Origin of the sequence: Curvibacter soli (assembly GCF_029211125.1) — a bacterium.
Classification (GTDB): Bacteria; Pseudomonadota; Gammaproteobacteria; order Burkholderiales; family Burkholderiaceae_C; genus Curvibacter_A; species Curvibacter_A soli.
On the sequence record NZ_JARGEN010000043.1, the window covers coordinates 1 to 115343 of the forward strand.

Consider the following 115343-nt stretch of genomic DNA (forward strand, 5'->3'; position numbering starts at 1 on the left):
GCCTGCCGGCGCCTGCGGCGGGCCTGGCCGCCGCCGGGGCGCTGGTCTGGCGGGCGCGGCGGGGCCGCCGCGTCGCGTGGGCTGCCGTGCCGCCCGCTTCCCGAAAGGATCTGAGCGATGCAGCTTAAGAGCCGCATCATGCTCATCGTGCTGCTGGCGCTGGCGCTGCTCGTCGCCGTGTTCGGCGCGCTGGGCTGGTACGGCGAGCAGCGCTGGTCGCAGCGCTACAACGACGCACTGCTGCAGGGCCAGCGCATCGCGTGGGACCGGCTGCAAAACGAGAGCCTCGACCGCCAGGACGCGCTGGCGCGCCGGCTGCTCGAAGACCCTGCGTTCCAGGACATGCGCGCGCCCAGCGCGCAGCAGCGCATCGACGCCCTGCTGGCCGAGGCCGTGCGCCATGCGCCGGGACTACGCATCGATGTGCTGGGCTCGCGCGGCGCACTGCTGGCAACCACGGAGCCGGGCATCGACCCGCAGCCGTTGGCCGAGGCCGCCTGGGTGGCCGCGGCGCAGTCCGCCCCCGGGGGCGTGCGCGGGCTGAGCCAGGTGGCGCCGCGGCAGTACGACTGGATCGCCGTGCGCGGCTTCGGCGACGGCGCGCTGGCCGTGGGCCAGGACGTGGCGCAGCGCCTGCCGGAACTGGCCTCGTACCTGGGCGGCGACATCTTCCTGGTCAACATGCGTGGCGCCGAGGCCGTGGGCACGCGCCCGGGCACGCTGGCGGCCACGGGCGCCACCGTGCCGGTGCGCTCGCCGCAAGTGCTGGTGCAAGAGGCTCCCGGCAGCGGTGCCCCGGCGCTGCAGATCGTGAGCCAGCCCGTCGCCAACCCCGACCGGCGCGTGGTGGGCGTGCTGGTGTGGATGCAGGACGTGAGCGCGGCCTACCGCTCCGACCGCCTGTTCGGCCTGGTGGCCATCGGCGCGGCGCTGGGTTTCGCCGCGGTGCTGGCCCTGGGGCTGCTGGCCTACATGCGCCACGCGATGGAGCCGCTGACCCGCTCGGTGGGCGTGCTGCAGGCGCTGGCCAACGGCTCCACCGAAGCCTCGCTCGACCACGGCGAGGAGGACGCCGAGGACGAGTCCGGCGCCATCGCGCGCGGCGTGGCGGCCATCCGCTCCGAGTTGCTGAACCTGGAGACGCTGCGCCAGGAGCGCATCCGCACGCGGCGCCAGCAGGAGCGGCTGATCCGCGACCAGTTGCGCTCGCTGGCCGAGAGCCTGGACCCGGGCTCGCGCGAGGAAATCCTGGCCGCGCTGGGCTCCACCGCCGAGCCCCCTCCCGCCGCCCTGGCGGAAGCCGCGCAGCAGCAGCCCGCAGCGGCGCCCACCACCAACCAATTGGCCGAACTGGCCGGCATCCTGGGCCGCATGTCGGGGCTGGTGAGCAACCAGCAGAACCGCCTGCTCAAGCTGCTGCGCGAGCTGCAGGCGGCCATGCAGACGCAGGCCATGCTGGCCAGCCTGCAGCAGGAGCTGGAGATCGCGCGGCAGATGCAGCTTTCCATCCTGCCGCGCTCCGCGCCCGACATGGCCGAGGTGGACATCGCCGCCACCATGATCCCGGCCAAGGAAGTCGGCGGCGACTTCTACGACTACTTCCCCATCGACGCCGAGCACCTGGCGCTGGTGGTGGCCGACGTATCGGGCAAGGGCGTGCCGGCGGCGTTCTTCATGGCGATATCGCGCACGCTGCTCAAGAGCAATGCACTGTTCCTGCAGTCGCCGGGTGCCACCATCGCCGCGCTCAACGACCAGCTCTGCGCCGAGAACGACCAGATGATGTTCGTCACCGTTTTCTATGGCGTGCTGCACCTGAAAAGCGGGCGCCTGGTCTACGTGAACGCGGGCCACAACCCGCCCGTGCGGCTGACGGGCGGCACGGCGGGCTATTTTCCGCGCGGCACCAACATGGCCCTGGCCGTGATGGACGGGCAGGAATACACCGAGGGCCAGGTGGTGCTCGCCCCCGGCGAAACGCTGCTGCTCTACACCGACGGCGTGACCGAAGCCACCAACGCCCAGGGCGAGCTGTTCGGCGAGGATGCGCTGCTGCACGCCATGGCCGCCGTCGGCGCCGACCCGGCGGCGGGCGGGCACGCGGCGGCGGTGACGCGGCGCGTGGTGCAGGCGGTGCGCAGCTTCGAGGCCGGCGCCGCGCAGGCCGACGACATCACCGTCGTCGCCCTGACCTACCAGGGGCTGCGCTCGTGATGCAGATGCCGCACGTAGCGCAGGAGCACGGCGTCGCGCTCGCGCACCTCACCGATGCCGGCATAGCCCGCGCGGCCCGCTTCGCACAAGGCGGCGTAGTCGTCGCTGCGCAACAGCAGCTCGTCGCCCATGTCGAAGTGCAGGCCGTGCCGCAGGTCGATCAGCGCCACGTGCCGCTGCAGGCCGTCGATCATGCCGGTCCAGGCGATGTGCAGGCCCTGGCGCAGCAGGTTGTGGCAGCTCAGGTGGTTGTGCAGCGACACCATGGCCATGCACAGGTGGCGCCCCTGCATCTGCGCCAGCATGAGGCGGATGTCCAGCAGCGTGCGCTGCAGGCGGTGGCCGCGCCACGCTGGCAACACCATGCAGCTCGACACATGGGCCACGGCGCCGTGCAGCGCAGGGGCCAGGCCAATGACGCGGCCCAGGTTGTCGGGCGCGGCGGCGTCGGGAAAGCCCACCATCGCATAGGCGACGAGCTGCCCGCCCACGAACACGCCGAGGGTTTCGCCATGCGGGCTGGCATGGGCCGCGAAGAACGCCTGTTCGTCGTCCTCGCGCACGTAGAAGTCGGGGTCTGGCAGGGCCGCGATCACTGCGTCGCGCAGCGCCGACCAGGCAGCGAAGTCGCCGTCCTGCAGCACGCGCATGTGGGCATCGGGAATGCCGGCAAGCGCGGCATTGGGCGGCAGGCTCGGGGGCGTGAAAGGCTTCGACAACGGCAATGTGGGGGCTCCGGTGGCCACGCGGCGCTGTGCTTGCGGCTCCGGCAAATAGGCACCGGCACCCGCGACGCGGATGACACTATAGACGACCAGAGGGCATCGCATGCCCGCAAAGACGACTTTCAGAGGACTCGGCCATGAATGACATCACGGCGGCGCGCGGCGCCGCAACCGGCATCGACACGGCGGCGCTGCAGCCACGGCTGCGGCGCGAATCGCTGGTATTCGCGGCCATCTTCTCGCTGGTGCTGTTCGGCCTGTCGCTGGTGCTGATTGCATGGCGCACCGAGCAGTTGCTTACGCAACTGTCGCAGGACCGCGTGGTGCGCCTGCTGCGCCAGGTGGCCGACGAGGCCGAGCGCGGCATGCGCTTCGGCGTGGCGGTGGTCGACCAGGGCTCGCTCGTGGAGCGGCTGCAGCGCCTGCAGGCCGAGGACGGCGCGCTGCGCGCGGTGTTCGTGGACACTGACCGCGGCGAGGCCATCGCCCGCGCGGGCGACGCGGCGCTGCGCGCCGGCATCGACGCGCGCTGGAGCGCCCCGCTGCTGGCCGCCGGCCCAGGCCACGCGCCCAGCGTGCGCAGCACGGGCCACGCCATGTTCGTGGGCACCGCCATGTTCGACTCCGCCGGCGCGCCGGCGGCGATGCTGTGGGCGGCAATAGACCCCACGGGCATCCGCGCCCAGGCCCGCGCGGCGGCGGCCAGCATGGTGCTGCGCGCGCTGCCGCTCATGGTGGGCACGCTATTCCTGGCCTGGTGGGCGCTGCTGCGCTGGAGCAGCCGGGTGCTGGCCTCGGTGCAGCATGGCGGCGCCGGGCCGCGCCCGCAAGGCTATGGCAAGGCGCTCTGGGCCGCCGTGCTGTTCGCCGTGGTCGTGGCGCCCTCGGCCATGGTGTGGGTCGCGCGCGAGGCCGCGCGCCCGTTCGTCACGCAGCAGATCCAGGAGAACGCCGACGCCGTGGGCCGCACGCTGGCCGGCCAGGTGGCGCGGGCCGTGGCGCTGGGCGTGCCGTGGGACGGCCTGAGCGGGCTGGACGCGCTGTTCGCCCAGCAACTGGCCGAAGCGCCCGAGCTGAGCTACCTGGCGCTGCGCCGCGACGGCGCCGCACCCACCCAGGCGGCCTGGGGCGCCGACGTGCCGCAGGCCGAGCGCCGCGACGGCGCCGATTTTCCCCGCCGCACCATCGCCGCCACTCCCGGCGGCAGCGTGGTGGTGGGCTACCCCGCCGACTACGTGAACCGCCAGCTCGGCGGCATGCTGGTCGACCTGGTGCTGGCGCTGGTCATCGCCGCCGTGCTGGTGCGCGAGCTGGCGCGCGGCCTGTGGCGGCGCTCGCTGCTGTTCCCGCTCGCGGCCTATGCGCAGGCGCGCGGCTGGCAGCGCGTGCAGCGGCGCTGGCAGCGGCGCCACGCGGTGGCCGAGGACGCCGCGCAGGCCAACGACCGCGACGCCGACGAATGCCGCGCCCAACTGCTGCAGGCCGCCGGGCAGGCGCCGCAGGGCAGCGGCACGGCACCGTCGGCGGCGGTCTCGTCACAGCTCACGCTGCTGCGCCTGACGGTGTTCCTGGTCGCGCTGTCGGAGGAGCTGCTGCGCCCCTTCTTCACCGTCTTCGCCAGCGAGGTGCGGCCCCTGGGCATGGCGCTTTCGCCAACCATGGTCGCGGGCCTGCCGGTGGCGGCCTTCATGGCCACGCTGGCGCTGGCCCAGCCCGCGGGCCCGGCGCTGGCAAGGCGCTTCGACTTGCGCTGGAGCCTGGTGCTGTCGGCCCTGGCCGGCACCGCCGCGCTGGCGGCCACGGCCTGGGCAGGCGACGCATGGACGCTGATCGCGCTGCGCGCGGTGGGCGGCGCGGCCTACGGGCTGGCGCTGATCCTGGTGCAGACGGCCATCGTGCGCATCACGCCGCCGCAGCAGCGCGCGCGCGGACTGGCCGAGGTGGCCGCCGCCATCGTGGCCGCCGGCATCGTGGGGCCGCCGTTCGGCGGCATGATCGCCGCGCGCGCGGGCGACGTGGCGGGCTTCGCGGCCTGCGCGCTGTGCATGACCGGGGCGCTGGCCGTGGCGCTGCGGCTGTCGCTGGCGCCGGCCCCCGGCCAGCCGCAGCCGCAGAAGACCGGCGCGCAGCGCGGGCTGGCCACCACGGGCGGCTGGCGCGGCTACTGGGCCGTGCTGCGCGAGCCGCGCGCGGTCTGCGTGATCCTCGGCGCGGCGCTGCCGGGGCGGCTGGTGGCGGTGACGGTGCTGTCGGTGGTGGTGCCGCTCTACATGAGCGAGCTGCAGCAGCAGCCCGCCGTGGCGGGGCGCGTGCTGCTGCTGTACTTCCTGTGCTTCGCCTCCACCGCCTCGCTGGTGGCGCACTGGTCCGACCTGCTGGGCCGGCGCAAGCCCTTCATCGTGGCCGGCGGCGGGCTCAGCGCACTGGCCTGCCTGGCGCTGCCGCTGCTGGGCGGGGTGTGGGGCATGGCAGCCTGCTGCGCGCTGCTGGGCTTCGGCCAGGCACTGCAGTCGTCGCCGCAGATCGCGCTGGCGACCGAGGTCTTCGAACACCACACGCAGGACAGCAGCGCCACGCCGGAGCAGGCGCTGGCCGCCTTCCGCCTGATCGAGCGCGGGGGCAGCATCATCGCGCCCTTCGTCACGGCGGTGGCCGTCACCGCTTTCGGCTACGCCGGCGCGGTGGTGGCCGTGGGCATTCTGCTGGCCCTGGCGACGCTGGGCCTTGTGGCCGGGCTGCGCGGCCAGCGTCCTCTTCTCGCAGCGGCATGACACGCCAGGAGCCACGCATGATGACAACCACCACCCACCTGTTCTTGCGCACCGTTTCCACCCTGGCCGCCACCTGGGCCTGCCTGCTGGGCGCCAGCGCGCAGGCGCAGCAGGCGCCCAACCCGTCCGCCGCCTCCGCGGTGGCGGTGGCCACCGCGCGCTACACCATTGCGATGGTGCTGCCGAAGGACGATGCCAAGGTCGAAGCCGGCTTCATGAGCTACCTGCAGCGCCAGGACGTGCCCGTGCGCTACGTGCACATCCGCTTCTCGGGCAAGGCGGCGGACATCGCCGACCTGCGCAGCCGCGTGCGCGCCGCGCGCCCTGACCTGGTCTATGTCTGGGGCACGCCCACCACGCTGGCGCTGGCCGGCCGCCACGACCAGGCGGGCAAGGACGACGCGGTGCGCGACATCCCCATCGTGTTCACCGAGGTGACCGACCCGGTGGCCTCGGGCCTGCTGCCGTCGCTGGAGAAACCCGGCCGCAACGTGACGGGCGTGAGCCACGTGGCGCCGCTGCCGGTGCAGCTCAATACCATCCGCGCCTACCGGCCCTTCAAGAAGCTGGGCTACCTGCACAACCCCGCCGAGCCCAATTCAGCCATCATCCGCGACCGCATCAAGGATCTGGCGCGCAGCCAGGGCTTCGAGGTGGTCGATGCCAGCCTGCCGCTGCTGCCCGACGGCACGCCCGACCCCGCGCAGATCGCGCCGAAGGTGCACGACATCGCGCAGCGCGGGGCCGATTTCCTGTACGTGGGGCCGATCACCTTCCTGGCCTTCACGCACCGCGACGACGTGACCCGCGCCGCGCTCGACAACAAGCTGCCGACCTTCTGCGCCACCGAGAGCATCGTGCGCCAGTCGGGCTGCATGTTCGGGCTGTTCTCCAACGATTCCAACACCGGCCGGTTCGCCGCGTCGATGGCGCGGCAGATCCTCGTGGAGAAGAAGCCGCCGCAGGCCATACCGGCCTCGACGCTGCAACGCTTCTCGCTGCTGATCAACATGCGCACGGTGCAGGCGCTGGGTCTGTACCCGCCGATGCTGCTGCTCAACGTGGCCGAGGTGATCAACGTGCCGGCGCAGGCGGCGCAGTGACGGACCGGAGGCGCGCGCTCCGTTTTTTGTAGCTGCCACCGCACCATGAATGCGGAGTTCAGATACAAAACCATCTGAAACCGCCTTTTCACCGGCGGTGGCAGCTATTTCTTTTGTAGCACCAGCCATGGAACCGCCGGCGCCTTCGGGCGTACCCGGCCCCGGGCACCGGCGCCCCGATGCCGTGCGGGCGCAGGGGCGGGTGCAGCGGGGGTTGGCGCTTCGAGCGGTGCCGGGGCGATGGCGGGCAAGACATCCGGCTCTTCCGGTGGCGGCTCAGCGGGCGACGGGGCGGCACCCTGCGGTCCGGCGCCCGGCGGCGGCGACTGCCACGGCGCATGCGCGGCGCTTGACCGTGAGCGCGATGCCGCCCAGCGTGGCCACGCCGCCCAGGGCCGTTGCGGGCACGCGCGCGGCGGGCGTGGCGTCGGCCCGCACCGCGCTCATCGCGCGCCTCCGGCCACGGCCCCGCCATACAATGCGTTGAACCCCGTTTTCCCCTTCATGACATTCCCGGAAGGATTGCGCCCATGAACCTCGAACAAGAGCGCCGCGACGACGTTCTGATCCTGCGCCCGCGCGGTCGCCTCGACAGCAGCAGCTCGCCCGAGCTGGAGCGCGTGGTGGTCGAGCAGATCGACACCGGCATCCAGCGGCTGGTGTTCGACCTCTCGGCGCTGGACTACATCAGCTCCGCGGGCCTGCGCGTGGTGCTGCTGGCAGGCAAGAAGCTGCGCGCGAGCAAGGGCAAGCTGGTGCTCGTGGGCCTGCGCGACATGGTGCGCGAGGTGTTCGACATGAGCGGCTTCCTGAGCCTGTTCACCGTGACCGCCACGCTCGACGAAGGGCTGGCGAAGGTTTGAACGAAAAATGGCCCCAGCGCTTGGTATACCTGCGCTGGCAGCTATGTATTCCATAGCCCTGGAAACGGCAGTTGGATGCCCCTGCCGGTGCCGTGATCGGGGTGCCAGGCAAGGCGCGACGACGCGGCAGGCTTGTGCTGCCCGCAAGGAGGAGCAACGCCGCATGACGCTCTCACCCAAGAGGTGAATCCCATCGAAGCCGTCAACGCTCGATTGCATGCGGCCTGGCAAGGGATGCCCAGCGGTCAACTGCTGTTTCCAGGATCAACTGCGGTTTTTAGCGTGAATGCCGGGCCGCTTCGCCTGCCACTGCCAGCAAGTGCGCGGGGCTCGCTTCCCGCTCCACCACGACTGCGGCCACGGCCGGCACCTGCTGCGCGGTGGACTGGCGCCGGAACCCGAGCCCCGACAGGTAGGCGTCCATGGTCTTGCGCCCGGCCTTCACGAGGTCGAAGCCGCCGTTTTCAAGGAGCCAGTTCTGGTACAGCCCGTCGATCAGCGCGTGCAGCCCCATGGCCGCCAGCCACGCCGGCATGGGCATCGCCACCCGCTGCGCCCGGGCCACCGTGCGCAGGTCCCGCTCCAGGCGGCTGAGGAAATCGCCGCAGGCCGCCACGTGGCGCTCGTGCACGGCATGCATTTCGTCCACGTATTCGGCCTTGAACCTGGCGATCTCGAAGACCCGGCGGATGCGTTCGTTGTCCACCAGTTCGCGCAGCATGCGCGATATGACGGAGCGCATGCGCTCCAGCGGGCTGCCGTCATCGTCCTGCCCCGCGTGGTAGGCATTCTCCAGCGGCAGTTTGACGCGTTCCATCATGGCGTTGAAGAGGTCGGCCTTGTCCTTGAAATGCCAGTAGATCGCGCCACGCGTCATGCCGGCGGCCTGCGCGATGTCGCCGAGCGACGTGCGCGCGACACCGCGCGCGTGGAACAGCGACTCTGCCGCATCGAGCAGCCTGCTGCGCGTGACCATTGCGTCTTCTTTCGTACGGCGAGCCATTTGTGCGTCTCCTTGTCGCGGGCTTCACACCCCGCGCGGCAAAACATGCACGGGGAGCCATATACATTCATGGTCGTATGTATACTGCGTTTTTTCCGCTTTGGATACCCCGGCCTTACGCTGCGTTTTTCCGCCGGCCGCACGGGGCTACCGCTTTTCACCGAACATCCCGCTTCCCCAGTCTGCCGCATTCCCCCTTTCGGAAGGAACACCATGTACCGCTTGCGCCATGCAACATCCGATCTCCAGTCCACTGTGCCCGCCGTACGCAAGACTGCCTGCATCACCCTGACGGTCATCGCGCTCGCCGTAGCCCTGGCCGCCTGCGGCAAGAAGGACGAAGGGGCCGCCGCGCAAGGCGCGGGCGGTGGCAAGCCCCCGCCGCCCCAGGTGGGCGTGGTGAAGGTCACGCCCGGCGTCGTCGGCTTGACGACCGAACTTCCGGGCCGACTGGAAGCATCGCGCGTGGCCGAGGTACGCGCGCGCGCAGCGGGCATCCTGCAAAAGCGCAAGTTCACCGAAGGCAGCGATGTGAAGGCGGGCCAGACGCTGTTCCAGATCGACGACGCGCCCTACCGCGCGGCGCTCGAAAGCGCGCAGGCCAGCGTGGCGCAAGCCGAAGCCAACGCCGCGCAGGCGCGCGCGCTGGCCGAGCGCTACCGCCCCCTGGTGGCGGCCAATGCCGTCAGCAAGCAGGAATACGACAACGCCGTGGCAGCGCAGAAGACGTCTGAAGCCAACATCGCAGCGGCCAAGGCCGCCGTGACGACGGCACAGATCAACCTGGGCTATGCCACCGTCACGGCGCCAATCTCGGGCCGCATAGGCCGCGCCCTCGTGACCGAAGGTGCGCTCGTAGGCCAGGGCACGCCGACCGAGTTGGCCGTCATCCAGCAGATCGACCCGCTCTATGTCAACTTCACCCAGTCTGCCGCCGACGCGCTCAAGCTCAAGGCGAACCTTGCCAGCGGCAAATACAAGCAGGCCGGCACGGGCGCAGCCAGCGTGAGCGTGATGCTGGAAGACGGAAGCATCTATGGCCGGACCGGGCGCCTGCTGTTCACCGACCTTACGGTCGACCCCACCAGCGGCCAGGTGACGCTGCGCGCCGAAATCCCAAATCCCGAAAAGCTGCTGCTGCCGGGGCTGTACGTGCGCGTGCACATCGAGCAGGCGAAGGTCGACGGCGGCATATTGCTGCCGCAGCAGGCGGTGACCCGCTCCGCCAACGGCGACACGGTCATGGTCGTGGGTGCCGACAACCATCTTGCGCCGCGCCCGGTGAAACTCGGGCCCGCGCAGGGCAACAACTGGGTGGTGCTCGACGGGCTGCAGGCCGGCGAACAGGTGATGGTGGACGGCTTCCAAAAACTGCCGCGCGGCAAGCCCGGCGACCCTGTCGTAGTGACGCCCGTGCCGTGGCAGCCTAGCGATGCCAAGGACCAGCAACCCGCCGCGCCCGTGGCCAAGCAGTAAACCGACAATAAGAACAAGGAGCGCGGCACATGGCCAAGTTCTTCATCGAGCGCCCCATCTTCGCATGGGTGATCGCTATCTTCATCATGGTGGTGGGCGCGCTGGCCATCACCCAGTTGCCGATTGCGCAGTACCCGACGGTGGCGCCACCGACCATCCAGGTATCGGCGACCTATCCCGGCGCCACGGCCCAGACGCTGGAGGACAGCGTGCTGGCGGTCATCGAGCGTGAAATGAACGGTGCCACCGGCCTGGCCTACATGGAAACCACGAGCCAGGCCAACAGCACTGGCACGATCACGCTGAGCTTCGAGCCCGGCACCGATCCCGACATGGCACAGGTGGACGTGCAGAACCGCCTCTCGCGCGCCACGCCGCGGCTACCCTCGGCGGTGACGCAGCAAGGTGTGCGGGTGGAGAAGTCGCGCAGCAACTTCCTGCTGTTCTCGATCCTCACGTCCGACAGTCCAGACGCGAGCATCGACGTGCTCAACGACTACGCCGCACGCAACATCGTGCCCGAACTCCAGCGCCTGCCGGGCGTGGGCACGGTGACGCAGTTCGGCTCCGAGCGCGCCATGCGCGTCTGGATCGATCCGGCCAAGCTCAAGGGCTTCAGCCTCTCACTCGACCAGGTGGCCGCAGCGATCCGGGCCCAGAACGCCCAGGTGTCGGCGGGCTCCCTGGGCGACCTGCCGAGCGCGCCGGGGCAGACGGTGGCTGCCACCGTCGTCGTGCAGGGCCAGCTCACGTCCGTCGAGCAATTCGGCAACATCGTGCTGCGCGCCAACACCGATGGCTCCACCGTGCGCCTGCGCGACGTGGCGCGCCTCGAACTCGGGGCGCAGACCTACAGCACCAGCGCCCGGCTCAACGGCGCGCCCGCCGTCGGCATGGGCGTGCAGCTCACACCCACGGCCAATGCACTGGCCACGGCCAAGGCGGTGAAAGCCAAGCTCGCCGAGCTGCAGAAGTTCTTCCCGCAGGGCGTGAAGTACGCGATCCCGTATGACACGTCGACCTTCATCTCGGTGTCGATCGAGAAAGTGGTGCAAACGCTCATCGAAGCCATGGTGCTGGTGTTCCTGGTGATGTTCCTGTTCCTGCAGAACATCCGCTACACCATCATCCCGACCATCGTGGTGCCCGTGGCGCTGCTGGGCACCTTCGGCGCACTTCTGGCGATGGGCTTCTCGATCAACGTGCTGACCATGTTCGGCATGGTGCTGGTGATCGGCATCGTGGTGGACGACGCCATCGTGGTGGTGGAGAACGTCGAGCGCATCATGAGCGATGAGGGTCTGCCCCCGCTGCAGGCCACGCGCAAGGCCATGGGACAGATCTCGGGCGCCATCATCGGCGTGACGGTGGTGCTGGTTTCGGTGTTCGTCCCGCTGGCCTTCTTCGCCGGCTCCACGGGCAACATCTACCGCCAGTTCGCCGCCACCATGGCGACCTCGATCGCCTTCTCGGCCTTCCTCGCGCTGTCGCTCACGCCGGCGCTCTGCGGCACGCTGCTCAAGCCGGTGGACGCGGGGCATCACCTGGAGAAGAAGGGCTTCTTCGGCTGGTTCAACCGCACGTTCACGCGCACGGCCAAGGGCTACGAGAGCGGGCTCACGCGGCTGCTGCGCCGCGGCGGCCGCATGATGATCATCTACGCGGCGCTGGTCGCCGCCGTGGGCTTGGTCTACACGCGCCTGCCGACCTCGTTCCTGCCCAACGAGGATCAGGGCTACATCATCGCCAACGTGCAGCTGCCGCCGGGCGCTTCGGTGCAGCGTACGCGCAGCGTGCTCCAGCAAATGGAAGGGTTCATGCTCAAGCAGCCCGAGGTGATCAACATCGTGACCGTGGCCGGCTTCTCGTTCTCGGGCCAGGGGCAGAACATGGGCCTGGCGTTCGTGATCTTCAAGGACTGGAGCGAGCGCAAGGACCCCGGGCAATCGGCCCAGTCGGTCGCCAGGCGCGCGTTCATGGCGCTCTCGGGCATTCGCGATGCCTTCATCTTCGTCCTGAGCCCGCCACCGATTCCCGAACTCGGCACCGCCTCGGGCTTCACGTTTCGCCTGCAGGACCGCGGCAGCAAGGGCCACGAGGCGTTGCTCGCGGCGCGCAACCAACTGCTGGGCATGGCCGCGCAGAGCAAGGTGCTCGCGGGCGTGCGTCCAGACGGAGTGGAGGACGCTCCGCAGATGCAGATCGACATCGACCGCGACAAGGCTAGCGCACTCGGCGTGGGCTTCGACAGCATCAACAACGCGCTGTCGGCGGCGCTCGGGTCGGCCTACATCAACGACTTCCCGAACCAGGGGCGCTTGCAGCGCGTGGTGCTGCAAGCCGACGCCATGGCGCGCATGCGCCCGGAATCGATGCTCGACCTGCCGGTGCTCAACGGCAAGGGCCAGGTAATGCCGCTCTCGACCTTCGCCACCACGCGCTGGATCACCGGCGCCATGCAAACCGTGCGCTACAACGGCTATCCGGCGATGAAGATCGCCGGCGATGCGGGATCGGGCTACAGCACGGGCGACGCGATGAAAGAAATGGAGCGCCTCGCATCCCAACTGCCCGAAGGCTTCGGCTTCGAATGGACGGGCCAGTCGCGCGAGGAAAAGCTCGCCGGCTCGCAGGCCATGGTGCTCTATGCGTTCTCGCTGCTGGCGGTGTTCCTGTGCCTGGCCGCGCTCTATGAAAGCTGGTCGATCCCGTTCTCGGTGCTGCTCGTGGTGCCGCTGGGCGTGCTGGGCGTGCTGCTGGCCACGCTGCTGCGCGGCATGTCCAACGACGTCTACTTCCAGATCGGCCTCGTGACCATCATCGGCCTGACGGCGAAGAACGCGATCCTGATCATCGAGTTCGCCAAGGATCTGCAGGCGCAGGGCAAAGGCATCGTCGAATCCGCGCTGGAAGCCGCCCACCTGCGCTTCCGCCCCATCGTCATGACCTCGCTGGCCTTCGGCCTGGGCGTGGTGCCGCTGTTCATCGCCAGCGGCGCCAGTTCGGCCAGCCAGCGCGCCATTGGCACCGGCGTGCTCGGCGGCATGATCTCCGGCACCATACTGGCGGTGATCTTCGTGCCGATCTTCTTCGTACTGGTACGCAGCTTCTTCAAGGGCAGCCAGCGCCAGCGCGAACATGACGCCAAACAGGTCCAGCAACATCTCCAGGAGACCGACGGCCATGCGTAAGACGCCCTCCACTGTCCCCGGCAACGCCATGCGCGCACCCACGACACCTTCTACGCGCCCCGCCCTGCTGACCTTGGCTGCAGCCGCGCTGCTGGCTGGCTGCAGCTTCATCCCGACCTACGAGCAGCCCGCGGCACCCGTGCCAACGGCTTATCCGGCAGCGCCCGCCGCCGCCGATGCGGCCAAGGCTGCGGCCGATATCGACTGGAAGGACTACTTCGCCGACCCGCGCCTGCAACGACTCATCGGCGCGGCGCTCGAAAACAACCGCGACCTGCGCGTGGCCGTGCTCAACATCGAGCAGGCGCGCGCGCAGTTCCAGATCCGGCGCGCCGACCAGTACCCCAGCCTCAACGGCATCGTCTCGGCCACGCGCGCACCCAACACGTCCGGGCAGTACCAGAACCTGTTCCAGGTCGGCCTGGGCGTCTCGGCCTGGGAGATCGACTTCTTCGGCCGCATCGCCAGCCTGAAGGAACAGGCGCTGGCGCAGTACCTCGCCACCGAGGAAGCACGCAAGTCAACCCAGATCAGCCTGGTGGCGGCGGTCGCCAACGCCTGGTTCAACCTGCTGGCCGACGAGGAGCTGCTGGACATTTCTCGCCGCACGCTCGGCACGCGCGAGGAATCGGCCCAGCTCGCCAAGCTGCGCCTGGAAAACGGCGTCAGCTCCGAACTCGACTACAGCCAGGCGGAAAGCCTGACACAGGCGGCCCGCGCCACCTATGCGCAGCAGCAGCGCCAACGCGCGCTGGACGAAAACGCCCTTACGCTACTGCTGGGCCAGCCGCTGCCGCAGGACATCCGCGACAGCATCGCCACGTCCCGCCTGGCGAATGCGCCGGTCATGCCGGCGCTGCCAGTGGGGCTGCCGTCGGACCTGCTGGTGCGCCGGCCCGACATCCGCCAGGCCGAGCAGCAGCTCATCGCGGCCAACGCCAACATCGGCGCCGCGCGCGCAGCGTTCTTTCCGCGCATCGCGCTCACGGCCCAAGCCGGCACGGTCAGCGACGAGCTGTCAGGGCTGTTCAAGAGCGGCGCCTGGGGGTACTCGCTTGCGCCGCAGCTCGTGCTGCCGATCTTCGATGCGGGCCGCAACCAGGCCGGGCTCGAATCGGCGCAGGCCGGACGCGGCATCGCCGTGGCCCAGTACGAGAAATCCATCCAGTCCGCCTTCCGGGAAGTGTCGGACGCGCTGGCGGGCCAGGCCACGCTGCGCGAACAACTGGCCGCGTTGCGCGCGCAGGCCGATGCCGATGCCCGGCGCCTGCAACTCTCGGACCTGCGCTACCGCAACGGTGTGGCAAGCTACCTGGACCTGCTCGACGCCCAGCGCTCCCTGTTCGGCACCGAACAGTCGGTGGTACAGACGCATCTCGTGCAGCTACAAAACCAGGTCTCCCTCTACAAAGTGCTAGGCGGCGGCTGGACCGAGCCGCCGGCTCCTGCGGCACAGCGCTGAAGTACCCCCCAAGCTTGCCCACTGCGTGTGGCCACCACCCCCTCGCCCAGGCGATTCCGGCGGCCCGGCAAAGCCGGTTCCACGGTATCCCTGGGATTCGGTTGCGCCGATTGGGTGACATGGCTTATTGATCCTGGAAACAGCAGTTGACCGCCGCGTCGTCGCGTCTTGCCTGGCACCCCGATCACGGCACCGGCAGGCGCATCCAACTGCCGTTTCCAGGATAAAAAACCCAAGCCAGCGCCTGGTAATACTGCGGTGCAAGCTATCAATTGCGTAGCGTCACAATCTCGGCATGCCTCGCTTCCACTGCTCCATCCCTTTGCAATCCGGCGTGGCGCTGGCCTTGCCCGACGCCGCCGCGCGTCACGTGCAGGTGCTGCGCCTGCAGCCCGGCGATGCGCTCACGCTGTTCGACGGCCAGGGCGGCGAATACGCGGCCACCGTCACCCGCATGGGCCGCGGCGATGTGCAAGTGCAGGTGGGCGCGCACGTCGCCGTGGAGCGCGAGGCCGCGCGCGCCGTGCACCTAGTGGTCGGCATGCCCGCCAACGAGCGGATGGACTGGCTGGTGGAAAAAGCCACCGAGCTGGGCGCCGCCAGCATCCAGCCAGTGGCGGCGGCGCGCAGCGTGCTGCGGCTGGCGGGCGAGCGGGCCGACAAGCGCCAGGCGCGCTGGCAGGCCGTCGCCGTCGCGGCCTGCGAGCAGTGCGGGCGCAATCGCGTGCCGGTGGTGCATGCGCCGCTGTCTTTGGCCGACTGGTTGGCCGCGCTGCCGGCGGCGCCGGGCGATGGGTTGGGCGCGCGCCTGCTGCTGTCGCTGCGCGCGGGCAGCCGCCCGCTGGCGCAGGCGGCGGGCGCGGCGCTGGCCGTGCATGTGCTGCACGGCCCCGAGGGCGGCCTGACTGTGCAGGAGGAAGACGCCGCCCTGGCTCGGGGCTTCGCGCCCGTCAGCCTGGGCCCGCGCGTGCTGCGGGCCGAGACGGCCTCGGTGGCCGCGCTGGCATGCCTTGCGCTGTGAGAACCTGCCGGTTTCGGGCGGGCAGTTCTGCGACGCGCTGGGCGCGGCTGCGCTGCATTGGGGCCTGAGCGCCGTCTAGGCGCTGGACCTGCTGGGCCGCTGACGAGCCGCCGCGTCAGCCTGCCGCGCCCAGCGCCTGCGCTACCTGCCGCGCCGTGCCGAAGGCCAGCGTGAAGCCCAGCGCGCCGTGGCCCGTGTCGAACAACAGGTTGGCCGGCGCGCCCGGCAGCCGGCCCGCGATGGGCAGGCCCGTGGGCGTGGCCGGGCGCATGCCGGTCCAGGGGTGCACGTCGCCGTCGAGCCCCGCGCAGTGCGGGAACACGGCGCGCGTGGCGTCGCGCAGCGATGCGATGCGCGCCGGCGCGATGGCCGTGTCGCCGCCCACCAGTTCTACGATGCCGGCCACGCGCAGGCGTTCGCCGATGCGCGCGAACACCACCTTGCGCGCGGCGTCGGTCACGCTCACGCGCGGCGCCGCGTCGGGCGCGGCGGTCACGTCCAGCGTCAGGCTGTAGCCCTTGAGGGGGTACACGGGCAGGTACTGCCCCACCTGCCGCCCCAGCGGGTGCGACGCGGTGCCCAGCGCCAGCACAAAGGCGTCGGCCTCCACCGGCCCCTGCGTGGTGCGGGCGGCGACCAGCATGCCGCCGCGCACTTCCAGCCGCGTGACTTCGGCGCCCAGCACGAAGCGTGCGCTGCGCGCGCGCAGCACGCGCTCCAGTTCGCGGCACACCTTCAGGCAGTCGGCAGCGCATTCGCTGGGCGTGTACACGGCCCCTGCGATCTGCGCGCTGGCCTCGCGCAGCGCGGGCTCGATCTGCGCGCATTCCGCGGGGCTGACGATGCGCTGCTCGCTGCCCAGCCCGCGCTGCAGCGCCATCTGACGGCGCGCACCCGCCAGCGCCTTGGCGCCGCGGTAGAGCACCAGCTTGCCGGTGGCAGAGAAATCGCAGTCGGGCTGCACGTCCGCGCGCATGGCCTCGAAGCCCGCGCGGCTGGCCGCCGCCAGCGCCAGCAGCGTGGCCGTGCCGGCATGCGAAGTGGCGGCGTTGCACGCAGCCATGAACTGCAGTACCCAGCGCCACTGCAGCGGGTCGAGCCGGGGGCGCAGCTTGAGCGGCGAATCGGCAGCGAACAGCAGCTTGGGCAACTGGCCCCAGATCGATGGGTCGGCCAGCGGCTGCACGTACGAATAGCTCAACTGCGCGCCGTTGCCGCTGCTCGCGCCCGCGCCGCTGGCCGCGCGGTCCACCACTGTCACCGCGTGGCCCTGGCGCTGGAGCTCATAGGCCGCGGCCAGCCCCACGATGCCCGCGCCCAGCACAACCACCTGCATGTTTCTTCCCCCGTGATGTTGAGCCGACGATGCTAGTGCAGTGTTCAACGCTAAGCAGGACATAAAACGCGCCTTTTGACGCATCGCTTTTATTGGTGCCGCCAAGCATCGAACATTGGCACTAGCGCGCCGCACCCGATTGGCGCATGCCAATAGCACGATGCCCCATGACCACAAGTTATGGCGCCAAGGCTGTGCATGCCGCACCAACGCTGGGACAAGCCCCTGCATTTTGGTAATGGGCAGGGTGCAAAAAGAATTGCCCAGTTCGCCACCGGCTTTTTACACTGGATACTCTCATTGCTTCTCCCATCCACTTCCGCATTTGCAAGAGGTCTCCATGAAACTTTCCGCACTGGCCGCCGCCATCTCGATCTGTGTGACCTGCGCCGCGCAAGCGGGCGACACGCTCGCCAAGGTGGCGCAAAGCGGCAAGCTCACGGTGGCCTACCGTGAATCGTCCATTCCGTTCAGCTACCTCAACGGCCCGGGCAAGCCGGTCGGCTTCTCGGTGGACATCACCCAGAGCGTGATCGACGCCGTGAAGGCCAAGCTCAACAAGCGCGACCTCGAAGTCGAGTGGATGCCCGTCACCTCGCAGAACCGCATACCGCTGGTGCTCAACGGCACGGTCGATCTCGAATGCGGCTCCACCACCAACAACAGCGCGCGCGGCAAGGACGTGGACTTCGCCATCAACCACTTCTACACCGGCACGCGCCTGCTGACGAAGAAGACCTCCGGCATCAAGAACTACGCCGACATCAAGGGCAAGAAGGTCACCACCACCACCGGCACCACCAACTTTCAGGTGATCCGCAAGTACAGCACCGAGAAGGGCCTGGACTTCGACATCATTCTTGCCAAGGACCACGCCGACGCCTTCCTGCTGGTCGAAAGCGACCGCGCCCTGGCCTTCGCCATGGACGACATCCTGCTCTACGGCCTGAAGGCCAATGCCAAGAACCCCGGCGACTACGAAGTGGTGGGCGACGCGCTGCAGGTCGAACCCTACGGCTGCATGCTGCGCAAGGATGACCCGCAGTTCAAGGCGCTGGTCGACGGCGTGATCATCGGCTTGATGAAGTCCGGCGAGTTCGAGAAGAGCTACAACCGCTGGTTCATGCAGCCCATCCCGCCCAAGAACGCCGCGCTCGGCCTGCCCATGAGCCAGCAGCTCAAGGACAACATCAAGAACCCGAGCGACAAGCCGGCGTTCTGACCGGCGCAGCAGGGGCTCGGACGAACATGGCGCACACCAGCAGCGTGCCGGCAGGCATCCAAGGCGGCATGGGGCCTGCCGCTGGTGGACCCGGCCCGGGCGCTGGCCGCCGCGCTGGCCGAGCTGGCGTACGCGGCTTCATCCTGGAAACGGCAGTTGGATGCGCCTGCCGGTGCCGTGATCGGGGTGCCAGGCAAGACGCGACGACGCGGCGGGCTCATGCCCGCAAGGAGGAGCAACGCCGCATGGCGCGCCGAGCGCGGTGCTGGCGGGTGCATGGCGCTCTCATCCACGAGGTGAACCCCATCGGAGCCGGCAACGCTCGATTTCATGCGGCCTGGCGAGGGACGCAAAGTGGTCAACTGCCGTTTCCAGGTTCATAGCCAAATTGGGCTCCAGCGCTTGTTTTGCCTGCGAAGGCAGCTATCTATTTGATAGCTTTTGAACCTCAGATTTTGTAGTCCGAGCCTTCCGCGCCGTTGCCCGCCAGGGCGCCTTCCACCGCCGCGCGGCCCAGCGTGGGCGCGAACGACTCGATGAACGCATAGGTGTAGCCGCGCAGGTAGCTGCCGCGCTTGACCGCCAGCCGCGTGAGATTGATGCCGAACAGCGCGCCGGCGTCGATGGCGCGCAATTGCAGGTCGCGTTCAGCCTCAAACGCGATCGAGGCCACGATGCCCACGCCCATGCCCAGCTCCACGTAGGTCTTGATCACGTCCGCGTCCATGGCCGTCAGCGCGATCTGCGGCGCCAGCTTCTGCTGCGCGAACGCCTCGTCGATGTGGCCGCGCCCCGTGAAGCCCGTGTCGTAGGTGATGAGCGGGTACTGTGCCAGCCGCGCCAGCGTGAGCGGCGCCTCCAGCAGCGTGTGGCCCGGCGGCACGATGACCGCGTGCGTCCAGCGGTAGCACGGCAGCGCCACTAGGTCGTCGTAGAGCGCCAGCGCCTCGGTGGCGATGCCCACGTCGGCCTCGCCCGTCAGCAGCATCTCGGCCACCTGCTTGGGCGAGCCCTGGTGCAGGTGCAGCCGCACGTCGGGGAACTGCGCGCGGAACCCCTGCACCGCCGTGGGCAGCGCGTAGCGCGCCTGCGAGTGCGTGGCCGCGATGGACAGCGTGCCGCTCTTCTGCCCCACGAACTCCTGCCCCGCGCGCCGCAGGTTGTCGCTGCCCAGCAGGATGCCCTCGATGATCGGCAGCACGTGGCTGCCGGGCTCCGTCAGCCCCGTCAGGCGCTTGCCCGCGCGCACGAACAGCTCGATGCCCAGCTCTTCCTCCAGCTCGCGGATCTGCCGGCTCACGCCGGGCTGCGAGGTGTGCAGCACGTTGGCCACCTCGGTCAGGTTGAAGCCACGGCGCACGGTCTCCCGCACGGAGCGCAATTGCTGAAAGTTCATGAAGTAAGAGACCGCATTCAAATAACCGGATTCGATTATTGAATGCGCTTCTTAGACCTTAAACGAATAAATCGTTGGTTGGTTATGGCTGATCTATCTGTGCATGCACTGTCAACGCAGCCTTATGCCCACCGTCTTGCTGGCGCCCAGCCATCCATCCAATGCTACTATTTTTATAGCTTCTATCGCAGTCTGGACCTGCGCTGGAGGCACTTTTTGCCTCAAACCCTGCCGAACGCGAAGCCGCTGGCGGGGAGCATGCCTTCCACCTCGTCGACCAGCCGCAGCAGGCCCGCCAGTTCGCGGTAGCGGCCCGCGGTGGCGCGGATGTAGCCGATGAAGCGCGGCGTGTCGGCCAGGTACCTGGGCTTGCCGTCGCGCAGCGTCAGGCGCGCGAAGATGCCCGCGACCTTCAGGTGGCGCTGCAGGCCCATCCATTCCACGCCGCGGTAGAAGGCGCCGAAGTCCTCGTCCACCGGCAGGCCCGCCTTGCGCGCGGCCTGCCAGTAGCGCACCGTCACGTCGATGACGAATTCCTCGTCCCAGCTCAGGAAGGCGTCGCGCATCAGGCTGGCGATGTCGTAGGTGATGGGGCCGTACACCGCGTCCTGGAAGTCGAGCACGCCCAGCGCGCCGCCCAGCATCAGATTTCTGGGCATGAAGTCGCGGTGCACGTATGCGCTGGGCGCGGCCAGGTTGTGGCGCACGATGGCGGCGAAGGCATGCTCCAGCGTGGCGCGCTGCGCATCGCCGAGCGCCACGCCCTTGTGGCGGGCCAGGTACCAGTCGGGGAACAGCGCCAGTTCGCGCCGCAGCAGCGCCTCGTCATACGGCGGCAGCACGCCGGGGCGCGAGGCGCATTGCCAGGCGACGAGCGCATCGATGGCCTGCTCGTAGAGCGGCAGCGCGGCCTGCGGGTCGGTGGGGTCCAGCACTTCCATCATGGTGCGTGGGCCCAAGTCGCTCAGCAGCATGAAGCCCTGGGGCTCGTCCCATGCCTGGACCTGCGGCACGCGCAGGCCGGCGCCGGCCATCAGGGCCGCCACCTGCACGAAGGGTCGGCAGTCCTCCTTGTCAGGCGGAGCGTCCATGACGATGCGGCTCGCGCCCTGGGTGTCGTCGATGCGCAGGTAGCGCCGAAAGCTCGCGTCCGCCGACGCGGGGCGCAGGCTGGCGGGCAGCAGGCCCTGCTGCGCCGCCAGCGGCGCGAGCCAGTCGTGAAACGCCGCCGCGCGCCGCGGGTCGGCCCAAGCGACAGCGGCGGGCACGCCAGGGGCGGCAGAGGGCTCGGGATGGCTCATGGATAATCCGATTCTACAAATCCATCCCGGGCGCCCGGCGCGTCCGGCGGGCTGCCTGTGCCGCGTGGCGGGCGCCTACCGACTTTCTTGCTGCCTATGTCTTTTGCGCCCCCTCTTCGCGCCCCGCTGCCGGGCTTTCCTGCGTGCGACGAATGCCTGCGGATGCCATGCGTGGCTTGAAGAAGAAGCTGCGCGGCGAGGTGCCGTTCCCGCGCACGCCGGCCTGGCTGGCGGCGGCGCTGCTGGCGGGCGCGCCCGCCGCGGCCTGGGCGCAAGACACCGCCGCCCCGGCGGCCGAGCCGGGCCTGCAGTTGCGCACCAGCCCGCTGCTGCGGGAAGACATTCCGGCGGCGGTGCGGGGCACACTGCCGATGTTCGTGACGGGCGACCAGGTGTCGGGACAGACCGACCTGCAGACAGTGATCGACGGCAACGCCGAGCTGCGCCGCGGCGACACGGTGATCCGCGCCGATCGCCTGGAGTACTACCAGCCCGACGACATGGCGCACGCGCGCGGCAACGTGCACATCAACCGCGCGGGCAATGTCTACGACGGCGACCGGCTGCAGTTGCGGGTGGAGGCATTCGAGGGCTTCTTCACCGACGTGCGCTACCGCTTCCTGAACGAAGGCCACGGCGAGGCCACGCGCGTGGATTTCCTCGACAGCCAGCATTCGGTGGTGACCAACGGCACCTACACCACCTGCCTGCGCCAGGAGGGTCCGAGTTGGCTGCCCGACTGGATCATGCGCGCGGCCACGCTGCGCATCGACCGCGAAGAGGACGTGGGCACGGCAGAGAACGCGGTGCTCTCGTTCAAGGGCATCCCGGTGCTGGCGGCGCCGTCGATCAGCTTCCCGCTGTCGGACAAGCGCAAGTCGGGGCTGCTGCCGCCCACGCTGGGCATCGACAGCCAGAGCGGCATCGAATACACCCAGCCCTACTACTGGAACATCGCCCCCAACCGCGATGCGACGCTCTACGGCGCCGTGATGAGCAAGCGCGGCGTGCAGGGCGGCGCCGAGTTCCGCTACCTGGAGCCCACCTTCCAGGGCGAGGTGCGCGCCGACCTGCTGCCTGGCGACCGCCTGCGCGAGCGCGACCGCTGGGACTTCGCGGCGAAGCATTCGGGCTACCTGACCGGCGTGCTGCCGGGCATCGTCGGCTACGGGCTGACGATCAACCGCGTGAGCGACGACAACTACTGGCGCGACTTTCCGCGCACCTCGCCCTCGGTGACGCAGCGCCTGCTGCCCAACGACTTCAGCGCCTCGTGGGGCTATGGCGATTATTTTTTTACTTCGTTACGCATGCAGAAGTGGCAGACGCTGCAGGACGTGACATCGCCCATCGCGCCGCCCTACGACCGCATGCCGCAATGGCACGCGGCCTATTCGCGCATGGGCTGGGGCGGGCTGGACGTGAACGTAGAAGGCGACTACACCGACTTCCAGGGCGACCGCGCGTTCACGCAGCAGCCCAATGCCCGGCGCAGCTATACGCTGGCGCAGGTCAGCCGCCCCTTCATCGCGCCGGGCTGGTTCGTCACGCCCAAGATGCAGTTGCACGCCACCGACTACCAGTTCGACGGCATGCTCGCCAACGGCCAGCGCACGGCCACCCGCACGGTGCCGACCCTCAGCGTCGACAGCGGGCTGGTCTTCGAGCGCGACGCCAGCTATTTCGGCCGCTCCTTCGTGCAGACGCTGGAGCCGCGCGCGTTCTACGTGTATACGCCGTACCGCGACCAGAGCATGCTGCCCAACTACGACTCGGCAGCCAACGACTTCAACTTCGCCTCGGTCTACACCGAGAACGCCTTCGGCGGTAACGACCGCATCTCCGACAACAACCTGCTCACCCTGGGCGTGACCACACGCCTGTTCGACCCCGACACCGGCGCCCAGGCGGCGAGCTTCGGCATAGCGCAGCGCCTGCGCTTCAAGGACCAGCGGGTCACGCTGCCCAGCGACCCGCCCGTGAGCGAGCGGCTGTCCGACGTGCTGCTGGGCGCATCCCTCAGTTGGGCGCCGCAGTGGAACTTCGACTCCACGGTGCAGTACAACCCGAAGACGAGCCGCTCCATCCGCTCCACCATCGGCGCGCGCTACAGCCCCGGCAACTACCGCGTCATCAGCGCCGCCTACCGCCTGCAGCGCGACAGCAGCGAACAGATCGACGTGGGCTGGCAATGGCCGCTCAACGACCTGTGGGGCGACCGCGGCAAGGATAGGGGCCCGGGCCGCGGCCTGGGCGGCGACCGCTGGTACAGTGTGGGCCGCTTGAACTACAGCATGCAGGACAAGAAGCTCGTCGATACCGTGGTCGGCATCGAGTACGACGCCTGCTGCTGGATCGGGCGCGTCGTGTTCGAGCGGCTGCAAAACACGGTGTCCTCGTCGAACACGCGCATTCTGTTCCAGCTCGAGTTCTCGGGCTTCACGCGCGTGAGCCTGGGTTCCAACCCGCTGTCCAGCCTCAAGCAGAATATCCCCGGCTACCAGTACCTGCGCGAGCAAGTCACCACGCCCAGCCGTTTCAGCAACTACGACTAGTTCTTCACACACCATGAACCCTCGTGCCGTTTCCGCGATCGTCCTGGCGTGCATGGCCCTGGGGGCCATCGCCCCCGACACGCATGCCCAGGGCCTGCGCCCCTCCAACGCGGGTTCGGGCACGGGCCTGGGCCTGCCGCGGGGGGCGGGCAGTACCACCATCGCAGCGACCCTGCAGCAGGCCGACTACATCGTGGCGGTGGTCAATTCCGAGCCCATCACCAACAACGAAGTCCTGGAGCGCCTGCGCCGCGTCGAGCAGCAGATGGCGCAGCAGCAGGGCGCATCCGCGTCCATGCCGCCGCGCGAGGTGCTGGCGCGCCAGGTGCTGGAGCGGCTCATCAACGAGAAGGCGCAGCTGCAGTTCGCGCGCGAGAGCGGCATCCGCATCGACGACCTCGTGGTCGACCAGGCCGAGCAGAGCGTGGCGCGCCAGAACCAGATCGACGTGCCCGAAATGCACCGCCGGCTGGCCGCGGACGGCATATCGCTCGACCGCTTCCGCGGCGAACTGCGCAACCAGATCACGCTGACCCGCCTGCGCGACCGCGAGGTCGAATCGCGCGTGAAGGTGAGCGACTCCGACGTGGAGCAGTACATCCGCGAACAGCAGAACTCGTCCGACGCCACGGGCATGCAGGTCAACCTGGCCCACATCTTCGTGCGCGTGCCGGAGGACGCGACGCCCGTGCAGGCGTCGGAGCTGCAGGCCAAGGCGCAGGATGCGGCGCGGCGCATCCGCGCGGGCGAGGATTTCGGCGCACTGGCGCGCGAGTATTCCGATGCGCCCGAGCGCGTCAACGGCGGCATCCTGGGCCTGCGGCCCGCCGACAATTACCCGCAGTTGTTCATCGACACCACGCGGAGCCTGCGCACAGGCGAAGTCGCGGGGCCCGTGCGCTCGCCTGCGGGCTTCCACATCCTGAAGGTACTGGAGCGCGAGCGCCTCGGCATGCCGGCCACCGTGGTCACACAAAGCCACGCCCGCCACATCCTGCTGCACCCCGGCGCGCGTCTGACCGAAGCCGAGGCCGCGGCGCGCCTGGAAGACTACAAGCGCCGCATCGCCGCAGGCCTGGCCGACTTCGCGGCGCTCGCGCGCGAGTACTCGCAGGACGCCAGCGCCAAGGCCGGCGGCGACCTTGGCTGGGCCTCGCCCGGGCAGTTCGTGCCGGAGTTCGAGGATGCGATGGATGCGCTCGCCCCTGGCGAGATCAGCGACCCGGTGATCTCGCGCTTCGGCGTGCACCTGATTCAGCTCATCGAGAGGCGCCAGACCACGCTGAGCCCGCGCGAGCAGCGCGAGATGGTGCGCAACATCGTGCGCGAGAAGAAGCTCGACGAAGCCTTCGCCAACTGGGCGCAGGAGGTCCGGGGCCGCGCCTACGTGGAATACCGCGAGCCGCCGCAATAAGAAGCCATGGCCGCGTCGCCTGCAGCCGCCCGGCAACCCGCATGAAACATATCCCTCGCAAGCGGTTCGGCCAGCACTTCCTGGCCGACGCCGGCATCATCGCCGCCATCGTGCGCGCCATCGCGCCGCAGCCCGGCCAGCCCATGGTGGAGATCGGCCCGGGCCTGGCGGCGCTCACGCAGCCGCTGGTGGAGCGGCTGGGCCGCCTGACCGTGATCGAACTCGACCGCGACCTGGCCGCGCGCCTGCGCGCGCGCCCGCAGCTCGACGTGATCGAATCCGATGTGTTGAAAGTGGACTTCGCGCAGGTGGCGAAAGCGCTTGGCGCTATCAAAATAAGAGTGGCTGGCAACCTGCCCTACAACATCTCCACGCCCATCCTGTTCCATCTGCTGCGGTTCGTCGACGCCATCGAAGACCAGCACTTCATGCTGCAGAAGGAAGTGATCGACCGCATGGTCGCCGCGCCCGCCTCCGCCGACTATGGCCGCCTGTCGGTCATGCTGCAGTGGCGCTATGCGATGGAGAGCGTGCTGTTCGTACCGCCCGCGAGCTTCGAGCCGCCGCCGCGCGTGGACAGCGCCGTGGTGCGCATGGTGCCGCTGGCGGCACCCGCTGCGGTGCCGCAGGCGCTGCTCGAAGAACTGGTGCAGGTGGCGTTCAGCCAGCGCCGCAAGCTGCTGCGGCATACGCTGGGGCGCTGGCTCGAAGCGCGCGCCTTCACGGGCTCGTTCGACGTGCAGCGCCGCGCCGAGGAGGTGCCGGTGGACGAATACCTGCGGCTGGCGAAGTCGCTGCAAGAATGAGACTGCCACCTGTTCAAGCCCGTACGCGTGAGCTGCTTCGGGGGCTTGAACTACGCCGCGGCGAGCCAGTAGCCTGCGTTGAAGGGGCTGCTCATGCGCAGCGCCAGGGGCGACACATCCACCAGCTTGTCGGTAGGCATCCTCTCGCCATCCTCGGTCACCAGCAGGGCATGGCGAGCCACTGCATGGCGGTGTTCATCGTGGGCCTCGTTCGCCCGTTCTGCTTGGCCGGCTGGTGCAGAACGGGCTACAGAAAAGAATAGAAGCATCGGAACGGCACTTTGCGGTCGCTCCAGTAGTCCGCCGCATCGCGGAAGATGTCGAGCAACTGCTCGCGCGCCTCCTTGTCGAACTTGGCATGCGCCGGAATCTGTTCGAGCACGACCACGAAGCCCGGCTGCGGGCCCGATTTATGCAGAGGATCGGTCATGCAGTCGTACAGCGCGTCGAAGTTCTTGCCGAAGTGCGCCGGGAAGGTGAACTGCGCGGCGATCATCTCGAGCACGTCCTGCTTGGACTGCGCGTTCGCAAGGTTGGCGTACAGGAAGTGATGGCCCAGCGCGTGGGCCGCTTCCTGCAGGTCCTGCACGCGGTACGCGCGGATCGACTGCACGATGTTGGTTCTGACACTACGAAGTGGTGTATCCATCTCCGCTTCTCTTTCCTTAAGGTCCAAAATTTTCTCCGCCGGACCGCGCTGTGCGGCCAGCCATGCGAGTGGCGACGTGGCGGCCGCAAACGCAGCGTGCATATTCATTCGATGATCTGGCTAAAGCTCGCGTAATGGTTGCCCGTGTAGTAGCAGACTTCAGGCGACACGGGCCGCCAGCCTCCGCAAATGATGCGGCGCGCGCCCCGGTCACGGGAGCGCGGCGTCTTCACGGTATATTCGCGGTAGTAGCCTCGCTTAAACACTGGCAGAAGTCGTTCCCGGTTGCCGAAGACCGCGCCATCCTTGTCGAAGGGAAACGGCCCGCCGCGGCGGATCAGTGCATAGGTTTCATGCGCCTGCGGCGGCAACTGAGCCAGCGCGACCGACGCAACGGGAGTGTCCGCAAGCACCTCGCGAGCCCGCACCATCGTGGGGCCAGCCAGACATGTCACGCCCAAAAAAAAAGCAAACGCACTACGTCTGCACTTGTCCATCCAGGCTGCCGTGGCCTCGCACATCAAAACACACACCTTCCAGAAACCACGGGTTAACCCGGAATTCCAAAGCAGTAGTGTGACGGAATTGTCGCGCGAATGCAAGCAACTGCCCATCTTTTAGGCAGCACATCTCTCGGCACGCAAGCATCAAGTCAGCGCTTGCTTTCGCTGAAAAGCTTATCGGACAACGTTGGCATCGGCCACGGTAAGCGCTGCCATATTCACGATGCGGCGCACCGTGGCGCTGGCTGTCAGGATGTGCACGGGCAGGGCCGCGCCCAGCAAAACGGGGCCGATGGCGATGTTGCCGCCCGCCGCCGTCTTCAGCAGGTTGTAGGAGATGTTGGCTGCATCGATATTGGGCAGCACAAGCAGGTTGGCGTCGCCGGTAAGCGTGCCGTGGGGCATGGTGAGGTGGCGCGCGGCACCGTCGAGGGCCATGTCGCCGTGCATTTCACCGTCCACCTCCAGCCAGGGCGAATGCTCGCGCAGGATATCCAGCGTCTGGCGCATCTTCACGGCGCTGGGCTGGGTGCTGCTGCCAAAGTTGGAGTGCGACAGCAGGGCCACCTTGGGCTTGAGGCCGAAGCGCACCATCTCCTCGGCGGCCATGGTGGTGATCTCGGCGAGCTGCTCGGCGCTCGGATCGTAGTTGACATGCGTATCCACCAGGAACACCTGGCGGTCGGGCAGCAGCAGGCCGTTCATGCAGGCGTAGGTGTTGGTACCTGGACGCTTGCCGATCACCTGGTCGATATAGCTCAGGTGCATGGCGGTGTAGCCCCAGGTGCCACAGATCAGGCCGTCGACCTCGCCCTTGTAGAGCAGCATGGCGCCGATCAGCGTCAGGCGCCGGCGCATCTCGATCTTGGCCATCTGCACCGTGATGCCGCGGCGCTCGGTCATGCGGTGGTAGGTCTGCCAGAAATCGCGGTAGCGGTGGTCCTGCTCCACGTTCACCACGTCGTAGTCCACGCCTTCCTTCAGGCGCAGGCCGAACTTCTCGATGCGCTGGGCGATGATGGCGGGGCGCCCGATCAGCGTGGGGCGGGCCACACTCTCGTCCACCACGATCTGGGCGGCGCGCAGCACGCGCTCCTCCTCGCCCTCGGCAAAGGCCACGCGCTTCTTGGACGCGCACTTGGCGGCGGTGAAGATGGGCTTCATCGTCGTGCCCGAGGCGTAGACGAAGCTTTGCAGCCTCTCACGGTAGGCGTCCATGTCCTGGATCGGACGCAGCGCCACGCCGCTGTCGGCGGCGGCCTGGGCCACGGCGGGGGCGATCTTGATCATCAGGCGCGGATCGAACGGCTTGGGGATCAGGTAGTCCTTGCCGAAGGCCAGCGGCTGGCCCGCGTAGGCGGCGGCCACCACCTCGCTCTGCTCGGCCTGGGCCAGCTCGGCGATGGCATGCACCGCGGCGATCTCCATCTCGTCGGTGATGGTGGTGGCCCCCGAATCGAGCGCGCCGCGGAAGATGTAGGGGAAGCACAGAACGTTGTTGACCTGGTTCGGGTAATCAGTGCGGCCCGTGGCCATCACGATGTCGCCGCGCACCGCATGGGCATCCTCGGGCGTGATCTCGGGATTGGGGTTGGCCAGCGCGAAAATCACTGGATTGACCGCCATCTTGGCGACCATGGCGGGCTTGAGCACGCCGCCAGCGGACAGGCCCAGGAATACGTCGGCCCCCTCGATGACTTCGGACAGGCTGCGCGCCACGGTCTTCTGCGCATACTGGATCTTGTCGTCATCCATCAGCTCGGCGCGGCCTTCGTAGACCACGCCGGCCAGGTCGGTCACATAGATGTTCTCGCGCTTCAGGCCCACCTTGAGCAGCAGGTTCAGGCATGCAAGCGCCGCCGCGCCCGCGCCGGAGGTGACGAGCTTGACCTGGCCGATGCCCTTGCCCACCACCTTCAGCGCATTGACCATGGCCGCCGCGACCGTGATGGCCGTGCCGTGCTGGTCATCGTGGAAGACGGGGATGTTCATGCGGCGGCGCAGCGCACGCTCCACGTAGAAGCAGTCGGGCGCCTTGATGTCCTCTAGATTGATGGCGCCAAAGGTGGGCTCCAGCGCGGCGATCACCTCCACGAGCTTGGCCGGGTCCTTCTCGGCGATCTCGATGTCGAACACGTCCACGCCGGCGAACTTCTTGAACAGCACGCCCTTGCCCTCCATCACCGGCTTGGAAGCCAGCGGGCCGATGTCGCCCAGGCCCAGCACGGCGGTGCCGTTGGTGATGACCGCCACCAGGTTGCCGCGGCTGGTGTACTTGAAGGCCGCGTTCGGGTCCTTGACGATCTCCTCGCAGGGCGCGGCCACGCCGGGCGAGTAGGCCAGCGCCAGGTCGCGCTGGTTGATGAGCTGCTTGGTGGGGGCGATCGCAATCTTGCCCGGCACGGGTAACTCGTGGTACTCCAGCGCGGCGCGGCGCAGCTCTGCGCGTTTTTCTTCGGCGGTGTTGGGGGTGATCTGGGCCATCTGGCGACTCCTCTGCTTGGCAGCTCGGGGAAAGCCGTTGCGCCTTCCCCTTGTAGGGACAGCGATTGTAGGCCGCGCTTGCGCGCGAAGCCGCCTGGGGCCGACAATGGCACGCATCGCACACCCCGCCACGGCCACGCACCATCATGACCAGCCTTTCCAGCATCGCCCTGTCCGGACTGCAGGCCGCGCAGCTGCAGATGGACAGCTCCGCCCACAACATCGCCAACCTGAATACCGAGGGCTTCCACCGCCAGACGGTGGAGCAGCAGGCAGTGCCTGACGGTGGCGTGCGTGCCAGCACGCGCAGGGCCGATGCCGCGGGCAGCGCATTGGCCGAAGACCTGGTGAACCAGGTGGCGGCGGGCTACGCCTACAAGGCCAACCTGCGGGTCATCGAAACCGAGCGCCGCATGGCCGGCGCGCTGCTCGATGCGCGGGCCTGACGACGCCCGGCGCGCGCCCGCCCAGGCCACCGGGCCCCATTGGCTATGATGGCCGCACTCTTCCAACCGCAACGAGGGACACTCCCATGGCACTGATGGACTTCATCAAGAAGCAGTTCATTGACATCATCCAGTGGACCGAGGAAGGCGACGGCACGCTGGCCTGGCGCTTCCCGATGCGCGACATGGAAATCCAGAACGGTGCCTCGCTGACCGTGCGCGCCTCGCAGGTGGCGGTGTTCGTCAACGAGGGCCAGGTGGCCGACGTGTTCGCGCCCGGCATGTACAAGCTCACCACGCAGACGCTGCCGGTACTCACCTACCTGAAGAACTGGGACAAGCTGTTCGAATCCCCGTTCAAGAGCGACGTGTACTTCTTCAGCACGCGCCAGCAGGTCGACCAGAAATGGGGCACGCCCCAGCCCATCAGCATCCGCGACAAGGATTTCGGCGCCGTGCGGCTGCGCGCCTTCGGCAACTACAGCTTCCACGTCGCCGACGCCAAGCTGTTCCACACGCAGATATCGGGCACGCGCGACGCGTACACCGTGGCCGATCTCGACGGCCAGTTGCGCGGCCTGGTGATGCAAAACATCAGCGCGGCAATAGCCGCCAGCGGCATCCCGTTCCTGGACCTCGCGGCCAACCAACTGCAGTTCGCGCAGGCCCTGTCAGCGCAACTGCAGCCCGAGTTCGCCAAGCTCGGCCTGGGCCTAGACGCCATGACGGTGCAGAGCATCTCACTGCCCGAGGAGCTGCAGAAGATCCTCGACCAGAAGATCGGCATGGGCATGGTCGGCGGCGATATGGGCCAGTTCATGCAGTACCAGACCGCGCAGGCGATCCCCAAGTTCGCCGAGGGCGCGGGCCAGGGCGGCGGCATTGCGGGCGACGCCATGGGCCTGGGCGCGGGCGTGGCGCTGGGCCAGGTGCTGGCGCAGAACCTGCAGACCGGCCTGCAAGGCGGCGCGCCGGCCGCGGCCCAGCCGCCCGCCGCCGGCGTGAAGCCCGAGGACGTGATGGCCACGCTGGAGAAGCTCGGCGACCTGAAGGCCAAGGGCATCCTGACCCAGGAAGAGTTCGACGCCAAGAAGGCCGAACTGCTCAAGAAGCTCATCTAACCTTGCAGCTATGGTTTTCATAGCTGCTCGCGCTTGTATATCAAGCGCTGGAGGCCAAAAACGCCTAAAGCTTTTGCGCGTGCGCCATGGCTGAGGAAGCGCCCGGCACCCAGCGCCATTACCGCGCGCCCTGCCCCGGCTGCGGTGCGCCGGTGGAGTTCCGCAGCGCGCAGTCGGCCTACGCGGTCTGCGGCTATTGCCACAGCACCGTGGCGCGCAGCGGCGAGGTGCTGTCGCGCATCGGCAAGATGGCCGAGCTGTTCGACGACCACAGCCCGCTGCAGCTCATGGCCAGCGGGCGCATTGCGCTGGCCGGGCAGGACACGGCCTTCACCCTCGTGGGCCGGCTGCAGTACAAGGCATCGGTCGGCACCTGGACCGAATGGAGCGCCATGCTGCCCGATGGCACGCTGGCCTGGCTCGGCGAGGACAACGGCGCCTATGTGTTCTCGCAGCCCCAGCCGCCGCACAAACCGCTGCCCGCGGCCTCGGCCTTCACGGTCGGCAAGTCGGCCACGATCAACGGCAAGCCCTACGCCATTGCCTTCAACGAACAAGTCGCGCTGATCGCCGCCGAAGGCGAGCTGCCCAAGCTGCCGCCGCTGGGCCAGGCTTTCGCCATGGTGGAGCTGCGCAGCGCCGACGGCGAGGTGCTGAGCCTGGACTACGGCAGCACTCCGCCCGCCGCGAGCCTGGGCCGCGCGGTGCGGCTGGAGGATTTGCGTCTCACCGGCCTGCGCGACGAATCCGCGCGCGACGAGAAAGCCCGCCAGTTCAACTGCCCGCACTGCGGCGCCCCGGTGCAGGTGGCGCTGGCCAGCACCAGGAGCATCACCTGCGGCAGTTGCCACAGCATCATCGACCTGGGCAGCGGTGTCGGCGGCGAGCTGCGCAGCGCACTGCAAGACGAGCCCGTGCAGCCGCTGATCCCGCTGGGCAGCATGGGCCTGCTGCAGGGCGCGCGCTGGCAGGTGGTAGGCTTCCAGCACCGCATGGGGCTGGCGCCAGGCGACGACGAGCAGTTCGGCTGGACCGAATACCTGCTCTACAACCTGCAGCGCGGCTTCGCCTTCCTGGTCGATTCGCAAGAGGGCTGGAGCGTGGTGGCGCCGACCACCGGCGCGCCGCTGGTCAACGAGGCGCGCGGCACCGCCGTCTACCAGGGCACGGTGTACCAGCAGCAATACGCCTACCAGGCCGAGACCACATATGCCGAGGGCGAGTTCTACTGGCCCGTGGCGCGCGGCCAGAAGACCAGCAACCGCGACTACGCGGCGGGCAACAAGCTGCTATCGATGGAGCGCACGCCCACCGAAGTCACCTGGTCGGCCGGCAGCCGCATCGCCAGCGACGCGGTGGCGCAGGCATTCAAGCTCGACGACAAGAAAGACCTGCTCAAGCGCAGCGACCCCGCGCCGCTGTCGGCGGCCAAGGGCGTGGGCTGCGGCACCATCGTCCTCGTGGTATTCGTCGTCATGGTCCTGCTGATCCTGCTGACCACCTGCAGCACGCGCTGCGACCCGCGCTATGAGAACTGCGCCGCCTCCCGCACCTCGGGCGGCTCGTACGGCGGCTTCTCCACCGGCGGCGGGCACAAGTAAAACCCTTTTTTCCCACTGGAGGTATCCACCATGTTCGGCGTTGAATGGCTCCGGCCCGCATCCTTCCTAGGCTCCATCCTCTACGCGCTGATCGGCGTGGCGGTGTTCTGGCTCAGCTTTGTCATCATCGACAAGATCACGCCCTACGACCTGTGGCGCGAAATCATCGAAAAACAGAACAAGGCCCTGGCCTTGGTGGTGGCCGCCATGTGCCTGGGCATCAGCATCATCGTGGCGGCGGCGATCCACTAGGCAGCCGACGCTGCCCGCACCGCCCCCATGCCCACCCTCGACTGGATCAACCGCTCCGCCGCCTTCGCCGCCACCGCCCAGGTGCCCTACCGTTTGCTGGAGACTGCCTCCACCCACGGCGACGCGCAGGCCGCGCAGAGCAACCTGTTGATCCAGGGCGACAACCTCCAGGCCCTCAAGGCCCTGCTGCCGTTCCACCGGGGCCGGGTCAAGTGCATTTTCATCGACCCGCCCTACAACACCCAAAGCGCCTTCGAGCACTACGACGACAAGCTGGAGCATGCGCAGTGGCTCAGCATGATGCTGCCGCGCCTGCAACTGCTGCGCGAACTGCTGGCCGAGGACGGCTCGATCTGGGTGACGATCGACGACAACGAGGGGCATTACCTCAAGGTGCTGATGGATGAGGTGTTTGGGCGGGGGAATTTTGTGGCGAGTTGCGTTTGGCAAAAGCGCTACTCGAGAGAAAACCGTGAAGCTATTGGCGATGTGCATGACTACCTTCATGTGTATGCACGTAATCCAGAGCGTTTCAAGCGCGAGCGCAATCTAGTCCCTATGAACGAGGAGCAGGCCAAGGTTTACCGTAATCCCAATAATGATCCACAAGGGCGCTGGCGTCCTGTGCCGATGACGGCACAGGCTGGCCACGCCACGCCAGAACAGTTCTACGAAGTCGTCACACCCAGCGGCATATCGCATTTCCCTCCAGACGGACGGTGTTGGGGCATCGCCAGGGCCACCTATGAACGCTTACTTGCAGAAGGCAGGATTTACTTTGGCAAGAATGGGGATGCACAGCCCAACATCATCCGCTACCTGTCAGAAGTACCGGGGCTGGCTCCCTGGACATGGTGGCCATCGGAAGAAGTAGGTCACACCGACGAAGCAAAAAAAGAAGCGAACACTCTTTTCGGCGGCGAAACCAGCTTCGGAACCCCCAAACCCGAACGCCTGCTCCAACGCATCCTCCACATCGCCACCAACCCCGGCGACCTTGTTTTGGACAGCTTCCTCGGCTCCGGCACCACGGCCGCCGTGGCGCACAAGATGGGCCGGCGCTGGGTCGGCATCGAGATGGGCGAGCATGCCGCCACGCATTGCCTGCCGCGCCTGCAAAAGGTGCTGGACGGCGAGCAGGGCGGCATCAGCCAGGCCGTGGGCTGGCAGGGCGGCGGCGGCTTTCGCTTCATGCGCCTGGGCGCGCCGATCTTCGACGCCGATGGCTGCATCCACCCCGAGGTGCGCTTTGCCACGCTGGCGGCTTTCGTCTGGCAGCAGGAAACGGGCATGGCCTTCGACCCCACCCAGGGCCGCAGCGGCACGCCCTACCTGGGAACGCACTCTGTTTTTGATAGCTGCCAGCGCCCGCCGGACGGGCGCGAGGGCCCGATTTCACCTGAAACCCCGCTGCCGCACAGCCGCACGGCCTATTACCTGCTGTTCAACGGCATCCTGGGCGACCGGCGCCCCGCGGGCGGCAACGTGCTCACGCGCGCCGTGCTGGACGCGCTGCTGGCGCTGCATGCCGGCACGGCACACCCCGATGCGCCGCTGGTGGTCTATGGCGAGGCGTGCCGCCTGGGGCCGCAGAGCCTGGCGCGCGCGCGGGTGACGTTCAAGCACATTCCGTATGACGTGAAGGCGGGGTGAGGGAGATGCAGGATTTCGACACTGCCGCAGAGCTTCAGCACTGGCTGGCCACTCACTTTCCACGGGAGAACGAACGCCACGAATGGAAGGAGTGGCAATCGCTCAAGTCGAACATCTCGGGCCGCAAGGGCGAGGACCTGGTTTCCTACGTGAGCGCCCTCGCCAACATGGAGGGTGGCTGCGTGGTGATCGGCGCGCAGGATGGGACGCTCGCGCCCACGGGCATTCGAGATTTTGCCGGTTACACGCTGGAGAACGTGGTGCACCGCGTACTGGGCAAAACGCCGGGCCTGCCTTCGATGGGGCTGCATGTGCAGGAACTGCATGCGGGCGATACGGGGGCTGTGGTGTGGCTGGTGCATGTGCCGCGCCACGCACCGCGCGTACTGGTGCTGGCGCACGACAAGGCCTGGCAGCGCGATGGCGACAGCCTGGTGGAACTGCGCGAAGACCGGCGCCGCGCCATCCTGGCCGAGCATCTGGCGGGCGAGGACTGGAGCGCAGCCATGGTCTCGGGGGCTACGCTGGCTGACCTGGATGAAGCCGCCATTGCCAAGGCGCGCGAGAAGTTCTTTGAACCTGGAAGGCACCAGCGCGAGGATTGGGCTGCGCAGATACCGCAGTGGAGCGCAGAGAAGCTGGCGGCCGAGCGGGTGGCCGAGCATTTTCACCCGCCTTTTTTACTGACGACCACCAAGGTGGCGCAGTCCATCCGCAACCCCAACATCAAACTGTTTCCGGCCAATGAACTGCTGGCCGTGACCCTGCCGCGCTACGACACGAACACGGTGCTGCTGGAAGGCTTGCACAACTGCCTGGCGCACCAGGACTATGCACAGTGCGGGCGCGTCGTGGTGGAGGAATCCGTGGGGATGGTGCGCATGACCAACTTGGGTGGTTTTTTCGACGGCCAGCCCGATGACTACGCCAGCGGCGTGCGCACGCCCGAGCGCTACCGCAACGAGCGCTTGGCCAAGGCCATGGCCGAGGTGGGCATGATCGACAAGGTGGGCTTCGGCATTCACGACATGGTGCTGGCGCAGCGGCGGCGCTTTCTGCCGCTGCCGGACTACGAGGGGTCTTCGCCCCTGCGCACGGTCTTCAACGTCTATGGACAGGAGATCGATGAAAACTACAGCCATTGGCTGATGGAGCGCACCGACCTGCCCATCGAGCATGTGCTGTGGCTCGACCGCGTGCAGAAAAAGCGCAAGCTGGATGTGGCGCAGGTGGCCGAGCTGCGGCGGGTGGGCCTGATTGAGGGGCGCAGCCCCAAGCTGTATATCTCGGTCCAGTTGGCCGTGGCGCTGGGGCAGGAAGTGGAGTACCTGGACAACAAGGGGCTGGATGCCAAGCACTACAAGGCTCTGGTGCTAGATCTGTTGGTCCTGGGGCCGCAACGCCGCACCAAGATCAATGCCATGTTGCTGCCGAAGCTGCCTGCCTCTATCGCCTCGGATCACAGTCGCAAGGTCTATATAAAAAACCTGTTGCAAGACATGGTGCGTGAACACCTGATTGAAAACGCGGGCGGTGCCACCAATGCGGCACTGTGGCGGCGCAGGCCATGAGCTGGATTGGATGGAGGCGGCCAATCCAGCCAATCTTTAGCCAACCCTTAACCAATTAATTTTCAAAAAACCATACGAATCAAAGAGTTGCGTTTGGCAATTGGCTCCGATCCAATCCAATCCAATCCACCCCAATCCATGACTCCCCTCACCCTCAAGTCCTACCAGCAAACCGCCCTGGACACCCTGGCCGCCTTCGCCCGCGCGGCGCGGGTCCAGGGCCCGGCCGGCGCCTTTGCCGGGCTGGCGGGCGGCCCCTACAACGCCGAGCCATTCGGCGGCGTGCCCTGCGTGTGCCTGCGCATTCCCACCGGGGGCGGCAAAACGGTGCTGGCCGCGCATGCCGTGCCGCTGCTGGCGCGCGAGTGGGCGGGGGTGGATGCGCCGGTGGCCCTGTGGCTGGTGCCCAGCGACGCCATCCGCGCGCAGACGCTCCGGGCGCTGCAAACGCCCGGCCATCCCTACCGCGCGGCGCTGGCCGATGCCTATGGCGAGGGCCTGCGCGTGTGCGCGCTGGAGGACGTGGCGCAAGTGGCGCCGCCCGAGTGGGGGCGTGCGGCCATCGTGGTGGTGGCGACCATCCAGAGCTTTCGCATCGAGGATGCGGGCCAGCGCAACGTCTATGGCTTTTCCGAGAGCTTCGAGCGACATTTCAAGGGTGTGGAGCGCCGGATGCTGGCGGCCTTGCAAAGCGTGCCCGATGCTCTGGTGACGGCCGAGGACGCGGCGCGGGACGCCTCCGGCGTGCTGGCGGGCTTCGTGGGCCAGCCGCGCTGGAGCCTGGCGAACTGGCTGGCACTGCATCGGCCCGTCCTGATCGTGGACGAGGCGCACAACGCCAAGACCGACAAGAGCTTCACCGCCTTGCAGCGGCTGGCGCCGGCGTGCATTCTGGAACTGACGGCCACGCCGATTGCCGCCAGTACCAATGTGCTCTACCACGTGAGCGCGCAGGAGCTGGCGGCGGAGGACATGATCAAGCTGCCCATCGTGCTGGCCGAGCACCCCGAGGGCTGGCCCGCCGCCGTGTTCGGCGCGGCGCAGACGCAGCGGGCGCTGGAGGCCGAGGCGCTCAAGGACGAGGCGGCGGGCCTGGGCTACGTGCGCCCCATCGTGCTCTTCCAGGCCATGAACGCGGGCGAGGACATGCCGCCCGAGAAGTTGCGCGAGTACCTCATTGACGAACTCAAGCTGCCGAGTGAACAGATCGTCATTGCCACGGGCACCACGCGCGGGCTCGACGAGGTGGATTTGGCCGCGCGCGACTGCCCGGTGCGCTACGTCATCACCGTGCAGGCGCTGCGCGAGGGCTGGGACTGCCCCTTCGCCTACGTGCTGTGCAGCCTGCAAAAACTCACCAGCGCCACGGCGGTGGAGCAGTTGCTGGGCCGGGTGCTGCGCATGCCCTATGCGCGGCGGCGCGGGCGCGAGGCGCTCAACCGCGCCTATGCCCATGTGTGCGCGGCGGAGTTCTCGCAGGCCGCGCACGCGCTGGCGGACCGGCTGATCCAGCACATGGGCTTCGAGGCGCTGGACGTGGCCTCGATGATCGCGCCGCAGGCCAGCCTGCCGCTGTGGGGCGATGGGTCTGAAGAAAATCAGGCTCCAGCGCCCGTCCATCAAGCGCCAGTAGCTACCAATTTTGAAGCGGTTGCGGCCACGCCCGATGTGCTGGCCTTGCCCGGCGTGCAGGCGCGCGAGGTGGCGGGCGTGCAGCAAGTGGTGGTGGCGGGGCATATCGGAGCAGAGGCCGAGGAGGTGCTGCTGGCCCAGGTGCGCGGCGCCAAGAAGCAGGAGCAGGTGCGCGCGCAGGTGGCGCAGCACAACGCGCTGGTGGCGGCCCAGGCCGCGCCCGCGGCACGGGGCGTGCCGTTCGCGCCGCTGCCGCCGCTGGGCTACCGGCTGGATGCGCAGGCGCCGCTCTGGCCGCTGGAGCGCGATGCGGTGCTGGAGGCGGTGGAGCTGGATCTGCTCTCGCCCCAGGCGGTGCACCTGCCGGGTTTCCAGGTGGTGCAGGAGGCGGACGTTTTCGAGATCGACCTAGACGGCGCCCGCGTGGCGCTGCGCCCCTTGGGCAGCGGGCAGATGGCGATGGACTATGGCGGCAGCACCATCACCGCCGACACGCTGGTGGGCTGGCTGGACCAGTCCCTCTTCAAGCCGCTGGACTACCTGACGCAAGGCCAGCGCCGCGCATATCTGGCGGCGGTGGTCGGCCACCAGCTTCATGCCTGCGGGGTGCCGCTGGTGGCGCTGGCGCAGGGACGTTTTCAACTGGCGCGCAAGGTGCAGGCGCATGTGGCCGCGCTGCGCGACGCGGCGGCGCGGCGCGCTTTCCGGCAAAAGGTGCTGGCCCAGGAGGGCGGCGATGCCTGGCTGGTGGAGCCCGACTGGGCGCATCCGCACGTGTTCGTGCCTGGCCGCTACCCGGCGCCCGTGGCGTCGCGCTACGCCGGGCGCTACCGCTTTCCCAAGCATTACTTTCCCGTGCTGGCCGACTTGAAGGAGGGTGGGCAGGAGTTCCAGTGCGCGCAGCTCATCGACCGCCATCCCCAGGTGCGCCATTGGGTGCGCAACCTCGATACGGCCCCTTGCGGCTTCGGGCTGCCCACGTCGCGCGGGTATTTCTATGCCGATTTCGTGGCCGAGCTGCTGGACGGGCGTGTCGCCTTGCTGGAGTTCAAGGGCGCGCATCTTGTGAACGACCCGTATGAAATCGAGAAAAGCCAGGTGGGCGCTCTGTGGGCGCGCGCCAGCCAGGGCCGCGCCGTGTTCGGCTGGCTGACCGTGGAGCAGGACGGCATTCCCCTGGCACGGCAACTGGATGCGGTGCTGGCGTGAACGAACCCATCCCCCGGTCTGCTTCGCGCCCCGTCGAAATCGCCCTGCTCGCCAGCGTCTTCGTCGTCGCCGCCTGCGGGCTGCTGTATGAACTGGCGGCGGGCGCGCTGGCCTCGTACCTGCTGGGCGACTCGGTGCTGCAGTTCAGCACCGTCATCGGCGCCTACCTGTTCGCCATGGGCGGGGGCTCGTGGCTGTCGCGCTATTTCGAGCGCCAGTTGCCCGCGCATTTCCTGCGCATCGAGCTGCTGGTGGCGCTGGCCGGCGGGCTGTTGCCAGCGGCGCTGTTCCTGGCCAATGCCTACATACCGGGCGCATTCCGCTTCGTGCTCTACGCCATGGTGCTGCTGGTGGGCCTGCTGGTGGGGCTGGAGATTCCGCTGGTGATGCGCATCCTCAAGCGCAACGTGGCGCTGAAGGACCTGGTGAGCCAGGTGCTGACCTTCGACTACCTGGGTGCGCTGGCCGTCTCCGTGGCCTTCCCGCTGGTGCTGGTGCCGCAGTTCGGGCTGGTGCGCACGGGGCTGCTGTTCGGGCTGATGAACGCCTGCGTGGCGCTGTGGGCGCTGTGGATGTTCCGCTTCGAGCTGCCGCGCCGGCGCGCGCATGCGGCCGCGGGCCTGCTGACCCTGGCAGTGCTGGGCGCGGCGTTCGCGGGGGCGGAGCGCATCACCTCGGTGGCCGAAGACCGCTTCTACCAGGACCGCATCGTCTTCGCCGCCACATCGCCCTGGCAGCGCATCGTGGTCACCAACGGGCGCGGCGGGCACCGGCTGTTTCTCAACGGCAACCTGCAGTTCGCCGAGCGCGACGAGTACCGCTACCACGAGGCGCTGGTGCATCCCGCCATGGCCGCGCACGGCGCGCCGAAGAAGGTGGCGGTGCTGGGCGGCGGTGACGGCATGGCGGTGCGCGAGATACTCAAGTACCCGTCGGTGGAGAGCGTCACGCTGGTCGAGCTGGACCCGAACATGACGCGGCTGTTCTCCACCCACGAGACGCTGGCGGGCCTGAACGGCCACGCGCTCGCCAGCCCCAAGGTGCACGTCGTCAATACCGACGCCTTCGGGTGGCTCGAGAAAACCAGCGAGGTTTTCGATGTCATCGTGGTTGATTTCCCCGACCCCACCAACTTCGCCATCGGCAAGCTCTACACCGCCAGCTTCTACGCGCTGCTGGACCAGCGGCTGTCGGCCAGCGGCTACGCGGTCATCCAGACCACCTCGCCGCTGGTGGCGCGGCAGAGCTTCTGGAGCGTGGTGCGGACCGTCGAATCGGTGGGCCTCGCGGCCACGCCCTACCACGCGCACGTGCCGAGCTTCGGCGAATGGGGCTACGTGATCGCCAGCCACCGGCCCTGGCGCCTGCCCACGGCCTTGCCGCCGGGCCTGCGCTTCCTGTCGCCGCAGACGCTGCCGCTGCTGTTCGACTTCCCCCTCGACATGGCGCGCGTGCCCGCCGAGGTGAACCGCCTGTCCAACCAGGTGCTGGTGCAAACCTACGAGCAGGAATGGGGCAAGGTAGCCACGCATTGACGCTCCGCCGCCGCGCGCTGCTGGCTGGCGCGGGTGCCGCCGCGCTCGCGGGCTGCGGGCCTGCGCGCGAGATCGCAGGCGACTTCAACGGCACCGCCGTGGAGCGCGGCCATGCCCTGCGCGACGTGCGCGGCTGGCCGCCGGCCACGGTGGCACGGCGGGCGCAGGTGCTGGTGGCCGGCGGCGGCATCGCGGGGCTGGCGGCGGCGCGCGCGCTGCGCCAGCGCGGCGTGGACGACTTCGCCGTGCTGGAGATGGAAGACCATGCCGGCGGCAACAGCCGCGCCGGCAGCGTGAACGGCATCGCCTGCCCGCTGGGTGCGCACTACCTGCCCGTGCCCGGCGACGACGCGCATGAGGTGCAGGACCTGCTCGAAGAACTGGGCCTGCGCCGCCGCGTGGCCGGGCGCTGGGTGTACGACGAGCGCACGCTCTGCCACAGCCCGCAGGAGCGCCTCTACTTCCAGGGCGCGTGGCAGGAAGGGTTGCTGCCCTGGCTGGGCGTGGGCGCGGCCACGCTGGCCGCCTACCGCCGCTTCGCCGCCCGCGTGGAGGCGCTGCGGCGCGAGGCGCGCTTCGCCATGCCGGCCTTGCGCGCGCCCGTACTGCCGCTGCACCTGGCGCTGGACGCGCAGACCTTCGACGCCTGGCTGGCCGCCGAGGGCTTCGCCGACCCGCAACTGCGCTGGTACCTGGACTACTGCTGCCGCGACGACTACGGCGCGGGCAGCGCCTGCGTGTCGGCCTGGGCCGGCATCCATTACTTCGCCAGCCGCCACGGCTTCCACGTACCGGGAGGGTCGGGCGCGCAGGAAGGCGACGACCCCGAAGCCGGCCTGCTGACCTGGCCCGAAGGCAACGGCTGGCTGGCCCGCCGCCTGGCCGCGCCCTGCGGCGCGCGCATCGCCACGGGCCGCACGGTGCTGCGCATCGCCGAAACCCGCGCCGGCGTGGAGGTCGATGCCTGGGACCACGCAACCCAGCAGACCGAGCGCTGGCGCGCGGGCCACTGCATCGTGGCGCTGCCGGTGTTCGTGGCCGCGCGCGTGGTGCAGCCCGCGCCGGACTTCCTGCGCGCCGCCGCCGCGCGCACGCCGCACGCGGCCTGGGCCGTGGCCAACATCCGCCTGGACGCGCCGCTGGCCGACCGCGCCGGCGCCGCGCCGGCCTGGGACAACGTGCTCCACGGCGCCCCCGGCCTGGGCTACGTGGACGCGCGCCACCAGTCGCTCGACCCGCGCCCCGGCCCCACGGTGCTGACCTGGTACCAGGCCCTGGGCACCGCGCCCGAGGCCCGCCGCATGCTGCTGGAGCGCCCCTGGGGCGCGTGGCGCGACGCCATCCTGGCCGAGCTGGCCGCGCCCCATCCAGACATCGCCGAGCGCGCCACGCGCATCGAGGTCACACGCTACGGCCACGCCATGGCGGTGCCGGTGCCGGGGCAGTTGGCGTTTTTGAATGAAATCGGCCCCCAGCGCTTGAATGACAAGCGGTGGCAGCTATTAAAAAATGAGCAATCCGTGCCTGTGCCCGGCACCGCGCACCTGTCGTTCGCCCATGCCGACTGGGCCGGCTACTCGGTGTTCGAGGAGGCCTTCACGCGCGGGCATGCCGCGGGGCTGGCGGCGTAGCCACTATCCTGTGCCACCCCATCTACCGCCAACGCAACCGGAGAAGCCATGCGCCACTTGTACCGCCACGCCGAATTCCACAACACCGACCGCATCGGCTGGCTGCGCGCCGCCGTGCTGGGCGCCAATGACGGCATCGTCTCCACCGCCAGCCTGATGGTGGGCGTGGCCGCATCCAACGCCGGCCAGGGCGCCATCCTGCTGGCCGGCGTGGCGGGGCTGGTATCGGGCGCCATGTCGATGGCGGCGGGCGAATACGTGTCGGTGTATTCGCAGGCCGATGCCGAGAACGCCGACCTGGCCCGCGAGCGCAACGAACTGCGCGACGACCCGGCAGCCGAGTTGCGCGAACTGAGCGCCATCTACGTGCACCGCGGCCTGCAACCCGCGCTGGCGCACCAGGTGGCCGAACAGCTCATGGCCCACGACGCGCTGGCCGCCCATGCGCGCGACGAACTGGGCATCACCGCCGCGCTGGCGGCCCGGCCCGTGCAGGCCGCCATGGCCTCGGCCGCCAGCTTCGCACTGGGTGCGCTGCTGCCCGTGGCAGTGACGGCGCTGGCGCCGCCCCAGGGTCGCATGTTGTGGGTCAGTGTGGCATCGCTGGCGTGCCTGGCGGCGCTGGGCGCCTGGGCCGCGCGCGCGGGCGGCGCCAGCATGGCCAGGGGCGCGTGGCGCGTCACGTTCTGGAGCGCGCTGGCCATGGGCACGACGGCGGGCGTGGGCCGGCTGTTCGGCATGGCGGCGTGACGATGCCGGAGCCCTCCGGGCCCGCAGCAGGGCCACGCGCGGCGCGCGCGTTGACGGCAAGATGCGCCAAAACGTGATTGCCATGCCCGCTGCTTCCAACTTCGCCTCCGCCAAGCTGCCCGCCGCCCCGGTGCAGCAGGCCCGCGCCGCCCCGCCGGGGCCATGCGCCGCTCGGTGGCCGCGCAGATCGAATACTGTCGTGTACTGTGGCAATGCTGTTCGATACGGGGAGCACCCCGCACGGGGAAGTCAGCCCGCCGGTGCGGAGGCGGTGTGCCGCGGCGCGCAGACCCAGGTGCTGGCAACACCCCTGCCGCGATGAACCTAGAAACGGCAGTTGGATGCGCCTGCCGGTGCCGTGATCGGGGTGCCAGGCAAGGCGCGACGACGCGGCGGGCTACTGCCCGCAAGGAGGAGCAACGCCGCATGGCGCGCCGAGCGCGGTGCTGGCAGGTGCATAGCGCCCTCACCCACGAGGTGAACGCCATCGAAGCCGTCAACGCTTGATTTCATGCGGCTTGTCAAGGGATACAAAGCGGTCAACTGCCGTTTCTAGGATGAACCGCGCCGGTACTGGGCATGCCGGCGCCGGCCCGAAAGCCCACGGCCTCAGCCGCGCATCAGCGCCTCGATCTCTGCGCCCTCCACCGGCACGCCGCGCGTGATCAGCTCGCAGCCCTGCGCCGTGACGATGGCGTCGTCCTCGATGCGGATGCCGATGTTCCAGAACTGCTCGGGCACGCCCTCGGCGGGGCGCACGTACAGGCCCGGCTCGATGGTCAGCACCATGCCCGGGCGCAGGATGCGGCTCGGGCGGTTGACGATGGTCTCGCCGCTGAGCGGGTCGCGGCGCTCGCTGGCCTGGCCGACCTCGGTGGGCTCCACGTAGCTGCCGCAGTCGTGCACGTCCATGCCCAGCCAGTGGCTGGTGCGGTGCATGTAGAACGGAAAGTAGGCGCGGCTGGCGATCACGTCCGCCGGGCCGCCGACCTTGTCGGCGTCGAGCAGGCCCAGGTCCAGCAACCCTTGCGACAGCACTGCCACCGTGGCCTCGTGCGGGTCGTTGAAGCGGTTGCCCGCGCGGGTGGCAGCCACCGCCGCATGCTGACTGGCGAGCACCAGATCGTAGAGCGCGCGCTGCGGGCCGCTGAACCGGCCGTCGGCGGGGAAGGTGCGCGTGATGTCGCTGGCGTAGCTGTCGAGTTCGCAGCCGGCGTCGATCAGCACCAGCTCGCCCGCGCGCACGGGCGCGGCGTCGGCGCGGTAGTGCAGCACGCAGGCGTTGGCGCCCGCGGCGACGATGGAGGTGTAGGCCGGGAACTGCGAGCCGCCCTGACGGAACTCGTGCAGCAGTTCGGCGTCGAGGTGGTATTCGCGCACGTCGCTGCCTTCGCGCAGCATGCGCGCGCTGCGCTGCATGGCGCGCACGTGGGCGCGGGCGCTGATCCGGCTGGCCTGGCGCATCACGTCCTGCTCGTGCGCGTCCTTGAAAAGCCGCATTTCGTCGAGCACGCCGCAGAGGTCGCGCTGCGTCTCGGGGCACAGCGCGCCCGCGCGCACACGCGCACGCACCTTGGCCAGCCAGCCGTCCACGCGCGTCTCCAGCCCCGGGTGGGTCGCGAAGGGGTACCACACGGCGTCGCGGTTTTCCAGCAGGCGCGGCAGCTTGGCATCCAGTTCGGCCACGGAATGCGCCGCGTCCACGCCGAGCTTTTCGGGCGCGGCCTCGGGGCCCAGGCGGTAGCCGTCCCAGATCTCGCGCTCCATGTCCTTGGGCGCGCAAAACAGCGTGGAGTGGCCGTCGCCCGTGATGACCAGCCAGGCGTTGGGCTCGGTGAAGCCGGTGAGGTAGTAGAAGTAGCTGTCGTGCCGGTAGGGGAAGTCGCCGTCGCGGTTGCGCGGGCGCTCCGGGGCGGTGGGAATGATGGCGATGCCGTCGGGGCCGATCTGGTGGGCGACGCGCGCGCGGCGTTGGGCGTACACGGTGTTCATGCGGCCATGGTAGCAATCCGGCGCGTGCGCCGCCTGGCGCCGCGCAGTCCCCATGCAGGCGCTATGCCGTGGCGCCGCCCAGCGCCGCCAGCCGCTCCGGCGTGCCCACGTCGGTCCAGGCACCCGTGTACAACGCGGCGGATACGCGGCCCGCCTCCATGGCCCGGCGCAGCAGCGGCGCGAGCGGCACGGCCACGCCCGCGGGGTTGCCGGCCGGGATGCCGCAGTACGGCGGCGCGAACAAGGCGCGGCGGTACAGGCCGATGGTCGAATAGGTGAAGGCCGTGTCCGCATGCGCGAGCGCCGTGCCGTCGGCGGCGATGCCGAAGTCGCCGCGCGGATGGTGCGGCGGGTTGGGCACCAGCCACAGATGGGCCAGCCGCCCGCTGGCGGCGAACTGCGCGGCGGCCCGCGCCTCGAACGCGAAATCCGGCGCGAATACGTCGCCCGCGACGACCCAGAACACCTCGTCGAGCAGCGGCAGCGCGCGCACGATGCCGCCCGCGGTCTCCAGCGCGTGGCCGAAATCCTCGTCCTCGCGCGAATAGGCGATGGACTGGCCCGGCACCACGCCGGCGCCGAAATGCGCCACAATGCGCGCGCCGAGCCAGGCCGTGTTGACCACGGTGCGCGCGCAGCCGCCACGCGCCAGCGCTTCCATGTGCCACTGCATCAGCGGCTTGCCGCGCACGGGCAGCAGAGGTTTGGGACAGGTATCGGTCAGTGGGCGCATGCGCTCGCCGCGGCCCGCCGCGAGGATGAGCGCCTGCGCCGTACTGGGGGTGGGGGCTGCCATGCGGGCATTATCGGGCGCGCAACCGCAGCGGGGCCCGGCGTGCAGTACATGTGCCAAAAACGGCCACGGCGCTTGTACCGCCTGCCGAAGCAGCTATCAAAATATGCCTGATTGGCAACGAGTTTCAGGAGATCTGTCCTGAATTTCCAGCGAGGTCGGCACTGCAGCGCGCAGCAGCCGAGCAGGCATGCTTGCCAGATCGTATCGGCGGTTGATTTGGCGTGATCCGGCCTCTTGCAGTCGCGCGTCGTGGACGCACTGCCACAGGCAAACGGCGCCCGAAGGTTCATGGGGCCGGAGCAATAGGTGTTTGCGGCGGCAACAGCCGGTCGTATTCCTTCTTGACCACCGCATAGCATTCGCAGGAACGGCGCTCCAGCCCCAGGCGGTCGAGCACCGTGATGTGCCCGCGCCGGTAGCGGATCAGCCCGGCCTCCTGCAGCCGGCCCGCAGCCTCGGTCACGCCCTCGCGGCGCACGCCCAGCATGTTGGCGATCAGTTCCTGCGTCATCGCCAGTTCGCTGGAATGCAGCCGGTCCAGGCTCAGCAGCAGCCAGCGGCACAACTGCTGGTCGGTGGAATGGTGGCGGTTGCACACCGCCGTCTGCGCCATCTGGGTGATCAGGGCCTGGGTGTAGCGCAGCAGCAGGTGCAACACTGCGTCGGCGCGGTTGAAATCCTGCATCAGCAAGTCGGCCCGCAGCCGGAAGCCTTGGCCGGCGCTTTGCACCACGGCACGGCTGGGCGTCGATTCGCCGCCCATGAACAGCGAAATGCCGACCAGCCCTTCGAAGCCGACGACCGCGATCTCAGCCGAAGAGCCGTCCTCCAGCACATGCAGCAGCGAGACGATGGAAGTGGTGGGGAAATAGACGTGGCTCAGCCGGCTGCCGGACTCGTACAGCGCCTGGCCCAGCGGCATCGCCACGGGCTCCAGATGCGGCTGCCAGCGCAGCCACTGGGCATCGGGCAGTGCGGCAAGCAAGCGGTTTTGCCGGGGCTCGTCCTGCAAGGTCATCGGCGGTCTCCATGGCCACGGCTTACGCATAGGACTTACGCAAACAAGGATGCGCCTGATCGCTGGGGCGATGCCGGGCGCGATGGGTTTGGCGTGTTCGGCAAGTCCGACAGTCTCCCGGGCCAATCCAGTATAGGCCCGAGGGGCTTCCAGCCGGCCTGGGTTTCACAGAGTTCGGTGCGCCACCGTACAGACGCCCGGCGGCGCTGCACCCATGCTCTGTGCCAGAGGCGTGTGCCGCGATGGTCCGCATGCACCAGCGCGGCTGGTGCATGGAGCGGCTGCGCAGTCACGCCCCGAACCAGCGAGCACGCCATGACCCAGACCCTGCAAAATTCGGCGACAGAACTTTCGACCGCCTTGCACGACCTCGTGGGCGAAGGCGGAAACATCCTGTCCTCGGATGACGACGACGATCACCCGCGCACGGCGATCCCCGTGTCCGCCGCGCCGCGCCATGGCGGTGCCAGCTACGACCGGCTGGTACGCGCCATCCGCCTCGAACGAGAGCAGGGTTCGCCGCCGGCCACCGAAGAAGCGCCGGCCTGGCCCGACGCGCGCAACCAGCGACCCAAGGACGTACGGGGCATCGCCTTCGGCTCCGGCGGGCACAGGTTCGCCGGCTTCCACTGCGACCGGCTGGCCCCCGCGGCGGCGAGCCGCGAACCTGGGAGCGTCCCGGCGACGCGCCGATCCTGACCCCCACCCCGCCCCCGCCTTCATTGCCGCAACCCGCGCGCACCCCCATCAACGCCCTGCTGCGCCGCGCCTGGGGGCGCGGCTTGCTGCCGCCCCCCTGGGACGGCCATGCACCCGTGCGCGAGGAATTGTTCGGCCTGGAGCGCCTGGAGCAGCACGCGCAGAGCCTGGCCGCCGCGCAAGCCGTCACCCGCAAGCCGCCCGGCGTGCTGCCGCTGCAAGTGCGGCTAGACGACAACGCCCGCGTGCTGCTGGCCGCCTACCGGGCCAACGCCACCGAGCTGGAGCAGAACCGCCGGGTGGCGCCCGCGGCCGAATGGCTGCTCGACAACTACCACCTGGTAGAAAAGCAGATCCGCGAGATCCGCGACGACCTGCCCGCGGGTTACTACCGCCAGTTGCCCAAGCTGGCCGCCGGGCCCTTCGCGGGCTACCCCCGTGTATTCGGTCTGGCCTGGGCCTTCGTCGCCCACACGGATAGCCTGTTCGACCCCGAAGCCCTGCGGCGCTTCATCGCCGCCTACCAGCGGGTGCAGCCGCTGACGATCGGCGAGCTGTGGGCGGTGGCCATCACCTTGCGCATCGTGCTGGTCGAAAACCTGCGCCGCCTGGCCGACCAGATCACTGCCGGCCGGCTGGCCCGCGCCGAAGCCGACCAGTTGGCCGCCGGGCTGATGGCGCCGGGCCGGGCCGCCTCGGCGCTGGCGACGGACATTGCCACCCGCTCGGCCCTGCCGCTGTCCGAACTGTTCGCCGCGCAACTGGCCAAGCGGCTGCGCGACCAGGACCCGCGCACCACACCGGCGCTGGGCTGGCTGGAAGAGCGCCTCGCAACCCAGGGCGTCACCATCGACGACGCGGTGCGGCATGCCCAGCAGCGTCAGGGCGCCTCCAACGTCAGCGTGCGCAACATCATCACCAGCATGCGGCTGATGTCCGACATCGACTGGGCCGACCTGTTCGAAAGCGTCAGCCTGGTGGACGCCTGCCTGGGCGCGGGCAGCGGTTTCGCCGCCATGGACTTTCCCAGCCGCAACCTCTACCGCAGCGCGATCGAGCAGTTGGCGCGAGGCTCCACCTGCTCGGAACTCGACATCGCCGGCCACGCGCTGGCCGCCGCGCGGGCCGCCCCCGCACACTTGACGGACGCGGCCGAGGCCGAACGCGCGGCGGACCCCGGCTACCACCTGATCGCCGAAGGCCGGCGCGCGCTGGAGCACACCATCGGCTTTCGCCCGCCGCTGCGCCTGCGGCTGGGCCGCTGGCCCGCACGCCTGGGCCTCGACGGCTACCTGGGCGCGCTCCTGGTGGCCACGACGGCGCTGCTCGGGCTGGCGCTGACGCTGCTACCGGGTGTGGGTGTGGGTGTGGGTGTGGGTGCCGCCACCGGCGCCCTGGCGCTGTGGGCGCTGGCGCTGCTGCTGCCCGCCAGCGAGGCGGCGACTGCGCTGGTCAACCGTGCCGTCGCCTGGCGCCTGGGCACCATGCCGCTGCCGGGGCTGGAGCTGGCGGCGGGCGTACCCGCCCCGCTGCGCACCCTGGTGGCCGTGCCCACCCTGCTGACCAGTGCCGCCGACCTGGCCGAACAGATCGAGCGGCTGGAAATCCACCACCTCGCCAGCGGCGGCGGCGAACTGGTGTTTGCCCTGCTGACCGACGGCGCCGACGCGCAGCAGGCCGAACTGCCCTCCGACGCCGTGCTGCTGGCCGGGGCGGCGCGGGCGATCGCGGCGCTGAACCTGCGCCACGGCCCCGGCCCCGACGGCGGCAACCGCTTCCTGCTGCTGCACCGGCGCCGCGTCTTCAACCCGGCCGAGAACACCTGGATGGGCTGGGAGCGCAAGCGCGGCAAGCTGCACGAACTCAACCGCCTGCTGCGCGGCGCCACCGACACCACATTCACGCCCGTGGACGGCGCCCCGCCCCAGGTGCCGCCCGGCGTGCGCTACGTGCTCACGCTCGACGCCGACACCCGGTTGCCGCGCGGCGCGGCACAGCGGCTGATTGGCAAGATGGCCCACCCGCTGAACCGGCCCCGCTTCAGCACCGCGCTGCAGCGCGTGGTGGGCGGCTACGCCATCCTGCAGCCGCGCATCACCCCTTCGCTGCCGGTCGGCCACGAAGGCTCGCTGTACCAGCGCGTCTTCTCCAGCCCCGGCGGCATGGACCCTTATGCGGCGGCGGTTTCCGATGTCTACCAGGATCTGTTCGGCGAAGGCTCCTACACCGGCAAGGGCATCTACGACATCGACGCCTTCGAAGCCGCGCTGCACGGGCGCGTGCCCGAGAACACCCTGCTCAGCCACGACCTGTTCGAAGGCGTTTTCGCACGCGCCGGCCTGGCCTCGGATGTCGAGCTGGTGGAGGAAGCTCCGGCACGCTACGACGTGGCCGCCCGCCGCCAGCACCGCTGGACCCGCGGCGACTGGCAGCTTCTGCCCTGGATCCTGCGGCCCCGGGCCCTGCCCGCGCTGGGCCGCTGGAAGATGCTGGACAACCTGCGGCGCTCGCTGCTGGCGCCCTCGGCCCTGCTGGCCCTGGGTGCGGGCTGGCTGCTGCCCGTGCCAGAGGCTTGGGTGGCGCTGCCGTTGACATTGGCCGCGCTCGCACTGCCCGCCTTCCTGCCCGCGCTCTGGAGTGCGTGGCCGCGCCGCGCCGATGTGCGGCTGCGCAGTCACTTGAACGCACTGGCGGCCGACCTGCACCTGGCCTGCCTGCAAACCCTGCTGATGCTGGCCTTCCTGCCCGACCAGGCCTGGCGCATGGGCGACGCCGTGGTGCGCACGCTGGCGCGCCTGCTGGCCACACGCCGCCACCTGCTCGAATGGACCACCGCCGCGCAGTCGGCCCGGCGCCCGCGCCTGAACCTGCCCGGCTTCTACCGGCAAATGGCGGGCGGCACGCTGCTCGGGCCCGCCATGGCGGCAACTGCTGCGGCCTATGCGCCACCGTCCTGGCCGCTGGCGCTACCTTTCGCGCTGCTGTGGCTGGCCGCGCCCGGGCTGGCCCTGTGGGCCAGCAAGCCGCCCGCCGTTGCGCGGCAGCACCTGCTGCCACCGGCGCAGGCGCACGCACTGCGCCTGACCGCGCGGCGTACCTGGCGCTTCTTCGAGACCTTCGTGACACCGGCCGACCACATGCTGCCGCCCGACAACTTCCAGGAAGACCCGCGTCCGATCTTGGCGCGTCGCACCTCGCCCACCAACATAGGGCTTTACCTGCTGGCCACCGTCGCGGCACGCGACTTCGGCTGGGCGGGCACGCTGGAGACGCTCGAGCGGCTGGAAGCCACCTTCGAAACCCTGCAACAACTGCCGCGCTGGCGCGGCCATTTCTTCAACTGGTACGGCACCGAGGATTTGCGCGCACTCGACCCGCCCTATGTCTCGTCGGTGGACAGCGGCAACCTGGCCGGCCACCTGATCGCCCTGGCCAACGCCTGCGAGGAATGGATGGACGCCGCCCCCGCCACGCAGGCCCGCATCGGCACCCAGGACACCTTGCACCTGGCCCGCCATGCCGCCGCCGCCCTGCCCGCCGCGCGCGGACAGGGCGGACAGGCGATCGCCACGCTGCTCGACGACATGGCGGCCCTGCTCCAGGGGCCATTGGCCCTTGAAGCCCTGGCCCCCGCACTGGGCCGGCTGGCCGACAAAGCCGCCACCACCGCGCGCAGCCTGCTGCCGACCGGGGAAGATGCCGCTGACGACCTGGTGTTCTGGATCGAAGCCCTGGGCCGTACCGCCACCGCGCATGGCCGCGACAGCCTCGACGGCGCGGGCGCAGCCGCCCAGCTCGCCCCGCGGCTGCAAGCACTGGCCGACGCGGCGCGGGCCATGGCGCTGGGCATGGATTTCGCCTGCCTTGTCGATCCCCGGCGCAAGCTGCTGTCGATCGGCTACGCGCTGGCCGACCAGCGCCTGGACGCCAACTGCTACGACCTGCTGGCCTCCGAGGCCCGGCTGGCCAGCCTGTTCGCCATCGCCAAGGGCGATGTGGCCACGCGCCACTGGTTCCGCCTGGGCCGCCCCGCTACACCCGTGGGCAAAGGGGCGGCGCTGATCTCCTGGTCGGGTTCGATGTTCGAATACCTGATGCCTTCGCTGGTGATGCGCGCGCCGCTCGGCAGCCTGCTGGAGCAGACCAGCCGCCTGGTGGTGCAGCGCCAGGCCACCTACGGGGCCGCGCACGGCATACCCTGGGGTATCTCAGAATCGGCCTATAACGCTCGCGATCTGGACTTCACCTACCAGTATTCCAACTTCGGCGTGCCGGGCCTGGGGCTCAAGCGCGGACTGGCCGACGACCTGGTCATCGCCCCCTACGCGACCGGCCTGGCTGCCATGGTGGAGCCGCAGGCGGCCTGCCGCAACTATGCCCGCCTGGCCGCGCTGGGCGCGCTGGGCCGCCACGGTTTCTACGAGGCGCTGGACTTCACGCCCGCCCGCCTGCCCGAGGGCAAGGCCGTGGCCGTCGTGCGCAGCTACATGGCCCACCACCAGGGCATGACCATCGTGGCCATCGCCAACGCCCTGCAAGAGGGCCGCATGCGCTCGCGCTTCCACCGCGAACCGATGATCCAGGCCAGCGAACTGCTGCTGCAAGAGCGCATGCCGCGCAACGTCGCCATCGAACGCCCGCGGGCCGAGGAGGTACGGGCCTCGCGCGACGATGCCGCAGCGCAAGCCCCGACGGTGCGCTGCATGGGCGCCGAGGCGCTGGGCGGCCCGCCCGTCACGCACCTGCTCTCCAACGGGCGCTACGCGGTCATGCTGACCGCCGCGGGCGCCGGCTACAGCCATTGGCGCGGCCTGGCCGTGACGCGCTGGCACGAGGACGCCACCCGCGACGACTGTGGCGCTTTCATCTACCTGCGCGACACGCGCAGCGGCCACACCTGGTCGGCCTGTGCGCGGCCGCTGGCGGGCGACGCCCACGACTGCGAAGTGGTGTTCGGCGAAGACCATGCCACCTTCACCCGCCAGGAAGGCCGCCTGACCACCACCATGGACGTGCTGGTCTCGGGCGAGGACGACGGCGAAGTGCGCCGCCTGTCGCTGGCCAACGGCGGGCGGCGCCCGCGCGAGATCGAATTGACTTCCTACGCCGAACTGGTGCTGGGCCCGCAGGCCTCGGACGACGCCCACCCGGCGTTCTCCAAACTGTTCGTCATCACCGAGCATCTGGCCGAGTTCGGCGCGCTGATCGCCACCCGCCGCCCGCGCACACCGGGCGAACCGCAGATATGGGCCGCGCATTTCGCCGTGGTGGAGGGCGCGCTGGCCGCGGCCCCGCAGTACGAGTCGGATCGGGCCCGCTTCCTGGGCCGGGCCGGCACGACCGGCAACGCCGCGGCCATCGCGGCCGGCCAGCCGCTGTCGAACACCACCGGCACCGTGCTCGACCCGGTGTTCGCGCTGCGCAGGCGCGTTCTGGTGCCCCCTGGCGGGATGGCCCGGGTGGCGTTCTGGACCGTGGTTGCCGCCAGCCGGGCCGAACTGCTGGACCTGATCGACCAGCACCATGACCGCAGCGCTTTCGAGCGGGCCAAGACCCTGGCCTGGACCCAGGCCCAGGTGCAGTTGCGCCACCTGGGCGTGGAGCCCGACGAGGCAGCAGACTTCCAGCGCCTGGCCGCACCCCTGCTCTACGCCGACCGGCGCCTGCGCGCGCCGCCGCAGGCGCTGCTGCGCGGGGCTGGCCCGCAGTCCGGCCTGTGGCCGCACGCGGTGTCGGGCGACCGGCCCATCGTGCTGCTGCGTATCGACGACACCGAGGACATGGCCCAGGTGCGCCAACTGCTGCGCGCCCACGAATACTGGCGCATGAAGCAGCTTGCGGTGGATCTGGTGATCGTCAACGAACGCGCCTCCTCCTACGTGCAGGATCTCCAGATTGCCATCGAGACCGCCGTGCGTAGCAGCCAGTCGCGCCCGCGCCTGGGCGCGGAGCTGGCGCAAGGCACGGTGCACATGCTGCGCGCCGACCTGATGGATGCCAGCGCCCGCGCACTGCTGCCAGCGGTGGCACGGGTGGTGCTGACAGCGCGCCACGGCTGCATTGCCGACCAACTGGCGCACCTGCCCGCTTCCCCTCCGAAGCCGCCCACGTTGCCACCGACCCCGCTGGCCCGCCGTGCCGCACCGGCACCTGCGTCCGAGCTGCCCGTGCAGGAATTGGAGTTCTTCAACGGCCTGGGCGGCTTCGCCAAGGAAGGCCGCGAATATGTGGTGCGGCTGCAAGCCGGGCAGACCACGCCCGCGCCCTGGATCAACGTGGTGGCCAACCCCGGCTTCGGCTTCCAGGCCTCGGCCGAGGGCAGCGGCTACACCTGGGCCGAGAACAGCCGCGAGAACCAGCTCACGCCGTGGTCGAACGACCCCGTGGCCGACCCCTGCGGCGAAGCCTTCTACGTGCGTGACGAAGCCACGGGCGACCTCTGGACGCCCACCGCCCAGCCGCTGCGCGACGACGGCCTGTACGAAGCCCGGCACGGCCACGGCTACAGCCGTTTCGCGCATGTGGCACAGGGCATCGCGCTGGACCTGTTGCAGTACGTGCCGCTGGCCGACCCGGTGAAGATTTCGCGCCTGACGCTGCGCAACGACTCGGCCGCGCCGCGCCGCCTGTCGGTCACGGCCTATGCCGAATGGGTACTGGGCAGCGCGCGCGGTGCGTCGGCCCCGTTCATCGTCACGGCTTTCGACGCGGCCAGCGGCACCCTGCTGGCCCGCAAGCCCTGGAGCACGGCCTTTCCAGGCCGGGTTGCCTTCGCCGACCTGGGCGGCCGGCAGACCGCCTGGACGGCCGACCGCACGGAATTTCTGGGCCGTGGCGGCAGCCTGGGCGCGCCCGCCGCGCTGCTGGGCGGCCAAGCCTTGGGCAGCGCGGACGGTGCCGGCCTGGACCCCTGCGCGGCCTTGCAGTGCGTGGTGGAACTGGCCCCCGGCGCTTCGGTCGAGGTGCTGGCCCTGCTCGGGCACGCCGGCTCCGAAGCCGAGGCCCTGGCCCTGGTCGCCCGCTACCGCGCAACCGACCTGGACGCCGTGCTGGCCGAGGTGGCCGCGCACTGGGCCGATGTGCTGGGGGCGGTACAAGTGCGCACGCCCGACCGCGCCATGGACATCATGCTCAACGGCTGGCTGCTCTACCAGACCCTGGCCTGCCGCATCCGGGCCCGCGCGGCCTTCTACCAGGCCAGCGGGGCCTACGGCTTTCGCGACCAGCTCCAGGACAGCATGGCGCTGATGCTGGCCCGCCCCGAGGAGGCGCGCAGCCACATCCTGCGCGCCGCGGCGCGCCAGTTCCCCGAAGGCGACGTGCAGCACTGGTGGCTGCCCCATTCCGGCCAGGGTGTGCGCACCCGCATCTCGGACGACCGGGTCTGGCTGGCCTATGCCGTGGCCAGCTATGTCGCCAGTTCGGGCGACGCCGCCATCCTGGATACGCCCGTGCCCTTCATCGACGGCCCGGCCCTGCACCCCGGTGAGGCCGACGCGTTCTTCCAGCCCACGACGGCGGACTTATCTGCCTCGCTGTTCGAACACTGCGCGCGCGGCCTCGACCAGTGCCTGGCGCTGACGGGCGCGCACGGCTTGCCGCTGATCGGCACCGGCGACTGGAACGACGGCCTGAACCGCGTGGGCGCGGGCGGCCAGGGCGAAAGCGTGTGGCTGGGCTGGCTGCTGGTGCGCACCATCGCCCTGTTCGCGCCGCTGGCACAAAGTCACAACCAAAGCCACGACGATGAACGCATCCAGCGCTGGCAGGCCCATGCCGAGCGGGTGCGCGAGGCCATCGAACGCGAAGCCTGGGACGGCGCCTGGTACCGCCGCGCCACCTACGACGACGGCACCTGGCTCGGCAGCCGTGACAGCGGGGAATGCCGCATCGACGCCATCGCGCAGTCGTGGGCCGTGCTCTCGGGCGTGGCCGAGCCGGCACGTGCCGCCACCGCCATGGCCGCGCTGGAGCAGCACCTGGTGCGCCCCGGCGACGGCCTGGCCCTGCTGTTCGCCCCGCCTTTCGACCAGACCCTGCGCGATCCCGGATACATCTTGGGCTACCCGCCCGGCCTGCGCGAAAACGGCGGGCAGTACAGCCACGCCGCCATGTGGACGGTGCTGGCCTTCACCGAACTGGGCCAGGGCGACAAGGCGCACGCGCTGTTCGCGCTGCTCAACCCCATCAACCATGCCCGCACGCCTGATGAAGCGCAGCGCTACAAGGTCGAGCCCTACGTGGTCGCAGCCGATGTCTACGCCGTGGCGCCGCACACCGGGCGCGGGGGATGGACGTGGTACACGGGATCGGCCGGGTGGATGTACCGCGCGGGGGTGGAGGGCATTCTGGGCCTGCGCCGCGAAGGCGCCTGCCTGCGGCTCAACCCCTGCATCCCGGCGCACTGGCCGGGCTTCGAGGCCACGCTGCGCATCGGCTCGACCCACTATGCCATCGGCGTGGACATGCCTTCGCGGCGCTGCCGGGGCATCTCGCGGGCGCTGCTCGACGGACAATGCATCGCGGTGGATGACCAGGGGGTGCGGTTGCCGCTCGACGGCGGGCGCCACCAGGTGCGGCTGTCGCTGTGACCGCCCATGTTTTCAAGCAGAATCGGCCCCTGTCGCGCTCTGCGCAACCGCCTGAAGCTATCATAACAATAGCGCCAGCCGCGCGCCCCAAGGGCGGGCGTCTTGCCTGAAACCGCTTTGCACAAGTCGTATCCAAGACATCGGGCCCGCCCATGCACCTGCCGACCTCGCTTTTCGCCAGTTTTCTGCAAAGCCGCCGCGTGCTGCGCCACTTCCGCCGCCCGACCATCCTGTGGCACGAGCACGCGGCCGGGGCGCGCCAGCAGGTTCCCCCCGCCCTGGCCCAGGGCCTGCGCCAGGTCGCCGGCGAGGACGCCGCGGCCCTGCTGCTGCGGCTGGGCACGCGCGAGGACGGGCTGACGCCCGGGGAGGCCGAAGCCCGGTTGGCCAAGTCCGGCCCCAACGAAGTGGGGCACGAGAAAGCCCTGCCGCTGTGGCTGCACCTATGGCTGGCCTACAAGAACCCGTTCAGCCTGCTGCTCACCGCGCTGGCGGTGATCTCCTACCTGACCGAGGATGTCGCCGCCACCGTCGTCATCGCCACCATGGTGGCGGTTTCCACGCTGATACGGCTGGTGCAGGAGCGGCGCTCCGGCAGCGCGGCGGAGGCTCTCAAGGCCATGGTGAGAAACACCGCCACTGTGCTGCGGCATGGCGGCGACGGCCAGTCCGTGCAGCAGGAAGTGCCGATGCGCGCGCTGGTGCCCGGCGATGTGGTGCACCTGTCGGCGGGCGACATGGTTCCCGCCGACTGCCGCCTGCTGGCGGCCAAGGATCTGTTCGTGGGCCAGGCCGCGATGACGGGCGAATCGCTGCCGGTGGAGAAGTTCGCCACGTCCCACGCCGCGGCGGCGGACGGCGGCGCGCAGACGGACGTGGTGGCACTGCCCAACATCGTGTTCATGGGCACCAACGTGGTGTCGGGCACCGCCACGGCGGTGGTGGTGTCCACGGGCGCACGCACCTACTTCGGCATGCTGGCCGACCACGTGATGGCCGCCGGGCCCACCGCCACGGCCTTCCAGGCCGGCGTGAACCAGGTGAGCTGGCTGCTGATCCGCTTCGCGCTGGTGATGGTGCCCATCGTGCTGCTGGTCAACGGCTTCACCAAGGGCGACTGGATGGAGGCGTTCCTGTTCGCGCTGTCGGTGGCCGTGGGGCTGACGCCCGAGATGCTGCCGATGATCGTAACCAGCACGCTGGCCAAGGGCGCGGTGCAGCTCTCGCGCCGCAAGGTGGTGGTGAAGCGACTGGACGCGATCCAGAACTTCGGCGCCATGGACATCCTCTGCACCGACAAGACCGGCACGCTGACGCAGGACCATATCGTGCTGGGGCGCAACATCGACGTGCTGGGCGCGCCGTCGGACGAGGTGCTCGAGTTCGCCTACCTCAACAGCTACTACCAGACCGGGCTGAAGAACCTGCTCGACCACGCGGTGCTGGAGCATGCCGAACTGCAGGTGAACCTGAAGCTGCACGAGCATTACCACAAGGTGGACGAGATCCCGTTCGACTTCCAACGCCGCCGCATGTCGGTGGTGGTGAGCGAGCGCGACGACCACCACGAGCTGATCTGCAAGGGCGCGGTCGAAGAGGTGCTGGCCGCCTGCAGCAGCGCGCGCATCGGCGGCGCCGAGCAGCCGCTCGACGCCGCGCTGCTGGCGCGGGTGCGCGCGGTGACCGCTGCGCTGAACGCCGACGGCCTGCGCGTGGTGGCGGTAGCCATGAAGGAAATCACGCCGGGCCAGGCGGTTTATTCGGTGGCCGACGAGGCCGGGTTGACGCTGGTGGGCTACATCGCCTTCCTCGACCCGCCCAAGGAATCCGCCGCGCCCGCGCTCCAGGCGCTGGCCGCGCACGGCGTGCGGGTGAAAGTGCTGACGGGCGACAACGACCTGGTGGCAGCCAGGGTATGCCGCAGCGTGGGCCTTGCGGTCGACGGCGTGCTGCTGGGCAGCGCGGTCGAGGCCATGGACGACGCCCAGCTCGCCGATGCGGCGGAGCGCCACACGCTGTTCGCGCGCCTGGCGCCGCTGCACAAGGAGCGGCTGGTGCGCGCGCTGCGCAGCCGCGGCCACGTGGTGGGCTTCCTGGGCGACGGCATCAACGACGCGCCCGCGCTGCGCGCCGCCGACATCGGCATCAGCGTGGACAGCGCGGTGGACATCGCCAAGGAGGCCGCCGACATCATCCTGCTGGAGAAAAGCCTGATGGTACTCAAAGAAGGCGTGGTGGAGGGCCGGCGCGTGTTCAGCAACATGCTCAAGTACATCCGCATGGCCGCCAGTTCCAACTTCGGCAACGTCTTCTCGGTGCTGCTCGCCAGCATCTTCCTGCCCTTCCTGCCGATGCTGCCGCTGCAACTGCTGGTGCAGAACCTGCTGTACGACATCTCGCAGATCGCCATCCCGTTCGACCGCGTGGACGACGACCTGGTGCGCCTGCCGCTGCACTGGAACCCCGGCGCAATCCGCAGCTTCATGCTCTGCTTCGGGCCCATCAGCTCGGTCTTCGACGTGCTGACCTTCGCGCTGCTGTGGCACATGTTCGGTGCCAGCGACGTGGCCCACCAGGCGCTGTTCCATTCGGGCTGGTTCGTGGAAGGGCTGCTGTCGCAGACGCTGATCGTCCACATGATCCGCTCGCCGCGCCTGCCCTTCCTCCAGAGCCGGCCCGCCGCCGCGCTGCTGGCGACGACACTGGCCATCATGGCCGTGGGCGTGTGGCTGCCCATGGGGCCGCTGGCGGTTTACTTCAAGCTGGTGCCGCTGCCGCCGGCCTACTTCGGATGGCTGGTCGCGCTGCTGCTGGGCTACGCCACGCTCACGCAGCTCATGAAGCGCTTCTACCTGCGGCGCTTTCCGTGGCAGTAGAAATCAAGCCAAACAGGGCTCCAGCGCTTTATTTACCTGCGTCTTAAGCTATATATTTAGAAGCATCCGGGTCGCCCTGCGCGGCTTGTTATCCTCCCCTGCCATGTATGCCCCGTTCTTCGGACTGCGACAGCCGCCGTTCTCCATCGCGCCCGACCCCCGCTACCTGTTCATGAGCGAGCGCCACCGCGAGGCGCTGGCGCACCTGCTCTACGGGCTGGACGCAGGCGGCGGCTTCGTGTTGCTCACGGGCGAGATCGGCACCGGCAAGACCACCGTGTGCCGCTGCTTCCTGGAACAGATCCCGGCGCACTGCAACGTGGCCTACATCTTCAACCCCAAGCTCACCGTGGGCGAGCTGCTGCGCACCATCTGCGACGAGTTCGGCGTGGCCCACGCGCCCGGCGCGTCCGGCGCCGAGACGGTGAAGGACTGCGTCGATCCGCTCAATGCCTTCCTGCTGCAAGCCCACGCGGCGGGGCGCAGCAATGTACTCATCATCGACGAGGCCCAGAACCTCAGCGCCGACGTGCTGGAGCAGTTGCGCCTGCTGACCAACCTGGAGACGGCCGAGCGCAAGCTGCTGCAGATCATCCTGATCGGCCAGCCCGAACTGCGCGCCATGCTGGCGCGGCCCGCGCTGGAGCAGCTCGCGCAGCGTGTGATCGCGCGCTACCACCTCGACGCACTGAGCGAGGAGGAGACGCGGCTCTACATCGCCCACCGGCTGGCCGTGGCCGGCCTGCAGGGGCCGGTGCCTTTCGAGCCGCGCGCGCTGCGGCGCATCCACGCGCTGGCCGGTGGCGTGCCGCGGCGCATCAACCTGCTGTGCGACCGCGCGCTGCTCGGCGCCTACGCGCGCGGCGCCCGCACCGTGGACGCAGCCATCGCCGCGCGCGCCGCGCGCGAGGTGTTCGGCGGTGCGGCGGACGCACCCGCCCGCCCCGCGCCACGCTGGGCCGTGGCGGGTGCGGGTGTGCTCGCGGGCGCCGCCGCCGTGGCCGGCGCGGGCTGGGCCGCGGGCTGGTGGGCCCCGGTGACACCCCGCGTGGCAGCGGCCGCCAATCCCGCCGCTGGCGCTGCCGCGCCGGCGCTACGCACCGCCCCCGCGACGGCTGGCGCCACGATCCCCGCCGCCGCGCACGAGGATGGCATGGCCGTCTTCCTCGCCGCGCAGCCGCGAGACGACGGCGCGGCCTGGCGCGCGCTGGCCACGGCCTGGAACGCCGCACCCCCCGCTGCGGGCGCCGACGCTTGCGCCGCCCTTTCCTCCCAGGGTATCCAGTGCTACCGCAATAGAAACACCGGCCTGGGGCTGATATTTCAGCTCGACCGGCCCGGCCTGCTGATGCTCCACGGTGCCGACGGCCAAGCCGTTCCGGTGCTGCTGCGCCGGCTCGACGGCGAACAGGCCACGCTCGAAGGCGCGGGGGGCCGCACGCTGCGCATCGCCACCGACGAACTGGCGCGTGCATGGCGCGGCGACTATGCCACGCTCTGGCGCCAGCCGCCCGGCGCACCGGGCACGCCCGCCGGCAACGCCTGGCTGGACGCGCAGCTCCCCGCCGAGGCGGCGGGCGGCGGCGTGCTCCGCCCCCCGGACGCGGCGCAGCGGCGCGCGCGCATCCTCCGGTTCCAGCTCGCCCAGGGTCTCGCGCCCGACGGCCGGGCCGGCCCCCTGACCCTCATGCTGCTCAACCGCGCCGCAGGCGTGCCCGAGCCGCGCCTGCGCAACGGAGCCTGACGCACCATGTCCTACATCCTCGACGCCCTGCGGCGCGCCGACGCCGAACGCGGCCGCGGCACCGTGCCCGGCCTGCACACGGCGCCCTCGGCACCCACCGTGCAGCCCACGCGGCAGCCGCCCATGCGCCGCGCCGCCTGGCTCGCGGGCGGCGCAGCCGCCGTCGCTGCATGCGTGCTGGCCGCCACCGCGTGGCGGCACACCACGGACCGCGGCGCCCCCACGCCACCGGCAGCACCGGCAGCACCCGACGCATTGACACGGGCGGCGCCAATGCCCAGCCCGCCCGCATCCGCCGCAGTGTCGCTACCAGCCACCGCGCCCTCCACGCGGCCCGCCGCCAACACCACCGTGCAGCCTGACCCGCCGCAGCCGCGCAGAAACCAGGCACCCACCGCCGCAGCGCCGCCCGCGGCAGCACCCGCAGTGCCCGCGTTTCCAGCGGCGGAGCCTGCGGCCATTCCCCATGCCGAGCTGCCCGCCGCCGTGCGCCAGCAACTGCCCGCGCTGCGGTTCAGCGGCGCGAGCTTTTCCGAGAATCCGCTCTACCGCATGGTGATCGTCAACGGCCAGGTGCTGCACGAGGGCGAGCACGCCACGCCGGACCTGGTGCTGGAGCGCATCGAGCCGGGGGGGCGCACGGTCTGGTCGTTCAAGGGCCAGCGCTATGCAGTGGCAGCGCCATAGGCGCGTCCGGCATGGGATTGCCGCCCATCGCCGCCCCAGCATCCCAAGCCGGCAGAGCCGGAACCAAACAGGTTGGAAATGCGACCGCAACCCCCTCGGTCGTACGCAAGAGTTTTGGACGCTCCGCCGATTCGCCCCACTTGCAGCGCCTGCCGGGCAGCGATGCCAACCCCTACCTGACGGTGGCCTTCACGCTGGGCCTGGGCCTGCATGGTCTGCGCGCCGCACTGGCGGCGCCGGCCTGGGCGTTCAACCCCAGACCAGCCAAACCACCACGGCGGCCACCAGGGCCAGCTTGGTCAACTGATAGACCGTCTTGTTCCAGTTCTTGAAGCGGCGGCGCCACTGGCCCATCACTGCCGAGATGAAGAACAGGCGGTTGATCAGGCCGGTCTTGTCGCCACCCTCGTTGGGCGAGGCGGCGGCGGCCACCAGCTTGCGTCCGAACCAGCGGTTGAAGGCGCGGGCAAAGCCCCAGCGCTGCGGGCGCTCGATGTCGGCGAAGAAGATCAGCCGGTTCTGGTCGGTGTTGTTCTCGACGTGGTGGATGTAGCTCTCGTCGAAGACCACGCCCTCGCCATCACGCCAGCTGTAGCGCTGGCCGTCCACGTCGATGAAGCAGTCGTCGCTGTTGGGCGTGGCAATGCCCAAGTGGTAGCGCAGCGAGCCGGCGTACGGGTCGCGGTGCGGGCGCAGCATGCCCCCCGGCGGCAGTTCGGTGAACATGGCGGCCTTGATCGACGGGATCTGCTGCAGCAGCTCGGTGGTCTTGGGGCACAGGCGCTTGGCCGAGGGGTGGGCGTCGTCGTACCACTTCAGGTAAAAGCGCTTCCAGCCCGACTTGGCGAAGGAGTTGAAGCCGGCGTCGTCGTTCTGGTCGGGGCGGCGCAGCTTGGTGGCCGCCATCAGGGCCAGGCCCTCGGCCTTGATGGTGTCGAAGTTCTGGATCAGCAGGTCCAGCTCCGGGAAGGTGCTGACAGGCAGGTAAGGCTTGTTGGGCACCGCCGAGGTGGCGTACAGGAAGACATTCACCGGGGCCAGCAGGCCGGAGTGGTCGAAGATCTGCTTCCAGAAGCTGTGGCGCACCCGCCCACGCAAATGCACCACCAGAATGGAGGCCAGGAAGATGGTCAGAATCGACCATTTGAGCAGGAGATGGCTGGACATCGTGGCATTCTCCACGGAATCGACTCGGCCCGTCTCGATGAAGCGTGGGTTATCCTGGAAACGGCAGTTGAACCTGGAAACGGCAAGGTGAACCCCATCGAAGCCGGCAACGCTCGATTGCATGCGGCCTGGCAAGGGATGCAAAGCGGTCAACTGCCGTTTCCAGGATTATTGCCCTGCTCACCGTACTCCAGCCGCGTGATCACGCGCCGCACATGCGCCCAGCCCTGCGCGGGGGGTCGAACTCGTCCGCCATGCGCTGTTTGACGCCCGTGCGCTCGTGGTCTTCCTTCATCGAGAGTTCGGCAAACTCCACCCGTGCCTGCAGCCGCGCATTGCGCGCAAGATGGACGCTATGGAATTTATAGCTGTTACCGCTGGTGGAATAAGCGCTGGAAGCCAATTTCACTCATAAGTGCGCGGGGGAAGACCCCAGGCGCCATGGGTTTCGGTGGGCAGCTAAAATATGTACAAAATACAGCTACTTGTACATATGCACATCTTGCCCTTGAGTGAATTCCGCGCCAATGCTTCGGCCATGCTCGACCTGGTCGAAAAAGGCGAGACCGTGCGCATTCTGCGCCACGGCAAGCCGGTGGCCGACTTGGTGCCGGCGCGCGCAGAGGCGGCGCCGGTGCGCGTGCCGAGCTGGAAGCGCCCTATCGAGCCGCTGCGCTACCAGCGCGCGGACGGCAAGACGCTGGCCCAGCTCATCATCGAGGAGCGCGAAAGCGCGCGCTATTGATGAAGCTGCTGCTGGATTCATCCGCCCTGGCCAAGCGCTACAAGCGCGAGGCCGGGCATGACGCGGTCGAGCGCCTGTTGATGAAGGCCGATGCCGTGGTGCTGGCCGCGCACTGCAAGACCGAGATCGCTTCGAGCCTGTACCGCGAGGTGCGTGACCGTGCCATCGACATGGCGCAGTACGCCCATGCCATGGCCGAGGTGGGGCAAGACTTCGTGGACTTCGACATCCACGCCATCGGCGCCGAGACGGAAGCCTTTGCGATGGCCGCCATGGAGCGCAGCCGCCTGCGCGCCATGGATGCGCTGCACATCGGTGCGGCCCAGGCGGCGCGCGTGGACGTGTTCGTGACCGCCGACCGCAAGCAGGCCGCCGCGGCCCAGGCGGCGGGCCTGCGGATTGAACTGGTGGAGGCTTGACATGCTGTACCCCGAAACATTCGACGTCATCGTCGTCGGCGGCGGGCACGCCGGCACCGAGGCGGCGCTGGCCGCCGCGCGCATGGGCTGCAAGACCTTGCTGCTGACCCACAACATCGAGACGCTGGGCCAGATGAGCTGCAACCCGAGCATCGGCGGCATTGGCAAGGGCCACCTCGTGAAAGAGGTGGATGCGCTGGGCGGCGCCATGGCCATCGCCACGGACGAGGCGGGCATCCAGTTCCGCATCCTCAATTCGAGCAAGGGCCCGGCGGTGCGCGCCACCCGCGCGCAGGCCGACCGTATCTTGTACAAGGCCGCCATCCGCCGCCGGCTGGAGAACCAGCCCAACCTGTGGCTGTTCCAGCAGGCCGTCGATGACCTGGTGGTGGAGGGCGACCGCGTGGCCGGCGCCGTCACGCAGGTCGGCATCACTTTTCGCAGCCGCACGGTAGTGCTGACGGCCGGCACCTTCCTAGACGGCAAGATCCACGTGGGGCTGAACAACTACGCGGCGGGCCGCGCGGGCGACCCGCCCGCGGCATCGCTCTCGGCGCGGCTCAAGGAGCTGCAATTGCCACAGGGCCGCCTGAAAACCGGCACGCCGCCGCGCATCGACGGTCGCAGCATCGACTTCTCGAAATGCGAGGAGCAGCCCGGCGACGGCATGCCCGGCGGCGTTAACGAGGGCAGCGTGCCGGTGTTCAGCTTCATGGCGCATGCGTATGGTGGCGCAGCAATGCACCCGCGCCAGATGCCCTGCTGGATCACCCACACCAACGAGCGCACGCATGACATCATCCGCAGCGGCTTCGACCGCAGCCCCATGTTCACCGGCAAGATCGAGGGCGTGGGGCCGCGCTACTGCCCGAGCGTGGAGGACAAGATCAACCGCTTTGCCGACAAGGACAGCCACCAGATATTCCTGGAGCCCGAGGGCCTGACCACGCACGAGTTCTACCCCAACGGCATCAGCACCAGCCTGCCGTTTGACATCCAGTACGCGCTGGTGCGCAGCATGCCGGGGCTGGAGAACGCGCATATCCTGCGCCCGGGTTATGCCATCGAATACGACTACTTCGACCCCCGTTCGCTCAAAGGCAGTTTCGAGACGAAGCAGATCGGCGGCCTGTTCTTCGCCGGCCAGATCAACGGCACCACGGGCTATGAGGAAGCCGCGGCGCAGGGCTTGTTCGCCGGGCTCAATGCAGCGCTGCAATGCAGGGGCGAGGCGCCCTGGCTGCCGCGCCGCGACGAAGCCTACCTGGGGGTGCTGGTGGACGACCTGATCACCAAGGGCGTGACCGAGCCCTACCGCATGTTCACCAGCCGGGCCGAGTTCCGCCTGCAACTGCGCGAGGACAACGCCGACATGCGCCTGACAGAGGCCGCCCGCCGCATGGGCCTGGTGGACGATGCGCGTTGGGACACCTTCTGCCGCAAGCGCGACGCCGTTTCACGTGAAACCGAGCGCCTCAAGTCCATCTGGGTGAATCCGCGCAACCTGCCTGCCGCCGAGGCGGAGCGCGTGCTCGGCAAGGCCATCGAGCACGAATACAACCTGGCCGATCTGTTGCGGCGCCCTGGCGTGAGCTACGAAAGCCTGGTCTCGCTCGACGGCGGCAGATACGCCGACGCGGGTGTTTCACGTGAAACCGACTTTGGCCGCGAAGTGGTGGAGCAGGTGGAGATCGCCGCCAAGTACGCGGGCTACATCGACCGCCAAAAGGACGAGGTGCAGCGCACCGCGCATTACGAGAGCCTGCGCCTGCCCGCCGAACTGGACTACATGCAGGTGGCGGCGCTTTCGATCGAGGTGCGGCAGAAGCTCGGCAGGCATCGCCCCGAGACGCTGGGCCAGGCGTCGCGCATCTCCGGCGTGACGCCTGCGGCCATCTCGCTGCTGCTGATCCACCTGAAGCGGGGCCGGTTCAAGGGCTTTGCCGAGTCTTCCGCCGAGGCGCAGCCCGCATGACGGCGGTGCTGGAGCGGCGGCTGCGCGCTGGCCTGGATGCCTTGGGCCTGGCGCTGGCCGATGCCCAGGCAGCGGCGTTGCTCGACTACCTGGCGCTGCTGCAGAAGTGGAACAAGGTCTACAACCTGACGGCGGTGCGCGACCCGGCAGAAATGCTGACCCACCACCTGCTCGACAGCCTGGCGGCGGTGGCGCCGCTGCAGCGTGAACTGGCCGCCATGGGCGTGCCGGGCAGGCCGCCGCGCTTGCTCGACGTTGGTGCGGGCGGCGGCCTGCCCGGCGTGGTGTTTGCCCTTTGCTGCCCCGGGGTGGAGGTGACCTGCGTGGACGCAGTGGCCAAGAAAGCCGCTTTCATCCAGCAGGCTGCGGCCAGCCTGCGCCTGCCCAATTTGCGCGGCCTGCATGCGCGGGTGGAGAGCCTGACGGGGGGCGACCACGACGTGGTGAGCAGCCGGGCCTTCGCCGCACTGGCGGACTTTGCCGCCTGGTCGCGTGCCGCGCTGGCACCGCATGGCGTGTGGCTGGCCATGAAGGGCAGGCGCCCCATGGACGAAATTGCCGCGCTGCCCGCCGGCATCGCCGTGTTTCACGTGGAACCGTTACAGGTGCCGGGGCTGGATGCCGAGCGTTGCATCGTCTGGATGCGCCCGGCGCTCACGTAAACTCGGCAGCCAGGGCAGGCGCCGGCCTGCTCCTTTCGCAGCCAGCCCGTCTCCCCAACCTTTCCCCTCCCCTCCCCCCTCTCTCTCTTTTTTTTCGCATGGCCAAAATCTTTTGTGTTGCCAACCAAAAGGGTGGGGTAGGCAAGACCACCACCACGGTCAACCTCAGCGCGGCGCTTGCGGCCATTGGCCAGCGCGTGCTGATGCTCGACCTGGATCCGCAGGGCAACGCCACCATGGGGTCGGGCGTGGACAAGCGCCAGTTGGAGCTGACGGTGTACGACGTGCTGCTCGAATCGGCCAGCGTGGCCGAGGCGCGTGTGCGCAGCGAGAAGTGCGGCTACGACGTGCTGGGCGCCAACCGCGAACTGGCCGGTGCCGAGGTCGAACTGGTGGCGCTGGAGCACCGCGAGAAACGCCTCAAGGCCGCGCTGGCCGAGGTGGATGCCGACTACGACTTCGTGCTCATCGACTGCCCGCCGTCGCTCTCGATGCTCACGCTCAACGGCCTGTGCAGCGCCCACGGCGTGATCGTGCCCATGCAGTGCGAGTATTTCGCGCTCGAAGGCCTGACCGACCTGGTCAACACCATCAAGCAGGTGCACGCCAACCTCAATGCCGACCTGCAGATCATCGGCCTGCTGCGCGTGATGTTCGACCCGCGCATCACGCTGCAGCAGCAGGTGAGCGACCAGCTCAAGTCGCACTTCGCCGACAAGGTGTTCAACACCGTGATCCCCCGCAACGTGCGCCTGGCCGAGGCGCCGAGCTACGGCCTGCCCGGCGTGGTGTTCGACCCTGGCGCCAAGGGCAGCCAGGCATTCGTCGAATTCGCGCACGAAATGGTGGAGCGCGTGCGGGGCATGGGGCGGCGGGCTCCATGAAGCCCGCGAAATTGATGCGCATCAAATCATCGGCGGCGAATTGTCAACAATGGTGAATTCGCGCGGAAAGCACTGACTGCGCAAGCAATAGAACCCTACACTTCAAAACCAGCACGCAAGACCCCTCCCTTTGAGGAGTCTTCCTCTTTGAGGAGCCCTCTAGCCCTCTTTGTGGGCGGACCAATTCGTGCGATTTGGATTTGGAGAGCGGTATGAAATTTACGTTGGGGCTGAGAAGGCACTTCACACCAAGAGCTGCCGTCCTGCGTGCGGCGGTATTCGCGGCCGGCATGCTGGCGGGCGGGGTCGCCATGGCGACGGTCACCATCAACGAAAAGTTCACTCCGGCGACGATTCCCCAGGGCGATTCGTCGACATACACGATCGAGATTTACAACGATGCATATGTTGCGCTCACCTTGGCGAATGCCACGGCACTGCTGGGGCCGAGCATCAGCGTCACTACACCCGTTGTACTGACCAATACCTGCGGGGGCAGCGTGACCGCCGCCCCAGGGGCAAACAGTGCGGTTGTTCTCACGGGCGGCTCGATTCCCGCCGCCGTGGGGGCGACGCCCGGGTCGTGCAAGATCGATGTGCAGGTCACGTCCACCGTTTCGGGGAACCACGACGTCGTGATTCCCGCCAACACCGATCCTGATGCGGCTACGGCGGGGTTCCAAGCCCTGCAAGCCGGCGTGTCGGTGAGCAACGACACGTCCGCCACGGTGACGCTGCTGGTGACCGCGCTGGCCGCCCCTACAGGCAGCAAGAGTTTCACGCCCGCGTCTTCCTACGTGGACGTTCCGACGACGCTGAAGATCACCCTGGCCAACCCCAACGGCACGGCCACGATGCCGCTGACCAGCTTCATCGACACGCTGCCCACCAACATGGCGGTGGCGCCAACGCCGAATGCATCGGTGACGTGTTCGGGCACCGGCTTCGTGAACGGCGCGGTTGCGGCCAATGCGGGCGACACCGTGGTCACGCTCACGGGCGGCACCATCGGCCAGAGCGGCACCTGCGTGGTATCGGTGGACGTGGTGGCCTCGGCCACCGGCACCCTGACCAACAGCCTCGCCGCCGGCGCCATCGGCAACACGCGCGGGCTGTCCAGCCCGGCCTTTTCCCAAAGTCTGCCGGTTAGCGCCCCGGTTGCCCTTGCCAAGTCGTTCAGCCCCGCCGTCATTCCCGTGGGGCAGCCCTCCCAGATGACCATCAAGGTCACCAACAACGGGGCCGTGCCACTGAACAATACGGCGTTCACCGACACCCTGCCCGCCAATACGCAAGTGGCGACGCCGCCCAATGGCAGCGTGACCTGCACAGCGGGAGGCACGGCCGGCACGTTCACCCCGGCGGCCAACGACACCGCGGTGAGCCTGAGCGGCGCCACCGTGCCCGCGGGCGGCGGCTCCTGCACGCTGACCGTTGACGTCACCGCCACGGCCGAGGGCGTATTCACCAACACCATCCCCGCCGATGCCGTCAGCTACAACAGCGTCAGTGGCAGCCCCGCCACGAGCGCCAACCTTACCGCCTACGCGCAGTTACAGGTCGCCAAGAGCGTCGCGCCGAGCCAGATCGCGCCGGGCCAGTGGGCCGAATTCACGGTTTCCATCTACAACTACTCGGGCTCCGACGTTACTGGAGCATCGTTGACGGACAGCTTGCCCTCGGTGTCGGGCCACCAGATGGTGCTCGACTACTCGGCCTCGCCGACCGGTTGCTCGTTCACGTTCACGCCGAGCGGCACCCAGAACGCCGACGGCATGGCCGTGCTGTACGGCACGGGCGGCACCATTCCCGCCGCGACTGGCACCACGCCGGGCTCCTGCCAGGTGAAGTTCCGCGCCCGCGCACCCGCCGGGGCACCGGTCAACACCACTTTCACCAACAGCTTGCCCATACACACCGCCGTCACGGGAGTCGGCGGGAGCAACACCAACAGCGTTTCCAGGAACGTCGCCGTGGTGGACGCGGTGGTGCTGGGCAAGTCGTTCGCCCCGGCATCGATCTACCAGGGCCAGACCTCCACGCTGACCCTCACGGTGGCGAACCGCTACGTGAACAACCTCACGGCGGTGGCCATCACCGACAACCTGCCCGCCGGCCTCGTGCTGGCTGCCGACCCCGCCGCCACGAATACCTGCGGCGGCAGCCTGCAGGCATACCCGGGCGACAACCAGGTAACGCTCACGGGCGCAAGCGTCACGGCCCGCCCCGGCAACGCGGTGGACACCAGTTGCACGATCACCGTCCAGGTGACGGGCACCGCCCTGGGCACGCACACCAATACCATCGCCCCAGGCGACTTCTCCACGTCCGGCGGCACGATTCCCGCCGCCGTGAGTGCCAACCTGGCCATCACGGCGGGCCTGTCGGCCACCAAGAGCTTCAGCCCCGCCGCCGTGGCACCGGGCGGCACGGCGCGCGTGACGGTGCACGTCACCAACCAGACGCCGGGGGCGCTGAGCAACGTGTCGGTCAACGATCCGCTCAGCGGCGGCCTGGCGGTGGCCAACCCGGCCAACGCCGCCAGTTCGTGCGGCGGCTCCCCGGTCGTCACGGCCAATCCGGGCGCCGCGTCCGCGCGGCTGGACGGCGCGGCCCTCGCGCCGCAGGCGAGCTGCGACTTCTCGTTCGACGTGACCACCACCAGCGGCGCCGGGCCGTGGAACAACACCATTCCCGCGGGCAACATCACGAGCGCGCAAGGGCCGTACAACAGCGCGGCTGTCGCGGCGAACCTGGGCACGCAGACCGCGAGCCTCGCGCTCAACAAGTCGTTCAACCCGGTCATCGTCACCGGCAACCAGCCGTCGCTGCTGACCATCGACGTGGTCAACAGCTCGGGCGTACCGATCAGCGGCGCCTCCTTCACCGACGTGTTCCCCGCCGGCATCGTCGTGTACTCCGTCCCCGGCGCACAGACCACCTGCCCGGGCGGCACGGTGGCGGCCGCGCCTGGCGGCACGCAGGTGTCGCTCACCGGCGCGACCCTGGCGGCGGGCGCCACCTGCCAGGTGAAAGTCACGGTGACCTCGATCGCCTTCCTGAACCTGACCAACACCATCCCCGCAGGCTCGGTCAAGAGCCAGGGCGGCTACACCAACGCGGGGGCGACCTCCGCCACGCTGTCCACGCTCCAGGGCCTGGGCGTGTCCAAGGGCTTCGAGCCGGCCTACGTCGCGCCCAACCAGACCTCGCGGCTGAAGATCCGGCTGGTCAACACCTTCAACCCCTCCATCGTGAGCCCCACGATCCTGACCGGCGTCACCTATACCGATGCGCTGCCCGCGGGCCTCGTCTTCGCCACGCCCGCGAATCCGACCACCACCTGCACGGGCGCAACGGTGAACGTCAACACCGTCGCACAGGCCGTCACGCTGACCGGCGTGACGCTGGTGCCGGGCAACAGTTGCGATCTGGAGGTGGACGTGACCACGTCCGCGCTGGGCCAGTACCTGAACAGCCTGCCGGCGCACTCCGTCACCACAGACCAGGGCATCACCAACGAGGAGCCCGGCGAGTCCACGCTGCACGCGGTGCTCGCGCCCACGGTCGCCAAGAGCTTCAGCCTGACGACGGTCACTGCGGGGCAGACCACGCAGCTCATCGTCACGGTGAGCAACCCCGACGCGGCAGTGGCATTGACCGGCGTGACGCTGCCGGACAACCTGCCCCCCGGCCTGGCCGTGGCCAACCCCGCCAACACCAGCACGACCTGCACCGGTGGCGTGGTGGCGGCGCTGCCGGGCGCCGCCAAGGTCACGCTCAACGGCGCCACGGTGCCGGCTGGCGGCAACTGCGAGTTCCGCGTGGCCGTGGTGGCATCGGAACCGGGCGCGTTCACCAACACCATCGGCGCGGGCGCCATCCAGAGCGACCAGGGCCTGACCAACGGCAACCCCGCCGACGCCACCCTGACCGTACTGACCGCGCCCACCGTACAGAAGGCGTTTGCCCCTGCGCAGATCGCGTCGGGGGGCATCAGCACACTGACCATCACCCTGGGTAACGCAAACACCACGCCGGTCACGCTCACGGCCGCCCTGGTCGACGCGCTGCCGGGCCAGGTGGTCGTCGCCGGCACGCCCAACGTCGGCGGCACCTGCACGGCCGCCTCGGTGACGGCGACCGCGGGGGCCATTGAAGTGCGCTACGCCAGCGGCGCCGCCATCCCGGCGGGTGGCTGCACGATCACGGTGGATGTCACCTCGTCCACCATGAGGGCCTATACCAACACCATCGCCGCCGGCCAGTTGAAAACCAGCGCCGGCACCAACCCCGAGCCGGCGGTCGCCACGCTGGGCGTGGGTCAGCCCGCAGCGCCGACCGTGGTCAAGTCCTTCAGTCCCACGACCATCGACAAAGGGGGCCTGTCGACGCTGACCATCCTGCTGGGCAACCCCAATGCCACCGCGCTCACCTTGGCCAGCGCCATGACCGACACCCTGCCCACGGGCGTGGTGGTAGCCACGCCGGCTGTGATCGGCGGCAGTTGCCCGAGCGCCAGTGTCACCGCCACGGCGGGTAGCGGCAGCGTGGTCTATGCCGCAGGCGCGACGATTCCCGTGAGCGGCTGCACGATCACCGTGCAGGTCACGTCGGCCACGGCGGGCTCGTATACCAACAACATCGATGCCGGTGCTTTGATTACCAATGAAGCGGGCGCCAATCCGGTGCCGGCCCAGGCAGGGCTGGTGGTGAAAACGTCGGTGGACCCGACGGTGCAGAAGGCGTTCGCGCCATCCACCATCAACCCCGGCGGCGTGTCCAGACTCACCATCACGCTGGGCAACGGCAATGCCAGCGCCGCCACACTGACGGCGGATCTCGTGGATACCCTGCCGGCCAATGTGCTGGTGGCCACGCCGCCCGCCGTCGCCGGCACCTGCCCCAGCGCCAGCGTCGTGGCGGCGGCCGGCGGCACGAGCGTGGCCTACAAGAGCGGTGCCGCCATTCCGCCCGGCGGCTGCACGATCGAAGTCAACGTCACCTCCAGTGTGTCGGGCGGCCCCTACACCAACACCATCGCGGCGGGCGACCTGAAGACCTCGCTGGGCACCAATGGCGCGCCGGCCACGGCCGACCTGCTGGTCAACCCGGGCCAGCCGCCCAGCGTCAGCAAGAGCTTTGCGCCCGCGAGCATCGTGGCGGGCCAAAAGTCCACGCTCACCATCGCGCTGGGCAACGGCAACGCGGGCGCGGCCACTCTGACGGCGGACCTGGTGGACAGCCTGCCCGCAGGCGTGACCGTGGCCACGCCGCCTGCCATCGCCGGCACCTGCCCCAGCGTCGCCACCAACGTCACGGCGGTGGCCGGCGGCACGAGCGTGGCCTACAAGAGCGGCGCCACCATTCCGCCCGGCGGCTGCTCGATCCAGGTGGCGGTGACCAGCAGCACGCTCGGCACGGTGACCAACACCATCGCCACGGGGGCGCTGCAAACCGACCTCGGCAACAACACGGTCGGCACCAGTGCGAACCTGACGGTCACGAGCAGCGATCCGGGTGCCGTGGCCTCGGTCGCCGGCACCGTGTACCACGACCGCAACGACAACGGCGCCATCGATGGCGGCGGCGAGGAAGGCATCGCCGGCGTCGAGATCCGCCTCATGCAGGCTGGGGCCGTCGTCGCCACGACCACCACCGACGCGGGCGGCCACTACAGCTTCACCAACCTGGCGCCCGGTACCTACACGGTGGCCGAAATCCAGCCCGCGGGCTGGGACGACGGCAAGGACACTGCCGGCAGCAAGGGTGGTACGACGGGCAACGACATCATCAGCAACATCGTGCTGGTCGGTGGCGACGCCGCCACGGACTACAACTTCGGCGAACACCGTCCGGCCACCCCCACGGCCATCCCGACGCTGAGCCAGTACAGCCTGATGCTGCTGGCATTGCTGATGATGGCCTGGGTATATCGGCAGCACCGCGCCGCCGCCGCGAAGCGCTGACGCGCGTTTTCAACCAGAGGCGCAGCGCCGCCGCCATGCTGAACCGGCGTGGCGGCGGCGCAGCCGTTTCCGCGCCATGCTTTGCGGCAGAATGGCGGCAACGGGCGGGTGCATGGCGCTCTCACCCACGGGGTGAGCCCCATCGAAGCCGTCAACGCTTGATTTCATGCGGCCTGGCAAGGGATGCAAAGCGGTCTCGACTGCCGTTTCCGGGTTAAAGGCCAAATTGCCCTTCAGCGCTTGATATACCTGCGCTGGCAGCTATCAAAACAGTAGTATGAACTCCACCCCCGTCCTCCTCCTGCCCGGCTGGCTGAACAGCGGCCCGGGCCATTGGCAAAGCCGCTGGGAGCAACTGTACGGCTACCAGCGCGTGGAGCAGCACGACTGGCGGCGCCCGCTGCGCGGCGACTGGAACGCACGGCTGGAAGACATGGTGCTCGCCGCCACGGAGCCCGCCGTGCTGGTGGCCCACAGCCTGGGCTGCATCCTTGCCGCCGCCTGGGCCGCGCATTCGCGCAACACGCGGCGCGTCAAGGGCGCGCTGCTGGTGGCGCCCGGCGACGTGGAACGTGCGGACCTGGCGCCGCTGCTGCCGGGCTGGCAGCCCATCGCGCGCCAGCCGCTGCCGTTCCCCGCCGTGCTGGTGGGCAGCACCGACGACCCGTACTGCGCGCCGGCGCGCGCCGAAGGTCTGGCGCGGGACTGGGGCGCGCGCTTCGTCAACGCGGGCGCGCAGGGCCACATCAACGCCGAATCGGGCCTGGGCGACTGGCCCCAGGGGCATGCGCTGCTGCGCGAACTCATGGATTGAAACACGACGACATGGCAACCAAGAAACCCAAGGGCCTGGGCCGCGGCCTGGAAGCGCTGCTCGGCCCCAGGGCCAGCGAGTCCCCCGCCACGGAAACCGCCGCCCCGGGCGCGCCCAGCACACTGACGCTCGCCGAGATGGTGCCGGGCCAGTACCAGCCGCGCACGCGCATGGACGAAGGCGCCCTGTACGAGCTGGCCGAGTCGATCAAGGCCCAGGGCATCATGCAGCCGATACTCGTGCGGCGGCTGGCCGAAGGCGAGAACGCGGGCAAGTACGAAATCATCGCCGGCGAGCGGCGCTTCCGCGCAGCCCGGCTCGCCGGGCTCGACACGGTGCCCGTGCTGGTGCGCGAGGTGCCCGACGAGGCAGCGGCCGCCATGGCGCTGATCGAGAACATCCAGCGCGAAGACCTCAACCCGCTCGAAGAGGCGCAGGGCCTGGCGCGGCTGGTGAAGGAGTTCGGACTCACCCACGAGCAGGCCGCGCAGGCCGTGGGCCGCTCGCGCAGCGCGGCCAGCAACCTGCTGCGCCTGCTCAACCTGGCCGAGCCGGTGCAGACCATGCTCATGGCCGGCGACCTGGACATGGGCCACGCGCGCGCGCTGCTGGCGCTCGACCGCGCCGCGCAGATCACGACGGGCAACCAGATCGTGGCGAAGAAGCTGTCGGTGCGCGAGGCCGAGGCGCTTGTCAAGAAAATCGGCGCCGAGTTCAATCTGGTGTCGCCCAGGCCCAAGCCGGAAAAATCGCGCGACGTCCGGCGCATCGAGGACGAGCTGGCCGACCTGCTGACCGCGCAGGTGGAGGTGCGCGTGAAAAAGCGCACGAAGCGCGCCGGGCGCATCGAGGAACTCGGCGAGCTCGCCATACACTTCGGCTCGCTCGATGAGCTCAACGGACTGATCGACCGCCTGCGCGCACTGTCATGACAATTGCCCATGCCATGGTGCTCGCACACCACCCGCAGCCGCTGCGACTGGCGCAGCCCAATGCCATGGATACTGCGCAACCAGCGGCTTTGCCGGGCCGCTGGCATCGCCCCCGGTCGCCTTCGGCGGGCGCGCAACGACGACACCGAACCAGAGAGGGAACCATGAAAAAGACACCGACCACCCGCCGCCGCGTGCCGCGGGTCGCCACCCCCGGCGCCGCGAACCTGCGGCACAGCCAGCCCGGCCGCTGAGCCCGCGCCGCCGCGCCATGCCTCGTCTGCGCCTGCCCTGGCCTTTGCCCGCGCTGCTGGGCTGGGGCGGCGCATGGGCGCTGTTCATCGCCCTGCGCGCGCTGGGGCTGCGCGACGATGTGGCGCTGGTGCTGGCCTGCCTGGCGGGTGTCGCGGCCAGCGCCTGGGGTGCCACCTGGTGGCGGCGGCTGTGCATCGCGGCGGGGTTCCCGCTGTCGCTGGCCTTGTCGGGCCTGGTGGCGCTGCCGGGCTGGGCCTGGCTGCTGCCGCTGGCGCTGGGGCTGCTGGTGTACCCGCTCAACGCCTGGCGCGACGCGCCGCTGTTCCCCACGCCCCTGCATGCGCTGCACCGCCTGCCCGCGCATGCCCCGCTGCGCGAAGGCGCCGCCGTGCTCGACGCCGGCTGCGGCCTCGGCCATGGCCTGCGCGCCCTGCGCCGCGCCTACCCGGCGGCGCGGCTGCACGGGGTGGAATGGAGCTGGCCGCTGCGCCTGCTGTGCGGCCTGCGCTGCCCATGGGCGCGGGTCTGGCGCGGCAACATCTGGCGGCTCGACTGGAGCCCCTACGCGCTGGTGTACCTGTTCCAGCGGCCCGAAAGCATCGCGCGCGCGGCGCTCAAGGCCCAGGCCCAGATGCGCCCCGGCGCCTGGCTCGCCAGCCTGGAGTTCGAGGCGGCCGAATGGCAGCCCGCCGCCTGCGTGCGCGCGGCGGACGGGCGGCCCGTGTGGCTCTACCGCATGCCCATGCAGTCGCGCGACACGCCGGCCGCAGACGAGGCCGCGCGGCCACCGGATGGCGGCAATGCACGGGAGCTTTTTGCTGGTGTGGCGTGCGCGTCCGGCCATCCCGTCCTGACCCGGCTCAGGCCCGAGATCATCACGATGAGGGCCGGGCTCCAGCCAGGGCGACGCACTCCACGAGGTCCAGTGCGGCCAGCCGCAGGAACTGCCCGGCATTGGTGCGCACCCGCAGCTTGAGTTCCAAACGGAATGGAAAACACTGCAATGGCTGCGTGGCCGATGGTGCAAGAAAATACGGCGCCGGCGCATCATATGATGTGCGGCTTTACAACCCAGAGGATGCATTTGAATGCGTAACAAAAGGACTTGGGCCGCCTGCGGCCTCGTGGCTACTTTGTCGGCACTGGCCGGTTGCGTAACCACTGACATGAAGATGGGCAGCGCCGACGCCAAAACCGTGGCCACCGGCAGCGCGGCGGGTGCCGCCACCGACAATGCCAGCGGGCAACTGGAGCGCTGCAGTGCTCCCTTGGGTACGGTTTCGCTGGTGGAAAACCAGCAAGCCGGCTGGTACACCATCCTGCGCAACGAATACAAACTGCCGCCCACGGCCAACCTTCTGCGGTTGCTGGTACAGCAGTCCAACTGCTTCGTTGTGGTGGAGCGTGGCGCAGCCGGCATGAACGCCATGGGCCGCGAGCGTGCGCTCATGCAGTCGGGCGAAATGCGCCAAGGCAGCAATTTTGGCGCGGGCCAGATGGTTGCATCCGACTATGGCCTGTCGCCAGAAATCATTTTCCAGAACAACAATGCGGGGGGCGGCAGCGCCGCCATCGGCGGGCTGATTGGCGGCCGTGCGGGCGGGGTGCTGGGTGCCTTGGGCGGCAGCATGAATACCAAGGAAGCCAGCGCCTTGCTCACCCTGGTCGACAACCGCTCGGGCGTGCAGGTGGCGGCTTCGGAGGGCAGCGCCTCCAAGACCGACTTCGGCGCAATGGGAAGCCTGTTCGGCAGCTCCGCCGGCGGCGCCTTGGGCGGCTACAGCAACACGGCCGAAGGCAAGGTCATCTCGGCCGCCTTCATGGATGCCTTCAACCAAATGGTGCGCGCGCTGCGCAGCTACAAAGCGCAAAGCGTGCAGGGCCAGGGGCTGGGCGGCGGCGGCCGGCTTGGCGTGGACGGTGGCGCAGCCCCGTCGCAAACCTCCGCAGCGGGTGCCGCCGGCACGGTCATGTCGCTCCAGAGCGCGCAAAGCAAGCTCAACCAACTGGGCTACAAGACCGGTACGCCCGATGGCGCCATGGGCCCGCGCACCGCAGCCGCGCTACGCAATTTCCAGAAAGACCGTGGCCTGGAACAGACGGGCCGCCTAGACGCCGCGACCTCGCGCGAACTCTCCAAGTAGGGCGACACCACCGCCGGCCCCATGACCCCGGGCCGGCGATGCGGCACGCCACGCTTGCCGCCCGGCTCTGATGTGATGGGCACCCCCGCTTGCCGCGCAAGCACCGGGTACGAAAGGACACCGCGCATGCCAACAGAACCTTCTGGCGCGACCACCCCCGCGCAAAGCCAGCGCCTCAAGATCGCCGTCATGGGCGCGGGCTCCGTCGGCGGCTACTTCGGCGGCCTGCTGGCCCGTGCCGGGCACGGCGTGGTACTGATCGGGCGGCCCGCGCACGTGCAGGCCATCGAGCAGCACGGCCTGCGCCTGGAGGCGCGGGGCTTCGACGGCCACATACCGCTGCAAGCCAGCACCGAGGCCAGCGCCGTGCAGGGCGCGGACGTGGTGCTGCTGTGCGTCAAGTCCACCGACACCGAAGCCGCCGCCGCGCAGATCCTGCCGCACCTGGCGCCCGGCGCGCTGGTGCTCACACTGCAAAACGGCGTGGACAACGACGAGCGCGTGCGCGCCGTGCTCGGCCCCGCGCACGAAGTGGCCGCCGCCGTGGTCTACGTGGCCACCTCCATGCCCGGCCCCGGCCACGTGAAGCACCATGGCCGCGGCGAGCTGGTCATCGCGTCCTCGCCCCGCAGCGCCGAGGCGGCGCGGCAGTTCGCCGCCGCCGGCATCCCCACTGAAATATCGGACAACGTGCGCGGCGCGCTGTGGGCCAAGCTGGTCGTCAACTGCGCCTACAACGCGATCTCGGCCATCGCGCAACTGCCCTACGGCGTGCTGGTGCAAGGCGCGGGCGTGGCCGATGCGATGCGCGACGTGGTGGCCGAATGCCTGGCCGTGGCGAAGGCCGACGGCGTGCAGATCCCCGGCGACGTGGAGGCCGCCGTGCGCGGCATCGCGCAATCCATGCCGGGCCAGTATTCGTCCACCGCGCAGGACGTGGCGCGCGGCAAGCCCAGCGAGATCGACCATCTCAACGGCTACGTGGTGCGGCGCGGGGCCGCGCTGGCCGTGCCCGTGCCGGTGAACCGGGCGCTGTGGGCGCTGGTGAAGCTGGTGGAAAGCCGGCGGGGTTCGCATACCCCCTAGGTACCATGCTGCCAGCGCACAAAAACAGGGCGCTGGCAAGGCATACTCCCTGGTAGTATGGTTACGGCCCCGGTGCCCACGGTTTGTGCAGGGGCTTGCGCGCGCCCTAGTCGAGCACAGGGTAAGTGCCTACGGTGCAAATCACGTAGGTCAACCCATTGGGCGCCGCACTCCGCAGGTCTGGCAGTGCGAAGGTCGTCATTCCATCTCCTCCATACGCAGTGCCGAGTATGGAGAACAGCGATGAATAGGCGGAAATGGACAGAGTCTGCCCTGCCGCCGGGGTGCCTCCGGCCCTGTAACCCGCCGTGAGCCACACGGCCCCCATGGTGCATCCCTCGCCCTGGCCCGCCAGCGCATTGCTCGTGGCGGTGCCGAACAGCGCTGCCGTTCCGCTGGGCCCCGTAGCTCCCGGCGGCCCCGCGACGCCCTGCGGTCCCTGTGCGCCCGGGGCACCGGTAGGCCCCGCCGGGCCCGTGGCTCCTGGAGCCCCGTCTGCGCCCGGGGCTCCAGCGGGCCCCGCCGCGCCGGTCGGGCCCGCCGGGCCCATGGCGCCGGCCGGACCCGCCGGGCCTATGGCGCCGACCGGGCCCGCCGGGCCGATGGCGCCAGTTGGGCCCGCCGGACCCATGGCGCCGGTTGGGCCCGCAGCCCCTGGAGCCCCGTCTGCGCCCGGGGCACCGGCGGGCCCCGTGGCGCCGGTCGGGCCCGCCGGGCCTACCGGGCCTGTGGGGCCGGCCGGCCCCGCGACGCCCTGCGGCCCCTGTGCGCCCGTGGCACCGGCGGGCCCCGCCGGGCCGGCCGGACCCGCCGGACCCGTGGCGCCGGTACCCACTCCGGCCGCGCATGCCGTCAACTGCCCCGTGCTGCCGTCGTAGCACGCCAGGTTGACGCTGCCCGCCGTGGATGGCAGGCCCGGCACGTAGACCGCGCCGCTGTCCTGCACGCGCAAGCGCTCCTGCCCGCCCTGGTTCTTGACGACAAATCCACCCCCGCTGGGTGGCGTAACAGAAATGTCGGCGGCCAGTACACCGGCTCCGTGCAGCGCCAGCACAGAGGAAAGGACGGGAACGATCCAGGGGCGGGAGTTCGGGTTCATAGACATGGTCGGTTTCTCGCTGGAGCAACGGGGATGGGTAGAGATGGCGGTGGCGTGGGCCGTGGCGTCAGACCGAGCGATGGCGTCCACGATGTCCCCCGCTTGCACGCTTTTGCCAGAAAGCGATGGCACCGATGAGCATCGACAGCAGCGCCAGGCCGTACTGTCCGAGAGTCGGTATGGCGGTCAAGGAAGCACTTGCGGCGCCGATCTGCACCGTGGGGGGCACGGATGCAAAATTGCGCACCACCGTGGCGCCGGGGCCGAGTTGGATGACCGCCGTGCCGCTGGCGGATTGCAGTTGCACGTTTTGTCCCGGGGTGCCCTGGATGGTAAGGGTGCCCAGTACCGTGATGTTGACCCCCGCCGGCAAGACGAACGTACGGCCGGTCGTGCTTTGCAGCGTGAGGTTCTGCACGACCAGGGTGCCGGTGATCTGGCTGGTATTGCCTGGATCGCAGCCGTCGCGCATCACGATGGTGTTGTTGCCCGCATCCAATGGCCCGTTCAAGACCAGGTCGCTGCCCACCGAGAGCGTACCGCCAAGGCTTGGCATGCTGCCCGTGGCGGCGAAAGTGACCGCGCCATCCACGGACATGGTGCCGCCGTTGAGGTTGAGCGTGCCTTGCATGTCCAGTGGCGTGCAACCGTTGTCCCACACGGCGCCCGCAGGAACGTCGAACGTTGCTCCGACGGGCACCACCGTCTGCGCCGCAGCGTGGGCGCACAGGGTGAATGCCATGGCCACACCGGCGAACCGACTCAGGAAGGTACGGAGCATGAAGTGCTTTCTGCGGGCGTGCGAACCGCCATGACTGGGCCTCGACCGGGTTTGCGGGCACGGGAGCCAGCGCAAACACGCACATGGCCCTTCGTGACATTTTGCTACGCAGTATAGAGCGCTCATGGCGTGGCCAAATTCACCTTCGTTCGTGCGCGACGCTTATGATGCCATTCAGGCCGCGTGACATACGGTAACATCCATCGAGCCCATCGGCCCCCTCAAAACCCTCAAAAGTCTTTCAGAAAGCGCCCCCATGCCCGTCTTTCCCAAGCGCACGGCCTGCATCGCGGCAAGTGCCCTGCTTTCCGTTTCCGCATTCGCCGCCGATTGCATCAATGGCGTGAACCCCGCCGGCGTCTGCACCGTGCCCGCGGGCGCCGGCTCCGTCACCATCGAGGCGTGGGGCGGCGGCGGGGGTGGGGGTGGGGGTGATAACGTGACGCTTTTCGGCGGCGGCGGCGGGGGCGGGGGGTCGTACTGCAAGGCGACGTTTGCCGTCGCCCCAGGCACGCCGTTGACCGTTGCCGTCGGGTTCGGCGCGCCTGGGGGCTTAGTGCTGGCCTCCGGAGCTGTGGGCATGCCGTCATCCGTCACGGGAGCAGGCGTTGTCGGCATGGTGGCCAATGCCGGGAGTGGGGGAATAACGGGCGGTGCGGGCGGCGCGGGTGGGGATGCCACCGCTTGCACGGCTGCCGGCGCGGTGAAGTGGCTCGGCGGCAATGGGGCGTTTGGCGTGCTCACGAACGGCGGCGGCGGCGGTGGCTCTGCCACCGCGGTTACTGCTGGAGGCAACGGGGTGGGTACTTTGGGCGGTGCGGGTGAAGGATTAGGCGGCAATGTCACTATGCCCGGCCTGGCGCCTGGTGGTGGCGGCGGCGGCGGCAATTTTTTCACGGACGGCAGCGCCGGCGCAGCGGGCCAGGTAAAAATGACGTTCGTCGCGGCCCCCGTCGCCGCCGCCACCCCGGTGCCCACGGTTTCCGCAGGGGGGCTGGTGGGGCTTTCGGCCCTTCTGGCGATCTTCGGAATGGCCCGCGCGCGGCGGCGGCAGGGCTGATCGTCCCCGGCCTGCGGGCCGCCTCAGTGCGGGCGCTGCCCCCACACCCGCAGCAATTCCCCTGACTCCATCACCAGCCCCAGGTGCAGCGACACCATGGAAAGCGCCGCTGCCTCCAGCTTGTCATCCGTTCCCCGCACCAGGTCGCGCAGCACGATCACGCGGTAGTTGTGGTTGTTGGCGTCGAACGCGGTGCTGAGCACGCAGCAGTCGGTAAAGCCGCCGTCCAGCACCACGGTTTCGATGCGCTGGTTGCGCAGCAGGAAGTCCAGGTCGCTCGGGTAGAAGGCCGACAGGCGCCGCTTGGTGTCCACGCGCATGTCGCCGGGCTCCACGCGGGTGCGCCACTCGGTCCAGCGGCTGCCCTCGATGGCGTGGGCGTCGGCGTTGGGGATGGGCCCCACGTGCAGCGGGAAGGTGCGGCGCCACGCGGCGGGTATGCCGCGGATGTCGTCCTCGCCGTTCGCGCGCAGGGTGCTGCGCACGTGGATCAGGCGTACGCCCAGGGCGCGCACGCGGTCGTGAAAGGCGTCCAGCGGCGCCACCAAGTCGCGGGCGCGCGGCGCGGGGCAGGGGCAGTCGGGGCTGTCGTCGAGGTGGCCGCGGTGCATGTCGATGGAGACGACCGCCGTGGTGGCGGGGTTCAGGTAGTCGGCGAACTCGGTTTCGCTCAGTTCGCGCGGCTGTTCGTACACATAGGCTTGCATGGTTCAGCGCCTTTCCTCGCGCAGATAGGGTTCGCCCAAGGCGCCGGGCGTTTCGTCGCGCCCGCGCCGCGCCAGCGCCACCCACACCATGACGGCCAGGGTCACGGCGTAGGGCGTCATCAGCACGAAGTACTGCGGCAGGCTGATGCCGGCGGCGGCCAGTTGCGGTATCAGCGCCTCGATGCCGCCGAACAGCACCGCGCCCGCGAACGCGCGCCACGGCGACCAGCGCGCGAAGATCACCAGCCCCACGGCGATCCAGCCGCGCCCGCCGGTCATGCCGGCGATCCACAGCTTGGTGCTGATGACGGCGATGTACCCGCCCGCCAGCCCCACCAGCGCCGAGCCCGCCAGGATGGCCAGGAAGCGCGTGCGCAGCACCGGCACGCCCGCCGCGTCCGCCGCCTGCGGGTTCTCGCCCACGGCGCGCAGGCGCAGGCCGCCGCCCGCATGGTTGAGCCACCAGGCCACGCCCGCGAAGATGAACGGCGCAAGGTAGGCCGCCAGGCTCTGGTTGAACAGCCCGCCCACCACGGGCAGCGCGGCCAGCGGGCCCAGGGGCAGCGCCGCGGGGCCCATCACGGGCTGGTTGGTCCAGCCCAGCACGGTGCCCAGCAGGCCCGTCAGGCCCTGGCAGAAGAACACCAGCGCCAGCCCGGCGATGACCTGGTTCACGCGCAGCCACACCACCATCACGGCGAACAGCACCGACACGGCGGCGGCGGCCAGCATCGCGGCGACGAGGGCGACGCCCGGTTCATGCACCGCCAGCATGGCGCCGATGCCCGCCAGCGCGCCCACCAGCATCAGCCCCTCGGCGCCCAGCGAGAGCACGCCCGCGCGCTCGCTGACGATGAGGCCCAGCGCCGCCAGCGCGAAGGGCACGGCGAAGTCGGGGATGTTGCCGATCCAGTGGGCGATCAGGTCCATGGCTCAGTACGCGGCCACGCGGCGGATGCGGTGGCGGATGAAGAAGTCCGACGAGGCGACGCACACCACCAGGATGGCCTGTATGAGCTGCACCATCGAGAACGGTATCTGGTAGAACACCTGCAGGCTGCGCCCGGCCACGAACAGCGTGGCCACCAGGATGGCGACCACGCTGGCGGCCAGCGGGTTGTTGCGCGCCAAAAAGGCGATCAGGATGCCCGAGAAGCCGTAGCCCGCGTAGAACGCCTGCGTGAGCCGCCCTTCCTGCCCGGCAGCCACCATGAAGCCCGCCAGCCCCGCGAGCGCGCCCGAGGCCAGCACCGACGCCCACACCAGCTTCTTCACCGGCACGCCCACCGCGTCGGCCACGCGCGCGCTGGCGTGCACGAAGCGCAGGTACAGGCCCGCGCGGCTCTTGTCCACGAACCACCATGCGGCCACCGCCACCAGCAGTGCCAGCACGATGGCGCTGCTGAAGCCGTCCGCGATGTCGGGCAGCCGCTCGAACGGCGCGAACTTGGGCGAGTAGGGGAAGGAATCCCTGGGGTCCTTCCACGCGCCGTACACCAGGTGCAGCAGGAAGTTGGCCGCCACGTAGTTGAGCATCAGGCTGGAGATGATCTCGTTGATCGCCAGGCGCATCTTCAGCACGGCGGGCAGCACCACCCACAGCAGGCCGCAGAGCAGCGCGGCGCCCGCCATGAGCCACAGGCGCGCGGCCTGCGGCCCGATGGCGTGGATGGAAACGAAGGTGGCGCCGATGGCGCCGAAGATCATCTGCCCCTCCAGCCCCAGGTTCCAGAACCGGGCGCGGAAGGCCAGCGCCGCGGCCAGCCCCACCATCACCATGGGCGCGGCCTGGAACAGCACGGCGCGCAGGTTCTGCGCGTCGAAGAAGGTCTGCACGATGAACTCGTCGAGCAGGTCCTCGGGCGACACGCCGGCGGCCACCAGAATGGCGCCGCTGACCAGCGCCCCCGCCAGCACCGCCAGCGCGAGGATCAGCGCCTGCCACGGCCAGGCGAGCTGCTGGCGCACCTCCAGCGCGTAGCGGCGCGCGAGCAGCGGCACGCGGCGCGGGCGCGGCGTGGCGGTTTCGGGAGCGGGGGGAATGGGGGCGGATGCCATGTGCCAGAGGGGTCAGTGTGTCGCCACCATCGCCTGGCCAACGTCTTGCCGGCGCGCGGGCGCGGCGAACTCGGCCACGATGCGCCCGCGCACGATCACGCCCACGCGGTCGGCCAGCGCCAGCACTTCGTCGAGGTCTTCGCTGATCAGCAGCACGGCGGCGCCCGCGGCGCGCGCGGCGCGCAGGCGCGCATGCACCTGGGCGCTGGCGCGCACGTCCAGCCCGCGGCTCGGGCTGTGGGCCAGCACCAGCCGCGGCTGGCCGCCCAGGCGGCTGAATTCGCGTGCGATCACCAGCTTCTGCGCGTTGCCGCCCGACAGCAGCGCCGCTTTCTGGCGGATGGAGCGCACCCCCAGCACGTCGAAGGCCTTGACGGCCTCTTGCGCGGCGGCTTCCATGCGGCGGCGGTCGAGCCACGCGGCGCTGCCGTAGCGGCTGTCGTGTACCTGGCCGATGCCGAAGTTCTCGGCCACCGACAGGTCGCCCGCCAGCGCCAGCCCGTAGCGGTCGGCGGGAATGGCGGCAATGCCCAGCGCGCGCCGCTGCTCGGGGCTGGCCGCGCGCAGGTCGCCGAAGCCCTCCAGCTCCAGCGCGCCCTCGGCCAGCGGCAGCAGGCCCATGATGGCCTGCGCCAGCTCGCCCTGGCCGTTGCCGCCCACGCCGGCCAGGCCGTAGATCTCGCCGGCGCGCACCTCCAGCGTGGCACCGTCCAGCGCGGGCTGGCCCGCGCCCGCGCTGCGCAGGCCGCGCACGGCCAGGCGCACGGGGCACACGGCGGCACTGGCGGCACTGGCGGCGGCACTGGCGGCACTGGCGGCGGCACTGGCGGCGGCACTGGCGGCGGCACCGGCGGGCGTGGCGGCGCGCGGCGCCTCGGCCTGCGCGGTGTCGCCCACGGTCAGGCGCACCAGCTCGGCTTCGCTGGCCGCGCGCGGCTCCAGCGTGGCGACGGTGCGCCCGGCGCGCATCACGGTCACGCGGTCGGCGAACGCCTGCACGTCGGCCATCTTGTGCGTCACCAGCACCACCGCCGCGCCCTGCCGCGCCAGCGCGCGCACCGTGTGCAGCAGGCGCGCGGCCTCGGCATCCGTCAGCACGGCGGTGGGCTCGTCTAGGATGAGGATGCGCGCGCCGGCCAGCAGCACCTTGAGGATTTCCACGCGCTGCTGCTCGGCCACCGACAGCCGCTCGATGCGCTGGCCGGGGTCGATGGCGAAGCCCAGCGCCTGCGCCTGCGCGGCGACGGCGGCGCGCACCGCGGCCAGGCGGGCGCCGTAGCCCTGCGCGGCGTCGAACTCGCCGGGCGGCGGCAGGCCGAGCAGGATGTTCTCGGCCACCGTGAACGGGGCCACGAGCTTGAAGTGCTGGTGCACCATGCCGATGCGGTGGCGCGCGGCGTCGCGCGGGCCGGCCAGGCGCACGGGGTTGTCGTCCACCAGCAGCGTGCCGGCCTCGGGCGCGTACAGGCCGGCGGCGATGTTCATCAGCGAGGACTTGCCCGCGCCGTTCTCGCCCAGCAGCGCGTGCACCTCGCCCCAGCGCGCTGCGAAGTGCGCGCCGTCTAGGGCCCGGAAGCCGTCGAAGCTCTTGTCGATGCCGTGCAGCGCCAGCGCGTCAGACATGGATGAAACAGTCTTGAATTGATCGGTTTGAAAGATACAAAAACCCGCCACCGCCCATTTTCTGGGCGGCGGCTGGTTTTCAGCGTGCCGGGGGTTTGCGTCCGAAAACGACCGGCTTGCGCATCACTTCTGCGTCACCACGCCCTTGACGAACCAGTCCATCTTCCAGAGGTCGGCGTCGCTCAGCACGGCGCCCGCGGCCACGCGCTCCTTGCCGTCGCGGTCGGCCAGCGGGCCGGCGTAGACCGGCTTGCCCTTCATGATCGCGTCGCGCTCGGCCAGGATGGCGGCCTGCTTGTCCTTGGGGATCTGCGCGCCGAGCTTGGAGATGTCGGTGCCGCCGTCCTGCATCTCGATGAAGGCGCCGTAGGGCTGGGGCTTCCAGTGGCCGGCCATGATCTTCTTCAGCTCGGGCACCAGGAAGCGGTCCCACACCCACACCGACGAGCAGATGGTGGCCTTGGGCGCGAACTGGCTCAGGTCGCGGTGGTGGCCGGTGCCGAGCTTGCCGCGCTCCTGCGCCACGATCTGCGGCGTGGGCGAATCGACGTGCTGGCCGATCACGTCGGCGCCCTGGTCGATCAGCGCGGCGGCGGCGGCGCGCTCCTTCACCGGGTCGTTCCACGAGCCGGTGTAGATCACCGTCACGGTGGCGGCGGGGTTCATCTTCTGCGCGCCGAGCGCGTAGGCGTTGATGGTCCAGTTGACCACGCCGAACGGGTTGGCCGCCACGAAGCCGAGCTTGCCCGTCTTGCTCGCCGCGCCCGCGGCCATGCCGCACAGGTACTGGCTTTCATAGGTGCGGCCATAGAACGATTCGAGGTTCTTGCCGTTGGTGGTGCCCGAGCCGTTGAGGAAGGCCACGTCGGGGTATTTGTCGGCCAGCTCCTTGAACGCGTCGGAATAGCCGAAGGCGGTGCCGATCACGATGTTGGCGCCGCGCTGGATGAACTTCTCCGCCGCGGGCTTGATGGCGGATGCGTCCTCGGGCACGCCTTCTACGAACTGGATTTTCTGGCCGAGGGCTTTTTCGACCTTCACGCGCGCTTCGTCGAACGCCTGGGTCCAGCCGCCGTCGTTCTTGGGGCCGAAGTAGATCATCGCGATCTTGGGCGGGCCCTTGAGCGTGAAGCCGTCGTCGGCGGCATGCGCGGGCGCGTGGAAGACGGCCGCGCCCAGCAGGGCCAGGCCGGCGGCGGATGCCACGACGGCCTTGCGGCGGGGCAGTGAGTGGAATGCTTGCATCGCGGTTACCTCGGGTGGAGAGTGAAGGAGAAGGGGAGCGTGGGGGTCATGCTTCATCGCCGGGCCGCCCCAAGATGAAACGCGGCCCCCACGGGGGGCAGCGAACCACACGCAGTGGGGAGCGTGGGGGTCATGCTTCATCGCCGGGCATCATGAAGTTGATGCGCAGCACATTGCCTTCGGGGTCGAACAGCACGGCCTGGTACCAGTGGTAGTAGGTGTCGTAGGGCGGCTTGACCAGCGTGGCGCCGGCGGCCACGGCCACGGGCACCATGCGGTCCACGTCGGCGCGGCTGTCCACGTCGATGTTGAGCAGGAACTTGATGCCGCGCGTGTCGGCGAATGCGCTCAGGTGCAGCAGGTCGTAGGCCTCGTGGGCATTGAAGCCGATGCAGCTTTTGCCCGTGTCGAGCCCGCGGAAGATCGGCGAGCGGATGGCCTCGATCTCGGGAAAGCCGAACACCCCCTGGTAGAAGCCGCTGAGCGCGACGATGTCCTTGGCGAAGACGTTGACGTAGGAAAGGGTTGCCATGGGTGCGCCGCGCTCCTTTCAGGCGGTGGCCGTGCCGCCGAGCGTGGTCTGCTTGACGAACTTGGATTTCAGGTGGTCGCCCGAGCTGATCGGCGCGTACCGGGGTTTCTCGCCGGGCGCCAGGCAGCTCGGCAGGCATTCGACCATCGCGTCGTAGTTGGGCTGGTGGAAGAACACCAGCGACTGGCGGCGCGTGTTGCGGGCCGCGTCGTCAAGGGGCGGGTTGGCCACCCGGTGCAGCGTGGAGACCCAGGTGTCGTTGGTCCACTGCATCATCAGGTCGGCGATGTTCACCACGAAGCTGCCGGGCACCATGGGCACGTCCACCCACTGGCCCGCCTTGTTGAACACCTGCAGGCCCGGGCCGTCGGGCAGCACGATGGTCAGGCTGCCGTAGTCGCTGTGCGCGCCCGCGCGCATCTGGCCCGGCAGCGGCGCCTCGCGCTGCGGCGGGTAGCTCAGCACGCGCAACATGCTGATGTGCTCGTCGATCTTGTCGTCGAAAAACTTCTCGGGCAGGGCGAGCGCGAGCGCGAAGATGCGCATCAGGGAGCGCGCCAGGCCGCTCATGGCGTCGAAGTATTCGGTGTACGCCGCACGGAAATCCGGGATGCCCTCGGGCCAGGAGTTGGGCTCGAAGTGCGGGCCGGCGGCCTCGCCGCGGTGGTATTCGTCGTCGGGCACGTTCGACGGGCCGATGGAGAACGACTCCTTCAGGTCGGGCGGCGCCACTGCCTCCAGGCTGTACGACAGCCCTTCCTCGCCCACGGCGGAAAAGCCGCGCACGGCGTCGATGCGCGGGCGGTCCACCTTGCGCTTCTCGGCCAGCGGCAGGGCGAAGAACTGCTGCGATGCCTTCGCCACGCGCTCGACCAGGACGGCGGGAATCTGGTGGCTGGTGATGACCAGGAAGCCGATGTCGCGGCAGGCGTCGCCCACCGCGCGGGCGACGGCGGCCTTGCCTTCGGGCGTGCCCGCGAAGTAGGGCTGCAGGTCGATGACGGGAACATTCAATGCGGGCATGGCGGCTCCTTGGGGCGTGCCCCCGCGCGCGGCGGCGGTGGCAGGTGCTGGCATGCAACGTCCATGCCAGTTGGACCAATTGGACAAATCTGTTTTCCGCGCCGCGCCGCGCCGCTCTGGTGCGCGGCACGCGCATGATTCGTGCATGGCCCCCGCCCGCAGGTGCGCCGCATGTGCGATGTGTGTGCGCGAACGGCTCCGTGTGGCAGCATGCCCGCCGCCAGCATCCACGAAAAAGAACGCAAAGGAAGCATCCCCATGCCCGCCCCGATCGCCCGCAAGACCCTGGCCGGAAAGAAGAAGGACAAGGCCCTTGCCGCCGCCCCGGCCCGCCGGGCCGCGCGCGGCCCGGCGGCGGGGCGCCGTGTGCGCCAGGTGGAGGACAAGCGCAGCGCCATCCTGGGCGCGGCGCTGGGGCTGTTCTCGCGCTACGGCCTGCATGGCACCACGGTGGACCAGGTGGCCGCGCGCGCGGCGGTATCCAAGAGCAACCTGCTGTACTACTTCGCCAACAAGGAGGAGCTGTACGTGAGCGTGCTGCGCGACCTGCTGGAAGTGTGGCTGGCGCCGCTGCGCAGCTTCAGCGCCGAACAGGACCCGCGCGCGGCGATCGCCGCCTACATCCGCGCCAAGCTCGTCATCTCGCGCGACCGGCCCGACGCCTCGCGCCTGTTCTGCCTGGAGATGATCCAGGGCGCGCCGCTGCTGCGCGACGAACTGGCGCGCGAGCTGCGCGACCTGGTGGATCACAAGTCGGAGGTCATCCGCGCCTGGGTGGCCGATGGCCGGCTCGCGCCCGTGGAGCCGCACCACCTGGTGTTCGCGCTCTGGGCCACCACCCAGCACTACGCCGACTTCGCGGTGCAGGTGCAGGCGCTGACGGGCCGCACGCTCGACGACCCGGCGTTCTTCGAGCAGACGGTGGAGAACGTGCAGCGCATCGTGCTCGACGGCATCGCCGCGCAGGCCGATGGCGGTCCGGTATGAACCTGGAAGCCTCGCGGTCAGTGCGCGTGCCAGTTCACCCACTGGAGGGCCGGCACGCGCGAGAACTCGCGCTCGTTGCGCGTCACCAATGTCGCGCCATGGGCGCGTACCGTGCCGGCGATCAACACATCGTGCGGGCCGATGGGCAGGCCGCGCGATTCCAGTTCGGCGCGGATGGCCGCGGCTTCATGCGCGCCGGCCGCGTCGAACGGCAGGATGCGCAGGGCCGCAGCAGCGTGTCGAGCGCCTGCCGGCGGGGCGCGACCTGCGGGTCGCCGCGGAAGTAGTAGCTGATGGTGTTGGCGTCGAGTGCCAGCATCAGAACCCGGCCCTGGACACGTCGGCGGCGGGCGGCGGTGCATCCTCGCGCAGCGGAAAGTCGGCAAAGCTGCCGGCCAGCCCGATCACCTGCGCGGGCCAGCGCTGCTCGGCGGCATCGCGGATCAGGTCCGCTACCCAGCGGCTGTCGGATACGCCCGCGGCCTGCGCCTGGGCACGCATGAGGGCGTCGGTTTCATCGTCCAGATAAAGCGTGACTTGCGACATGGAGCCTCCTGGCGGAAGGCGGGCCGCCGCGGGCGACCCGGACATATATGAAAGTATATGTGCCGTGCACTGGCGGCGCACGCGGTCAGCGCATCGCCGTGGGCAGAGCGTGGTAGCGCCGCTCGAAGTACACCAGCGCATGGGCGGCCTCGCCCACGGTGACGGCGAGCACCGCGCAGAACATCACCTCGTGCGTGCCGACCACGCTGCGCTGCGCGATGCGGCAGTCGAACGACGCGGCGGCGTCCAGCAGCACGGGCGCGCCGCCCAGGCCCGTGGCCCAGCGGCCGGCGGCGAAGCGCTCGTCCATCGGCGTCCTGCCGCCGAACAGGTCGGCGAGCGCCTGCTGGTGCGCGCCCAGCGCGTTCACGCACAGCGCCTCGTTGGCCGCGAACGCGGGGTAGACCGAGGCGGCGCGGTTCAGGCACACCAGCAGCGTGGGCGGCTCGTCGCTCACGCTGCACACGGCCGATGCGGTGAAGCCCGCGCGGCCGCCGGGCCCGTCGGTGGTGACGACGTGCACCGCCGCGCCGATGCGCGCCATGGCGTCGCGGAAATCGCGCTTGGCCAGCGCGGCGCGGCGCGGCTCCACGGCGCTGCTCATGGGCGCGCGACGGTCTTGGCCTGCACGGCCAGGAAGGCCAGCAGCGCCTGGTTGAAAGGCTCGGCCTCGGTCACGCTGTGGGCGTGGCCGCCGTGCGGCACGCGCTCCAGCGCGGCGTTGGGCAGGCGCTGCGCGAGCCGCTGCGACATGGTCCAGGGCACCAGCGTGTCGTCCATCGCGGTCATCACCAGCGTGGGCGCGGCGATGTCGCCCAGGCGCGCGTCCACGTCGAAGGCGCGCAGCGCGGCGATGCGTGAACGCATCGTGGCCTCGCCGGGGAAGTGCGCGAAGGCATGGCGCACCTCGTCGGCCACGTGCTGCGCGTGGGCGGCGCACCAGGCGGCGGGGTAGAGGAAGATGGGCTGCGCTTCCACATAGGCGCGCACGCCGCGCTGGCCGCCCAGGCCGAGCAGGGAAAGCCGCGTGTCGAAGCAGCGCGCCGAATGCGGGTTGGGCATGGACCAGGCGTTGACCAGCGCGAGGCTGGCGATGCGCTCGGGCGCATCGAGCGCGAGTTGCAGTCCGACCAGGCCGCCGAGCGCATGGCCGACGAGGTGGCAGCGCGCGGTGTGCGTGGCGTCGAGGATTTCGGCCACGTCCTGCGCCATGTGGTCGATGCTGTAGGGCGATGGCAGCAGGCCGGGGCTGCGCCCGGTGCCGCGCTGGTCGTAGGCGATGACGCGCAGGCCGACTTCGGCCAGGGCGGGGATCTGGGGCTTCCAGAAACCCGCGCTGCCGCCCAGGCCCGAGGACAGCAGCACGGTGTGCGCCGCCTCGGGAGGGCCGTAGATGTCGAAAGCCAGTGTCGTCGCTGCCATCGTCGGGGCCTTGTCGCGCGGAGTGCGTCTACTTCTTGCCGATGTGGGCGATGGAGGCGATTTCCACCAGCGCGTCGGGCTTGACCAGGTTGGCCTCGATGCAATAGCGCGCGGGCTTCACGCCGGGAAAGAACTCGGCGTAGACGGCGTTGACCTTCGGGTAGTCGGCAAAGTCCTTCACGAAGATGTGGTTGAAAGTCACGTCGTCCATGGTGCCGCCGGCGGCCTCGACCACGCCCCGGATGGTTTCCAGCACGTGGCGGGTCTGCGCGCTGGCATCGCCCGCGTGGACCACGTTGTTGTCCTTGTCGAACGGCAGCGTGCCCGAGACGTAGAGGATGCCGTCGGCCAGCGTGCCGGGCACGTAGGGGGCGAGCGGCACGCCGGTGCCGGGCGGGATGATGGCTTGCTTGGGCATGGGGAAGCTCCTGTGGGGGGCAGGGTGGAAGAAAACGTCAGGCCACGGTGGTGCAGAACGCATCGACGCTCGACACCCAGCCGAAGAAGGTTTCGATGTTGTAGAGGGCCGCCTGCTGGATCGCCGGGCCGCCGAGCTCGTGCGTGGCGTCTTCGAGCACGACGCCGAAGTATTCGAGGTGGAAGGCGTCGCGCAGCGTCGATTCCACGCACACGTTGGTGGCGATGCCGGTGAACACCAGGTTGCGGATGCCGCGCGCGGCCAGGGTGGAATGCAGCGTGCTGTTGAAGAAGCCGCTGTAGCGCGTCTTGGGCACCACGATGTCGCCGGGCTGGGGCTGCATGGCGTCGATCAGCGCGTAGTCCCAGCCGCCCTTGGCCAGGAACCTGCCCTGCAGTTCGGGCTGCCGGCGCATGGTCTTCAGCGCGTTGGACTTGTACCAGTTGGGTGAGCCGGGGCCGCCCGCCTCCACGTACTGCGCGTCCCAGCCGTTTTGCAGGAACACGACCAGGATGCCCGCCTTGCGCGCGGCCTCGATGGCGCGCACGATGCCCGCGATGGTGGCCTGCGCGCCCGAGATGTCGAAGCCCGCGGTGTCCACGTAGCCGCCGAGCGTGGCGTAGGCGTTCTGCATGTCCACCACCACCAGGGCGGTGTTGCCGCCGTGCAAGGCCAGCGGCTCGGGCCGCGCAGGCAGTACCAGCGGTGCGGGGCCGCCCGGCGGCGTGGGCACGCCCACGGGCGTGGTGGAGATGAGGGTGGCGTTCGTCTTGGCGCCGTGGGTCGTCATGGCGCGGGCCCTTTCATGCGGCAAGCGCTTCGGCCCGCGCGCGGCTCGGCACCGGCGTGTCGGCGTCGACACGGCTCTTCATGAGCGGCTGGATGCGCTCGCCGAAGGCTTCCACGCCCTGCACGAAGTCGTCGAAGGTGAGCAGCACGCCCTCGGTGCCCGGCACTGCGGCCATCTCGTCGAGCATGCGCGCCACGCTGGCGTAGGAGCCCACGAGCGTGCCCATGTTGATGTTCACCGCGGACGGCGAGGTCGGGTCCGTCATCTGGCGGACATTGGTGTCGGTGCCGGATTTCGTGTCCGCCGCACCCTGCGTGGCCATCCAGGCGATGGCCTCGGTGTCGGCGCCGGCCTTGTAGCGCTCCCACTTGGCCAGGGCGGCCGCGTCGGTTTCGTCGGCGATCACCATGATGAGCACGTAGGTCGTCACGTGGCGGCCGGTCTTGCGCGTTGCCTCGATCAGCTTCTGCGCCGCCGGGGCGAAGGCCGTGGGCGTGTTCACGCCCTTGCCGAAGCAGAAGTTGTAGTCGGCGTACTTGGCGGAGAACTCCATGCCCGCGTCGCTCTGGCCGGCGCAGATGACCTTCATGTCGGCCTGCGGGCGCGGGCTCAGGCGGCAGTCGTCCATCTTGAAGTGCACGCCCCGGAAGTCGCTGCGGCCCTGGCCCCAGAGGTCTCGCAGCACCTGGATGTATTCGCTCAGGTACTGGTAGCGCGTGGCGAAGAACTGGTCGCCGGGCCACAGGCCCATCTGCGAATACTCGGGCCGCTGCCAGCCCGTGACCAGGTTCAGCCCGAAGCGCCCGCCCGAGATGCTGTCGATGGTGGAGGCCATGCGCGCCACGATGGCCGGCGGCATCACCAGCGAGGCGGCGGTGGCGAACAATTTGATCTTGCTGGTGACGGCGGCCAGCCCCGACATGAGCGTGAACGATTCGAGGTTGTGGTCCCAGAACTCCGTCTTGCCGCCGAAGCCGCGCAGCTTGATCATGGACAACGCGAAGTCCAGGCCGTAGTGCTCGGCCTTGAGGGTGATTTCCTTGTTGAGCGCGAACGTGGGCTTGTACTGCGGTGCGTTCTCCGACAGCAGCCAGCCGTTGTTGCCGATGGGGATGAAGACGCCGACTTTCATGGTGTGGTTTCTCCAGACGATGGGGTGGGGGAGCAACGGGCGGCGGGCCAGCCCGCCGCATGCTCTGACGCAGGTCAAAAAGCATGTGGCGTGCCAGTTGTGAATCCTGTTATGAATCAAAGGGTTGCGAGATTCCCCGGATTCTTGTTTGACCAAATGGTGCAAATTGGAGCGCACCGGCCCGGGCGGCGTCACGCGGGTGGTGCAGGGGGAACGGTATCGGTGCGCGCGGGGCGGATGAGGGTGTGGTGGGGCCGCGCGCCCAACGCCACCCATGCCTTGCAGGGTGGCAATTCAGGAAAAATGGCCCTGGCGCTTTACCCTGGAAACAGCAGTTGACCGCTTTGCATCCCTTGCCAGGCCGCAGGCAATCGAGCGTTGACGGCTTCGATGGCGTTCACCTCGTGGGTGAGGGCGCCATGCACCTGCCAGCACCGCGCTCGGCGCGCCATGCGGCGTTGCTCCTCCTTGCGGGCAGCAAGCCCGCCGCGTCGCCCGGTCTTGCCTGGCACTCCGATCACGGCACCGGCAGGCGCATCCAACTGCCGTTTCCAGGTTACCCGTGGGCGGCAGATGAAATCGATGGTGCGCGCCACGTTCACAGCGCGAAAATCTTGCCCGGGTTCATGATGTTCAGCGGGTCGAGCGCGCGCTTGATCGTGCGCATCACCGCCACCGCGCCCGCGCCGGCTTCTTCCACCAGGAAGCCCATCTTGTGCAGGCCGATGCCGTGTTCGCCGGTGCAGGTGCCGCCCAGGCGCAGCGCGTGCGCCACCAGGCGGTGGTTCAGCGTCTCGGCGGTGGCGCGTTCCTGCCCGGAGTCGGGGTCGATCAGGTAGCCCATGTGGAAGTTGCCGTCGCCCACGTGGCCGACCAGGAAGTAGGGCAGGCCGGCGGCGTTGGCTTCCTCCACGGCGGCCAGCACCGCCTCGGCCAGCGCGGAGATCGGCACGCACACGTCGGTGGTCACGGCGCGGCAGCCGGGGCGCGACTGCACGCCGGCGAAGTAGGCGTTGTGCCGCGCCGCCCACAGCCGCGTGCGCTCCTCGGGCGTGGTGGCCCACGCGAAGGCGCCTTCCTTGACGTTCACGCCATGTTCGGCGGCGATGTCCTGCACGGCGCGCGCCTGCTCCTGCACGCCAGCGGGCGTGCCATGGAATTCCATCAGCAGCATCGGCTCCTCGCGCAGGCCCAGGTGCGAATGCGCGTTGACCATGCGCACGGTGCTGGCGTCCAGCAGTTCCACGCGCGCGATCGGCACGCCGAGCTGGATGGTCTCGATGACGGTGCGCACGGCAGCGCCGATGTCAGGAAACGAGCAGACAGCGGCGGACACCGCTTCTGGCAGCGGGTACAGGCGCAGCGTGACCTCGGTGGTGACGCCCAGCGTGCCCTCGCTGCCCACGAACAGGCGCGTGAGGTCGTAGCCCGCGCTGCTCTTCCTCGCGCGCGTGCCGGTGCGGATCGTCTCGCCGCTGGCGGTCACCACTTCGAGCGCCAGCACGTTGTCGCGCATGGTGCCGTAGCGCACGGCGTTGGTGCCGCTGGCGCGCGTGGCCGCCATGCCGCCGATGGAGGCGTCGGCGCCGGGGTCGATCGGGAAGAACAGCCCGCTGTGCTTGATCTCCTCGTTGAGCTGCTTGCGCGTCATGCCCGGCTGCACGGTGACCATGAGGTCGTCCGCGGCGAGCGAGACGATCTTGTTCATGCGGCCCATGTCGATGCTGATGCCGCCCTGCACGGCAAGCAACTGGCCCTCGATGGACGAGCCCGCGCCGTAGGGGATCACGGGCACCGCGTATTGCGCGGCCAGCCGCACGGCGTCGACCACGTCCGGCGTGCTTTCGGCAAACACCACGGCGGCGGGCGGCGGCACGGCGAAGGGCGATTCGTCGCGGCCATGCTGCTCGCGCACGGCCTGCACGGTGGAGAGCTGCGCGCCGCCGAAGCGCTCGTGCAGCGCGTCGAGCAGCGCCTGCGGCACGGGGCGCTGCCGGACTTCGGGTACCAAGTGGGCAGGGTCGGCAGGGGCGTTCATGGGCAATGTCTGCGGCAATGGGGGCGCCAAGTTTACGCCGCGCGTGCACGGCCCCCGTCAGGGGCTGGGGCTGGAGGTCTTCACGCCCCGCTCGAATTCGGCGCGCGAGATGGCGCCGTCATGGTCGGTGTCGATGCGGTCGAACATCTGCGCCACGGCGGGCAGGGCCCCGGCCTCGCGGTGGCTGAGCTTGCCGTCCTTGTCGGTGTCGGCGCGGTCGAAGGCCACGGTAGTGGCAGTGGCAGTGGCAGCAGTGCCTTGGCGCGGCGCGGGGCCTGGGCCGAAGGTCTGCGCCTGGGCTACGGCGCCCAGCGTGAGGCTGGCGAACAGGATCACGCTGCGCGCGTCGAAGTCGTGCAGGCGGCGGCGGGAGGTCATGGGCGGTTTCCATGGGATGCGTTGAACCTGGAACCGGCAGTTGGATGCGCCTGCCGGTGCCGTGATCGGGGGGCCAGGCAAGGCGCGACGACGCGGCGGGCTACTGCCCGCAAGGAGGAGCAACGCCGCATGGCGCGCCGAGCGCGGTGCTGGCAGGTGCATAGCGCTCTCACCCACGAGGTGAACCCCATCGAAGCCGGCAACGCTCGATTTCATGCGGCCTGACAAGGGATACGAAGCGGTCAACTGCCGTTTCCAGGTTGAACACCGGAGCATTGCAACCCGACCCGCCGGCTGCGGCCAAGCACTTTTGCCGGGTGTTGCCGCGCTGACATGCGCATTGCCTTGGAAACAAATGCTTGCGCGGCGGGCCCGCCGCCGGGCAGCGCCGCCGCCAATCAAGTCACGACTCCCGCAAGACGGGGTTCCGGCGAGACGCCCGTCCTTTGGGCGCAACGGCTGGCCCAGCCTGGTTTGCGCAAGCCCAGAATTGATAAGCATATTTACAATCTACGCGATGATGAAAAGAGATTTCTCGCGCCGTTTCGGCTTCCTGGTCAACGACGTCGCCAAGCTGTACGGCGAGCAGTTCGACCGCCTGGCGCGCGAACGCATGGGTCTGACGCGCGCGCAGTTGCGGCTGCTGGGCGCGCTGTCCAGGCACGACGGGCCGCAGCCGCTGTCGCAGGCCGAACTGGCGCAGCGCCTGGACCTGAGCGCGATGGCGGTGGCGACGCTGTGCGACCGCATGGAGGCTGCGGGCTGGCTCCGCCGCGAGCCGTCGCCGCACGACCGGCGCGCGAAATGGGTGCGCGCGCAGCCGCCCGCCGAGGACGCGATCGACGAGGCGCTGGCGCTGGGCGACGCGGTGCAGGCGCGCGCCCTGGCGTGCCTGAGCGCGGCGGAGCGCAGCCAGCTCACCGCGCTGCTGGGCAAGGCGCGCCAGGGCCTGCTTGCGTGGCGCGCGGAGATCGCGCGGTGAACGCCCCCGCCGTCGAGGCGGCGCCGCAGCAGGCCGCGCCGCACCGCGGCATGATCACCGTGTCGGTGATGCTCGCCACCATCATCCAGGCGCTGGACACCACCATCGCCAACGTGGCGCTGCCGCACATGCAGGGCAGCCTGCAGGCGTCGCAGGACCAGATCACCTGGGTGCTGACCTCCTACATCGTGGCTGCGGCCATCATGCTGCCGCTCACCGGCTGGCTCTGCGGCCAGTGGGGGCGCCGCCGGGTCTTCATCGTCTCGGTGCTGGGCTTCACGGCCACCTCGGCGCTGTGCGGGCTGGCCACTTCGCTGGTGGGCATCGTGGGCGCGCGGCTGCTGCAAGGGCTGTTCGGCGCCGCGCTGGTGCCGCTGTCGCAGGCCGTGCTGCTCGACGTGAACCCGCGCGAGAAGGTCGGCCAGGCCATGGCCATCTGGGGCGCGGGCATCATGGTCGGGCCCATCCTCGGGCCGCTCTTGGGTGGCTGGCTCACCGACAACCTCAACTGGCGCTGGGTGTTCTTCATCAACCTGCCCGTGGGACTGCTGGCGTTCTGGGGCATCGCGCGCTACCTGCCCGAGAGCCGCCCGCAGAAGGAGCGGCTCGACATTTTCGGTTTCGTCACGCTGAGCCTGGCCATCGGCATGCTGCAGATGTTCCTCGACCGGGGCGAGCAGCTCGACTGGTTCGATTCATGGGAGATCCGCCTGGAGGCCGCCGCCGCGCTCGTCTCCTTCGCGTTCTTCGTCGCCCACACGGCCACCGTGCAGGGCGTGTCGTTCTTCGACCGCGCGCTGCTCAAGGACCGCAACTTCGTCACCGGCCTGCTGTTTGCCTTCATCGTGGGCATGATCCTGTTCGCCACCATGGCGCTGCTGCCCACCTTCCTGCAGAGCCTCATGGGCTACCCGGTGGTCTACACGGGGCTGGTCACGGCGCCGCGCGGCGTGGGCACCATGATCGCGATGATCGCCGTGGGCCGCATCGTGCAGACCGTGGACGTGCGCGTCATCATGGCGCTGGGCTTCAGCCTCACGAGCTTCTCGCTGTGGCAGATGACGCGCCTCACGCTGCAGGTCGACAGCTCGCTGATCGTGTTCTCGGGCTTCCTGCAGGGGCTGGGCATCGGCTTCACCTTCGTGCCGCTCTCGACCGCGGCGTTCGCCACGCTGGCGCCCGCGCTGCGGCACAAGGGCACGCCGGTGTTCAGCCTGCTGCGCAACATCGGCAGCAGCGTCGGCATCTCCGTCGTGCAGGCGCTGCTCACGCGCGGCACCAATGCAGCGCACGCCAACCTCGCGGCGCTCGTGGGGCCGGACAACCGGGGGCTCGCGCTGCTGCCGCCGCAGTTCTCGCTCGACAACGGCGCGGCGGCGCTGGCGCTGCTCAACGCAGAGGTGGACCGCCAGGCAGCCATGATCGGCTACCTGGGCGACTTCCACATCATGATGCTCATCACGCTGCTGTCCATCCCGCTGCTGCTGCTGATCCGCAGGCCGCGCGCGGTGGTGGCCTCTTCCGAGCCCGCCGAAGTGCCGCACTGAGCGCGGCGCAGTGTTGTGGGCCGGCGTGGAGGCGAGCACGCGCGGGCCGCAGGCGCGCGGCGCGCGGCATCGGACAATGCGGTGCCGGCACGCCACGTCGCCGTTTCTTCTTGCAGGAAGCCCCATGCCACTGACCCCATTCCACCTTGCAGTCCCCGTCTGCGACCTCGACGCTGCACGGCGCTTCTACGGCGAGGTCTTCGGCTGCGCCGAAGGCCGCAGCAGCCCGCACTGGGTCGATTTCGACTTCTTCGGCCACCAGCTCGTCATCCACTACCAGGCGCAGAGCGCGCTCCAGCAGGCCGCGCAGGCGTTCAGCCCCGTGGACGGCCACGACGTGCCGGTGCCGCACTTCGGCGTGGTGCTGGAATGGGGCCAGTGGCACGCGCTGGCCGAGCGGCTGCGCGCGCACGGCATCCGCTTCGTGCTGGAGCCCGGCATCCGCTTCGAGGGTCTGGTTGGCGAGCAAGCCACCATGTTCCTGCTGGACCCGTGCGGCAACGCGCTGGAGTTCAAGTCCTTCAAGGACCTGGGGCAACTGTTCGCCAAGTAGCCGCCCGATTCCCTGGTAATGGGGAGTATCCATCCATTGCGCGCATAAACATTGCGCTGGAGGCAAGCCATATGGGGAGTATATGTGCGTCAGCGCGCCCTGCGGGCAGGCGCCGAGATCGCAGGCGTGTTCTCGGTCCGCGCCGCTGCGCCGCTGCGGCCACCGCGCCACGGTGGCGCTGAGCGCCTCGCGGCGCGGTACAATGGCCGCCTGACATCCGCAGGAGAGCAAGCACCATGGGCAACCGCCTCACGCAGATCGCCACCCGCACCGGCGACGACGGCACCACGGGCCTGGGCGACGGCACGCGCGTGTCCAAGCACAGCGCGCGCCCGCACGCCATGGGCGACGTGGACGAACTGAACTCCCACATCGGCCTGCTGCTGTGCGAGCCGCTGCCCGAAGAGGTGTGTGCGCTGCTGGTGGAAGTGCAGCACCAGCTCTTCAACCTCGGCGGCGAGCTGTCGATCCCCGGCCACGAGATGCTCAAGCCCGAGGCACTGGCGCGGCTCGACGAGGCGCTCGCACACCACAACGCGCAACTGCCGCGCCTGGCCGAGTTCATCCTGCCCGCGGGCACGCGCGCCGCGGCCCAGGCCCATGTGTGCCGCACCGTGGCGCGCCGCGCCGAACGCGCGGTGGTGGCGCTGGGGCAGGCCGAGCCGCTGCGCGATGCGCCGCGCCGCTACCTGAACCGCCTGTCGGACCTGCTGTTCGTGCTGGCGCGCGTGCTCAACCGCATGGACGGCGGCGACGACGTGTACTGGAAGAGCGAGCGCCTGGCGCGCGGGTAAACGACCCACCCCCGCCGCCCTCCCACTTCGCGTGGAGTGCCTCGCCCCTCCAGGGGGCGCCGCCAGCGGCCCGGCAAGGCCGGCTCTGCGGCGTGTCTGCAGGCATGGCCTGCTCCGCGGCCTTCGCTGCTGCCGGGCTTCATGTGTCGCTGGCGGCGCTCTTCGCACCGGGTGAACCGCGCTCGGCGCGCCATGCGGCGTTTCTAGTGCAGTGTTCAACGCCAAGCAGCACATGAAACCGCGCCTTTTGCCGCATGGCGGCGTTGCAAATCCTCGCGATAGCGACGTTGCGACGGTTGCGACGGCTATCGCCGTGGTTTGCGCCTTGCCCTGCGCCACAACGCATCGCTTTTATTGGTGCCGCCAAGCATCGAACACTGCACTCGGTTGATTGCTCTATTTTTGATAGCTTCCACCGCTGGTGGAATAAGCACTGGAGGCCGATTTGGCTTGAACCTGGAAACGGCAGCAAGTCTCGCGCGCTGCGCGGGCTGCGCCAGGTTGGGGACAATGTCACCCCATGAAGATTCAGCACAACACCGTCGTCACCCTGCGCTACAAGGTGACGGACAGCGCGGGCAGGCTTGTCGAGGAAGCCCGCGAACCCATGTCTTACCTGCATGGCGGCTACGGCGGCGCGCTGCCGAAGATCGAGGCAGCGCTCGAAGGCCAGGAACCCGGCTACCAGGCCGCGCTCACGCTCGTGCCCACCGACGGCTTCGGCGAGCGCGACGCATCACTGCTGCGCACCATCGCCCGGCGCGACTTCCCGCCCGGCGTGAAGGTCGGCGGCCAGTTGCAGGGGCGCCTAGACGACGGGCGCGAGCAATTGTTCCATGTGGTGAAGATCAAGGGCGAGCAGGTGCTGCTCGACGGCAACCACCCCTGGGCCGGCAAGACGCTGCGGTTCGCGCTGCGCGTGCTGGACGTGCGCGCCGCGACCGAGGAAGAAATCGTGCACGGCCACGCGCATGGCGCGCACGGCCACCATCATCACTGACTCAGCTCTCGCACCGCGAGCGCCCTGAAACGCTGCGCCGCGCCGCTCTCGCGGTCGGACCGGCAGGCCAGTGCCATGCCGATGGCGGCGCTGGCCGGCATGTCCGTCACGGCGCGGAAGACGAGCTTGGGGCTCGTGAAGCGCTGCATGATCTCGGGCACCAGCGCCACGCCCAGGCCGGTCTCGATCAGCGACAGCACGGTCTGCACCTGCGTGGCCTCCTGCGCGATGTGCGGCATGAAGCCGCGCTCCTGGCAGGCCAGCATGGCCGCGCTGTGCAGGCCGGCGGCGTCGGTGCGCGTGTACATCACGAACGGCTCGTTGGCGAGCTCCTCCAGCCGCAGCTCCGCCTTGCGCGCCAGCGGGTTGCCGCGCGGCAGCGCGGCGACGAACGATTCGCGCGTGAGTGGCAGCAGGCGGCAGCGCGTGCCCTGCAGCAGCGGTGTGCGCACGATGCCGACGTCGAGTTCGTCGCCCTCGACCATCTGCACGATGCGCGCGGAGGTGGCCTCGCGCAGCGTCAGCTCCACGCCAGGGTATTCGCTGCGGAACAGCGGCACGAGCTTCTGCAGCATGCCGAAGGTGCTCGAACCGACGAAGCCCACGTTCAGCGTGCCGCTCGTGCCCGCGGCGGCGCCGGAGGCCAGCTCGAATAGCTGTTCGTTGTGGAACAGCAGCCGCCGCGCCTCGGGCAGCACGGCGCGGCCGCTGGGCGTGAGCTCCACGCCGGCGGGCAGGCGCTCGAACAGCTTGACGCCCAGCTCGCCCTCCAGCTTCTGGATGGAGACGGACAGCGGCGGCTGCGCCATGGACAGCCGCTCCGCGGCGCGGCGGAAGTTCAGCGTTTCGGCCAGCACCACGAAGTGGCGGATGCGGCGCAGGTCCATCGCCGGCATGCGTGGCGGCACGTCGCCAGCGTCGCGCGCGCCGGTTTCAGCCGCCATTGAACTGGGGCGGACGCTTTTCGAGGAAGGCAGCCACGGCTTCCCGGTGGTCGGCGGTCTGGTGCGACAGCGCCTGGAACGTGGCCGAGAGTTCGAGCAGCGTGTCCAGCCGCGTGTGCAGGGCCTCGCGCAACAGGCGCTTGGTCAGCCGCACGGCATGCGGCGGGTTGACCGCGATGCGTTCGGCCAGTTCGTAGGCCGCGGGCAGCAGCTCGGCATGCGGCACCACGCGCGAGACGAGGTTCCAGGCCAGCGCGGTCTGCGCGTCGATGGTCTGGCCGGTGAACGAGAGCTCGGCCGCGCGCGAGAGGCCGATGATGCGCGGCAGCAGCCAGGCGCCGCCGTCACCGGGAATGATGCCGACCTTGACGAAGCTCTCGGCGAACTTCGCCTGCTCCGAGGCGATGCGGATGTCGCACATGCAGGCCACGTCCAGCCCCGCGCCGATCGCCGGGCCGTTGACGGCGGCGATCACCGGCACTTCGAGGTTGAACAGCGCCAGCGGCAGGCGCTGGATGCCGGCGCGGTAGTCCTGGCGGATCTGCAGGCCGCTCACGGCGCCCGAGGACTGGTGCTGCATCGCCTTGATGTCGCCGCCCGACGAGAACGCCGGGCCCGCGCCCGTGATCACCACGGCGCGCACGCTGGCGTCGGCGGCGATGCGGTCAATGGCGGCAAGCAGTTCGGGCACTGCCGTGTTGCCGGTCAGGGGGTTGCGCTTTTCGGGCTGGTTCAGGGTCAGCGTGACCACGTGGCCACGCTGTTCGCAGATGAGGAAATCGGCCATGAGGCTCTCCTTGGGATTGACTATGGGTGAGGGGATGGGTGAGGGGATGGGGCCGAACCCTAGTGCAGTGTTCAACGCCAAGCAGCACATAAAACCGCGCCTTTTGACGCATCGCTTTTATTGGTGCCGCCAAGCATCGAACACTGCACTAGCGGTATCGTGGGTTGCAAATCAATATCGAAAATCGATATCGCCATACACGGCCAACATTCTATTCTTGGAAGATGGCTTCATTTGGCTTCAATTTCAGAGAAGGGGGACAGGGGACAGGGGACAGGGGACAGGGGACAGGGGACAGGGGACAGGGGACAGGGGACAGGGGACAGGGGACAGGGGACAGGGAGCAGGGAGCAGGGAGCAGGGAGCAGGGAAGGAACGCCGCCAATCGATACCGAATGAATATCAGGCGTTATATTTTTAATATTGGACATTGGTGGTTCCGCTTTTTACACTCGTCAATCGTCGCCATGCCGACCGGACGGGTCTGGCATGGAGGGAGACAAGAAGGAACCTTCGCCATGCAATCCGCGCTGGGGCACATCAAGGTGCTCGATCTCACCCGTGTGCTCGCGGGCCCCTGGTCCACGCAAATCCTCGCGGACATGGGTGCAGAGGTCATCAAGATCGAACGCCCGCAGGGGGGCGACGACACGCGCGCCTGGGGGCCTCCGTTCCTCAAGGATGCACAAGGCCGCGAAACCCGCGATTCCTCGTACTTCCTGAGCGCCAACCGCGGCAAGCAGTCGGTCACCGTCGATCTCGCCACGCCCGAGGGGCAGCAGATCATCCGCGACCTCGCGCGCGACGCCGACGTGGTGGTGGAGAACTACAAGGTCGGCACGCTGGCGCGCTACGGGCTCGACTACGAGAGCCTGAAGGCCGTCAACCCGCGCATCGTCTACTGCTCGATCACGGGCTTCGGCCAGAGCGGGCCCTACGCCGCGCTGCCGGGCTACGACTTCGTGTTCCAGGGCATGGGCGGGCTGATGAGCATCACCGGCCAGCCGCCCGGCACGCCCGGCGACGAGCCGATGAAGGTCGGCATCGCCATCACCGACCTGCTCACGGGCATGTACGCCACCACGGCCATCCTCGCCGCGCTGGAGCACCGCCATGTGAGCGGGCGCGGGCAGTACATCGACATGTCGCTGCTCGACTCCGTGGTGACGGTCAGCTCCTACCAGGCCATCAACTACTTCCTCTCGGGCCGCATCCCCCAGCGCATGGGCAATGCGCACTCGAACATGGTGCCCTACCAGGTGTTCCGCTGCAAGGAAGGCGACGTGATCGTGGCCGTCGGCAACGACGGCCAGTACCGCGCGCTCTGCAGGGTGCTCGGGCGCGACGACCTCGCCGTCGACCCACGCTATGCCACGCCCGGCGACCGCAACCGCAACCGCGCCGCGCTGATTCCCGAAATCGCGCAGGAGATGCTCAAGCGCACGATGGCCGAGTGGGTGGATCTGATGGAGGCCGCCAACGTGCCCTGCGGACCCATCAACAACATGCAGCAGGTGTTCGAGGACCCGCAGGTGCGCCACCGCGGCATGCAGTTGTCGCTGCCGCATGGCACGGGCGTGCAGGCGCCCGCCGTGGCCAACCCGATCCGCTTCTCGGACACGCCCATCGAATACGTCCGCGCCGCGCCCACGCTCGGCGAGCACACCGACGCCGTGCTGGCCGCAAAGCTCGGCCTTTCGCCTGAACGCATCGCTGCGCTGCGCAGCAAGGGCGTGGTCTGAGCAGGGCCCGCGCGCCGGACGTTTTTCCTTCCCCACCACTACGGAGACAAGCCACCATGCAACGTCAGATGTTCCTGCGCAGCATCGCCGCAGCGGCCTTCGCCGCGTTGGCCGCAGCCGCGGCGCCGCACGCGGCCCTCGCGCAGACGCGCGGGCCGATCAAGTTCGTCGTGCCCTACCCGGCCGGCGGCGCGGCCGACCAGATCACGCGCATCGTCGCGCAGGAGGCCGCCGGCATCCTCGGCACGCCCATCGTCATCGACAACCGGGGCGGCGCGGCGGGCATGATCGCGGCCGAAGCGGCGCTGCGCGCCGACGCCGACGGCGCCACGTTCTTCGTCGGCTCCAACGCGCCGATGGTCATCAACGCCGCCATCTACCCGAAGATGCCGTACGACCCCGAGAAGGACTTCGTGCCCGTCTCGGGCATGGGCAAGTCGCCGCTGCTGCTGGTCACGCGCAAGGACCTGGGCGCCACCAATCTGGCGGGCCTGATAGAGCTCGGCAAGAAACACCCCAACGGCTTCACCATGGGCTCGGCCAGCAGCGGCAACATCACCCATCTGGCTGGCGAATACGCTGCCGGCAAGCTCGGCCTCAAGGTCTCGCACGTGCCCTACAAGGGCAGCGCGCCGGCCATCACCGACATGATGGGCGGCAACATCGACATCATGTTCGACGCCTTGCCGTCGAGCATGCAGCAGGCCAAGGCCGGGCGCATCGTGCCGCTGGCGATTCTCGACAGCGCGCGCTTCCCGCAACTGCCCGACGTGCCCACACTCGACGAGCTGGGCCACAAGGGCCTGGAGGCAAGCGCCTGGTTCGGCGTGGTGGCGCGCACCGGCACGCCCAAACCCGCCATCGAGGTACTCAACAAGGCCATCAACGAGGCCCTCCAGCGCCCCGAGGTGGTGGAAAAGCTGCGCAACATCGGCGCCCAGCCCATGCCCGGCACGCCCGAGCAGTTCGGCGCTTTCATGGCGCGCGAGCGCAGCATCTGGGTGCCTCTGGCCAAGAAGCTCGGCGTGAAGGCCGATTGAACATGGTTGCGTTCGACTCCCTGGACGCGCTGCGCGCCTTCGTCGGCCAAAGCGTCACGAGCGAAGCCATCGTGATCGACCAGCCGACCATCAACGGCTTCGCCGACGTGACCGGCGACCATCAATGGATCCACGTAGACCCGGTGCGCGCCGCCGCCGAGTCGCCGTACAAGACCACCATCGCCCACGGTTTCCTCACGCTGTCGCTGCTGCCGGCCAGCTACAACACCTGCTTCAGCTTCCCGAACCGCAAGATGGCGGTGAACTACGGCCTCGATCGCGTGCGCTTCACCGGCCCGGTGCCCAGCGGGTCGCCGGTGCGCGGCAGCTTCACGCTCGAAAAGGTTGACGACCTGGGCCCCGGCGAGGCGCGCTGCACCTGGAAGGCTGAGGTGCGGGTCGTTGGCGCCGAGCGCCCCGCGCTGGTCGCGCTCTGGCTCGTGCAGATCAGATACTGAGGGGATATATGTCCGCCATAGACGTACAGCACCTGGGCGCCACGGCCATACTCACGCTCAACCGGCCCGAGGCGCGCAACGCGCTCGACCTTGCCATGCGGCAGGAACTGGCCGAAGCCATCCCCGCGCTGCGCGACGACCCCGCGGTGCGCGCCATCGTGCTCACCGGCGCGGGCGGGCATTTCTGCGCCGGCGGCGACATCAAGGGCATGGCCACGCCGGCATCCGGCGGCGCGCGCGACATGTTCGAGGGTCGCGAGCGCATCCGCGCCATGCACCGCTGGTTCGACGAACTGGTGGACATGGAAAAGCCCGTCATCGCCGCCGTCGAGGGCACGGCCTTCGGCGCCGGGCTGTCGTTTGCGCTGGCGGCGGACTTCGTGCTCGCCGCACCCGGTGCCACGTTCTGCTGCGTGTTCAGCCGCATCGGCTACGTGCCAGACCTGGGCGCCATGTACCTGCTGCCGCGCGTGGTGGGCCTGTCGCGAGCCAAGGAGCTGGCGTTTTCCGCCCGCGTGGTCGGCGCGCAGGAGGCGCAGGCGCTCGGCATCGTTCACCGGGTGGTCGGGCAGGGCGGCGTGCGCGAGGCCGCGCTCGAACTCGCCGCGCGCTTCCACAGCGCGCCCGCGGGCGCCATCGGCATCGTCAAGTCGGTCATGAACCATGCGTTCGAGTCCGATCGGCGCGATGTCTACGCGCAGGAGGCGCTGGCGCAGTCGCTGTGCCGCGAAAGCGCGTTCCACCAGGAAGCGGCACGCCGCTTCATCGCCAAGGAGCCGCCCTTGTACCAATGGCCTTCGGAGCAGAAAGCATGACCGACCCCCTTCAAACCGAGCCTCAGCCCGAGCGGGAATACTTCCAGTTCCTGGCCGAAGGGCGCTTCATGATCCAGCGTTCCGCATCGAGCGGCGAATACGTGTTCTACCCGCGCGTGGCCGCGCCGCGCACCGGCGCGCGCGACCTGCAATGGGTGCCGGCCTCGGGTCGCGGCACGGTCCATGCCACCACGGTGATTCGCCCCAAGCCGCCGCAGGCACCCTACAACGTGGCGCTGGTCACGCTGGTCGAGGGGCCGCGCATGATGAGCCGGGTGGAAGGCGTGGCGCCCGAGGCCGTGACCATCGGCATGGCCGTGCGCGCGCGCATCACCACCGAGGGCGACAAGCCCGTCGTAGTGTTCGACCCGCAGGCCGCGCAATGAGCAGCCGCGAACATTTCCCGCGCGGCAAGACCGCCATCGTGGCTTCGGCCACTTACGGCATCGGCGAGGCGCCAGGCCGCAGTTCGATGGACCTGGCCGTGGCCGCCAGCACGCGCGCGCTGCAGCAGGCGGGCTTGAAGCCGAGTGACGTGGACGGATTGTTCATCGGCCTGCCCGACGACTTTCTCTCGGGCCTGACATTCACCGAATACCTGGGCATCTCGCCGCGCATCACCGACAACAACCGCACGGGTGGCTCGTCGTTCCTCACGCACGCGATCTGGGCCGCGCTCGCGCTCGACGCCGGCCTGTGCGACGTGGCGTTGATCGCCTACGGCAGCAACCAGCGCAGCGCGGCGGGCGGGCTGGTCAGTTCCATGCGCCCGCCGCCGTACGAAGCCCCGTTCAAGCTGCTGCGCCCCGCGGGGGCCTATGCGCTCGCCACCTCGCGCTACATGCACGAATACGGACTGAAGCGCGAGCAGCTCGGCGCCGTGGCGCTGGCCGCGCGGCAGTGGGCGCAGCGCAACCCCGACGCCTTCATGCGCGACCCGCTGACGATGGAGGACTACCTGCGCGCCCGCATGGTGGCCGACCCGCTCTCGGTGCGCGACTGCTGCCTGGTGACCGACGGCGCTGCCGCCGTGGTGATGACGCGCGCCGACCGCGCCCGCGACCTTGCCCGGTGCCCGGCCTACCTCCTCGGCGGCGCGGCGGCGGCCTGGCACCGCGACATCACCAACATGCCCAACCTCACCGTCACCGCCGCGTCGCTCTCCGGTCCGCGCGCGATGGCGCAGGCCGGCGTCACGCCCGCCGACTTCGACGTGGTGGAGCTGTACGACGCCTTCACCATCAACACCATCCTGTTCCTCGAGGACCTCGGCTTCTGCAAGAAGGGCGAAGGCGGCGCCTTCGTCGAGGGCGGGCGCATCGCGCCGGGCGGCCAGTTGCCTGTCAACACCAATGGCGGTGGCCTGTCGTGCGTGCACCCCGGCATGTACGGGCTGTTCACGATGGTCGAGGCCGCGCAACAACTCGCCGGCATGGCGGGCGAACGGCAGGTGCCGGTCGCCAGGCTCGCGCTTGCGCACGGCAACGGCGGCGAACTGTCGAGCCAAGCCACGCTGGTGCTCGGCACCGAGGAAACCCTGTAAGGAGAGACAACCCATGAATGCCGCCACCGCATCTTCCGTGTTCCGCCTCGATGGCAGGAACGTCATCGTTACCGGCGCGGGCCAGGGTATTGGCCGCGCCATTGCCACCACCATCGTGGAACTGGGCGGCCGCGTCGTCGCGGTCGATCTCAACCCCGAGGGCCTGGCCGCGCTGCGCGAGGCGCTTGGCGCCGCCAACTGCGCCACCGTGGCCGGCAGCGTGGCCGACCCCGCCGTGGCCCAACAGGCCGTCGATGCCGGGGTGGGCGCGTTTGGCGGCGTCGAAGGGCTGGTCAACAACGCCGGCATCACGCGCACCGCGATGATCGACAAGATGGGCCTCGACGCCTGGCAGCAGGTCATCGACGTGCACCTCTCGGGCGCGTTCTACTTCCTGCAGGCCGTGGGCCGCCATTTGCTGGCGCGCGCCAAGGCCGGCGAGAAGATCAGCGGCTCCATCGTCAATATTTCGTCCGACGCCGGGCGGCGCGGCACCATCGGCCAGATCAACTACGGCGCGGCCAAGGCCGGCGTGCTGGGCCTGACCATGTGCGCGGCGCGCGAATGGGCCAAGTACAACATCCGCGTCAACACGGTCGGCTTCGGCGTGGTGGAAACGCCGATGACCGAAACCATCCGCAGCGAGAAGTTCCGCGACACCTACCTCGCGCAGATTCCGCTGGGGCGCTGGGCCGCGCCGGAGGAGGTTGCGCGGCCCGTGGCCTTCCTGCTGTCGGAAGGGGCCGCCTACGTGACCGGGCAGCATCTCTTCGCCAATGGCGGGTACACCATCGGAGTATGAACGCAATGGCGAACCTGCTGGACCAATTGCAGCCCGCCGCGCTCACGCCGCAGGCCGAAGCGTTCCGTGCCCAGATCCGCGCCTTTCTCGCGCGCGAACTGCATGCGCTGAAACCCCCGTTGCCGCCCGAGCGCCGGGCGCGCTCGTGGATGGGCTTCGACGCCGATTTCAGCCGCAAGCTCGCGGCCCAGGGTTGGGTCGGCGTCACGCTGCCCAAAGCGTTCGGCGGCGCAGAGATGGACGCCTTCTCGCGCTTCGTGCTGGTGGAGGAACTGCTGGCCGTGGGCGCGCCGGTGTCGGCGCACTGGATTGCCGACCGCCAGAGCGGCCCGCTCATCAACAAGTTCGGCAACGACGCGCAGCGCGCCTTCTACCTGCCGCGCATCTGCCGTGGCGAAGCCTTCTTCTGCATTGGCATGAGCGAGCCCAACGCGGGCTCCGACCTTGCCAGCGTGGGCACGCGCGCTACGCGCAAAGAAGGCGGCGGCTGGCGCCTGAACGGGCGCAAGATCTGGACCACCAACGCCCACCGCTGCCAGTACATGATCGCGCTGGTGCGCTCCTGCGGCGTGCCCGAGGACCGGCACAAGGGCCTGTCGCAGTTCGTCATCGACCTCGCGCTGCCCGGCGTGACGGTGCGGCCCATCACCGACCTGACCGGTGACGCGCATTTCTCGGAAGTGTTCTTCGACGACGTAGCGCTCGCCGACGACGCGCTCATCGGCAACGAAGGCGACGGCTGGATGCAGGTCAACGCCGAGCTCGCGTTCGAGCGCAGCGGGCCCGAACGCATCTATTCGAGCATCGTGCTGCTCGACCACTGGATCGCCTGCCTGCGCGCCAGCGGCAAGGCCGACGCCTATGCAACGGCCATCGGGCGCTACGCCACGCACCTGGCCACGCTGCGGCAGATGTCGATCGCCGTCACGGCCAAGCTGACGCGCGGCGAGAGCCCCATCGTCGAGGCCGCGCTGGTGAAGGACATCGGCACCGAGTTCGAACAGAGCATTCCGGCCTTCATCGAGGACGCCGTGGCCGCCGACCCCGCCGCGCTGCCCGACGCCGAATTGCTGCGCACCGTGGCCTATGTGAGCCAGGTCGCGCCCACGTTCTCGCTGCGCGGCGGTACGCGCGAAATCCTGCGTGGAATGATCGCGCGCGGGCTCGGGCTGCGCTAACAAAGGGGACGCATCCAACATGTTCACCGAAGCACTAGAAGACATCCTGCGTGACCACTGCACGCCCGCCGTGGTGCGCGCCATTGAGGCTGGCGGCCAGCCCGGCGCGCTGTGGTCGGCCATTGCCGACGCGGGCTTCCTCGAATTGCTCGCGCCCGAGGACGCGGGCGGCGCGGGGCTGACGCTGGCCGAGGCATTTCCCGTGTTCGCCCTGCTCGGGCGCTACGCCGTGCCGCTGCCCGTGGGGCAGGCCATCGTGGCGCGGGCGCTGCTGCCCGCGGGCGCGGTGCCTGCGGGCATCGTCACGCTCGCGCCCGCGCTGCGGCATACGGCTGGCGGCTGGCAGGCACCGCTGGTGCCGCACGGCTTGCAGGCCGGCCACGTGCTGGCCGACGACGGCGAAAGCCTCTGGCTGTTCGACGCCGCGCAGGCCCGGCGCGAGGCCACCGGCATCCACCACGACACACGCGCCCACCTGCACTGGCCCGCCGGTGCGCAGCCGCAGCGCTTCGAGCGCCCGGGCGACGCCTGCACGGCCTTCGGCGCAGCGCTGCACGCGGCGCTGCTCGCGGGGGCGCTGTCGCGCACGTTCGAGATCACGCTCGCCTACGGCAACGACCGCACGCAGTTCGGCCGCTCGATCGGCAAGTTCCAGGCCATCCAGCACCAGTTGAGCATCATGGCCGAGCACGTGGCCGCCGCGCGCATGGCCGCCGAGTCGGCCTTCGCCCACCGCTTGAACGCGCCCGCGCTGCTGTCCGCTGCCGTGGCCAAGGCGCGCGCGAGCGAGGCCGTGGTGCTGGCGGCATCCATCGCCCATGCGGTGCACGGCGCTATCGGCGTGACCGAGGAATACGACCTGCAGCTCTACACGCGCCGGCTGCACGAATGGCGCATGGCGCACGGGTCGGAATCGCACTGGCACCCGCTGATTGGCCGGGCCGTGCTGGCCGAGGGGCTGCCCACGCTGACCGAGTTCGTGCGCACGCTGCAGGAACACTGATATATGCCGGCTGCGGCAGGCTGAGACTGCCGCGGCTCCAGACCACCAAAACCCAAGGAAACAGAAACGTGGCATTACCGCATACCCTCTGGCGCCCCGCGCGCCGCCATCTGCTTGTGCTGGCCGCTGCTGGATTGGCCGCCATGGGCGCCGCCGGGCCTGCAACTGCGGCCGATGGCGGCTTCCCGTCGCGCCCCATCAAGTTCATCGTGCCGTTCGGTCCCGGCAGCGGCACCGACACCTCGGCGCGCTATTTCGGCCGCAAGCTGCAGCAACTCACGGGCCAGCCCGTGGTGGTGGAGAACCGCCCCGGTGCCAACGGCTTCATCGCCGTCAAGCAAGTGCTGGCGGCGCCCGCCGATGGCTACACCGTGTTCGTCGGCAGCAATTCCACGCTGGCTGTCAACGTGGCGCTGTTCAAGCGCCTGCCGTACGACCCGCAGACCGAACTGTCGCCGCTCACGATGATGATGCGCGCGCCCGCCGTGCTCGTGGTGCCGCCGGCGTCGCCCTACGCATCGTTGGACGGGCTCGTCGCGGCGGCCCGCGCGCAGCCCGGCAAGCTCAATTACGGCGCAGGCTCGGCGGGCTACCAGCTCATGGCCGAGTTGTTCAACGACATGGCGTACGTCGATACGCGCCACGTCCCGTTCAAGAGCGCGGCCGAGGCGCTCACCGCCGTGGCCGCCAGCACCGTGGACCTGTCATTCGCCGACATCACGGCGGCCTTCGAACTGGTCAAAGGCGGACGGCTGCGCGCGCTGGCCATCGCTGCCGACAAGCGTTCGCCCGCGCTGCCCGACCTGCCCACGGCGGCGGAACTGGGCCTGCCGGGCTTCACCGCCTCGGTGTGGGTGGGCGCCGCCGTGTCGGCCAAGACGCCGAAGGCCGAAACCGAGAAGCTTGCCAGCCTGCTCGCGCAGATCGAACGCCTGCCCGAGACGCGCGAGTTCTACGCCCGCCTCGGCGCGGAAACCATGGATGGCGGCGCCGAGGAAATGCGGCGCTTCCAGGCCGAGGAGATCGCACAGTGGAAGCGCATCGCCGTCAAGGCGAAAGTCGAGTTGCAGGAATAACCCTGGAAACGGCAGTTGACCGCTTTGTATCCCTTGCCAGGCCGCAGGAAAGCAAGCGTTGCCGGCTTCGATGGCGTTCACCTCGTGGGTGAGCGCGCCATGCGGCGTTGCTCCTCCTTGCGGGCAGTAGCCCGCCGCCGCCGCTCGCGCGCACCAGCCAGGCGCTGGAGTCGGCTGGCGCAGGCGTGAGCCGCTAAAATCGCCCCTCCCCCCAAGGAGCGTTGCAGCGGGCTGCCGACTGGCCCGTCAGGCTTGGGGCGGCATCCCTTTTTTGCGCAACGACGCTCGCCTGACAGCCCCACAGGTGAGCCATGCCCGATATTTCCCTGCCCCCCCTGAAGCTTTCCGGCCTGGAGCCCGTATCCATCGACCCCGGCAGCCTGTTCGTCAACATCGGCGAGCGCACCAACGTCACCGGCTCCAAGGCGTTCGCGCGCATGATCCTCAACGGCGAATTCGAGCAGGCGCTGGCCGTGGCGCGCCAGCAGGTGGAGAACGGCGCCCAGGTGATCGACGTGAACATGGACGAGGCCATGCTCGACAGCAAGGCCGCGATGGTGCGCTTCCTGAACCTGATCGCGGGCGAGCCCGACATCGCGCGCGTGCCGATCATGGTCGATTCGTCCAAGTGGGAGGTGATCGAGGCCGGGCTGCGCTGCATCCAGGGCAAGGGCATCGTCAACTCCATCTCGATGAAGGAGGGCGTTGACGAGTTCAAGCGCCAGGCGCGCCTGGTCAAGCGCTACGGCGCCGCCGCCGTGGTGATGGCGTTCGACGAGCAGGGCCAGGCCGACACCTACCAGCGCAAGATCGGCATCTGCGAGCGCGCCTACCGCATCCTGGTCGACGAGGTGGGCTTCCCACCCGAGGACATCATCTTCGACCCCAACATCTTCGCCATCGCCACCGGCATCGAGGAGCACAACAACTACGCGGTCGATTTCATCGAGGCCACGCGCTGGATCAAGCAGCACCTGCCGGGCGCGAAGGTGTCGGGCGGCGTCAGCAACGTGTCGTTCAGCTTCCGCGGCAACGACCCGGTGCGCGAGGCCATCCACACCGTGTTCCTGTACCACGCGATCGCCGCGGGCATGGACATGGGCATCGTCAACGCCGGCATGGTGGGCGTGTACGACGAACTGGAGCCCGTGCTGCGCGAGCGCGTGGAGGACGTGGTGCTCAACCGCCGCCCCGATGCGGGCGAACGCTTGGTCGAAATTGCCGAAAGCGCCAAGAGCGGCGCGAAGGACGACGGCAAGAGGCTCGAATGGCGCGCCGGCAGCGTGAACGAGCGCCTCTCGCACGCCATGGTGCATGGCATCACGGACTTCATCGTGCAGGACACCGAAGAGGCCTACCAGCAGATCGTCGCCAGTGGCGGCCGGCCGCTGCACGTGATTGAAGGCCCGCTGATGGCCGGCATGAACATCGTGGGCGACCTGTTCGGCGCGGGCAAGATGTTCCTGCCCCAGGTGGTCAAAAGCGCCCGCGTGATGAAGCAGGCCGTCGCCCACCTGGTGCCCTACATCGAGGAAGAGAAAAAGCGCGACGAGGCGGCGGGGCGCGACGTGCGCACCAAGGGCAAGATCATCATCGCCACGGTGAAGGGCGACGTGCACGACATCGGCAAGAACATCGTGACCGTGGTCTTGCAGTGCAACAACTTCGAAGTGGTGAACATGGGCGTGATGGTCCCCTGCCACGAGATACTGGCGCGCGCCAAGGTGGAGGGCGCGGACATCGTGGGCCTGTCGGGCCTCATCACCCCCAGCCTGGAGGAAATGCAATACGTGGCGGGCGAGATGCAGAAGGACGATCATTTCCGCATCAAGAAAATACCGCTGCTCATCGGCGGCGCCACCACCAGCCGCGTGCACACCGCCGTGAAGATCGCGCCGCACTACGAGGGCCCCGTCGTCTATGTGCCCGACGCATCGCGCAGCGTGGGCGTGGCGCAGAACCTGCTGAGCGAGCAAGCCGCCAAATTCATTGCCGAAGTCAACGCCGACTACGACCATGTGCGCGCCCAGCATGCGGGCAAGAAGCAGGCGCCGCTGTGGCCGCTGGCCAAGGCGCGCGCCAACAGGACGCCGATCGACTGGACGGGCTACCAGCCGCCGGCGCCCAAGTTTCTGGGCCGGCGCCTGTTCCAGCATTTCGACCTGGCCGAGCTGGCGAAATACATCGACTGGAGCCCGTTCTTCCAGACCTGGGACCTGGCCGGGCCGTTCCCGGCCATCCTGAAGGACGAGATCGTCGGCAGCGAGGCGCAGCGCGTGTTCAGCGACGGCCGGCGCATGCTGCAGCGCTTGATCGAAGGCCGCTGGATCACCGCCAGCGGCGTGGTCGGCTTCTGGCCCGCCAACACGGTGAACGACGACGACATCGCCCTCTACGCCGACGAGTCGCGCACCGGCGTGGCGATGACCTGGTACGGCATGCGCCAGCAGGCCCAGAAGCAGGCCATCGAGGGCGTGATGCGCCCGAGCCGCTGCCTGGCCGACTTCGTGGCCCCCAAGGCGACGGGGCTGAAGGACTACGTGGGGGTCTTTGCCGTGACCGCAGGCATCGGGGTGGAGGCGAAGGAAAAGTACTTCACCGATGACCTAGACGACTACTCCGCCATCATGCTCAAGGCCCTGGCCGACCGGCTGGCCGAGGCGTTCGCCGAATGCCTGCACCAGCGCGTGCGCACCGACCTGTGGGGCTACGCGCCGCGCGAGGCGTTCTCCAACGAAGACCTGATTGCCGAGAAGTACCAGGGCATCCGCCCCGCGCCCGGCTACCCGGCGTGCCCGGACCACAGCGTCAAGCGCGCCATGTTCGACCTGCTGGGCGCGTCGGACGTGGGCATGGGTCTGACCGAATCGCTGGCCATGACACCCGCGG

92 protein-coding genes, 1 pseudogene and 1 riboswitch (1 of these 94 running past the window's edge) are annotated in these 115343 nt (G+C 69.3%); of the genes and pseudogenes, 56 read left to right on the plus strand and 37 right to left on the minus strand.

The features are described 5' to 3' along the window. Positions 1-117: 117 nt before the first annotated feature. Entirely contained in the window at positions 118-2214 is a 2097-nt protein-coding gene (locus PY257_RS10150; RefSeq protein ID WP_275741352.1) for a PP2C family protein-serine/threonine phosphatase, read from the plus strand. On the opposite strand, the gene PY257_RS10155 is transcribed toward PY257_RS10150, so the two are convergent. Then, a complete protein-coding gene (locus PY257_RS10155; RefSeq protein ID WP_275741354.1) occupies positions 2193-2933 on the minus strand; it encodes a GNAT family N-acetyltransferase in 741 nt (246 codons plus the stop codon). The genes PY257_RS10150 and PY257_RS10155 overlap by 22 nt on opposite strands. 143 nt (positions 2934-3076) lie before the next feature. Between PY257_RS10155 and PY257_RS10160 the strand changes: the two genes are divergently transcribed. Beyond that, on the plus strand, positions 3077-5710 hold the full coding sequence (locus PY257_RS10160; protein ID WP_275741356.1) for an MFS transporter: 2634 nt from the start codon (positions 3077-3079) through the stop codon (positions 5708-5710). Between the two features lie 17 nt (positions 5711-5727). Beyond that, the gene (locus tag PY257_RS10165; protein ID WP_275741358.1) at positions 5728-6813 is read left to right on the plus strand and encodes an ABC transporter substrate-binding protein; all 1086 of its coding nucleotides are present in this window, start codon (positions 5728-5730) and stop codon (positions 6811-6813) included. A gap of 276 nt (positions 6814-7089) precedes the next feature. Here the strand turns inward: PY257_RS10165 and PY257_RS10170 are convergent, their stop codons facing one another. Further along, positions 7090-7260 carry a hypothetical protein gene (locus PY257_RS10170; RefSeq protein ID WP_275741360.1) on the minus strand — a complete coding sequence of 57 codons (171 nt, stop codon included), beginning with the start codon at positions 7258-7260 and terminating at the stop codon, positions 7090-7092. Between the two features lie 83 nt (positions 7261-7343). Here PY257_RS10170 and PY257_RS10175 point away from each other — a divergent pair, with 83 nt between their 5' ends. Then, on the plus strand, positions 7344-7676 hold the full coding sequence (locus tag PY257_RS10175; RefSeq protein WP_275741362.1) for an STAS domain-containing protein: 333 nt from the start codon (positions 7344-7346) through the stop codon (positions 7674-7676). A gap of 277 nt (positions 7677-7953) precedes the next feature. Here the strand turns inward: PY257_RS10175 and PY257_RS10180 are convergent, their stop codons facing one another. After that, on the minus strand, positions 7954-8679 hold the full coding sequence (locus PY257_RS10180; protein ID WP_275741364.1) for a TetR family transcriptional regulator: 726 nt from the start codon (positions 8677-8679) through the stop codon (positions 7954-7956). Positions 8680-8892: 213 nt separating this feature from the next. Between PY257_RS10180 and PY257_RS10185 the strand changes: the two genes are divergently transcribed. The 4 genes from PY257_RS10185 (at position 8893) to PY257_RS10200 (ending at position 15829) form a co-directional block, all read left to right on the plus strand. Further along, complete coding sequence (locus PY257_RS10185) at positions 8893-10155, plus strand: efflux RND transporter periplasmic adaptor subunit (RefSeq protein WP_275741366.1); 1263 nt, start codon at positions 8893-8895, stop codon at positions 10153-10155. A 29-nt stretch (positions 10156-10184) separates the two neighbouring features. Continuing rightward, on the plus strand, positions 10185-13346 hold the full coding sequence (locus tag PY257_RS10190) for an efflux RND transporter permease subunit (RefSeq protein WP_275741368.1): 3162 nt from the start codon (positions 10185-10187) through the stop codon (positions 13344-13346). A gap of 28 nt (positions 13347-13374) precedes the next feature. Further along, on the plus strand, positions 13375-14808 hold the full coding sequence (locus tag PY257_RS10195) for an efflux transporter outer membrane subunit (RefSeq protein ID WP_275741559.1): 1434 nt from the start codon (positions 13375-13377) through the stop codon (positions 14806-14808). A gap of 295 nt (positions 14809-15103) precedes the next feature. After that, positions 15104-15829, plus strand: coding sequence for a 16S rRNA (uracil(1498)-N(3))-methyltransferase (locus tag PY257_RS10200; protein ID WP_275741370.1), 726 nt, complete (start codon positions 15104-15106; stop codon positions 15827-15829). A gap of 115 nt (positions 15830-15944) precedes the next feature. Here the strand turns inward: PY257_RS10200 and PY257_RS10205 are convergent, their stop codons facing one another. Next, positions 15945-17165, minus strand: coding sequence for a D-amino acid dehydrogenase (locus PY257_RS10205; protein WP_275741372.1), 1221 nt, complete (start codon positions 17163-17165; stop codon positions 15945-15947). 340 nt (positions 17166-17505) lie between these two features. On the opposite strand from PY257_RS10205, the gene PY257_RS10210 reads away from it, so the two are divergent. Then, positions 17506-18387 (plus strand): transporter substrate-binding domain-containing protein, encoded by an 882-nt coding sequence (locus tag PY257_RS10210; protein ID WP_275741373.1) that lies wholly within the window; start codon positions 17506-17508, stop codon positions 18385-18387. Between the two features lie 448 nt (positions 18388-18835). Here PY257_RS10210 and PY257_RS10215 read toward each other — a convergent pair whose 3' ends face one another. Together PY257_RS10215 and PY257_RS10220 are read right to left on the minus strand one after the other, a co-directional pair. Further along, positions 18836-19783 carry a CysB family HTH-type transcriptional regulator gene (locus PY257_RS10215; protein ID WP_275741380.1) on the minus strand — a complete coding sequence of 316 codons (948 nt, stop codon included), beginning with the start codon at positions 19781-19783 and terminating at the stop codon, positions 18836-18838. A 221-nt stretch (positions 19784-20004) separates the two neighbouring features. Beyond that, positions 20005-21084, minus strand: coding sequence for an aminoglycoside phosphotransferase family protein (locus PY257_RS10220; protein ID WP_275741388.1), 1080 nt, complete (start codon positions 21082-21084; stop codon positions 20005-20007). A 152-nt stretch (positions 21085-21236) separates the two neighbouring features. Between PY257_RS10220 and PY257_RS10225 the strand changes: the two genes are divergently transcribed. Genes PY257_RS10225 through rsmA form a run of 3 tightly spaced genes read left to right on the plus strand, consistent with a single transcriptional unit; the run spans position 21237 to position 25859 of the window. Next, entirely contained in the window at positions 21237-23639 is a 2403-nt protein-coding gene (locus PY257_RS10225) for an LPS-assembly protein LptD (RefSeq protein ID WP_419095690.1), read from the plus strand. Positions 23640-23652: 13 nt separating this feature from the next. Then, positions 23653-25053 carry a peptidylprolyl isomerase gene (locus tag PY257_RS10230; protein WP_275741391.1) on the plus strand — a complete coding sequence of 467 codons (1401 nt, stop codon included), beginning with the start codon at positions 23653-23655 and terminating at the stop codon, positions 25051-25053. Positions 25054-25094: 41 nt separating this feature from the next. After that, the gene (gene rsmA, locus PY257_RS10235) at positions 25095-25859 is read left to right on the plus strand and encodes a 16S rRNA (adenine(1518)-N(6)/adenine(1519)-N(6))-dimethyltransferase RsmA (protein ID WP_275741393.1); all 765 of its coding nucleotides are present in this window, start codon (positions 25095-25097) and stop codon (positions 25857-25859) included. A gap of 50 nt (positions 25860-25909) precedes the next feature. On the opposite strand, the gene PY257_RS10240 is transcribed toward rsmA, so the two are convergent. From PY257_RS10240 to PY257_RS10255, 4 genes are all read right to left on the minus strand, one after another. Beyond that, a complete protein-coding gene (locus PY257_RS10240) occupies positions 25910-26041 on the minus strand; it encodes a hypothetical protein (protein WP_275741395.1) in 132 nt (43 codons plus the stop codon). Between the two features lie 65 nt (positions 26042-26106). Further along, positions 26107-26508: a barstar family protein gene (locus tag PY257_RS10245; RefSeq protein ID WP_275741397.1), complete on the minus strand. Its 402-nt coding sequence runs from the start codon at positions 26506-26508 to the stop codon at positions 26107-26109. A 104-nt stretch (positions 26509-26612) separates the two neighbouring features. Further along, positions 26613-27029: a guanyl-specific ribonuclease gene (locus PY257_RS10250; protein WP_419095694.1), complete on the minus strand. Its 417-nt coding sequence runs from the start codon at positions 27027-27029 to the stop codon at positions 26613-26615. A gap of 156 nt (positions 27030-27185) precedes the next feature. Further along, a complete protein-coding gene (locus PY257_RS10255) occupies positions 27186-29495 on the minus strand; it encodes an NADP-dependent malic enzyme (protein WP_275741399.1) in 2310 nt (769 codons plus the stop codon). Positions 29496-29641: 146 nt separating this feature from the next. Here PY257_RS10255 and PY257_RS10260 point away from each other — a divergent pair, with 146 nt between their 5' ends. From PY257_RS10260 to PY257_RS10305, 10 genes are all read left to right on the plus strand, one after another. Beyond that, positions 29642-29941: a flagellar basal body protein gene (locus PY257_RS10260; RefSeq protein ID WP_275741401.1), complete on the plus strand. Its 300-nt coding sequence runs from the start codon at positions 29642-29644 to the stop codon at positions 29939-29941. Between the two features lie 86 nt (positions 29942-30027). Beyond that, entirely contained in the window at positions 30028-31062 is a 1035-nt protein-coding gene (locus tag PY257_RS10265) for an SPFH domain-containing protein (protein WP_275741403.1), read from the plus strand. 86 nt (positions 31063-31148) lie between these two features. Continuing rightward, on the plus strand, positions 31149-32663 hold the full coding sequence (locus PY257_RS10270; protein ID WP_275741405.1) for a DUF4178 domain-containing protein: 1515 nt from the start codon (positions 31149-31151) through the stop codon (positions 32661-32663). 30 nt (positions 32664-32693) lie between these two features. Further along, complete coding sequence (locus tag PY257_RS10275) at positions 32694-32915, plus strand: DUF350 domain-containing protein (protein WP_275741407.1); 222 nt, start codon at positions 32694-32696, stop codon at positions 32913-32915. A 27-nt stretch (positions 32916-32942) separates the two neighbouring features. Next, positions 32943-34568, plus strand: coding sequence for a site-specific DNA-methyltransferase (locus tag PY257_RS10280; RefSeq protein ID WP_275741409.1), 1626 nt, complete (start codon positions 32943-32945; stop codon positions 34566-34568). Between the two features lie 5 nt (positions 34569-34573). After that, the gene (locus tag PY257_RS10285) at positions 34574-36139 is read left to right on the plus strand and encodes an RNA-binding domain-containing protein (RefSeq protein WP_275741411.1); all 1566 of its coding nucleotides are present in this window, start codon (positions 34574-34576) and stop codon (positions 36137-36139) included. 138 nt (positions 36140-36277) lie between these two features. Continuing rightward, positions 36278-38980, plus strand: coding sequence for a DEAD/DEAH box helicase family protein (locus PY257_RS10290; protein WP_275741413.1), 2703 nt, complete (start codon positions 36278-36280; stop codon positions 38978-38980). Then, positions 38977-40515: a polyamine aminopropyltransferase gene (locus PY257_RS10295; RefSeq protein WP_275741415.1), complete on the plus strand. Its 1539-nt coding sequence runs from the start codon at positions 38977-38979 to the stop codon at positions 40513-40515. The genes PY257_RS10290 and PY257_RS10295 overlap by 4 nt, the downstream gene beginning before the upstream one ends. Further along, on the plus strand, positions 40491-42146 hold the full coding sequence (locus tag PY257_RS10300; RefSeq protein WP_419095691.1) for an FAD-dependent oxidoreductase: 1656 nt from the start codon (positions 40491-40493) through the stop codon (positions 42144-42146). The genes PY257_RS10295 and PY257_RS10300 overlap by 25 nt, the downstream gene beginning before the upstream one ends. A 48-nt stretch (positions 42147-42194) precedes the next feature. Beyond that, positions 42195-42896, plus strand: coding sequence for a VIT1/CCC1 transporter family protein (locus PY257_RS10305; RefSeq protein WP_275741420.1), 702 nt, complete (start codon positions 42195-42197; stop codon positions 42894-42896). Positions 42897-43505: 609 nt separating this feature from the next. Here PY257_RS10305 and PY257_RS10310 read toward each other — a convergent pair. The 3 genes from PY257_RS10310 to PY257_RS10320 form a co-directional block, all read right to left on the minus strand. After that, the gene (locus PY257_RS10310; protein WP_275741422.1) at positions 43506-44888 is read right to left on the minus strand and encodes an aminopeptidase P N-terminal domain-containing protein; all 1383 of its coding nucleotides are present in this window, start codon (positions 44886-44888) and stop codon (positions 43506-43508) included. A gap of 61 nt (positions 44889-44949) precedes the next feature. Beyond that, on the minus strand, positions 44950-45684 hold the full coding sequence (locus PY257_RS10315; protein ID WP_275741424.1) for a nucleotidyltransferase family protein: 735 nt from the start codon (positions 45682-45684) through the stop codon (positions 44950-44952). 286 nt (positions 45685-45970) lie between these two features. Continuing rightward, positions 45971-46702: a Crp/Fnr family transcriptional regulator gene (locus PY257_RS10320; RefSeq protein WP_275741426.1), complete on the minus strand. Its 732-nt coding sequence runs from the start codon at positions 46700-46702 to the stop codon at positions 45971-45973. Between the two features lie 315 nt (positions 46703-47017). Between PY257_RS10320 and PY257_RS10325 the strand changes: the two genes are divergently transcribed. The 5 genes from PY257_RS10325 (at position 47018) to PY257_RS10345 (ending at position 61299) form a co-directional block, all read left to right on the plus strand. Beyond that, positions 47018-47401, plus strand: a complete 384-nt coding sequence (locus PY257_RS10325; protein WP_275741428.1) for a hypothetical protein — start codon at positions 47018-47020, stop codon at positions 47399-47401. 47 nt (positions 47402-47448) lie between these two features. Then, a complete protein-coding gene (locus PY257_RS10330; protein WP_419095695.1) occupies positions 47449-55992 on the plus strand; it encodes a glycoside hydrolase family 94 protein in 8544 nt (2847 codons plus the stop codon). A 152-nt stretch (positions 55993-56144) separates the two neighbouring features. Beyond that, entirely contained in the window at positions 56145-58868 is a 2724-nt protein-coding gene (mgtA, locus tag PY257_RS10335) for a magnesium-translocating P-type ATPase (RefSeq protein WP_275741431.1), read from the plus strand. Positions 58869-58971: 103 nt separating this feature from the next. Continuing rightward, a complete protein-coding gene (locus PY257_RS10340; RefSeq protein WP_275741568.1) occupies positions 58972-60612 on the plus strand; it encodes an ExeA family protein in 1641 nt (546 codons plus the stop codon). Positions 60613-60618: 6 nt separating this feature from the next. After that, positions 60619-61299, plus strand: coding sequence for a general secretion pathway protein GspB (locus PY257_RS10345; protein WP_275741434.1), 681 nt, complete (start codon positions 60619-60621; stop codon positions 61297-61299). A 249-nt stretch (positions 61300-61548) separates the two neighbouring features. Here the strand turns inward: PY257_RS10345 and PY257_RS10350 are convergent, their stop codons facing one another. Together PY257_RS10350 and PY257_RS10355 are read right to left on the minus strand one after the other, a co-directional pair. Then, positions 61549-62451: an aspartyl/asparaginyl beta-hydroxylase domain-containing protein gene (locus PY257_RS10350; protein ID WP_275741570.1), complete on the minus strand. Its 903-nt coding sequence runs from the start codon at positions 62449-62451 to the stop codon at positions 61549-61551. 217 nt (positions 62452-62668) lie between these two features. Further along, positions 62669-62875, minus strand: coding sequence for a hypothetical protein (locus PY257_RS10355; RefSeq protein WP_419095692.1), 207 nt, complete (start codon positions 62873-62875; stop codon positions 62669-62671). A gap of 84 nt (positions 62876-62959) precedes the next feature. Here PY257_RS10355 and PY257_RS10360 point away from each other — a divergent pair, with 84 nt between their 5' ends. The 11 genes and pseudogenes from PY257_RS10360 to PY257_RS10410 all read left to right on the plus strand — a co-directional run bounded on the left by PY257_RS10360 (position 62960) and on the right by PY257_RS10410 (position 78351). Next, positions 62960-63211: a type II toxin-antitoxin system Phd/YefM family antitoxin gene (locus PY257_RS10360; protein ID WP_275741436.1), complete on the plus strand. Its 252-nt coding sequence runs from the start codon at positions 62960-62962 to the stop codon at positions 63209-63211. Continuing rightward, positions 63211-63630 (plus strand): type II toxin-antitoxin system VapC family toxin, encoded by a 420-nt coding sequence (locus tag PY257_RS10365; RefSeq protein WP_275741438.1) that lies wholly within the window; start codon positions 63211-63213, stop codon positions 63628-63630. Before PY257_RS10360 ends, PY257_RS10365 begins: the two co-directional genes overlap by 1 nt. Before the next feature lies 1 nt (position 63631). Beyond that, positions 63632-65605 carry a tRNA uridine-5-carboxymethylaminomethyl(34) synthesis enzyme MnmG gene (mnmG, locus tag PY257_RS10370; protein ID WP_275741440.1) on the plus strand — a complete coding sequence of 658 codons (1974 nt, stop codon included), beginning with the start codon at positions 63632-63634 and terminating at the stop codon, positions 65603-65605. Continuing rightward, positions 65602-66267, plus strand: a complete 666-nt coding sequence (gene rsmG / locus PY257_RS10375) for a 16S rRNA (guanine(527)-N(7))-methyltransferase RsmG (RefSeq protein ID WP_275741442.1) — start codon at positions 65602-65604, stop codon at positions 66265-66267. Before mnmG ends, rsmG begins: the two co-directional genes overlap by 4 nt. Before the next feature lie 98 nt (positions 66268-66365). Beyond that, entirely contained in the window at positions 66366-67151 is a 786-nt protein-coding gene (locus PY257_RS10380) for a ParA family protein (protein WP_275741444.1), read from the plus strand. 311 nt (positions 67152-67462) lie between these two features. Then, complete coding sequence (locus PY257_RS10385; RefSeq protein ID WP_275741446.1) at positions 67463-73120, plus strand: IPTL-CTERM sorting domain-containing protein; 5658 nt, start codon at positions 67463-67465, stop codon at positions 73118-73120. Between the two features lie 277 nt (positions 73121-73397). Further along, positions 73398-73934 carry an RBBP9/YdeN family alpha/beta hydrolase gene (locus PY257_RS10390; RefSeq protein ID WP_275741448.1) on the plus strand — a complete coding sequence of 179 codons (537 nt, stop codon included), beginning with the start codon at positions 73398-73400 and terminating at the stop codon, positions 73932-73934. A gap of 11 nt (positions 73935-73945) precedes the next feature. Continuing rightward, positions 73946-74866: a ParB/RepB/Spo0J family partition protein gene (locus tag PY257_RS10395; protein WP_275741450.1), complete on the plus strand. Its 921-nt coding sequence runs from the start codon at positions 73946-73948 to the stop codon at positions 74864-74866. A gap of 271 nt (positions 74867-75137) precedes the next feature. Beyond that, a pseudogene (locus tag PY257_RS10400) lies at positions 75138-75866 on the plus strand (class I SAM-dependent methyltransferase); the annotation flags it as partial. 343 nt (positions 75867-76209) lie between these two features. Next, complete coding sequence (locus PY257_RS10405; RefSeq protein ID WP_275741452.1) at positions 76210-77265, plus strand: peptidoglycan-binding domain-containing protein; 1056 nt, start codon at positions 76210-76212, stop codon at positions 77263-77265. A 126-nt stretch (positions 77266-77391) separates the two neighbouring features. After that, positions 77392-78351, plus strand: a complete 960-nt coding sequence (locus PY257_RS10410; protein WP_275741454.1) for a ketopantoate reductase family protein — start codon at positions 77392-77394, stop codon at positions 78349-78351. A gap of 106 nt (positions 78352-78457) precedes the next feature. Here PY257_RS10410 and PY257_RS10415 read toward each other — a convergent pair whose 3' ends face one another. Both PY257_RS10415 and PY257_RS10420 read right to left on the minus strand, forming a co-directional pair. Beyond that, positions 78458-79456, minus strand: coding sequence for a tail fiber protein (locus PY257_RS10415; protein WP_275741456.1), 999 nt, complete (start codon positions 79454-79456; stop codon positions 78458-78460). 61 nt (positions 79457-79517) lie between these two features. Then, positions 79518-80231 carry an IPTL-CTERM sorting domain-containing protein gene (locus PY257_RS10420; protein ID WP_275741458.1) on the minus strand — a complete coding sequence of 238 codons (714 nt, stop codon included), beginning with the start codon at positions 80229-80231 and terminating at the stop codon, positions 79518-79520. A gap of 256 nt (positions 80232-80487) precedes the next feature. Between PY257_RS10420 and PY257_RS10425 the strand changes: the two genes are divergently transcribed. Further along, positions 80488-81291, plus strand: coding sequence for an IPTL-CTERM sorting domain-containing protein (locus PY257_RS10425; protein ID WP_275741460.1), 804 nt, complete (start codon positions 80488-80490; stop codon positions 81289-81291). 23 nt (positions 81292-81314) lie between these two features. Here PY257_RS10425 and PY257_RS10430 read toward each other — a convergent pair whose 3' ends face one another. The 7 genes from PY257_RS10430 to PY257_RS10460 all read right to left on the minus strand — a co-directional run bounded on the left by PY257_RS10430 (position 81315) and on the right by PY257_RS10460 (position 88479). Then, entirely contained in the window at positions 81315-81998 is a 684-nt protein-coding gene (locus PY257_RS10430) for a cysteine hydrolase family protein (RefSeq protein WP_275741462.1), read from the minus strand. 3 nt (positions 81999-82001) lie between these two features. Beyond that, positions 82002-82928 (minus strand): ABC transporter permease, encoded by a 927-nt coding sequence (locus PY257_RS10435; RefSeq protein ID WP_275741464.1) that lies wholly within the window; start codon positions 82926-82928, stop codon positions 82002-82004. 3 nt (positions 82929-82931) lie between these two features. Further along, positions 82932-84056 (minus strand): ABC transporter permease, encoded by a 1125-nt coding sequence (locus PY257_RS10440; RefSeq protein WP_275741466.1) that lies wholly within the window; start codon positions 84054-84056, stop codon positions 82932-82934. A 12-nt stretch (positions 84057-84068) separates the two neighbouring features. After that, complete coding sequence (locus PY257_RS10445) at positions 84069-85679, minus strand: ABC transporter ATP-binding protein (RefSeq protein ID WP_275741469.1); 1611 nt, start codon at positions 85677-85679, stop codon at positions 84069-84071. Positions 85680-85802: 123 nt separating this feature from the next. Further along, entirely contained in the window at positions 85803-86924 is a 1122-nt protein-coding gene (locus PY257_RS10450) for a BMP family ABC transporter substrate-binding protein (protein ID WP_275741471.1), read from the minus strand. 130 nt (positions 86925-87054) lie between these two features. Next, a complete protein-coding gene (locus tag PY257_RS10455) occupies positions 87055-87456 on the minus strand; it encodes a VOC family protein (protein ID WP_275741473.1) in 402 nt (133 codons plus the stop codon). An 18-nt stretch (positions 87457-87474) separates the two neighbouring features. After that, a complete protein-coding gene (locus PY257_RS10460; protein WP_275741475.1) occupies positions 87475-88479 on the minus strand; it encodes an isopenicillin N synthase family dioxygenase in 1005 nt (334 codons plus the stop codon). 258 nt (positions 88480-88737) lie between these two features. Here PY257_RS10460 and rutR point away from each other — a divergent pair, with 258 nt between their 5' ends. Next, positions 88738-89466 carry an HTH-type transcriptional regulator RutR gene (rutR, locus tag PY257_RS10465; protein WP_275741477.1) on the plus strand — a complete coding sequence of 243 codons (729 nt, stop codon included), beginning with the start codon at positions 88738-88740 and terminating at the stop codon, positions 89464-89466. Between the two features lie 17 nt (positions 89467-89483). On the opposite strand, the gene PY257_RS10470 is transcribed toward rutR, so the two are convergent. The 11 genes from PY257_RS10470 to PY257_RS10520 form a co-directional block, all read right to left on the minus strand. Then, positions 89484-89681 carry a PIN domain-containing protein gene (locus tag PY257_RS10470; RefSeq protein ID WP_275741572.1) on the minus strand — a complete coding sequence of 66 codons (198 nt, stop codon included), beginning with the start codon at positions 89679-89681 and terminating at the stop codon, positions 89484-89486. Further along, on the minus strand, positions 89588-89785 hold the full coding sequence (locus PY257_RS10475; RefSeq protein ID WP_275741581.1) for a hypothetical protein: 198 nt from the start codon (positions 89783-89785) through the stop codon (positions 89588-89590). Before PY257_RS10475 ends, PY257_RS10470 begins: the two co-directional genes overlap by 94 nt. Further along, on the minus strand, positions 89785-90012 hold the full coding sequence (locus PY257_RS10480) for a ribbon-helix-helix domain-containing protein (RefSeq protein WP_275741479.1): 228 nt from the start codon (positions 90010-90012) through the stop codon (positions 89785-89787). The genes PY257_RS10475 and PY257_RS10480 overlap by 1 nt, the downstream gene beginning before the upstream one ends. Positions 90013-90097: 85 nt before the next feature. Beyond that, entirely contained in the window at positions 90098-90616 is a 519-nt protein-coding gene (locus PY257_RS10485) for a flavin reductase (protein WP_275741481.1), read from the minus strand. Beyond that, the gene (rutD, locus tag PY257_RS10490; RefSeq protein WP_275741483.1) at positions 90613-91434 is read right to left on the minus strand and encodes a pyrimidine utilization protein D; all 822 of its coding nucleotides are present in this window, start codon (positions 91432-91434) and stop codon (positions 90613-90615) included. Before rutD ends, PY257_RS10485 begins: the two co-directional genes overlap by 4 nt. Before the next feature lie 28 nt (positions 91435-91462). Continuing rightward, positions 91463-91852, minus strand: coding sequence for a pyrimidine utilization protein C (gene rutC / locus PY257_RS10495; RefSeq protein WP_275741485.1), 390 nt, complete (start codon positions 91850-91852; stop codon positions 91463-91465). Between the two features lie 37 nt (positions 91853-91889). Next, a complete protein-coding gene (gene rutB / locus PY257_RS10500) occupies positions 91890-92642 on the minus strand; it encodes a pyrimidine utilization protein B (RefSeq protein WP_275741487.1) in 753 nt (250 codons plus the stop codon). Positions 92643-92655: 13 nt separating this feature from the next. Next, on the minus strand, positions 92656-93774 hold the full coding sequence (rutA, locus tag PY257_RS10505; RefSeq protein WP_275741489.1) for a pyrimidine utilization protein A: 1119 nt from the start codon (positions 93772-93774) through the stop codon (positions 92656-92658). A gap of 317 nt (positions 93775-94091) precedes the next feature. Then, positions 94092-94370, minus strand: a complete 279-nt coding sequence (locus PY257_RS10510; protein ID WP_275741491.1) for a hypothetical protein — start codon at positions 94368-94370, stop codon at positions 94092-94094. A gap of 2 nt (positions 94371-94372) precedes the next feature. Further along, the gene (locus PY257_RS10515) at positions 94373-95812 is read right to left on the minus strand and encodes an FAD-binding oxidoreductase (protein ID WP_275741493.1); all 1440 of its coding nucleotides are present in this window, start codon (positions 95810-95812) and stop codon (positions 94373-94375) included. Positions 95813-95869: 57 nt separating this feature from the next. Further along, positions 95870-96190 (minus strand): EF-hand domain-containing protein, encoded by a 321-nt coding sequence (locus PY257_RS10520; protein ID WP_275741495.1) that lies wholly within the window; start codon positions 96188-96190, stop codon positions 95870-95872. Between the two features lie 517 nt (positions 96191-96707). On the opposite strand from PY257_RS10520, the gene PY257_RS10525 reads away from it, so the two are divergent. From PY257_RS10525 to PY257_RS10545, 5 genes are all read left to right on the plus strand, one after another. Next, complete coding sequence (locus PY257_RS10525; RefSeq protein WP_275741497.1) at positions 96708-97172, plus strand: MarR family winged helix-turn-helix transcriptional regulator; 465 nt, start codon at positions 96708-96710, stop codon at positions 97170-97172. Positions 97173-97222: 50 nt separating this feature from the next. Then, positions 97223-98719 carry a DHA2 family efflux MFS transporter permease subunit gene (locus tag PY257_RS10530; protein ID WP_275741574.1) on the plus strand — a complete coding sequence of 499 codons (1497 nt, stop codon included), beginning with the start codon at positions 97223-97225 and terminating at the stop codon, positions 98717-98719. A 124-nt stretch (positions 98720-98843) separates the two neighbouring features. Further along, on the plus strand, positions 98844-99272 hold the full coding sequence (locus tag PY257_RS10535; protein ID WP_275741499.1) for a VOC family protein: 429 nt from the start codon (positions 98844-98846) through the stop codon (positions 99270-99272). Positions 99273-99508: 236 nt separating this feature from the next. Beyond that, positions 99509-100066, plus strand: a complete 558-nt coding sequence (locus tag PY257_RS10540) for a cob(I)yrinic acid a,c-diamide adenosyltransferase (protein WP_275741501.1) — start codon at positions 99509-99511, stop codon at positions 100064-100066. Positions 100067-100586: 520 nt separating this feature from the next. Next, positions 100587-101066: an FKBP-type peptidyl-prolyl cis-trans isomerase gene (locus tag PY257_RS10545; RefSeq protein ID WP_275741503.1), complete on the plus strand. Its 480-nt coding sequence runs from the start codon at positions 100587-100589 to the stop codon at positions 101064-101066. Here PY257_RS10545 and PY257_RS10550 read toward each other — a convergent pair. Further along, on the minus strand, positions 101060-102010 hold the full coding sequence (locus tag PY257_RS10550; protein ID WP_275741505.1) for a LysR family transcriptional regulator: 951 nt from the start codon (positions 102008-102010) through the stop codon (positions 101060-101062). The two genes, PY257_RS10545 and PY257_RS10550, sit on opposite strands and share 7 nt — an antisense overlap. Next, complete coding sequence (locus tag PY257_RS10555) at positions 102000-102797, minus strand: crotonase/enoyl-CoA hydratase family protein (protein ID WP_275741507.1); 798 nt, start codon at positions 102795-102797, stop codon at positions 102000-102002. The genes PY257_RS10550 and PY257_RS10555 overlap by 11 nt, the downstream gene beginning before the upstream one ends. 518 nt (positions 102798-103315) lie before the next feature. Here PY257_RS10555 and PY257_RS10560 point away from each other — a divergent pair. The 11 genes from PY257_RS10560 to metH all read left to right on the plus strand — a co-directional run. Next, complete coding sequence (locus PY257_RS10560) at positions 103316-104539, plus strand: CaiB/BaiF CoA transferase family protein (RefSeq protein ID WP_275741508.1); 1224 nt, start codon at positions 103316-103318, stop codon at positions 104537-104539. 56 nt (positions 104540-104595) lie between these two features. Further along, a complete protein-coding gene (locus tag PY257_RS10565; RefSeq protein ID WP_275741510.1) occupies positions 104596-105579 on the plus strand; it encodes a Bug family tripartite tricarboxylate transporter substrate binding protein in 984 nt (327 codons plus the stop codon). A 2-nt stretch (positions 105580-105581) separates the two neighbouring features. Further along, complete coding sequence (locus PY257_RS10570) at positions 105582-106037, plus strand: MaoC family dehydratase (protein WP_275741512.1); 456 nt, start codon at positions 105582-105584, stop codon at positions 106035-106037. An 8-nt stretch (positions 106038-106045) separates the two neighbouring features. Further along, positions 106046-106852 (plus strand): enoyl-CoA hydratase/isomerase family protein, encoded by an 807-nt coding sequence (locus PY257_RS10575; RefSeq protein ID WP_275741514.1) that lies wholly within the window; start codon positions 106046-106048, stop codon positions 106850-106852. Continuing rightward, positions 106849-107238, plus strand: a complete 390-nt coding sequence (locus PY257_RS10580; protein ID WP_275741516.1) for a Zn-ribbon domain-containing OB-fold protein — start codon at positions 106849-106851, stop codon at positions 107236-107238. Before PY257_RS10575 ends, PY257_RS10580 begins: the two co-directional genes overlap by 4 nt. Beyond that, a complete protein-coding gene (locus PY257_RS10585) occupies positions 107235-108395 on the plus strand; it encodes a thiolase (protein WP_275741519.1) in 1161 nt (386 codons plus the stop codon). Before PY257_RS10580 ends, PY257_RS10585 begins: the two co-directional genes overlap by 4 nt. Positions 108396-108408: 13 nt before the next feature. Beyond that, positions 108409-109197 carry an SDR family NAD(P)-dependent oxidoreductase gene (locus tag PY257_RS10590; RefSeq protein ID WP_275741522.1) on the plus strand — a complete coding sequence of 263 codons (789 nt, stop codon included), beginning with the start codon at positions 108409-108411 and terminating at the stop codon, positions 109195-109197. A gap of 5 nt (positions 109198-109202) precedes the next feature. Further along, positions 109203-110375, plus strand: a complete 1173-nt coding sequence (locus PY257_RS10595) for an acyl-CoA dehydrogenase family protein (protein WP_275741524.1) — start codon at positions 109203-109205, stop codon at positions 110373-110375. Between the two features lie 19 nt (positions 110376-110394). Beyond that, on the plus strand, positions 110395-111378 hold the full coding sequence (locus PY257_RS10600; protein ID WP_275741526.1) for an acyl-CoA dehydrogenase family protein: 984 nt from the start codon (positions 110395-110397) through the stop codon (positions 111376-111378). Positions 111379-111521: 143 nt separating this feature from the next. After that, entirely contained in the window at positions 111522-112454 is a 933-nt protein-coding gene (locus PY257_RS10605) for a Bug family tripartite tricarboxylate transporter substrate binding protein (RefSeq protein ID WP_275741576.1), read from the plus strand. Between the two features lie 207 nt (positions 112455-112661). Further along, positions 112662-112748: riboswitch (S-adenosyl-L-homocysteine riboswitch) on the plus strand. Between the two features lie 17 nt (positions 112749-112765). Beyond that, positions 112766-115343, plus strand: the 5' portion of a protein-coding gene (gene metH / locus PY257_RS10610; RefSeq protein WP_275741528.1) for a methionine synthase. Its footprint extends 146 nt past the window's final position; the window shows 2578 of its 2724 coding nt (coding positions 1-2578); its start codon is at positions 112766-112768; the stop codon falls past the right edge of the window.

Coding starts and splice junctions, on each gene's coding strand:
- PY257_RS10150 (WP_275741352.1), top strand. CDS start 118: ATGCAGCTTAAGAGCCGCATCATGCTCATCGTGCTGCTGGCGCTGGCG.
- PY257_RS10160 (WP_275741356.1), top strand. CDS start 3,077: ATGAATGACATCACGGCGGCGCGCGGCGCCGCAACCGGCATCGACACG.
- PY257_RS10165 (WP_275741358.1), top strand. CDS start 5,728: ATGATGACAACCACCACCCACCTGTTCTTGCGCACCGTTTCCACCCTG.
- PY257_RS10170 (WP_275741360.1), bottom strand. CDS start 7,260: ATGAGCGCGGTGCGGGCCGACGCCACGCCCGCCGCGCGCGTGCCCGCA.
- PY257_RS10175 (WP_275741362.1), top strand. CDS start 7,344: ATGAACCTCGAACAAGAGCGCCGCGACGACGTTCTGATCCTGCGCCCG.
- PY257_RS10180 (WP_275741364.1), bottom strand. CDS start 8,679: ATGGCTCGCCGTACGAAAGAAGACGCAATGGTCACGCGCAGCAGGCTG.
- PY257_RS10185 (WP_275741366.1), top strand. CDS start 8,893: ATGTACCGCTTGCGCCATGCAACATCCGATCTCCAGTCCACTGTGCCC.
- PY257_RS10190 (WP_275741368.1), top strand. CDS start 10,185: ATGGCCAAGTTCTTCATCGAGCGCCCCATCTTCGCATGGGTGATCGCT.
- PY257_RS10195 (WP_275741559.1), top strand. CDS start 13,375: ATGCGCGCACCCACGACACCTTCTACGCGCCCCGCCCTGCTGACCTTG.
- PY257_RS10200 (WP_275741370.1), top strand. CDS start 15,104: ATGCCTCGCTTCCACTGCTCCATCCCTTTGCAATCCGGCGTGGCGCTG.
- PY257_RS10205 (WP_275741372.1), bottom strand. CDS start 17,165: ATGCAGGTGGTTGTGCTGGGCGCGGGCATCGTGGGGCTGGCCGCGGCC.
- PY257_RS10210 (WP_275741373.1), top strand. CDS start 17,506: ATGAAACTTTCCGCACTGGCCGCCGCCATCTCGATCTGTGTGACCTGC.
- PY257_RS10215 (WP_275741380.1), bottom strand. CDS start 19,783: ATGAACTTTCAGCAATTGCGCTCCGTGCGGGAGACCGTGCGCCGTGGC.
- PY257_RS10220 (WP_275741388.1), bottom strand. CDS start 21,084: ATGAGCCATCCCGAGCCCTCTGCCGCCCCTGGCGTGCCCGCCGCTGTC.
- PY257_RS10225 (WP_419095690.1), top strand. CDS start 21,237: ATGCCTGCGGATGCCATGCGTGGCTTGAAGAAGAAGCTGCGCGGCGAG.
- PY257_RS10230 (WP_275741391.1), top strand. CDS start 23,653: ATGAACCCTCGTGCCGTTTCCGCGATCGTCCTGGCGTGCATGGCCCTG.
- rsmA (WP_275741393.1), top strand. CDS start 25,095: ATGAAACATATCCCTCGCAAGCGGTTCGGCCAGCACTTCCTGGCCGAC.
- PY257_RS10245 (WP_275741397.1), bottom strand. CDS start 26,508: ATGGATACACCACTTCGTAGTGTCAGAACCAACATCGTGCAGTCGATC.
- PY257_RS10250 (WP_419095694.1), bottom strand. CDS start 27,029: ATGTGCGAGGCCACGGCAGCCTGGATGGACAAGTGCAGACGTAGTGCG.
- PY257_RS10255 (WP_275741399.1), bottom strand. CDS start 29,495: ATGGCCCAGATCACCCCCAACACCGCCGAAGAAAAACGCGCAGAGCTG.
- PY257_RS10260 (WP_275741401.1), top strand. CDS start 29,642: ATGACCAGCCTTTCCAGCATCGCCCTGTCCGGACTGCAGGCCGCGCAG.
- PY257_RS10265 (WP_275741403.1), top strand. CDS start 30,028: ATGGCACTGATGGACTTCATCAAGAAGCAGTTCATTGACATCATCCAG.
- PY257_RS10270 (WP_275741405.1), top strand. CDS start 31,149: ATGGCTGAGGAAGCGCCCGGCACCCAGCGCCATTACCGCGCGCCCTGC.
- PY257_RS10275 (WP_275741407.1), top strand. CDS start 32,694: ATGTTCGGCGTTGAATGGCTCCGGCCCGCATCCTTCCTAGGCTCCATC.
- PY257_RS10280 (WP_275741409.1), top strand. CDS start 32,943: ATGCCCACCCTCGACTGGATCAACCGCTCCGCCGCCTTCGCCGCCACC.
- PY257_RS10285 (WP_275741411.1), top strand. CDS start 34,574: ATGCAGGATTTCGACACTGCCGCAGAGCTTCAGCACTGGCTGGCCACT.
- PY257_RS10290 (WP_275741413.1), top strand. CDS start 36,278: ATGACTCCCCTCACCCTCAAGTCCTACCAGCAAACCGCCCTGGACACC.
- PY257_RS10300 (WP_419095691.1), top strand. CDS start 40,491: ATGGGGCAAGGTAGCCACGCATTGACGCTCCGCCGCCGCGCGCTGCTG.
- PY257_RS10305 (WP_275741420.1), top strand. CDS start 42,195: ATGCGCCACTTGTACCGCCACGCCGAATTCCACAACACCGACCGCATC.
- PY257_RS10310 (WP_275741422.1), bottom strand. CDS start 44,888: ATGAACACCGTGTACGCCCAACGCCGCGCGCGCGTCGCCCACCAGATC.
- PY257_RS10315 (WP_275741424.1), bottom strand. CDS start 45,684: ATGGCAGCCCCCACCCCCAGTACGGCGCAGGCGCTCATCCTCGCGGCG.
- PY257_RS10320 (WP_275741426.1), bottom strand. CDS start 46,702: ATGACCTTGCAGGACGAGCCCCGGCAAAACCGCTTGCTTGCCGCACTG.
- PY257_RS10325 (WP_275741428.1), top strand. CDS start 47,018: ATGACCCAGACCCTGCAAAATTCGGCGACAGAACTTTCGACCGCCTTG.
- mgtA (WP_275741431.1), top strand. CDS start 56,145: ATGCACCTGCCGACCTCGCTTTTCGCCAGTTTTCTGCAAAGCCGCCGC.
- PY257_RS10340 (WP_275741568.1), top strand. CDS start 58,972: ATGTATGCCCCGTTCTTCGGACTGCGACAGCCGCCGTTCTCCATCGCG.
- PY257_RS10345 (WP_275741434.1), top strand. CDS start 60,619: ATGTCCTACATCCTCGACGCCCTGCGGCGCGCCGACGCCGAACGCGGC.
- PY257_RS10360 (WP_275741436.1), top strand. CDS start 62,960: ATGCACATCTTGCCCTTGAGTGAATTCCGCGCCAATGCTTCGGCCATG.
- PY257_RS10365 (WP_275741438.1), top strand. CDS start 63,211: ATGAAGCTGCTGCTGGATTCATCCGCCCTGGCCAAGCGCTACAAGCGC.
- mnmG (WP_275741440.1), top strand. CDS start 63,632: ATGCTGTACCCCGAAACATTCGACGTCATCGTCGTCGGCGGCGGGCAC.
- rsmG (WP_275741442.1), top strand. CDS start 65,602: ATGACGGCGGTGCTGGAGCGGCGGCTGCGCGCTGGCCTGGATGCCTTG.
- PY257_RS10380 (WP_275741444.1), top strand. CDS start 66,366: ATGGCCAAAATCTTTTGTGTTGCCAACCAAAAGGGTGGGGTAGGCAAG.
- PY257_RS10385 (WP_275741446.1), top strand. CDS start 67,463: ATGGCGACGGTCACCATCAACGAAAAGTTCACTCCGGCGACGATTCCC.
- PY257_RS10390 (WP_275741448.1), top strand. CDS start 73,398: ATGAACTCCACCCCCGTCCTCCTCCTGCCCGGCTGGCTGAACAGCGGC.
- PY257_RS10395 (WP_275741450.1), top strand. CDS start 73,946: ATGGCAACCAAGAAACCCAAGGGCCTGGGCCGCGGCCTGGAAGCGCTG.
- PY257_RS10405 (WP_275741452.1), top strand. CDS start 76,210: ATGCGTAACAAAAGGACTTGGGCCGCCTGCGGCCTCGTGGCTACTTTG.
- PY257_RS10410 (WP_275741454.1), top strand. CDS start 77,392: ATGCCAACAGAACCTTCTGGCGCGACCACCCCCGCGCAAAGCCAGCGC.
- PY257_RS10415 (WP_275741456.1), bottom strand. CDS start 79,456: ATGTCTATGAACCCGAACTCCCGCCCCTGGATCGTTCCCGTCCTTTCC.
- PY257_RS10420 (WP_275741458.1), bottom strand. CDS start 80,231: ATGCTCCGTACCTTCCTGAGTCGGTTCGCCGGTGTGGCCATGGCATTC.
- PY257_RS10425 (WP_275741460.1), top strand. CDS start 80,488: ATGCCCGTCTTTCCCAAGCGCACGGCCTGCATCGCGGCAAGTGCCCTG.
- PY257_RS10430 (WP_275741462.1), bottom strand. CDS start 81,998: ATGCAAGCCTATGTGTACGAACAGCCGCGCGAACTGAGCGAAACCGAG.
- PY257_RS10435 (WP_275741464.1), bottom strand. CDS start 82,928: ATGGACCTGATCGCCCACTGGATCGGCAACATCCCCGACTTCGCCGTG.
- PY257_RS10440 (WP_275741466.1), bottom strand. CDS start 84,056: ATGGCATCCGCCCCCATTCCCCCCGCTCCCGAAACCGCCACGCCGCGC.
- PY257_RS10445 (WP_275741469.1), bottom strand. CDS start 85,679: ATGTCTGACGCGCTGGCGCTGCACGGCATCGACAAGAGCTTCGACGGC.
- PY257_RS10450 (WP_275741471.1), bottom strand. CDS start 86,924: ATGCAAGCATTCCACTCACTGCCCCGCCGCAAGGCCGTCGTGGCATCC.
- PY257_RS10455 (WP_275741473.1), bottom strand. CDS start 87,456: ATGGCAACCCTTTCCTACGTCAACGTCTTCGCCAAGGACATCGTCGCG.
- PY257_RS10460 (WP_275741475.1), bottom strand. CDS start 88,479: ATGCCCGCATTGAATGTTCCCGTCATCGACCTGCAGCCCTACTTCGCG.
- rutR (WP_275741477.1), top strand. CDS start 88,738: ATGCCCGCCCCGATCGCCCGCAAGACCCTGGCCGGAAAGAAGAAGGAC.
- PY257_RS10475 (WP_275741581.1), bottom strand. CDS start 89,785: ATGCTGGCACTCGACGCCAACACCATCAGCTACTACTTCCGCGGCGAC.
- PY257_RS10480 (WP_275741479.1), bottom strand. CDS start 90,012: ATGTCGCAAGTCACGCTTTATCTGGACGATGAAACCGACGCCCTCATG.
- PY257_RS10485 (WP_275741481.1), bottom strand. CDS start 90,616: ATGAGCAGCGCCGTGGAGCCGCGCCGCGCCGCGCTGGCCAAGCGCGAT.
- rutD (WP_275741483.1), bottom strand. CDS start 91,434: ATGGCAGCGACGACACTGGCTTTCGACATCTACGGCCCTCCCGAGGCG.
- rutC (WP_275741485.1), bottom strand. CDS start 91,852: ATGCCCAAGCAAGCCATCATCCCGCCCGGCACCGGCGTGCCGCTCGCC.
- rutB (WP_275741487.1), bottom strand. CDS start 92,642: ATGACGACCCACGGCGCCAAGACGAACGCCACCCTCATCTCCACCACG.
- rutA (WP_275741489.1), bottom strand. CDS start 93,774: ATGAAAGTCGGCGTCTTCATCCCCATCGGCAACAACGGCTGGCTGCTG.
- PY257_RS10515 (WP_275741493.1), bottom strand. CDS start 95,812: ATGAACGCCCCTGCCGACCCTGCCCACTTGGTACCCGAAGTCCGGCAG.
- PY257_RS10520 (WP_275741495.1), bottom strand. CDS start 96,190: ATGACCTCCCGCCGCCGCCTGCACGACTTCGACGCGCGCAGCGTGATC.
- PY257_RS10525 (WP_275741497.1), top strand. CDS start 96,708: ATGATGAAAAGAGATTTCTCGCGCCGTTTCGGCTTCCTGGTCAACGAC.
- PY257_RS10530 (WP_275741574.1), top strand. CDS start 97,223: ATGATCACCGTGTCGGTGATGCTCGCCACCATCATCCAGGCGCTGGAC.
- PY257_RS10535 (WP_275741499.1), top strand. CDS start 98,844: ATGCCACTGACCCCATTCCACCTTGCAGTCCCCGTCTGCGACCTCGAC.
- PY257_RS10540 (WP_275741501.1), top strand. CDS start 99,509: ATGGGCAACCGCCTCACGCAGATCGCCACCCGCACCGGCGACGACGGC.
- PY257_RS10545 (WP_275741503.1), top strand. CDS start 100,587: ATGAAGATTCAGCACAACACCGTCGTCACCCTGCGCTACAAGGTGACG.
- PY257_RS10550 (WP_275741505.1), bottom strand. CDS start 102,010: ATGGCGGCTGAAACCGGCGCGCGCGACGCTGGCGACGTGCCGCCACGC.
- PY257_RS10555 (WP_275741507.1), bottom strand. CDS start 102,797: ATGGCCGATTTCCTCATCTGCGAACAGCGTGGCCACGTGGTCACGCTG.
- PY257_RS10560 (WP_275741508.1), top strand. CDS start 103,316: ATGCAATCCGCGCTGGGGCACATCAAGGTGCTCGATCTCACCCGTGTG.
- PY257_RS10565 (WP_275741510.1), top strand. CDS start 104,596: ATGCAACGTCAGATGTTCCTGCGCAGCATCGCCGCAGCGGCCTTCGCC.
- PY257_RS10570 (WP_275741512.1), top strand. CDS start 105,582: ATGGTTGCGTTCGACTCCCTGGACGCGCTGCGCGCCTTCGTCGGCCAA.
- PY257_RS10575 (WP_275741514.1), top strand. CDS start 106,046: ATGTCCGCCATAGACGTACAGCACCTGGGCGCCACGGCCATACTCACG.
- PY257_RS10580 (WP_275741516.1), top strand. CDS start 106,849: ATGACCGACCCCCTTCAAACCGAGCCTCAGCCCGAGCGGGAATACTTC.
- PY257_RS10585 (WP_275741519.1), top strand. CDS start 107,235: ATGAGCAGCCGCGAACATTTCCCGCGCGGCAAGACCGCCATCGTGGCT.
- PY257_RS10590 (WP_275741522.1), top strand. CDS start 108,409: ATGAATGCCGCCACCGCATCTTCCGTGTTCCGCCTCGATGGCAGGAAC.
- PY257_RS10595 (WP_275741524.1), top strand. CDS start 109,203: ATGGCGAACCTGCTGGACCAATTGCAGCCCGCCGCGCTCACGCCGCAG.
- PY257_RS10600 (WP_275741526.1), top strand. CDS start 110,395: ATGTTCACCGAAGCACTAGAAGACATCCTGCGTGACCACTGCACGCCC.
- PY257_RS10605 (WP_275741576.1), top strand. CDS start 111,522: ATGGGCGCCGCCGGGCCTGCAACTGCGGCCGATGGCGGCTTCCCGTCG.